The organism is Mucilaginibacter roseus, assembly GCF_021215455.1.
GTDB classification, from domain to species: Bacteria; Bacteroidota; Bacteroidia; order Sphingobacteriales; family Sphingobacteriaceae; genus Mucilaginibacter; species Mucilaginibacter roseus.
The window spans coordinates 1-115,343 of the sequence record NZ_JAJPWV010000003.1 but is presented as its reverse complement, the minus strand read 5'-3'; the positions used below and the strand labels follow the sequence as shown (position 1 = coordinate 115,343).

The following is a 115,343-nucleotide window of genomic DNA, read 5'->3' as shown; positions in this document are numbered from 1 at the left end:
GATGTAAAGAGTTGAATTTAACATACATCTTACAATACAAGTTGTAACTTTATATTTAACAGACAGCTACTACTATGAAAAACAACACAATTGAAGAGTTAAGTGTAAACACCATCCGTTTCCTGTCAACCGATATGGTTGAAAAAGCAAATTCCGGTCACCCCGGTTTACCGTTGGGTGCCGCGCCAATGGCTTACGTGCTTTGGAGCAAGTTTTTAAGATTTAATCCCGCCGACCCAAAATGGCCAAACCGCGATAGGTTCGTATTATCAGCAGGTCATGGTTCGGCGTTATTATATAGTTTGCTGCATTTATATGGTTATGATTTGCCGCTGGATGAACTGAAAAAATTCAGACAGTTGGGTTCAAAAACTCCGGGCCACCCCGAATCGGTATTAACGCCGGGTATCGAAGTTACCACCGGGCCACTTGGCCAGGGCTTTGGTAATGGGGTAGGCATCGCTATTGCCGAGGCGTTTATTGGCGCTACTTACAATAAGCCCGATTATAAACTGACTGATCATTACACCTACGCTATTGTAAGCGATGGCGATTTAATGGAAGGTGTAGCCTCTGAGGCTGCATCATTGGCCGGCCACCTGCAGTTGGGTAAATTAATCTATTTATATGATGATAACAAGATTTCGTTAGACGGATCAACCGAACTGGCATTTACCGAAAATGTACCCGCCCGTTTTGATGCTTATGGATGGCATACCATTACTGTAGAGGATGGTAATGACCTGAAAGCTATAGAAGAAGCTATATTAGCCGCGCAGGCGGTAACTGATAAGCCATCGCTTATATCCGTAAAAACTATAATTGGCTACGGTAGTCCGCAGCAGGGTACCAACAAGGTTCACGGCAACCCGTTGGGAGCTGATAACCTGAAAAAAACCAAAGAATTTTTTGGCTGGGACCCGGAGCAAACTTTTGTAATTCCGGAGGAAGTAAAGGCGCATTTAGCCGAGGCTGGTAAAAAAGGTGCCGGGCTGCATAAAGAGTGGGAAAGCCTGTTTGGTAAATATGGCGAGGCTTATCCGGAAGAAAAGAAACAATTACAATTAGCCGTTAAGGGCGATCTGCCTGAAGGCTGGGATAAAGAGCTGCCTGAATTTAAAGCAGGCGAAGCCTTAGCTACCCGCCAGGCATCAGGTAAGGCATTGGACGCTTTGCGTAGCAGCATTCCGTGGTTAATAGGTGGTTCTGCCGATTTGGCAAGCTCTAACGAAACACCAAAGGATGGCGGATTGAGCTTTCAACCGGGCAGGTATCAGGATACCAATATCTGGTTTGGTGTACGTGAACACGGCATGGGTTCAGCATTAAACGGACTGGCATCTTACGGAGGCATTCGTACTTATGGCGCTACTTTCTTAACTTTTAGCGATTACATGCGCGGTTCTATCCGCCTGGCAGCGCTTACCGAAGCACCGGTTACGTATATCTTTACGCATGATAGTGTCGCCTTGGGCGAAGATGGCCCTACTCACCAATCGGTTGAGCAGGTAACCTCATTGCGTACTACGCCAAACTTAACGGTTATCCGTCCGGCTGATGCTAACGAAACGGTAGCTGCATGGCGCATTGCTATACAACGTAAACATGGCCCGGTAGCATTGATTTTGTCAAGGCAAAAACTGCCGGTTATTGATACCGAGAAATACGCCCCTGCCAGCAATGTTGAAAAAGGTGCTTACGTATTGGCCAGTTCATCTGATACGCCCGAGGTTATCCTGATGGCCACCGGATCAGAAGTGCAACTGGTTATAGGCGCTTACGAAAAGCTTATTGCCGAGGGTGTTAACGCACGTGTGGTAAGTATGCCATCGTGGGAGCTGTTTGAAAAACAGGATAAGGCTTATAGAGATAGCGTGCTGCCACCATCGGTACATGCGCGTTTAGCCGTTGAGGCAGGTGTTACCTTAGGATGGTACAAATACATCACAGCCGAAGGCGATGTAATTGGTTTAGACCGCTTTGGCGAGTCAGGCCCGGGCGAGGAAGTACTGGCGCACTTCGGCTTTACCATTGATAATGTTTACAACAGGGCAAAAGCACTCCTAAATAAATAATATACACCTGATATGAAAATTGGAATAGCGGCCGATCATGCCGGTTTTGATCAAAAACAATCGCTGGTAAAACAACTGCAAAGCGAAGGTTATGAAATTGTTGACTATGGCGCCCACGAGTATGACGCTGTTGATGATTATCCGGATATTGTTGTGCCCCTTGCCAAAGCCATTGTAAGCGGTGAGGTTGAAAAAGGTATAGCAGTTTGCGGCAGCGGCGTTGGCGTATCGGTAGCGGCCAATAAAATAAATGGTATCCGCGCGGCATTAATAACCGAAAGCTACTCGGCACACCAGGGCGTTGAGCACGACGATATGAACCTGATGTGCATTGGCGGCCGTGTTTTAGGTGCATCGTTAATTACAGAACTGGCGCACGCGTTCATTAACGCGAAGTATGATGGTGGCGAGCGTTTTCAGCGCCGGTTAGATAAAGTTCTCGCATTAGGAAAAAAATTAAGCATATGAAAAATCCACTGCAAAGAGTATCAGATTACGGCCAGAGCATCTGGCTTGACTATATCCGTCGTAAATTCATCGCGTCAGGCGAATTAAAAAAACTGATAGATGAGGACGACTTAAGAGGCGTAACCTCAAACCCGGCTATTTTTGAAGAAGCCATTGCCAAAAGCGATGACTATAACGAGTCGATAGCTGAACTGACCAAACAAGGCAAAACTCCGGAAGAAATATTCCTATCGATAGCGGTAGAGGACGTTCGTGCCGCGGCTGACTTGTTCAAAGGCGTATACGAAAGAACCAATGCGTTAGATGGCTATGTAAGCCTGGAGGTATCGCCAAGTCTGGCTTTAAATACCGAAGGTACCATTACCGAAGCGCGTTCATCATGGAAATTGCTGGATCGTAAAAATGTGATGATCAAGGTGCCGGGTACCAAAGAGGGCCTACCGGTTATTGAGCAACTGATCAGCGAGGGTATCAATGTAAATGTCACCCTGCTATTTAGCCTTGATCGTTACCGTGAGGTAGCTGAGGCTTATGTAGCCGGTATTGAAAGGCGTTTAGCCAATGGCGAATCGGTTGATAATGTAGCATCAGTAGCCAGTTTCTTTTTAAGCCGTATTGACAGCCTGGTTGACCCGATGCTGGAAGCCGCTATTAAAGATAATCCTGAAAAGGAAGCTGCTGCACGCAAGATATTAGGAAAAGTGGCTATCTCAAGTGCACAGGCCGCGTATCAAATTTACAAGGATATATTTAAAAGCGAGCGCTTTAAAGCGCTTGAAGCAAAAGGTGCTAAACCGCAGCGTTTACTTTGGGCCAGCACAAGCACTAAAAACCCGGCCTTTGCCGATACTATGTATGTTGAGGCATTGATAGGTCCTGAAACAGTGAACACCGTTCCGGTTGAAACGCTGAACGCCTACCGTGACCATGGTAACCCTGAGGCCCGTTTGGATGGCACTTATGAGGAAGCCCGTTACGTGCTTTACCAACTGGAAGATGTTGTGGGTATCAGCCTCCCTGAGGTTACCCAAAAACTGGAAGATGAAGGCATCCAGAAATTCATCAAGCCTTTTGATAGCCTGATGAAAACCATAGCTGATAAAAAAGGGGAGGTGGCCGTATGAGCCAGCCTGCTGTAAAAGCACTCTTTCTTGACCTCGGCGGTGTGTTCCTGACCAATGGTTGGGACCGCAATTCCAGACAGAAAGCCGCCGAGGCTTTTTCGCTCGACTTTGCCGATATGAACGAGCGCCACCGCATTATTTTTGATGCGTATGAGGCCGGTAAAATGACGCTCGATGAATATGTAAACCTGCTGGTATTTCACCAGGAGCGTAGCTTTACGCCAAATGATTTTACTGCTTTTATGTACAACGAATCAGCCCCGTATCAGGATATGATCGACCTGGTTTGTCGTATAAAGAAAAAATATAACCTCAGAACGGTGGCCGTTAATAACGAAGGGCGAGAATTGAACGAATACCGTATACATAAATTTGGTCTTACGGGATGGATCGATATTTTTGCTTCGTCATGCTTTGTGCATACCCGCAAACCGGATAAAGATATTTATCTTTCCGCGCTTGATCTGTCGCAGGTAAAGCCCGAAGAGGTAGTATATATTGATGACCGCAAGGTTTTCACCGAGGCGGCGGCTATGTTGGGCATACGGGGTATACATCATACCGAATTTGAAACAACCAAACAGGCCCTTGCCGATTTTGGCTTAACTGAAACACTATAATCTGAACACAATAAAATAAAACACAAAAAACTATGGCTCAATATGATTTTGGCATTGTTGGTTTAGGCGTTATGGGCAGGAATTTACTGCTTAACGTGGCTGATCATGGCTTTGCCGCCGCAGGGTTAGACGTTGACGCTGAAAAAGCAAGCGCTTTTGAAAAAGCTGCTAAAGAAGGTCAGCAAGTAAAGGGTACCACCTCTGCCGAGGAATTTGTAGGTTCAATAAAAACACCACGAGCGATAATGCTGCTGGTGCCTGCCGGTAAACCGGTTGATGCCGCTATACAAACCTTGTTACCGTTTCTTGAAAAAGGCGATATCGTAATTGATGGTGGTAACAGCTTTTTCCCTGATACTGACCGCCGTGTCACTGAACTGGCCGATAAGGGCATCCACTTTTTTGGCATGGGTATATCGGGCGGTGAGAAAGGTGCGCGTTTCGGCCCAAGCATGATGCCGGGTGGCGATAAAAATGCTTACGAGCGCCTGCGCCCTGTTTTTGAAGCCATTGCCGCCAAAGTTGATGGTGAGCCATGTGTAGCTTATTTAGGTAACGGCTCTGCCGGTAACTACGTAAAAATGGCGCACAATGGTATTGAGTACGCGCTGATGCAGCTGATATCTGAAAGCTATGACCTGCTGAAACGCGGGTTGGGTTTTGAGGATGCCGAACTGCAACCCATATTTGAGGAGTGGAATAACACAGAACTTAAATCATTCCTGATCGAAATTACATCAGATATCCTGAAGAAAAAAGACGAAGGAAGCGATGAATTGCTGGTAAATTTTGTATCTGACCGCGCCCGCTCAAAAGGTACCGGTAAATGGACATCACAGGATGCCATGAACCTGCAGGTTCCGGTTCCGGTTATTGATGCCGCCGTAACCATGCGCGATCTATCAGCCTATAAAACAGAACGTGTTAAGGCTGCTGAATTATTAAAAGTAACTCCAACCGAAATTGGTGCCGTTGATAAGCAAAAATTTGTAGCGCAACTTAAAAATGCCTACTACTTTGCCATGATCAATACTTATGCGCAAGGTTTGGCTCAATTGTTCGTAGCTTCAAAAGAGTATGACTACGAGCTTAAACTTGAGGAGGTGGCAAAAATTTGGCGTGGTGGCTGTATCATCCGCGCGTTGTGTTTAGAGGATTTCCGCAAGGCATTCCAAAAGCAACCTGATCTGCCAAACATCCTGTTGGATGAAGAGATTGGCGCTACATTGCTGGCAAAACAAGGTGATACCCGCGATATTATTAAGATAGCTGTTGACAAGGGCATTCCGTTACCGGCATTTATGGCCTCATTAAGCTATTTTGATGGTTACCGCAGTGCAACCCTGCCAACTAATTTGGTACAGGCGCAGCGCGATTATTTTGGCGCGCACCAGTACGAGCGTACCGACCGCGAAGGTGTATTCCACACCGAGTGGAAATAGTACGATAAACAAATTCATACCAAACAATCGCAAAAAATGAAAACGGTTAAAAATGACCATCCGGTAATTATGGTGATATTTGGCGGTACAGGTGACCTTGCCAAACGTAAGCTGATACCGGCATTATATAATTTATACCTCGAAAACTGGCTGCCCGATAATTTCGCCATCATTGGCCTTGGCCGTACCGAATTAACGGACGACCAATTTAGAGAGCGCCTCCACGAGGGTTTAGGTGAGTTTTCGCGCAGCGGAGCTCCCGACCCTGAAAAATGGGAAGTTTTCAAGGAGTCCATCTCATACTTTCAGTCAAACATCAATGATGCGCAATCATACATTGATCTGAATCAGAAAATGGAAGATCAGAGCAAAGCCTGGGGCGTACGTGCCAACAGGTTGTTCTATCTATCGGTAGCGCCACAATTTATTGAGGCGGTAACGGTTAATATCAAAAAAGCCGGTCTTGCAGCTGATGTAGAGCGTGACCGTATGGTAATTGAGAAACCTTTCGGCCATAACAAGGAAACCGCTATCGAATTGAATAAGCTGCTTACCCGTACTTTTAACGAGGAGCAGATTTACCGTATTGACCATTATCTGGGTAAGGAAACAGTACAGAACATACTTGCTTTCCGCTTTGCCAATACTTTATTTGAGCCGCTTTGGAACCGTAATTATATTGATTACGTGCAGATAACCGTGGCCGAGCAGGTAGGCGTTGAAGATCGTGGTGGTTACTACGAAGGCTCGGGCGCTTTGCGCGATATGATACAGAATCACCTGTTGCAGATACTGTGCATGGTGGCTATGGAACCACCGGCATCTTTCAAGGCCGAAGAGGTGCGTAACCGCAAGGTTGATGTAATGCGTGCCGTTCGCCGTATGAAGCATGATGAGGTGCATAAGTATGCCGTTCGTGGCCAGTATGCCGAGGGATGGTTGCAGGGCAAGAAAGTACCTGGCTACCGTGAGGAGTCGGGCGTTGACAAGCATTCAAATACTGAAACGTTTGCGGCTATCAAATTCTTTATTGATAACTGGCGCTGGCAGGATGTGCCTTTTTACCTGCGTACCGGTAAACGCATGCAGGAGAAAACCTCATCCATTACCATACAGTTTAAACCGGTGCCGCACTCAACTTTCCACGAGCGTCAATCGGATAACCTGATGCCTAATCGTTTAACCATTAACATTCAGCCGCAGATGGATATCCGCTTACGTTTTATGGCCAAAAAAACCGGCCTTGAAATGGAGCTTAACCCGGCCGAGATGATTTTTGATTACGATACCTGCTCAACGCAAACGCCTGAAGCTTACGAAACCCTGTTGCTTGATGCCATGCGTGGCGACGCTACACTGTTCATGCGTTCTGACCAGGTTGAGGAAGCATGGGACGTGATTACGCCTATACTGGAAACATGGGAATCTCGCGATTCGCTTGACTTTCCAAATTATGCCGCCGGATCATGGGGCCCTGAAACCTCAGAGGCGCTTATTGCCCGCGAAGGCCATATCTGGGCGTTGAACATACATGGTAACGACCGTAAAAAAGACTGCTAAACATGATAAGTATATTTAAAGATAACGTAGAGCTTTGCACCGCCCTTGCCGATCTGTTTATCAGTACCGGTACATCGGCAATTGCTAAAAACGGCAGGTTTACCGTGGCGCTTACAGGTGGTTCATCGCCCGTAACGCTGCACAAAATACTGGCCCAGCCCGAATACCAGGATCAGCTTGACTGGAACAAGGTATTTGTATTTTGGGGCGATGAGCGCTGGGTACCGTTAACAGACGAGAAGAGCAACGCTAAAATGGCTTTTGAAACGCTGCTTAACCATGTGCCTATCCCTAAACAAAACATCTTCCCGATGTGGAGCGATGATAAGGATGCCAAGGCTTACGCTGCCGACTATGAGCAGATATTAAGAGGCTTTTTTGGTGAAGATGAAGCCAATTTTGATCTGCTGATATTAGGCATGGGCGAGGACGGGCATACTGCATCATTATTCCCGCATACCGAGGTGCTGCACGAACGTACCAAATGGGTGGATGCCTATTACCTGGAGCCACAGCAAATGTACCGCATAACCCTTACCGAGCCTTTTATTAATAAAGCGCAAAAGGTAGCGGTGTTGGTATTTGGTGCCAACAAGGCATCGGCACTGCATGAGGTTTTGGAGGGCGAGCGTAATTTTGAGCAATACCCATCACAACTGCTTGCCCCGGCAAGCGGCAAACTGATGTGGATGGTTGATGAAGGCGCGGCCTCAAAACTATCTGACGAAGCAAAGGCATCTAAATAAAAACGGTAATTTATACTAATGGCAGCAAACAGCAACGAGATTGTAGTAGGGATAGATGTTGGTGGTACCAACACCAAGTTTGGTTTGGTTGATAGTGCAGGTAATATACTTGACGAAGGGCGAATAAAAACTACCGATTACACTACCGTTGAATTGTTTGTTGATGCATTGTATGAAAACATTAGTCCGCTTATTAAAAAGCACGGTGATAAAACCGTAAAAGGTATTGGTATGGGCGCACCTAACGGTAACTTTTACACCGGTTGTATTGACCATGCGCCCAACCTGCCCTGGGGTAAAGATGAAGTGCCGCTGGCTAAGCTGATGACGGAAAAGTTTGATCTGCCTTGCATATTGACCAATGATGCCAATGCCGCAGCCGCGGGCGAGATGCAGTATGGCATAGCCAAGGGCATGCAGCACTTTATCGAGATTACGCTTGGTACCGGTGTTGGTAGCGGTATTGTAGTTAATGGTAGTTTGCTTTACGGCTGCAACGGTATTGCAGGTGAACTGGGGCATACCATCATAAGGCCAGGCGGGCGTAAGCACTGGTCAACAGGCTCGCGTGGCTCGGTTGAAGCCTATTGCTCTGCAACAGGAATTGTGATTACCGCGAAGGAGCAGTTGAAAAAGAAGGCTTACCCCGATAGTAAACTGCGTGAGTTTAAAGTAGATGATATTACCGCCAAAGTGGTAAACGAATGTGCCCTGAAGGGTGATAAGCTTGCTCAAAGAGTTTATAGTTTAACGGGCAGGATATTAGGCGAAGCCCTGGCCAATTTTGTGATGTTCTCATCACCCCAAGCCATTGTGTTGTTCGGTGGTGTGATAAAGGCGGGCGATTATTTGTTGAAGCCGGCTAAAAAACATATGGAACTTAACCTGCTTCCTGCCTTCAGGGAGCGGGTTAAGTTACTTTTAAGTGATTTAAAAGAGGCCGATGCCGCTATACTGGGCGCGAGCTCACTGGTTCAAAAAAGCAAGGCTACTAAGGCGGTCCATCCCGTTTGATGGCTGGCGCCTAAACCTTCACCAGTTTCCGGGTTAAAGTATTCATAATACGGAATGTAAGATTCAAAGTGTTCATCCGTATTAAATTTAACGCGGCCGCCGTTTGCCGGGCGTTCTCCTTGTGAGTTTATCAGGAATAAATTCTGCAAACGCTTGCTCAATTCATCCGCAATTTGCGAAAGTGTAAGGTATTGCCCCGATCTTGTAGGGTATTCTACCTTAAAATCATCCGTATAATATTCATGGAAATGCCTTAACGAGCAAATGATCAGGTAATTTAATGGGAACCATACCGGCCCGCGCCAGTTGCTGTTACCGCCAAACATGTTCGAGTCACTTTCACCCGGAATATATTTAACTGAATAATCGGCACCGTTTAGCATGTATTTGTAGGGCTGCTGCTCGTATATTTTTGACAGCGAGCGGATGCCGTAATCTGATAAAAACTCTTCCGGGTCAAGCATCCGTTTCAGCAGCAACTTCATGCGGTGGCCTCGCAACAGCGAGAAAAGATGCTGATCGCCGTTTACATCCCGCCAGCGGCTCACCAGCGCTACCAGGTCAGGCCGTTGTTCCTTGAACCACTCTAACCTATGGATTAATTCTGGCAGTTGCTGCCACTGGTTTTCTTTAAATACGCTAACGGCAAATAGCGGTATCAACCCAACAATTGATCGTAACTTTAATCGCTCCCAGCTACAATTCGGTTTTTTTAACACATCATAATAAAAACCATCCTCATCATCCCACAAACCTTCAGATTCCTCACCCATATTGGCGATAGATCCTGCTATGTACATAAAGTGCTCGGCAAATTTAATGGCCATGCTCTCGTACGCCTTGTTGGTTACGGCCAGTTCCATCGCCATGCGCATCATGTTAAGGGCGTACATGGCCATCCAACTGGTGCCGTCGGCCTGCTCCAAAAATCCGCCGCCGGGAACGGGCTGGCTGCGGTTAAATATGCCGATATTATCCAATCCTAAAAAGCCGCCCTCAAAAATGTTATTGCCCTCGCTGTCCTTACGGTTAACCCACCAGGTAAAGTTGAGCAGCAGTTTTTGAAATACGGTTTCCAGGAAAAGCTGATCGCCTTTGCCGGTCGCCGCTTTTTCCATTTCGTACACCTGTAAAGCAGCTATGGCTTGTACCGGTGGGTTAGTGTCATTAAAATCCCACTCATAGGCCGGTATTTGTCCGTTGGGATGCATGTGGTTAACACCAATCAGTATCTGTAATTCCTTTTTGGCCAGGTTGGCATCAACCGGGGCAACGGCAATACAGTGAAAGGCGTGGTCCCAGGCGGCAAACCAAGGGTATTCCCATTTATCGGGCATCAGTAAAATATCCTCGGCTACAAAATGTTTCCAGTTGGCGTTGCGCCCCTTGCGCCTGCTGGCTGGTGGTACAGGTTTTCCGGCATCGCCATCAAGCCAGCGCTTTACGTTGAATTTGTAGTATTGCTTGCTCCATAGCAGCCCGGCCCAGGCCTGGCGCTGCACCAGTTTTGCGTCGGCTGATGCTACCTTGGTTTGCTTAGCTGCATAAAACTCGTCGGCTTCGGCAAGTCTTGCTGCCATGGTTTCGTCGAAGCTGGTAAATGGGGCGTTGGTAGCTACCCGGCTCAAACGTAAACGGACAACCGCATTTCCTCCGGCCTCTATCTCAATATGATGCCATACCGCCGCTTTAGTGCCTGTCTTGTCAGGGTTGACGGCGTTGCTATTTTTACGAACCACGTATTCGTTAAAACCGTCTTTAACATGCGGCAATTCATTAGCCACTTTGTATAAGCGGTTCCGGTTGGTTTCGTTATTGGTAAACAGCGTATTGGTAGGCTGCTCGAAGTACAGGTAGTAGGTGCCCGTTTTGGCTGATGTTAACTCAAAAGCGTTTTTGCCGCTTTGCCTGATAACCGGTTTTTCATCCCCACTCAGCCATATTTTACGAAACCATACCTGCGGTAGTACGTCAATAGCGCTTATTTGATTGCCGCGATTATGAATAGTGTATTGCACCATGATGTCGTCAATGTCCACCTTGGCATATTCTGTGAAAACATCAAAATAAGCGTTATCATCAAAAATGCCGGTATCTATCAGCTCGAATTCCGGTTTGTCCTTGCCGGCGGCGGCATTTTTTTTAATTAGCAGATCATACGGAAAAGCTTGCTGCGGGTATTTATACAGCATTTTCATGTAAGAGTGCGTAGGTGTATTATCCAGATAGTAGTACAGCTCCTTTACATCCTCGCCGTGGTTACCTTCATGGTTGGTCAATCCAAATAAACGTTCCTTTAAAATAGCATCCTTGCCGTTCCAGAGCGCCAGGCTCAGGCAGATGTGTTGTTTATCATCGCTTATACCGGCAATGCCATCTTCGCCCCAGCGGTAGGCTTTGCTGCGGGCCATATCATGTGTAACATAATTCCAGGCATCACCATTTGCACTGTAATCTTCCCGTACGGTGCCCCATTGGCGTTCAGACAGGTAAGGGCCCCATTTGCTCCAATCGGCTTTTCCACTATAATTATCGGCAAGGCGTATCTCTTCGGTAGTTTCAGACATATTAAATCAGTAAGCGAGGTTGATGGATGGACAAGTATAGCCATCCTTTAAGTAATAATAATGTCGGTGTGGAATGCCAAATATCACAAACTTGTCAAATAAGTCAAAAAGTAAAATTAAAATTTCTGTTTAAACTGAATGTTTAACAATTTTGTTAAACAATTTATGGCGACAAGAGATACTGGTACTGAACAACTTATAAAAGATACTGCTAAGCGAGTGTTTTTTGCAGAGGGGCGCTTGCATGCCACCACACAGGATATTGCCGATGCAGCTGGTGTTAACCGTACACTTGTAAATTACTATTTCCGCTCTAAGGATTCATTAATTAAGCAGGTTTATGAAGACGGAATGAACGATTTGAGCACGCGCCTGGTGCAGGTTATGGAAGCGGAAAAGCCCTTTAAAGAAAAGGTAGAGGACTTTATAGATGTGTTTATGGCCGACTCAATGGAGTATCCTTATCAGGAGACTTTTTTGATTACGGAGATGAATACGCATGGTAATCTTTATCATAAAGAGAACATGAGCGAAAAGGTAGAAAATTTTTCGAGGCAGATAAAGGCGGAAATGGATGCAGGCAGACTCGAGCAAATGGATCCTATACATTTTTCTATGAATATGTTTTCGATGATGATCTATCCGCTGATTATGAAACCCATGTACAAGCAATTTTACAACCTGGACGACGAGCAGTTTAATAAACTAATGCTTGAGCGAAAGGAAATAACCTGTAACATGCTTTTTAAAAAATGAAAATAGCAGTTAACAAAATTTAACCAAACTTATCAAATAACAAAAGTCACTAAATATCATGCACATATATCAATTTTCAAACATCACCATGAGAACCAAAGCGTTTATAGTTGCCGGTTTAGGTTCGGCAATGCTGTTATTAGCAGCATGTGGCGGAGGCGAACAGCAGCAAGGTCAGGCCGGTGCCGGTGCTCCGCCGCCGCAAAGTTTCCCGGTATTTACAGTCACCCCTCAGAATACGGAGATCAATGCTACTTATCCGGCCACGCTTGAGGGGCAGCAAAATATCGAAATACGTCCAAAAATTGACGGCTACATCGAGCAGATTTACATTGACGAGGGTAGCGTGGTTAAAAAAGGCCAGTTGCTTTTCCGCATTAATGCGCCGCAATATGCACAGGAAGTAGCCACTGCCGCCGCCTCTATTAGCAGTGCCGAGGCTGACGTTAACGCTGCCGAACTTCAGGTTAAGAAAACCCGTCCGCTTGTTGATAAAGGAATTATCAGCAAATTCGAGTTGGAATCAGCTGAATTAACACTTCAATCGCGCAGGGCGGCATTGAAACAGGCTAAAGCAAGTTTATCAAACGCGCGTACAAACTTAGGTTATACTACGGTTACCAGCCCGGTTAATGGTGTGGTTGGCGCTATCCCATATAAACTGGGCAGCCTGGTAAGCAGCACCACCGCACAGCCACTTACTACGGTATCAAATATCGGTAAGGTATATGCTTACTTCTCGTTAAACGAGAAACAACTGCTTGATTTTTCAAGGCATAATAAAGGCAAAACCCTTGATGATAAATTAAAGCAATTGCCACCTGTTACCTTAACCCTGGCCGATGGTACCGAATACCCTGAAAAAGGCAGAGTAGAAACCGCCAATGGGTTGATCAATACTTCAACAGGTTCGTCTCAATTAAGGGCAACCTTCCCTAACCCGGTAGGGCTTATCCGCAGTGGTGGTAGCGCAACTATCAGTATACCGCAAAATATTACGGATGGTGTACTGGTTCCGCAAAAATCAACATTTGAGTTGCAGGGCAAGCGCTTTGTATACGTGGTTGATAAAGCTGGAAAAGTAAAAAGCACGGAGATCACCACTGTTGAGGCACCCGCAGGCCAGTACTTTGTAGTTACCGAGGGGTTAAAGGCAGGCGAAACCGTAGTGTTTGATGGTGTGGCCAACCTGCAGGACGGCATGACCATACAGCCTGATACCAAAGGTGGCGAAGCTGCTTACAAAGACGTAAAGTAATAACGAATTTTAAAGGGCATTGATTATGTCCTTGCAACCTCAGCACAACAAAATATGTTACGCAAATTTATTGAAAGGCCGGTACTCTCTACTGTTATATCGGTCATCATAGTTATACTGGGTATATTGGGGCTAACCACGCTGCCAATATCTCAATACCCCGAAATTGCGCCGCCAACGGTGCAGGTTTCGGCATCATACACCGGCGCGAATGCCGAGGTGGTGATGAACAGTGTTATTGTACCGCTCGAAGAGCAGATAAACGGTGTGGAGAACATGACCTACATGACCTCCAAAGCCAGTAATGATGGTACAGCAACCATAACCGTTTATTTTAAACTGGGTACTGATCCTGACCTTGCCGCAGTAAACGTGCAGAACAGGGTGTCAAAAGCTACGCCGTTGTTACCTGCCGAGGTTACCAAGGCCGGTGTTACCACCAGCAAGCAGCAAAGCAGTATGGTGATGGTGTTCGCGCTGCAAAGCTCAAACAAATCATTCGATCAAACCTTTTTGCAGAACTATGCCGCCATTAACGTATTGCCGCAGGTAAAGCGTATTAATGGTGTGGGCGACGCTATCTCTTTCGGTTCGCAGGATTATTCCATGCGTATCTGGCTAAAGCCGGATGTTATGGCTACTTACGGCTTAATACCTGCTGATGTTAACGCTGCTCTTGCAGAACAAAACATTGAGGCAGCACCGGGTAAGGTTGGTGAAAACAGTAACCAATCTTTCGAGTATGTACTGAAATATAAAGGCCGTTTAAAAAAGCCGGCTGAATTTGAGAACATCGTGATCCGCTCTGCGGGTAACGGTCAGTTTTTACGCCTTAAAGATATTGCACGTGTTGAACTGGGCGCTTTAAGCTACAGTGTTACTACCGAAACCAATGGCGAGCCATCCATAGCGCTTGCGGTATACCAGGCTGCCGGTTCAAACGCGCACGAAATGATTGAGCAGATCGAGAAAACACTTGACGATGCTTCAAAAACTTTCCCACGCGGCGTAACCGTAACGCCTATCTTCAGCGCGAATGATTTCCTTGACGTATCAATCGAAAAGGTTATCCATACGCTTATCGAGGCGTTTATACTCGTGTTCATCGTGGTATTCGTTTTCTTGCAGGATTTCCGCTCGACGCTTATTCCGGCCATCGCGGTACCGGTAGCTATTGTGGGTACATTCTTCTTCCTGCAACTGTTTGGCTTTACCATTAACCTGTTAACGTTGTTTGCGTTGGTATTGGCCATCGGTATTGTGGTGGATGACGCCATCGTAGTAGTTGAGGCGGTACACGCCAAGCTGGATAATGGTGCAAAATCAGCCAAGAAAGCAACCGTGACTGCCATGAGCGAGATCAGCGGTGCGGTAATATCCATTACCCTGGTAATGGCAGCGGTGTTTATACCGGTTACCTTTATTACCGGCTCGTCAGGTGTATTCTATAAGCAATTCGGTTTAACACTGGCTATTTCCATTATCATATCGGCGGTTAACGCGTTAACGCTTAGCCCTGCCTTGTGTGCCTTGTTATTAAAGCCGCATCCGGAAGGTGAGCATCATAAAACAGGTTTACTTAACCGCTTTTATGCCGCCTTTAACGCCGGGTTTGATGCCGTTACCGATAAGTACAAACGTTCGGTAGGTTTCCTGTCTGTAAAAAAATGGATTGCTGTTGTTGGTATCGCGGTATTCGCGGTGTTATTCTGGTTCCTGTTAAAAACTACGCCAAGCGGTTTTGTGCCCGATGAGGATCAAAGCTTTATCATGGCCGATATCAGCTTGCCACCGGCAGCATCGCTGGAACGCAGTATCGAGGTATCAAACCAGGTTGGTAAAATGGTACAGGCACTGCCCGAGGTTGAATCGGTTACACGTGTTGCGGGTACTGGTTTATTAAGCGGTGCCGGCGGTTCGTACAGTATCTTGTTCATTAAGTTGAAGGATTGGTCTCTGCGTGAAGGCGCCGAGCATAGTGTTGCCGCGGTTACCGGTAAAATGTTTGGTATGACGGCGGGTATCAAATCAGCCAAGATTATCTTTTTCGCCCCGCCATCGTTACAGGGTTTTGGTAACAGTAGTGGTTTCGAACTGCAATTGCAGGATCGTACGGGCGGCAGCATAGCCGATTTTATGGCCGTGAATGGTAAGTTCCTGGGCGCGTTAAATCAGCGTCCTGAGATTCAGTACGGGGCGACCTTCTTTAATACCAACTTCCCACAGTATGAGGTTGATGTAAATGTGGCCAAGTGTAAAGACGCTAACATTGGCGTTGACGCTGTACTGGGTACATTGCAAGGTTATTTCGGTGGTTTGTACGCCTCAAACTTTAATGAGTTTGGTAAACAGTACCGTGTAATGATACAGGCTGATGCCGGTTTTCGTGGCAGCCCTGAAAGCATGACCAAGATATTTGTGCGCACCAACGATAATGTAATGGCCCCGATATCAGAGTTTGTTACCTTGAAAAAAGTATATGGTCCGGAATCAATCAGCCGTTTCAACCTGTTCACTTCAATATCTATTACCGGTGCGCCTAAGCCTGGTTTTAGTACGGGTGATGCCATTAAAGCGGTGCAAGAAGTGGCTGCACAAACTTTGCCAACCGGTTACGGTTACGAATTTTCGGGCCTTAGCCGCGAGGAGATTTCAAGCGGAAGCCAAACGCTGTTCATTTTTGGACTTTGTTTGATATTCGTATATTTTTTATTAAGCGCGCAGTACGAGAGCTACATCTTACCTTTCGCGGTATTGTTATCGCTGCCTGTAGGTTTGGCAGGAGCATTCTTGTTTGCCAAGATATTCGGAGTACAAAATAACATCTATTTACAGATCACGCTCATCATGCTCATCGGCTTGTTGGCCAAGAACGCAATTCTTATCGTGGAGTTCGCGGTAATGCGCCGCCGTGCCGGGTTGAGTATTGTTGAGGCCGCTATTGACGGTGCAGTAGCCCGTTTACGCCCGATTTTGATGACGTCATTCGCCTTCATACTGGGTTTAGTTCCGCTAATGCTGGCATCGGGAGCGGGTGCCGAGGGTAACCGTTCAATCGGTACCGGCGCGGTAGGTGGTATGCTTATCGGTACGGTGTTCGGTGTGTTTGTTATCCCGACGCTGTTCGTCATATTCCAGAGCCTTCAGGAGCGCATCAGCGGCAATAAGGCAAAGGAAGAAGATGATGAGGACGATGAAGTGGTTGTGGCCTAATTACCGTATTGAAATTTATTGAATAAAAGATAATAATCATAACAATGATCAAGAGATATAAATGGCCGGTACTTGCAGCGCTTTCAGCAGCGATGATCATCTCATCGTGCGTTACCAAAAAGTACCAGCAGCCAAACCTTAACGTACAAACGGATAAGTTGTATCGTGATACTACTATCAACGATACCACATCAATAGCTACTGTACCTGTTGAGCAGTTGTTTGCCGACACCGTTTTGCAGGGACTAATAAAAGAGGGCGTACAAAACAACCTCGACCTTAAAACGGCTATGCAGCGCATTAACGAGGCTTATGCTACCGTACAGCAAACCAAGGCGGCGTTTTTCCCGAGCCTATCAGGTAATGCAACTATTACACGTAACAAGCAATCATTAGCGGGGTTGAATTTTCCGCCGGAGTTTGCCAACTCGTTTATATTGACTACCACTACGCATCAGTTGGGCTTAAGCACCAGTTGGGAAGCTGACATATGGGGTAAGCTGAGCAGTTCAAAACGTTCGGCGCTGGCCAACTTTTTCGCGAGTGATGCGGGCAAGCGTGCCGTGCAAACGCAACTGATAGCCAATATCGCGAACAACTATTATAGCCTGCTTGCGCTGGATAAGCAATTGGCTATTACCGAACAAACCCTGAAGAACCGCATTACCGATGTGGAGACCATGAAGGCTTTAAAGGAAAGCGCGATTGTTACTGGTGCAGCCGTTGTGCAAAGTGAGGCTAATCGCTATGCTGCCGAGGTTACCATACCTGATTTAAAACGCAGTATCCGCGAAACGGAGAATGCCCTGAGCATACTGCTTGCACGTGCGCCGGGCGCTATCAAACGAACCTCGCTTGACGAGCAGAAGCCTTACACCGATATGCAGGTAGGTATACCGTCGCAATTGTTAAAAAACAGGCCCGATGTGCAGCAGGCGGAATTCGCGTTTCGCAGCGCATTTGAAAATACGAACGTAGCGCGTACCTACTTCTACCCGGCTTTAACTATTACGGCGCAGGGCGGGGTTTCGTCACTGAAGATCAAAAACCTGTTTGATAATTCCATATTCTATAGCATAGTTGGTGGCTTAACTCAGCCTATTTTTTCAAAAGGGGAAAACCGCGCGAGGTTACGCACAGCTAAAGCACAGCAGGAGCAGGCTTACTACGCCTTTCAACAAAGCGTACTCACTGCCGGTTCTGAAGTTTCAAATGCTTTGTATGCTTACCAAACCGCGGTTGAAAAGCAAACATCACGCGCTAAACAATTAGAGGCACTACAGAAATCTGTTGATTTTACCAAAGAGTTGCTGCGTTACAGCTCGGCAACAAATTATACCGATGTGTTAACATCAGAGCAAAGCCTGCTTGCCGCACAGCTTAACAGCGTAGGCGACAAATTGCAGCAGCTACAGGCTATTGTTAACCTGTACCGGTCGCTCGGCGGCGGTTGGAAATAAACACGGCATTGTCAAAAACATTGCAATAATTAATAACTCATTAAAATATTGCAAAGCGATGTTCGTCTGCAATACCGCACGGGAAATATCCGTGCGGTATTGTATTTATCTTTGAGCACCCTTTTGCCGGGAGGTAAATTGAGTGAATAATAAAATGAAAATACTAATTAAAGTAAATAAGAAATTTAGTTTGTTAGCGCTATTTATGTTGCTGACAGTTATTGCTTTTGCACAAAATACGGTTGTGCAGGGCACCGTGCGCGATGCCAAGACCAAAGAAACATTGCCTTATGTTTCGATAGCTGTGGTAGGCACCTCACAAGGTGTTAATACCGATATGAACGGCCATTACAAGATCACTATCAATGGTACTTATACCCAGTTACAAGCATCGTATGTAGGGTACAGAACCGTGGTAAAAAATATATTGCCCGGCCGCGAGCAAACTGTTGATATTGTAATGGGTAACGATGCCAAACTGCTTACCGAAGTAGTGGTAAAAGGCGGTAAAAAGAAAAAATATACCAACAAGAATAACCCGGCTGTTGAGCTGATCCGTAAGGTTATTGCCAATAAGGATAAAAACCGTTCAGAAGCTTATGATTATACCCAATACAAGCAGTACGAAAAGATGTTCTTTTCGTTGAGCAACCTGTCCGACAAGTTCAAGAACCGGAAGATGTTCCGTAATTACCAGTTTCTGTTCCAGGAGCAGGATTCAACTGCTATCGGTGGTAAAAACCTGCTGCCTATGTACATGGAAGAAAGGCTTTCAGATAATTTTTATCGTAAAGATCCGGAAAGCAAAAAGCAAATAGTTACCGCTCACAAACAGGTAAAGTTTGATGAGAACTTTATTGATAACGAAGGCTTGCAGCAGTACTTTAACCGCATGTACCAGGACATCGAGATATACGATAATAATATCTCATTGTTGAGTAACCAAATATTAAGCCCGATAGCAAATTCGGCACCGGCATTTTACAAGTTCTTTATTACTGATACACTTAAGGATCAAAGCCCGCAACTGGTTGAGTTAAGCTTTACGCCACGCAACACCACGGATATGTTATTTGAGGGCAGGCTGTATGTAACTTTGGATGGTAACTACGCAGTTGAAAACGCGGTGCTAACCGTCAATAAAAACATCAACCTTAACTTTGTGCGTAAGATGATGGCAACGCTGTCATTCGAAAAAAATCCTGACGGCCGTTATCACCTGAGCGGAAGCGACCTGAAAATGGACTTCGGTTTAAACAAAAATAAAGGCGGCGGTATTTTTGGCCAACGCACCGTTACCATTCAGGATTTTACGGTTAACAAGCCGCTGCCAAAAACTACATACGAGGGTTCGGCTGTGGTTTTCGCGAAGGACGCGGAAGAGAAAAGCGATATGTTCTGGCAGTCAAACCGGTTAGATACGTTATCCGTACAGCAGCGCGATATCTATAAGAATATTGATAGCCTGCAAACCATCCCGTCGTTTAAACGCACAATGGATTTAATCACCCTGTTTATTGCCGGGTATAAAAACTTTGGGCCGTTTGAAGTTGGGCCGGTAAATACATTTTACAGCTTTAACCCGGTTGAGGGTTTCCGCTTACGTTTAGGTGGCCGTACCACTACCGCGTTAAGCGAGCGTTATTACTTTGAAACTTACGGCGCTTATGGTTTTAAGGATGAAAAATTCAAGTACTTTTTAAGTGCGACATATTCGCTCAACAATAAGTCGATCTACCGGTTCCCGCAAAACTACATAAGGGCAAGCTTCCAGCACGATACCAAAATTCCGGGACAGGAGCTGCAGTTTGTGCAGGAGAGCAGCTTCCTGTTATCATTCAAGCGTGGCAATAACGATATGTGGTTGTATAACGACATTTTCCGGTTGGATTATGTCCATGAATTCCGCAATCACTTCTCGTACAACCTTGGCTTCAAAACCTGGTCGCAAAGTCCGGCAGGTGCTTTGTATTTCCAAAACACAGTAAACGGCCAGCCCAACAATATACGCACACTAAGTACTACTGAACTCTCGCTGCAATTGCGTTACGCGCCGTTTGAGAAATTCTATCAGGGAAAGCTATACCGTACACCGATACCTGATAAGTATCCAATATTTACGCTTCAATATAATCAGGGCGTGAAGGATCTGTTTGGCGGCGATTATAACTATCAAAGCATTACAGCAAATATCACCAAGCGTTTCTACTGGTCGCAATTCGGTTATACCGATATAGGGCTTGAAGGTAATAACATATTTGGCCAGGCGCCATTCCCGTTGCTGGATATACATCGGGCCAACCAATCGTATGCGTTCCAGTTCCAGTCGTACAACCTGATGAACTTTTTGGAATTCGTGAGCGACCATTATGCGGCAATCAACATAGATCATAGCTTTAATGGCTTTATTTTTAACAAAGTGCCATTGCTGAAAAAACTGAAATGGCGTGAGGTGATCGACTTTAAAAGTCTTTGGGGGGGTATACGTAACGAGAACAACCCGGCGTTGAACCCGCAGCTATATAACTTCCCGATAAGTACCGAAACGGGTGCGCCAATTACCTACTCATTAAACAACGGGCCGTATATGGAAGGCAGCGTAGGTATATCTAACATATTTAAGGTTTTACGGGTTGACTATGTTAAGCGTTTCTCTTACCTTGATCATCCGGGCATTGCCAAAAATGGCGTGCGGTTTTTTGTGAAGTTCGATTTTTAAAATTCTTAACTCCACATATATCGAAGGGCTCTTAATTATTTAAGGGCCCTTTTATTTTTTGATTTTTTGCAATGATTAATATTAATCGTAATATTGCGATGTATGGGTGTGACTAAAACTGAAATATTCACCAAAGAACAAAATCAACTGGCGGTTATGCTTAAAGCCATAGCGCACCCGGCGCGCATAGCTATTTTGGAGCATATTATAAAAGCCGACGCCTGTATTTGTGGCGATTTGGTAGAGGAGCTGGGTTTGGCGCAGGCCACCATCTCTCAGCATTTAAAAGAATTGAAGAACGCCGGCCTTATACAGGGCAACATTGATGGTGCAAGTGTTTGTTATTGCATTGAGCCATCGGCATGGAAGGCGCTAAACGAAACGTTAAAGGGATTTTTCAACTCTTATAAAGGCACAGCAAATAGCTGCTGTTAAATTTTTTGATTATAATGATCGCAATATTGCAATAATACAATAAAGCTAAAACTAATGAACTGGCAAACTTTTAAAGATCAATTAACAGCTCATAAAGGGCTGGCATTACAATTTCAGTACGCCGAAGGGCAGTGGGTTGATGCATCTTACCATATCACAGAAATTAAGCAAGCGCCAATTACGTCGGTTGATTGCGGCGGAGTGATGAACGTATGGACAGAAGTGGTTATGCAATTATGGGAGCCCACAACTGAAGGTAACAACGAGGCAATGAAAGTTGAAAAAGCATTGGCTATAATCAACGTTGTTGAGAAAGCTATGCCCCTGCATCCCGCGGCTAAAGTTAAAATTGAATTTGGTAACCAGCGGTTTGATACGCGGCAACTTATACCAAAGAGCATCAATATTGTTGGAAATGATTTGATAGTAGACTTGAGGCCGGATACCGTGCAATGCAAAGCTATTGAGCGCGGTGGCAGCTGTGGTACGCCTGAAGTTGAACCGGTTACTAAAGTGCAAATGCAAAATTTGGCAGCGTCGTCATGCTGTACTCCCGGATCTGGTTGTTGTTAAAAGGAAGGTGATTTTATGAAGAATATATTAGTACTGTGCACCGGCAATAGTTGCCGCAGCCAGATTGCCCATGGCTATCTTGAATTATTTAGCGCCGGCAAAGCCAATATTTACAGTGCCGGTATTGAAACACATGGCGTTAACCCTAAGGCTATTCAGGTAATGGCTGAGGATGGGGTTGATATATCCGCCCATACATCAAACCATGTGGATGAATACCGCGATGTAAACTTTGACTACGTAATTACGGTTTGCGATAACGCTAACGAGGCATGCCCCTACTTTCCAGGCAATGTGCAACGCTTTCACCACAACTTTCCGGACCCGGCAAAGGCAACGGGTACCCCGGATGAAATTATGCAGCAGTTCCGGCAGATACGTGATATGATAAAAACTTACGCGTTCAATTTTGCTGACCATTACGTAAATATTTAGTATGGCAATTAGTAATGTTTCAAAAACGAAGCGTTTAGGCCTGCTCGACAGATTTTTGACCCTTTGGATATTTGCAGCAATGGCCATAGGGTTACTGTTGGGTTATTTAATGCCTGAACTATCGGCGGCAGTGGGCGCCTATGCTTCAGGAACAACCAATATACCGCTTGCCGTTGGTTTAATTTTGATGATGTACCCGCCGCTGGCCAAGGTGCGCTATGAGTATCTAGGGCGTATATTTAACAACATTAAGTTATTAAGCCTTTCGGTTTTTTTGAACTGGATAGTTGGCCCTGTATTGATGTTCGCACTTGCCATATTGTTTTTGCATGACCGGCCGGATTATATGGTAGGCGTAATCATGATTGGCCTGGCCAGGTGTATAGCTATGGTAATTGTTTGGAATGATATGGCTGATGGCAGCAGGGAATACGCCGCCGGGCTTGTGGCGCTTAACAGTGTTTTTCAGGTGCTGTTGTATAGCATTTATGCTTACGTTTTTATAACTGTTTTTTTGCCATGGTTTGGCTTTAAGGCCGAAAATATTAATGTAAGCGCTGCCGATGTGGCGCAGTCAACCTTTATATATTTGGGCCTGCCCTTCATCGCTGGCTTTGCAGGCAGGTACCTGCTTGTAAAATTTAAAGGTATCGATTGGTATGAGCACCGGTATATTAAGATGATATCACCCATCACCTTAATCGCTTTACTGTTTACTATAATAATTATGTTCAGCATAAAGGCCGAAGTTATTGTTAAACTTCCTGTTGATGTGTTGCGTATTGCTTTGCCGCTTATAATTTATTTTGTGTTGATGTTCGTAATCAGCTTTTTTGCAGCTAAACGCTTTAAAGCCGCTTACCCGCAAAACGCCGCCATTGCATTTACTGCTACGGGTAACAATTTTGAACTGGCAATAGCGGTTGCTGTTGGTGTGTTTGGTATTAACTCAGGGCAGGCACTTGCGGGTGTTGTAGGGCCATTGGTAGAAGTACCTGCTTTAATATTGCTGGTTAAGATGATAAGTCGGCTAAGAAAAAAATATTACGGAATTGACCGGTAAAAGTTTTTTATTTTCGACAAAATGTGTAAAATTGTCTAATGATTAAAGCGGAAGCTATAGATAAGGTTCGTGAGGATATAATTACCGCTGCCGAAGAGGTGTTTCAGAAGTATGGCTATCTGCGGGTGAGCATGCAGGATATATCAAAGGCGAGTGGTAAGGGTAGGAGTACGCTGTATTATTACTTCCGTAACAAGATGGAAGTATTTGATGCGGTATCGCATCGCTTGTTTGGCCAGTTATTAAAAGAATGCCAAAAAGTGATAAGTCCTGACGCTACTTTCGTGGTGAATATTGAGCGTTACTACAGTGTAAAGCTGCGTAACCTTAAAAAAATAGTATCATCTTATGAGCTTGTAACTGAGGATTTCAGGCAGGATCCATCATTGTTGGCTGCCAAAACCCATAAGCTGCAGGATAACGAGATTGCCATACTCAACAACATCATACAATGGGCGCAGGCTAACAATGAGATCGCGCAGTTGAGTACGGAAGATAGCACGTTCCTGGCCGAAATATTTGTAACTGCATTTAAAAGCTACGAACAGGAAATTGTGCTCTATAACAAGCTTCAGAATTTTGAAGAAAAGATAAACTGGTTAGCCCAGATTTTACATAAAGGATTAACGTAAATTTTTTTATTGTTATTTCGACACAAATACGCAAAGTGTCTAATTTTTAGTTATTAAAGCGCGTAATTCATCACAATCACAAAATATCAAATCAACCGGTCATGATTACAAGAACCACGCAAAGGCAAACATCAAAAAGCAAGGAGCAAATTGTTGACAGCGCTATCAGGCTAATCAGCAAATACGGGTTTGAGCAATTAACGCTCGATCAGGTAGGCGTGGCAGCTAATGCCAAGCGTTATTCCATCGTAGCTAAGTATGGCAACCTAGGCAATCTAATGCAGATCTGTCTGCAATCAAGCCTCGATAGCCTGGCGCTCTTTTTATCTTTACGTTCTTACCGTAACGATTATCGTGAACACAAAACCGAAGATTTTTGGGCTTTACTGGCTGCCTTTAATACCCACAACGCTGAAAAGGCGAGTGTGATTTGCCGTTACCTGCGGTCGCCATCCATTTTTCAGGCGCAGGACTTCCGTACCGAGTTGATCAACCTGCTTAACCCGATATATGATAATTTTGAACAAGGTCTACTTCAAAAAAGCAACGTTCACATCAGGTTCATATCCTTTAAATACCTGTATCAATCGGCCTGCACTTATGCCGAAAACAGAAGCAGCGGACAGCTAAGCCATACCGCATCAGTAAGTGTTTATTTTAACAATAAGGTAGCACCGGAGCTGGAGCGTATATTAAGGCTGCCTATCAACTAAGCAGCCTTAATTATAAAGGATGTTATTTTAAACCCTCAATTTCGTGCAGGGTTTTTGGCAGGTATTTGCCTAATAGCTGGTTGCCTGTTTCGGTTATCAAGAAGTTATCTTCAATACGGATGCCGCCAAAATCGCGGTAGGTGTTCAGTACGTTGTAATCAATAAAGCCGGCATACTTGTTTTCCGCCTGCCAGCGGTCTATCAGCTCCGGAATGATGTAGATGCCCGGCTCAACCGTGAGCACAAAACCGGCCTGCAGCTCGCGTCCCAGGCGTAATGATTTAAGTCCGAAGATGCTGGTTTCTTTTTTCAATTCATCGGTATAACCAACAAATTGCTCGCCGAGGTCTTCCATATCGTGTGTATCCATACCCAGCATGTGGCCCAGTCCGCATTGAAAAAACATGGTATGCGCGCCCGCCGCCAAAGCCTCAGCCGGATCGCCCTTCATTATCCCGACACTCACCAGGCCCTCGGCTAATTTTTCACAGGCGGCAAAGTGAATATCCCGGTACCTGACGCCTGGTTTCAACATGCTGATGGCATGATCCATTGAGTTTAACACTGTATTGTAAAGCTCGGCCTGTTTGGCGGTGAATTTTTTACCGGCAGGGAAAGTACGTGTTAAATCGCCACCATAATGCATGGCATTCTCGGCGCCTATATCGCTCAACACCATATCGCCATCCTTAAGTTCGTGACCATAATAGTGGGTATGCAGTGTTTGCCCTTGTGTAGTAATAATGGCCGGATAACCCAACCGCGCATTATTGGCGATAGCCACCTGGTGCGCATGCGATACCAGCTCGTAACATTTAACACCGGGCTTAGCGTTTTTAATAACAGCCAGCTCCATATCAATGCTGATGTTTACGGCTTTCTCCAGCTCGGCAACTTCAAGCGGCGATTTGATAACCCGCTGGCCAACCACGGTGCGGATCAGCTTTTCGGAAACCAAACTTTTAACCTTAGCTGTGTTTTTGCCGAACCAGCTGGCCAGCTTAATTACATTCTCCGGGCGATAGGGTGGCAGTATATGCACCTTAAGGCCTTTGCTGATGGCATGCTGTATATAGTCGGCTACCGCGTTGTAAGGCTTGGTGTGGCTAATGCCTACCATGCCGGCCATTTCGCTAACAGTGGGCAGCGTACCTGTCCACACAATATCATCAATAGTAAGTTCGTTTCCGTAAATGACCTCCTCGCCGGTCTCGGTATCAATAGTAGCCACCAGCGCTGGTACATCAAGCCCGAAATAATACAAAAAGCTGCTGTCCTGACGGAAAGGAAAGGTGTTATCCTTATAGTTCATGCTGCTTTCCTCATTACCCATAAACAGCAAAATGCCATCGTTGCCAAAACGCTGTTTCAGTACTTCGCGGCGGTTGGTGTAAACCTGTTTTTCAAATAGGTTAATCTCCATGTTGAAATGTATTTAGTATGTGCAAAGCAAAACAAAATAATTTAAAGGCGCTTCCAGCTTTTTAGCTTTTTACAGCAGGATGCTAATTTTTTACCCTTTTAATTAATTTTTTTTACAACCAAAGGCTATTAAAAACCGTACTTATCGGTAATGCTTTATTGGTAAGCAGCTCAACCATTCAAATTACTATATATGCCCCTCAAAGAGCTTGAACGGTTGCAAACGGTTAAACGGTTTTTGCAATTGCCCGTAGATTATGAAAATCAGCTGCAGGAAATAACCCGCCTTGCTGCATACATTTGCGGACAGCCAACGGCATTGATAACTTTTATTGATGAAGATGTGCAGCACATTAAGGTTAAGCACAACTTTGATTTTAGTGAGACGCCACGTTGCGACGCCTTTTGCGATCATGTTATTGGCAATAAGGGGACGATGATTGTTAAGGATGCTATGCTTGATGAGCGGTTTGCCGCCAATCCGCTGGTGCTGGATGATCCGCATATCAGGTTTTACGCTGGGGTACCGCTAACCACGCATGATGGATATGATTTAGGCAGCCTATGTGTGATAGGAAAACGGCCGTCGGACCTGTCGCCCAAGCAGGCCGAAATGCTGGATATACTTGCCCGACAGGTGATCAGTATATTGGAGTTTGAAGCCAGTGTGCTGGTGCTTAAAGCGCAGAAGGCTGAAATGCGGCGTACAGAAATTGAGTTGCGCTCGTTTTTTGAGAGCTCGGTAGAACAGCATTTGCTATTGAACCGCAACTTTGAGATACTCGCCTTTAATAAAGCCTGGAACAATCACGTACGTTCGGCCTACGGGCGCAGCCTGGAGCGGGGCAAAAAAATGACCGACTACATTCACCCCGATCATTTAGCCCTCTTTTACCGGGATTACAATACGGCGCTGCGCGGTACAGCCGTGTTTGATGAGCGCAAGTTGAAAAGCAACGGTGCAGATGCCTGGTTTTTGGTAAAGTTTGAACCTGCTTTTGATGCCGAGGGTGAGATTATTGGTGTGTCTGTCGACATTATTGATATAACGCGCCGCATACAGAATGAAGAGATGGTGCAGATGCAAAAGCAATCGTTACAAAACATAGCCTTTATGCAATCGCACGAGTTGCGCAGGCCGGTAGCATCCATACTCGGGTTGATGGATTTGATAAATGCCGATGGCCATGCCCCGCAAACAACCGAATGGCAATATCTGCAGGATTCAGTAAAGGAACTGGATAGCATGATCAGGTCCATTGTTGACGAGGTTGATAAAAAATAAATCCACCAGTTAGGCTTTTAGCGTCCGTCGTTTTAACCATGCTCTAACCGGTTCATCATACCATTTCAACGCGGCATAAGCTACCGATACCGATATCACGAAGGTAAGTACGGCATATGGCAATGCATGGCCCAAGCTCATGCCCCTATCTCTGCTAACCCAGCCGGTATAAACATAAATAAAAGGATAATGGGTGATGTATAAAGGGTACGACAGATCGCCCAGGAATTTGCTGACCTGTTTGCCTTTAGTGCTATGGATCTGTCCGCTGGCACCCATATACACAATCAGCGGAAATACCAGGATGATGACCAGCGATTCATACAAGCCGTTTGCCCATACATTTTCGGGACTGCCAATGCGCGGTACGGCCAGCACCGCAACCAGCATAACAGTGCACCACAAAAAAGCGTTTTTAATATAGATAGGCCTGGTAATACGCGATAACAATAAACCGCCGAAGAATGGGAACAGCATGCGGGTAAAGCCAATGCGGGTGTGCTCCAGGTTGGGTGTCCACCCGCCAATAACGTCTCCGTTGGGGCCGGTTAACAGGTAGTGTACCAGCAAAGCTGCCGAGGCGATCACCAAAATCGATAATGCCCACTTGGGTAATTTGCGCACGCCAAGGGCGTATAATATATTGGCAATGTACTCAAAGTATAACGACCAGCCCGGCCCATCCAGCGGGTGCATTTCTTGCCAGCCGCGTATATCCCACGATGCAGGTACCGGTATCAGTGTAAAACCAACCAGCATAACCACCAGCAGCTTCCAGGCAGGTACGGTATGTATGTTGGGCCACAGCGGCGAATCGGAATAGTAAAAGCAGATGGCACCGATAATCATGCCGACAATAACCATGGGCTGCAGCCTTGCCAGCCTGCGCCTGAAGAAATTGCCGACGGTGAGCTTGCCCCAACGGTCGTCATAAGCGTAGCCGATTACATAGCCCGAAAGCAGGAAAAAGAAATCAACCGCCAGGTAACCGTGGTTGATCATCATATCAAACTTACTGGTGGCATGTGCCTCGCAAATATGAAAGGTAACTACAATAAGCGCCGCAACGCCGCGCAGCCCGTCAAGTATTTGGTAATGGGGTTTAGCATTTAATTGGTTAGATAGCATGGTGGCTAAAGATAGCAGAATATAAGAAAACGTGTAGGTGGCCTGTCACCCTGAGCCTGTCGAAGGGCGCGTGCGGTAAGCTACGAGTGGCCTAAAACCCTCTCTTTTTGTCGCTTATTGCCCTCTGGATGTATAATGCTATGCTTTACTTTTGATAAAACTCTTAAAAAACTTTAAAATGAGAAAAGTAAAATTCGGAATAAATATTAGCCTTGATGGTTATTGCGACCATACCGCTATGAGTCCGAGTGAAGAACTACTTGATTATTTTACCGGTACTATGGATGATGTAGACCTGGTGTTTTTTGGCCGGGTAATGTATGAGCTAATGTTCCCTTATTGGGCTGATGTAGCAAAAGATCAGTCGGGCACACCGGCCGAGAACAGATTTGCCGAAAGGTTCACTGCCATTGATAAGATAGTAGTTTCAAAAACATTCGAAAACGCACGAAAAGATACCCACATCGTCCGTGAAAACCCCGTGGCCGAACTCCTGAAATTAAAGCAGCAGCCCGGCAAAAGTATTACTGTGGATAGCGTGAGTATGCTGCCTGAGATGATAGCCGCCGATGTTATTGATGAATTTAACTTGGTGGTACACCCGGTAGTCGTCGGTCATGGCAGACCGCTACTGGTTGCCGGCAGCCTTCAACAAAAGCTTAACCTTAAGCTGGTTGATACCATTCCCTTTAAATCAGGCCATGTTGCATTGCATTACATGAGGATGTGATGGATTGGGAAAGTTGTTTCGCCCCTAAAAAAGTGTGCTTATTAACTCTCATTGGTAGCATTTAATAAGGCTTATGATCAACCAAAATTTCATTTTAAATATTTTGCGAGCTACCAATAAAATATAAAAGCTTTTTTCAAACTATTAAGTCTTTTTTTGAAACAAACTACCCGACAAAATGGGGATAGTGATATGTTTTATGACGCAAAATTTTAGATGAGTGTTGTATAAATATTTGAAAGTATACTATAAGTTCCAAATTCCTGCTTCCCATCACACAATCCCCTGACCCTCATCACTATTTCCTAACTTACTTGGGCTGATATTTGTGGCAATATCCATTAGTGATATTGTAAACGAATTAAAACTCATCGTTATGAAAACCATATTCGTCCCTACCGATTTTTCGGCTGCTGCCGAAAACGCCGCACAATATGCCGTTAAATTAGCGGGAGCCATAGGCGCTCGTGTAAAGTTGTTCAACAGTTTCCGCATCGCGGCTGAATCGCCCCTGGCACCGCAAGTGGCCTGGCCGCTGTATGATTATAATGCCGTGGTTGAAAACACCACCGCCGAATTAAACAAACTGGCCGGCCAACTCACCCATGCCGATGAAACCCGACGCGTTGAGGTGCTCACCGCCTGTGAAAGCTCCGCAGGTAACGTAGCCGAAATGATAAACGAAAAAGCGGTTGAGGACAGGGTTTGCCTAACGGTGATGGGCGCATCCGGCGCGGGGGATGTACAAAAGTTTTTTCTGGGCAGTACCAGTAATGATATGATAGGCAAAACAACGGTGCCGCTGCTGCTGGTGCCACCAAAGTATGCGTACAAACTAATCAGGCGCATAGCTATAGCTACTGATCTGAGCGATCAGGAAATAGAGGTGGTGCAGTCGGTTGCCAGCCTGGCGCGATACTATAAGGCAGAGTTGGTGCTGTTCCATGTAACCAACAACAGTTACCAATACGAAGGTAAGGTTGACGCCTACCTGCGCGATGTTACCAACCGCATAAACTACAGCAATGTGTTTTACCGCCATGTGCAAAATGCTGACGTTAACCACGGACTGGAATGGATAGCCGAGCACGGATTGGTTGATATGCTGGCTATTGTACACCGCGAGCATAATTTTTTTGATCAGCTGTTCAGCCGCAGCCATACCCACCACGCCGCCAAGCATATTGATATACCGCTGTTGGTTTACCCGTGTGCCAGCAAACGTTTTATCGCGCCTAATTTTTAAAACACATCTACTTAAAGGGCTTAAAAATGATGCACATCACTTTTAAGCCCTTGTTGCATCATTTAAAGGGTGGGGCGCTTAGCACATTTTTGTATTAACTAAAGCGAGCCATTATGTTAGTTAATACCACTGTAAAATCAACATGTTACCACTGCGGCCAGGATTGTGAAGAAACCACCTATCAATTTGACGATAAGGAGTTTTGCTGCGTAGGCTGCCGGGGCGTGTACCAGGTACTATCGCAAAGCGGGTTGTGTAATTATTATAATTACAACGAGCATCCCGGAGCGAACCGCGCCCGTACCGACAAGCGCTTTGAGTACCTGGACGAGCCGAAGATCATTAGCGACCTGGTTGATTTTACAGATGGCGGTATAACCATCGTTACTTTTTATATTCCTTACATCCATTGCAGCTCGTGCATCTGGTTGCTGGAACAGTTGCACCGCCTTAACCCTGCTATTTATTACAGCCGTATCGATTTCCTGAAGAAACAGGTGAACATCCGTTTTGATAATAATAAGATAACCCTGCGCCAAGTGGTTGAACTGCTGTTTGATATTGGCTACGAACCGCTCATTAACCTGCAGGATGTGGTCAAAAAACAATCTACCGAGCAAAAGGATAACCTGGTACGCAAAATAGCCGTTGCGGGATTTTGCTTTGGTAACGTGATGCTGCTCAGTTTCCCGGAATACCTGGGTTTGTCAGGACAAGAAGAAAGTTTCCGCCAGTTTTTTGGCTGGCTTAATATCGTATTTGCTCTGCCGGTAACCTTTTACAGCGGTACCGAGTACTTTACATCGGCTTACCACAACCTGAAAAATAAGGTTCTGAATATTGATTTCCCGTTGGCATTAGGAATCGCCGTATTGTTTATACGCACCGTTGCCGAGATACTCACTCATACCGGTCCCGGCTTTGCCGATACCCTTTGCGGCCTGGTATTCTTTCTGCTGGTAGGCAAGTTCGTTCAGCGTAAAACTTATTACCATATATCTTTTGAGCGCGATTACCGGTCATTCTTCCCGGTGGCGGTGCAGGTGATAAGCGAAGAAGGGGAGAAGCCGCTTCCATTGGCTGATCTGAAAGTGGGTCAGCGCATCCGCATCCGTAATAACGAGATCATTCCTGCCGATGCCATCTTATTAAAAGGCAACGCCATGATTGATTTTAGTTTTGTAACCGGCGAATCGGCACCCGTAAATAAAACGCTTGGCGAGATCATCTATGCCGGTGGTCGGCAGATGGGCGAGGCTTTAGAGATGGAAATTGTAAAACCCGTATCGCAAAGCTATCTTACCCAGTTGTGGAACAATGAGGCTTTTACCCGCAGTCAGGATAACCGGATGCAAACCTTTAACGAGCGGGTGAGCAAGCATTTTTCTATCGTACTGCTCATTATCGCCTTTGGTTCGCTGTTGTTTTGGTTACCGTTCGATTGGCAGCGTGGATTATCCGCATTTACCGCCGTGCTGATAGTGGCCTGCCCCTGCGCCCTGGCGCTGAGCACACCGTTCACCATGTCGGCCGCTTTGAGCGTATTCGACCGCAACTTTTTTTACCTCAAAAATACCGCAGTGGTTGAGCAGTTAGCCCGCATCGATACATTAGTATTTGATAAAACAGGCACCATAACCAGCAGCAACAATAAAATACTTACCGACTGCACCACGCTAACCGCTGCACAGCGGCAACTGGTGCAAAGCGTTTGCATCAACTCCGGGCATCCGCTTAGCAGGCAAATTTGCGCTTATTTGGGGGTAGGGGCTATTTTGCCGGTATCGGCTTATAAAGAAGTACCAGGCAAAGGCATCCGAGCCGTGGTTGTCGAACATTTGGTTGCCATAGGCAGCAGCGATTTTGTGGTGGACGGGGGCTATGAGCTAAGCAACACCACCAAGGTACATGTAGTTATTGACGAAGTTTACCAGGGTTATTACAGCTTTAATCACCAGTACCGTGAGGGATTGGAGGATGTGGCAGCGTTATCACCTAAGTACAAACTTTATTTATTGTCCGGCGATCAGGATCATGAGCGTAACGAGTTGCTGCCTTATTTTAATCACAGCCAAAATATGCTGTTCAGGCAATCGCCACAGCAAAAGCTCGATTTTATCAAAGAATTGCAAAGCCGGGGCAAAAAAGTAAGTATGCTGGGCGATGGGCTGAATGATGCAGGCGCGTTAAAGCAAAGCGACCTGGGTATAGCCATTACCGATAACGTGAACAACTTTTCGCCGGGCAGTGATGCCATCCTGGATGGGCGGTCGTTAAAAAGTTTTCCGAGGTTTTTAAAATTTGCCAAGGATACCGTGAAGGTGATCCATATATCCTTTTTTATATCGCTTACCTATAACCTCATCGGTTTAAGCTTCGCGGTAACGGGCAAACTATCGCCACTTACCGCGGCCATCCTGATGCCGCTGAGTACGGCCACCATCATATCATTCACCAGTATTGCCACCCATGTGGCAGCAAAAAAACGCAAGTTGTTATGAGCATAATTTATTTTTTAATAGGGTGCAGCATACTGCTGGCGCTGGGGTTTTTGTGCGCCTTTTTCTGGGCGCAGCGCAAGGGTCAGCACAATGATCTTTACACTCCATCTGTGCGCATTTTGCTGGATGATGATACTACCAGCGAAGCCGAAAAATGATCTGTATCATGTTTTTGGCTAACGGGCATCACGTGCCGGGCAGGGCAGTCCGGGTAATTTTACACCATTAATTTATTTGAACTAACCGCAATATTATGCAACCCGAAAAATTTTACTACGATAACAAGATTGTACGAAATTTTGGAATTGCCACCATTGTTTGGGGGATAATCGGCATGACAGTAGGGCTACTGGTAGCCATGCAGCTGTTTAAACCCGGCATGAACATGGGCAACCAGTACACCACCTTTGGCCGCATACGCCCGCTGCATACCAACGCGGTTATCTTCGCGTTTGTGGGCAACGCCATTTTTATGGGCGTTTACTATTCGCTGCAACGCCTGCTAAAGGCCCGCATGTTTAGTGATGCCCTGAGCAAGATTCATTTTTGGGGATGGCAGCTCATCATCGTATCGGCAGTTATTACGCTACCGCTGGGTTTCACCACCTCGCACGAGTATGCCGAGCTGGAATGGCCTATTGATATTGCCATTACGCTGATATGGGTGGTATTTGGCATCAACATGTTCGGTACCATCATTAAACGCCGCGAGCGGCACCTGTACGTGGCCATCTGGTTTTACATTGCCACGTTTGTAACCATAGCGGTGCTGCATATCGTTAATTCGTTCGAGTTGCCTATATCTGGTTTAAAAAGCTACTACCTGTATGCCGGCGTTCAGGATGCGCTGGTGCAATGGTGGTACGGGCATAACGCGGTGGCTTTCTTTTTAACCACGCCTTACCTGGGCATGATGTATTACTTTTTGCCTAAGATGGCCAACCGCCCGGTGTATTCATATAAGTTGAGTATACTGCACTTTTGGGCGCTGATATTTATTTATATATGGGCGGGTCCACACCACTTGCTATATACCACCTTACCAAGCTGGGCACAATCATTAGGTATCGTATTTTCTATTATGCTGATAGCGCCAAGCTGGGGCGGCATGATCAACGGGTTGCTTACCCTGCGCGGTGCCTGGGATAAGGTGCGCGATGATGTGGTACTTAAATTTATGGTGGTTGGTTTAACGGCCTATGGTATGGCCACCTTTGAGGGGCCAATGCTATCATTAAAACAAGTAAACGCCATTGGCCACTTTACTGACTGGATAGTAGCCCACGTGCATGTTGGCGCTTTAGGCTGGAACGGCTTTTTAACCTTTGCCATACTATACTGGTTGATACCGAGAATTTACCGCACACAGCTTTACTCCACCAAATTGGCCTCATTCCACTTTTGGATAGGTACGCTGGGCATATTGTTTTACGCGGTACCGATGTACTGGGCCGGTTTTACCCAGGGCCTGATGCTTAAAGAATTTACACCGGAGGGTATCTTGAAATACCCCACCTTTTTAGAAACCACGCTGCGCATCATCCCGATGCATGTAATGCGTGCTGTTGGTGGCGGGTTGTACCTGGTGGGTGTTATTGTAATGGCTTATAACCTGGCTAAAACCATGGCCGTTGGCAAATTGGTAGCGCAGGAGCCTGCCGAAGCGATGCCGTTGGAAAAAGTTTTTGTAGCCCATAACGAGGGCGACAACTTTTGGCACCGCGTATTGGAGCGTAAGCCGATACAACTGATGGTACTTTCATTACTGGTGATACTGATAGGCAGTATCATTGAGCTGATCCCAACCATGACCATCTCCTCAAACGTGCCTACCATTGCCAGTGTAAAACCCTATACGCCGCTGGAATTGCAGGGCCGTGATATATACATCCGCGAGGGTTGCGTTAACTGTCACTCGCAAACGGTAAGGCCTTTCCGGTCTGAAACGGAGCGTTATGGCGAATACAGTAAGGCCGGTGAATTTGTTTACGATCACCCTTTTCTTTGGGGATCAAAACGTACCGGGCCCGATTTGCAGCGCGAGGGGGGCAAGTACAGCAACGCCTGGCACTATAACCACATGCTTGATCCAAGGCTGATGTCGCCGGGCAGTATCATGCCGAACTACGATTGGCTCATCAACCAAAAGCTCGACACCACCACCACGGCATCTAAAATAAATGCCATGCGCACATTGGGTGTACCGTATGCCGCCGGTTACGACAAGCAGGCCAACACCGAGCTGGATAAACAGGCCAAAGGCATTGCCGATAACCTGGCTAAAGACAAGATAAAGGTACAAAGCGACCGCGAGATAGTAGCCCTGATAGCCTATCTGCAACGCCTGGGTACTGATATTAAAGTAACTAAAACCGCTAATAACTAAGCGCCATGTTTAAACAATTTGTACAGGGTATTGATGGTAACCAGGTTTACCTCATCACCTCGTTAGCCATATTTCTGCTGTTCTTCATTGTGGTAACGGTAATGCTTATCCGCATAAAAAAACCACATGCCGACTATATGAGCGATATACCCCTGAGCGATAATCAACCTAAACACCTAAATATACAGGAGCTATGAAAAAGCTATTGACCGCGTTTTTGCTGATAACAACCTTAGGCACTGCCCCTGTAATGGCAGCCGATGATACGTTGGTGCCTGTTGATACCATGAACTACATTGGCTACGGAGCCATTATGCTGATGCTGGTATTGTTTGTAATAACCATGCTGGTATTGCTGCGCACATTTAAGGTACTTACCCGCCTGCTACTGGGTGCTGAAGCTAAAAACATGTCTGCTGTAGCTGAAGCCGAAGTAATACCTCCTAAACCAAAGAACAGCCTGGTGAACAAGCTCCTCTCATTAAGGCCAATGGCCGAAGAGCAATCACTGCTTACCGAGCATGATTTTGACGGTATTAAGGAACTGAATAACCCAACGCCCGCCTGGTTTATGGGCTTGTTCTATATCACCATCGCATTCGCTATCGGGTACCTGCTTGTTTACCATGTATTCGGCATAGGGCAATTACAGGATCAGGAATATCAAACCGAAATAACCGTGGCTAACAAGGAGAAGGAAGCCTTCCTGGCAAAATCAGCCAACCGGGTGGATGAAAATTCAGTCACTCTTTCAACAGACGGCGCAGTGTTGCAATCGGGCGCAACGGTATTTAAAACCCATTGCGCCGCCTGCCATGGCGAGAAGGGGCAGGGCGTTGTTGGGCCTAACCTTACCGATGAGTACTGGCTGCATGGCGGCAAAATAAACGATGTATTTAAAACTATTAAATACGGAGTACAGGCCAAGGGTATGCCCAACTGGGAAAAGCAGCTTACCCCTAAACAAATTGCCGATGTGGCCAGCTACATTAAGTCAATATACGGAACTAAACCTGCCGGAGCCAAAGAGCCGCAGGGCGATATTTATAAAGATGACGCTGCTGCTAAAACGGCGTCTATTTAAAATAAACTACAGATATGCTTACCGCTGATATTACCGCACAACCTAATACCACCACTGGCGGTGGCCGCCGCTGGATGTATCCGGTTGTGCGTAAGGGTAAGCTGTACCGGTACCGCAGCCTGCTAAGCTATGCTTACCTGGTGCTGTTTTTTGCAGGCCCATTCATCAGCGTTAACGGGCACCCGCTGTTGCTGCTCAATATTATGGAGCGCCGCTTTGTAATACTGGGGCAGGTATTTTGGCCGCAGGATTTCTTTTTGTTCGTGCTTGCAATGCTGGCCGGGTTGGTATGTATCATACTGTTCACCATCGCTTTCGGCCGGGTGTTTTGTGGATGGATATGCCCGCAAACTATTTTTATGGAGATGGTTTTTCGTAAGATAGAGATATGGATTGAGGGCGATGCCAAAAAACGCCGCAAGCTGGACAAAGGGCCGCTAACCCGCGAAAAGCTGATCAAAAAAATATCTAAACACAGCATTTTTATTGTGCTATCGTTTTTGATAGCTAATATTTTTTTGGCATACATTATTGGTAAGGAAGCATTAATAAAAATCATTACCGAGCCGGTTGCCATGCACTGGTCGGGTTTTATAAGTATTTGGGTATTTACCGTGGTGTTTTATTTGGTTTATAGTCAAATGCGAGAGCTGGTGTGTACGGTTGTTTGCCCGTACGGGCGCTTGCAGGGGGTGCTGATAGATAAGAGCACGCTTGTGGTAGCCTATAATTTTTTGCGTGGCGAGCCGCGCGGTAAGATATCTAAAAAACAGGATCAGACCCAAAAAGGCGATTGTGTGGATTGCGGCTTGTGTGTAGATGTTTGCCCGACAGGCATTGATATACGTAAGGGCACCCAACTGGAATGTATAAATTGCACCGCCTGTATTGATGCCTGTAACCAGGTAATGGAAAAGATCAACAAGCCGCTTAACCTTATCGGCTTTTACTCTGAAGAAAGCATCGCCCAAAAGGAGCAGCCAAAGTTTAACGGACGTATGGTTGCTTACAGCGCGGTAATTGTGGTGCTGCTGGGCGTGCTTACCTCCTTTGTGCTTAAACGCAGCGCGGTTGATGTTACCATACTGCGGTCGGCTGGTATGCTGTATCAGGAGCAGCCGGGTGGTTACATCAGCAATATTTACAATGCCGAACTGATTAATAAAACCAGCACTCCGCAACAGATCACACTGGTTACTAATGATCCTGCGATCAAGGTAAAATATATCCAGGCACCTGGTACGTTAAAAGCCGAAAGCGAGGGCAAGGCGGTTTTCTTTTTAATGGTACCTGCCAACAGAATAAAAAGCGCTAAAACAGATATTGAAATTGAAGTGATGCGGGGTCATGAAACGCTCAGCACTATATCAACATCATTTATAGGACCGGTTTATGGAAGCAATTAGAAATTGGAATTGGGGCAAATGGCTGGTTACCGGTATGGTAACCTTTATGCTCTTTATCATCTGCATGGCGGTTTACATGTTAAGGCAGCCTGCCGATGATTATGATAACAGTTATTACGAAAAAGGCCTGGCCTACAACAGCGAATACACGCGCCAGAAGAATGTGGAGCAGGATCATGCACAACCCATTATAAAGGTAGAGGGTAACACCCTGAACATACAGTTTACCGGCGAGGCAAACGGCAAACTCACCTTCCTCCGCCCGTCAGGGCAACGGTTTGATAAGGCTATGGATATGGCTACCGGCGCGGGTGGATTATTCAGCATACCGTTAACTGATTTTCAGCAGGGGCGGTGGCAACTGGTTATCAACTGGCAGCAAGGCAACAGGCAATACCTCTATAAACAAGAGATCACCTTACCATGAGCGACTGGCAGGTAGCGTTTTTTATAGGACTTTTCGGCAGTGTTCATTGCATTGGCATGTGCGGGCCGTTAATGCTGGCCGTGTCCTTTGGCGGGCGCTCGGCATGGCTGCTTGCTTTTGATAAACTGCTGTACCAATTCGGCCGCACCATAAGTTATGTTGTTCTTGGTTTGATCATTGGGCTTATAGGCAAGCAAATTTGGCTGGCCAACATCCAGAACGGGTTGAGCATTGTAAGCGGTGTACTCATTATACTGGCGGCATTATCCCGCTTAATTAAACACTCATTTAAAAGTACGGGCATCGCTGTAAAGTTAATGCAACCGTTTAATAACATGCTGGTATGGGCATTAAAAAAACGTGCGGGGCATTTGCTCACAGGTATGCTTAATGGTTTACTTCCCTGCGGATTTGTTTACCTGGCGCTGGTAGGCGCTGTTAACACCGGTACGGTTTTAAACTCAGCAAGCTTTATGTTATGGTTTGGAATGGGCACTTTACCGCTCATGTTTGCCGCCGCGCTTGGCAGCGGTTTTTTTACCGTATCGCTCAGGCGAAAGCTGAATATAGTGGTGCCTTATTTTATGCTGTGCCTTGGGGTGTGGTTTGTGCTGCGGGGCCTGTCGCTTAATGTGCCATACCTTAGTCCGCCGGCAATGGATGCACCCGCGATATGCAAATAAAAAATGTGCGTAAGGTCACTTTTTGTAATGATGGCTGTCATGGTGCAGGCACGTGTTTATCCGCAATTTTGAATTGTAAACAAAACGATAAATGTTATGGCAACTATAAAAACAATAACCCCGCAATTTATAAATGAACATAAACCGGCAACCCTGCATTTTAACTTGTGGGATAAGTTTAATGAGTTTGCCGACACGCAAAAAAGCAACCAAACCTTATGGTTCTTTTTAGTACTGATGGTGCATGGCGTAATATTTTTACCCATCCCGGCAGTATTGAGCTACTACTTTGACGGCTCTGCCGCGGTGTTAGCCGTAACCATGATCTGCTTTTTTGCAAACCTGATCGCCAATATGGCTGGTGGCGGTATCCGTACCGTGCTCAAGCTGTTCGCGGCCAGTATTTTAATTCACGTGGCAATGATCATCATTGTAATAGTTTAACAAACAGGATTAGTGTGGTATGAATAAAAAAGCGGTTATCAGCCGCTTTTTTTATTGAATAATAATTGATTTTTAAATAACGATGCACAACTTTCATATCCCCGTTTTAGGGCTGGCCTTTTCAATTGATACACCGCTCAAAGTAGCGCGATACGGTATATCATCCGTGGTTTCAATAGTTGATGATGAACTGGTAGAGCGTATGCGCGAGTTTCACATACGTGAGCACAACGATGAATACATCCCGATCAAAAAAAATGAGCACGATTACCGTGCCCGGCGCATAACCGCGTATCTGGATATGCTGAACACCTACGTTGCCCGGCAAATGACCGCGCTCAAGCAACAGCCGTTTGGCGAGGGCCACGATATTGACCGTTATTTTGATATGCTGCCCGATGGCTCGGCATTGAAACAAAAATACCTACTGATGCAACAGACCACTGATGTCGATCTGAAACACAAATTAGAGCAGCAATTGCGCAGCGAAATGCAATCCGGCAGTATTGATGTAAATATTATGGCCAAGGTTGATAAGATGAACTATGACAAGGACGGCCATAGCACCGGCGAGGTTAATACCGATGCCTTAGCCGCCCTGCGTGGTTTTGCACAAAGTGACCTGAATGCCTCGGTCATACTATCAGCCGGTATGAACCCGCGCTTATATAGTTACCTCGAGGAGTTCCGTGATTTTTTTCCGGACGTTGATGGCAACACCCGCAAGCGGGTGATACTGAAGGTGAGCGATTACCGCTCGGCATTGATACAAGCGAAATTTTTGGCCAAAAAAGGTATTTGGGTGCATGAGTTCCGTATCGAGTCGGGCCTGAATTGCGGTGGCCATGCCTTTGCTACCGATGGCTTATTGCTTGGCCCCATATTACAGGGATTCAACGAAAAGCGGCAGGAAATGGTAGATGAGTTACAGGCTATATACTTACCGGCATTAAGTAGCAAAGGCTACAGCGTTATCAATAATCCGTCAATCCGCATCAGTGTTCAGGGTGGTATAGGTACGGCAGCCGAAAATAATTTTTTGCTGGAGCACTACGCGCTTGATGCTACAGGCTGGGGCAGTCCGTTCTTGCTGGTTCCTGAAGCTACCAATGTTGATGATGAAACACTGCACCAGTTAACCGCGGCAAAGCCGGATGATTTTTACGTAAGCGCGGCATCGCCGCTGGGTGTGCTCTTCAATAACTTTAAGCCGGCAAGCATACAGCAGTTGCGTTTGAAGCGTATAGCCGCGCATCGTCCGGGGAGCCCTTGTACTAAAAAATACCTGTGTACCAATACGGAGTTTACGGCCGAGCCTATCTGTACGGCATCGCGCCAGTACCAGCATTTAAAAATTGAACAGCTTATGGCTGCCAATCTGCCCGGCGATGAATTATACCGCCAGGTACAGGAAGTAACCGAAAAAATATGCCTTTGCGAAGGATTGGCCGTATCAGCCTATATCAAAAACAACCTGCTAAAACCCCGCGAAAACAAGGCGGTAGCCATTTGCCCCGGCCCAAACCTGGCTTATTTTAAGGCTACATACTCGTTAGATGAAATGGTAAAGCATATCTACGGCAAACTTAACCTGCTTAAAAATGTGAGCCGCCCCAACCTTTTCATTAACGAGCTGAACCTTTACCTGGAGTACCTGAACAAAGAAGTTGCCCGCTCGGTAAATAACATGAATACTAAGAAGGAAAAATACCTTGACAAGTTCAGGCAGCAGCTACAGCAGGGTATTGATTATTATAAGGCGCTGATACCGCAGATAAGCAACCAAACGCTTGAGTATTTACAGGAGATGCAAACCATGCTGCAAACCTGCGAAGCGCAACTGAATGCCATAGCATAAGCACAAAAAAAGCGGCCAAAAGCCGCTTTTTTCATTGTTAATTGATTGCGTTCAGGTTTGATTATATGTTATTATCCGTTCATGCTGAATAATTGCGTTGCTGGCTTGTTTTGCCACAGCCTTTCGTCAAAAGCCATACATATATTGCGTAAAAAGCGTTTGCCAAGCGGTGTAACCTTCAGGCAGCGGGAGTTGAGTTCTATCAGGCCGTCATTCACTAATGGCTCCAACCTTTCAATGCTTTTTGACAGCCCGGCAGACGGTTGGGCATCATGATCCCAGCGGGTTTGGCCCTTGCACATAATATCCAATATATGGCTGCGCAACAGCATATCCTCATCGGTAGATTGATGCAGCTTGATAAGTGGCAACCGGCCGGCATTGATCAGATCCAGGTACTCATCTATCTTCTTAGCATTCTGCGCGTAAGCATACCATGAGTCACTAATGGATGATACCCCCAGGCCGATAAGCAATTGGGTATATTGATAGGTATAACCCATAAAGTTGCGGTGTAAACGACCACCTTGTTCAGCCCGGTAAAGGCTATCGGTACTTAGTGAAAAATGGTCCATGCCAATATCATGATAGCCGATGTTTTGAAACAACTCGCAACCCAGATCATACAGTTTACGTTTCAAAAACGCGTCGGGCAGATCTTTTTCGGTATAGCGGCGCTGGCCGGGTTTTATCCAGGGCACATGAGCGTAGCTGTAAAAGGCGATACGGTCGGGCATCAGCAAGGCAACTTGGTGCAGGGTATCAGCCATGCTCGCTACAGTTTGCAGCGGCAGGCCATAGATCAGGTCGTAATTGATAGAGTCATAACCTATTTCCCGTGCCTCGTCCGTTACTTTTTTTACCTGCTCAAAACTCTGTATGCGGTTAATGATAAATTGTACCTTCGGGTCAAAATCCTGAATGCCGAGGCTCAGCCTGCGAAAACCCAGATCGTACAGGGTTTGTAAATGCTCCGTAGTGGTATTCCCCGGGTGCGCCTCAAAACCAAATTCAGCATTCGGGTGGATGGCGGTATCATCAAGTAATCCGTTTATCAGCAACTGCAAATTTTGCGGACTAAAAAAGGTTGGCGTTCCGCCACCCAAATGTATCTCACGTATTACGGGCTGCTCATTAAAGATGGCTTTATACATTCCCCATTCCTTTAGTACGGCCTCAATATAGGGTTGCTCTACACGGTGATTTTTGGTAATGCGGGTATTGCAGCCGCAATAAGTACACAGGCTTTCGCAATAGGGCAGGTGTATGTAAAGGCTGATGCCATCGGTATTATTGGTTTGTGTAAATGATGCCTTTACAGCGCGTTCCCATTCCGCGGCATCAAATGGAGTATTATCCCAATAAGGTACAGTAGGGTAACTAGTGTAGCGCGGCGCGGCAACATTATATTTATCGGTGAGTGCTTCGGGTACGGGCATGGCTTTAGGCTTTTAGGCGATGATTTTAACAGGCACCACTTCGGTGCGGCAACTGTTGGCGCAGGCACAGGCGTTGCCGGTGCATTTGTTTTGCTGCCATAGGTCGAGGTTTTTAATGGTTTGATCGCAAATCTGCTGTAAAGCCTCGTTAGTCAAAAATGCCTGATGTGGGGTAACAATCACATTGGGATGAGCCATTAAACGGGTAAGCAGGCTATCCTTTTGCGCATCGTGTGTATGGTCCTGGAAAAACAGACCTTTTTCGTTTTCGTAAACATCCAAACCTAAGTAGCCTATTTGCCCGGTGTTTATTGCCAGCAGGGCTGATTCTGTGTCAATCAACCCACCACGTGAAGTATTAAGCAGCATAACACCCGGTTTCATTTTGGCGATGTTTTCAGTGTTGATGATATGAAAAGTATCCGGTGTAAGCGGCGCGTGCAATGATATAACGTCAGATTGCTTAAGCAATTCATCCAGCGGAGCAAACTCAATATCGGGCAAGCGGTCGGGTTTGCTCACATCATAACCAATAACACGGCAACCCAACCCTTTAAAAACGGCGGCTGTTGCCAGGCCGATATGCCCCAAACCGATCAGCCCAACGGTTTTACCATAAAAATTAAAACCGATCAGGTCATCCAGCTTAAAATCAAAATTTATACTATGCTGGTGGGCTACAGGTATGTGCCTGCTAAGGGCGAGGGCAAGCGCCAGGGTATGTTCGGCAATGGCTTGTGGTGAGTAGATGGGTACGTTGGCCAGCTTAATGCCCCTTTCGCCTGCAGCAACTTTGTCAATATGATCGGTACCTACGGAGCGGGTGGCAATATATTTAATACCCATATCCGCCAGTTTATCAATAACCGGGGCTGAGGCATCATCATTGGTAAATATAACTACGGCATCCTTACCTTGCGCGTAGGCGGCCGTTTCAATACTTAACGGGTTTGATATGAGGGTGATATCATGTTTCTTTTGATTGGATTTTGCCAGGAATTCCTTTTCAAAAGCTTTTATACTGTAGGCTACAACTTTCATTTGCTAATGCTTTGCTACAAAGTTAGCCTTGTTGCAGTAGCCAAAACATGCGTACCGTCAGTACAAAAAATGATATTCGTCAGTTTTTCATTTTTACCAGGCGGTTCATATCCAGTATGGTTATCTGGCTGCCTTTTTTTTCTATTGAGCCTTCTTCCTTAAAATCGGTAAGGGTACGGCTAACCGTTTCAGTAGCCATGCCTGCCATGGCGGCCAGTTCATCGCGTGATATTTTGAACTGCGCCGGATCAGTTGATTGCTTACTCAGGCGGATAAGCACCTGCGCCAAACGTTTACGTACAGAATTATAGGCCAGCTCAATTAACTGCTCCTCCTTTTCGCGCACGTTGTTGGCCAATATGCGGATGAATTGCTGCCCCACATCCGGGTATTTGTTAAGCAGGTTCAGCGTCATATCCCTCGGCAGCAGGCACACGGCCGAATCTTCAACAGCCTCGGCGGTATCGGTATAGCTTTCATCTAAAAGCAGGGCATGTATTCCCAGGTAATCATCATTACGGTAAAGGCCGGTTAAGAGTTCGCGGCCATCCTCGGCAATTTTAATGGTTTTTACGCTACCCTCAAGCACCAGGTAAAGGCCTTGCGGGGTATCGCCATCGTAATAAAGTATCTGTTTCTTTTTTATCTGGCGTACTTTTCTGCCGGCTATCATGCCTTTAAGCTCGGCCAGGCCTTGCCCGTTGCCGCTTGCCAGTTGCTCCAGCTTATCTATCGATTGATTGTAGTACTCCTCCTGGCGCTGTTTCTTTTTCAGCCGCGATTCAATGGCGTTCAGCAGCTCAATATCATCAAAGGGTTTGGTCAGGTAATCATCAGCACCCATCTCCATACCTTTTCTAAAATCTATCCGCTCGGCCTTGGCCGTCAGAAAGATAAAGGGCGTGCCCGCTGTTTCCGCGTTTTTGCCCAGCATGTATAGTACGCCATAACCATCGAGCTCGGGCATCATAATATCGCAAAGAACCAGGTCGGGTTTATGCTGAAAGGCGAGGTCAACACCTGCCTTACCGTTGTTAGCTTGAAGCACCTTGTAGCCACTGAGTTCTAATATCTCCGCGGTACTTTCCCTGATGTCGTTGTTGTCTTCAATGATCAATATAGTTGTCATGCTTTTACCGGAAATGCTAAAGTGAATGATGTACCCTGGTTTATCTTGCTTTCAAATGCTATTTGTCCGTTCATTAATGTGGCATACCTTGCCACAATATTAAGCCCCAGGCCGGTACCCGGTATGTTGCCGGTATTGTGCGCCCTGAAGAAAGCCTCGAACAAATGTTTTTGGTCGCTTTCGGGGATGCCTATGCCGTTATCTTTTATAATGATGATGAGTTGATCATCAGTTAATTCTGTATTAAATTCAATAAAAGTATGCTCGCCGCTGTATTTTATAGCGTTGCTAATAAGGTTAATGATGCAGTTACGTAGCAAGCCCTGGTCAAGGCTTACCATACTGGTAGTACCGGTATGCTGGTAAACGATGTTTTGTGCTTCTTTAGCTATCATCTGCATCTCCTCCGTTATCTCTTCAGAAAATTTCACGATATCAAAGGGGGTAAATACAGGTTCTACCTTGCCTGCCTCAAGGCGCTCTAACGACAAAAAATCATTCAGTATACTGGTGAGGTTACCTATCGAGCCCTTTATTTTGTTGATATGCTTGCTGATGTTCGGATTGTTAAGTTGCGAGGCATATTTTTCGATAAGCACGGCCGAAAGCTGGATAGCGCTTAAGGGTGTTCGGAACTCATGCGAAGCCATGGAAACGAAACGGCTTTTCAGTTGCCCCAATTCCTTTTCCTTTTCCAGCGATTGGCTTACCTCTTCCTTGGCTATCTGAAGCTCATCAACTGTGTTTTTGAGAGATTGGGTGCGCTCCTGCACTTGTTGTTCCAGGTTGGCAGCATATTCGCGCAGGCGTTCTTCTGCCTTTTTTTCGCGACTCAGATCATGTATAAAACCGGTGTATATTTTTCGGCCCGAGTATTGCACCTCACTCACCGCCAGCCTGAACGGAAATACGGTTCCATCTTTTCGTAAGCCCTGCACTTCACGACCGATACCAATAATGTGTGCTTGCCCGGTGCGCTGATAACGGTGTATATAGCTATCGTGCTGCTCGCGGTCAGGCGGGGGCATCAGCATGGCAATATTATTCCCAACTACCTCGTCAGGCGCATACAAAAACAGCCTGCACGCTGACGGGTTGATCGACTCGACCCGGCCTCGCTCATCAATAGTAATGATACCATCAATGGCATTTTGAATAATTGCATTTAACAAGGCAGCGTTCTCCATGCGGTTAAAATATGATATTGAGCACAAATATCATAATACGCGGGATTATCTGCGAATGATTATGCTCAGCCTGAAAAGTGACCGGGATCATTTTCAGGCTAAGCATAAATATCTAAATCACGGCATGTATCAGTTGGTATGATGTAGGGTTGTGGCCGGTGTATTGTTTAAAAAAACGGCTGAAGTGCGATGGGGTGTCAAACCTTAGTTTATCTGCCACCTCTTTTATTGACAGGTTTGCCGAAACCAGCCAGTGCCGCGCCTCATTAAACAATCGCTGGTGAATGTGGTGCAGCGGACTAAGTCCGGTTTCATTTTTTACTACTTCACTCAGGTACTTGGCACTTACGGCCAACTCGTCGGCATATTCCTGTACCGTTCGCTTGGTTAAATAGTGCTCATCCGCCAGTTGCAGAAATTGTTGGGTTAACTGCGCAGCCCGATTATTGGTGTGGCTTACCAAAGTTGGCTCAGTACAAACGCGGTATCCTTGCAGCATCAGTTCAATAAAAGTGAGGTATGCCATTTGCTCATGAAAGATGCGGGTGCCGTAAAGTTCCTTTTCCAGCTTGTCAAAAAGCTCGCGCATTATTCTTGCCCGGTCGGCCGAAAGCTCGCAGTAAGGGGTAACCTTTTCACCCGGCGTTATAATTTCGAGTATGCCTGCTTGCTTAATCAGGCTGCTGCTTAATAGTTTTTTATGAAAGGATAGTATGGTGATCTGTACGTTGTCAGAGCTGTTTTGGTAATCCGGTTTTTGTCCGGGCGAAAGTAAAAACATACTGCCTGCGGCAAAATTGTGCAAAAGGTTGCCTGCGATAATTTCGGTATAACCCTGCTTGCCTAACAGCAGGTGGTAATGCGTATTGTGATAGTAGTGCAGTGCGTTTTCATTGGTATGGTGATGTATGGTCATCAACTCATCCAAATGGCTTTTTACTTTAACAGCCTTATTGTCGCCTGGCGCTATAATAGCTTGGGCGGACTCAGGTAATCGTGCGTCAACAAAGTGATCTGTAAGGTAGCTTTGCTCCATATACATTATTTAGATCAGCAAAAAAAGCAAGTAATGCCCATATAAGTGGTAAGCGTATTATCATAATAAGGTAAGCCGAATGTCATAGTGCGAAGAACGACAAACGCTCGGATGATCCGATTTTTTGCTGAAAATACTTATGTTTAAATGCCTGAAGCGCCTGTCTCTCAGATAATGAAAGCAAACCTAATTGCCCGTTTGGGTATAGTATTAGTAAGTATATGTTTGATAATAGCTATAAACAAGCTATGCCTTGGATTTATTTTTAAGTTTCAAGCGGGCTATAGATAATATAGCTTATATTGCTTTGTACTTTATCGACGCCCTGATTTTTCGTACCTGGATAATTGCGCTTTGTATAATTGTATTTTATTTAGTATTTATAAGGGTAAGCTATAACCGGTATATGTTTCTAAAATGTTTATCAGGTATGTTCATCGGGTATATTGTTTCGATAAAAATATTTAGAGATGAAACGTCAGTAACTATAGCCAATAAAGAGTTAAAGGTTGCTTTAACCTATATATTATCAGGGCTTTTTTCGATTTTAATAATTCAGTTGTTAATCATCCCTAAATGGTTTCAAAAGAGGTATAATATTTAAAGATTGTTTAAGCCCCGATAGCAAAAAACAGCGCCTGCGATATTAATCGCAGGCGCTGTTACTATATTAAACACTATTTTTATTATAAACCGAAGCTGTAAGCTACGCGCAGGGCAAGCAAATTATTGCTTTTGCCATTGTCGGTAAATTTAGAGTTGCCTTCAAAGCGTACACCTGCATCAATGTAGTTGTTTCCGCCTACGTTAAACAGGTAACCTACCTGCGGCGCGTAAACGAATGCTGCTGATTTGGTTGCGCCTACATCACTTTTATTGGTGATGAAAGCAGCACCGGCTTCACCTTGTACATAAAAGTTTTGCACCGGGAAGTATTTTAAACCCGCTTTCGCTGGTATTAATTTCAGGTCTTCGCCGCTTACACCGTTAATTTCTTTAGCGAAGTAGTTTTGGAAACCGCCGTTAACAGTAACATATAACTGATCCTGCAGGATCGGGAAGTCGGCCTGAACTGATCCGCCTACGCTCCAGTTGTAAGCGTCTTTAAAGCTGCCTACAGGCAAGCCGAAATCAGGGCCAACGTTTAAGCGGATACCTGAACCAGTAGTAGTTTTGCCACCGTCTTGTGCGTTAGCGTTAATTGAGAAAAGAGATACTATTGCAAGTGTTAGTGCACTTAATTTGATTAAAGTTTTCATCTTGATATTATGATATTAGTTGCTGTTTCAAATATTGAAACAGGTTGTTTTTCGGCAGAATTTCGGAGCCGGCTTCACAATCTTCTGCCTGTTATGCTATGGTTTTTTACTTACACAGCTTTAACATCACAAAAGTACTGCGGCAAATCAGGGTGGGCAATCCCCAAACTTCGGGAGATGTAACCAATTTTTCGGTTATATGTCAGTAATCGGCAAGTAATGGCCGTAAACGTCTGTTTATAAAAAAAACGCCCTGCTGATTTTTCTTACTCAGCAGGGCGTTTTTTATAGTATTTGATGATGTCAGTAGGCTGATTCGTCAGCGCCTATATCAACCCGGTTGTTCACTTTGCGGGCGCCTCCGTCAATATCAAACTCGCCAGTTTGTACCACGTAGGTAGGCAAGCCTGCATTTACTGATGCTGATGTACTGCTTAAATGGAGGTTTGGCGTTGGTAAAGTACCCGAAACATAACCCGGGTTGCCATAAGTCGAATTAGCATCTAAGCCGGTGGCGGTTTTAAACGTCGCCAGACTTGAGTAAGTGGTTCCGTTGATGCCGCCCCAGTCAAACGTTACGTTTGATGCCGATGCCGATAGCGAATAATACTTGTTGTAGTTAAAGCTAAGGTTGGTTGAGGTATAACCCAATGATGCAATAACCACAATATTGCTGCGCGAGTGGATGATGTTGTTGATGAATGATACATTATCCATATTCTGCATGTGTATCTCGCCGCCCCAGCCGCCTTTGGAGTAGTTTTGATAAAGCGTGTTATTGCTAACGGTTGAATTAATAACCTTCCCGTTTGATTGATTGGAGCCGATAAGTAAACCTGCCTCAATGTTATTGTAAACAAAGTTGCTACGTACATTAATGCCTTCGGCGTTGTTGTTATTATTTTCGCAGCCAACACTTATACCGGCGTAATTTTCGTAGCTGGTGTTGCCCTCAATGTTTATCCACTTGCCGCCATCTACATAAATACCGCCAGAAGTAGCCACCGGCGATACGCAGCGGTAAACCGTGTTATATTTCACGTTACCGTTACGGGCAAAGTTTACGTTGGCGGGGGCGCCCGTCCATGCGTAATGGCCGGTCATGTCAATACCTATATTCTTTATGTCGTGCACAATGTTGCGCTCTATTAAAAAGTTCTCCACGTTACCGCCAAGGGTTAAGCCCTCGCTGTAGCCGGTGTTGCAATTATAAATTTCGTTACCGCCTACGTAAATCTGATTGTATGATGTGGATGTAGTGCCAATCATTACCAGCGGGTTGGCATTGTCTGAGCTTGTAGGTATCGCCGATGCGTTGGTTGTCCAGCCGATGTTGTAAATTTTGCAATTGGTAACATGTACGTCGGTGCCCGAGCCGGAAACATATATACCCGATGCAAAACTGCGGATGTTATTAGCTATACGGATGTTATCTATTTTAATGTGGCTTTTGCTGGCAATGCCTATCATGGAATTTTGCGCATCGTTGGTGGCGTTTACACCATCCAGTATAACAATGCCGCCATTGTAATTGGTAAGCGTAATTTTCTCACTGGTTGATGCGCCGGAATTCGGCCAGTATAACCGCTCTTTATAGGTGCCTGCCGCTACGTAAATATTGCTGCCCGCTCCGTTAGTGGTTTTGTATAAAGCGGCTTGTATGGTTTTTAGCGCCGTTGCAGCTGTTAACCCGGTGTTGGCATCGTTGCCGGTGCTGCCGTTAACATAAAAATTGGTAACCGCGAAAGTGGTTTTCTTTGAATCCGCTTTGGTATCCGTTGCCGTAAGGTTTTCACTGTTCTTTTTACATCCTCCCAGAGCGATGAGCAAAACAAAAAGTACTCGTAAATTTTTCATAATGGTTTATTTGGTTAATTATTGAATTCCTAAATGTTACTTACTTACCAGCTCAAATACAGGCAGCCGGTTTAGCGGAACATCCTGCTCAATTTTTGCCGGGCCCTTTATTGTCTTGCCCCTGTCATCACGCCATTTGCCTTTGGGCAGGTAGATGGTTTTGGTTTTATCTTTATTCAGTGCCGGTGCTATCAGTAGTTTATCGCCCAGCATAAACTGGCTTTTTACTTCAGCATAACCCTGTGCCGGGTACTGGTATTCCATGCTGCGTACTATTGGCAGTCCTGTTTTTGCTGATGATTTGGCCAATTGCATTATATAAGGTGTATGCTTTTTCCGGGTTTCAACAGCTTGCTTTACCAGTGCCAGGTGCTCTTTACTTAATACCCGCCACGGCGCTACCGAAAATTGCATCATTGGCATCAGTGCCGAGCACTGCGCCGAGCGTACCACCAACTCCTCATCCAGTTTATCCCTGCCTATGAAGGAGCCGTATTCTCCGCCGCCAATCATATCCGGGCAGGTAAAGTTGTAGCCCAATAAGCCCGCCACGGTAATATGCGGGATCAATTTTTGCAGATCGGCCCAAGTGTGTTGCTTATCGCGCAGGCGCTGTACCAGGGGCTTTCCGGCCATTTTCCACATGGCGCGGTATTCATTAAGTGGATAGTTGAGTCCTATCTCTCCCCATAAGCGGCTATGCTCATTTGGTGTTGCTTTTTTGTAGGAGATAGCATCCGCAGGATAGAAATCGGCATCACCCGCATCAAACTTAAAACCGTCCAGGTGATAGGTATTTACCATATAGTTCAACCTGGCCTTAAACCACTCTTGTGCCTTTGGGTTAGTAAAATCAAGTACGGCGCTGTAACCGTTCCACCAGCTTATAATGGCAGGGTTAATGGCCTTATCCCAATCATTCTTTTCCTTTTGTTGGGCGCTGTATAAAAGCAGTTTTTTGCTTAATAATTCCCTGAACACCTCCGTATCCGGTGATACAAACGGACTTATCCAGAGCATTACTTTGAAGCCCATTTTATGCAGGCTGTCAACCATCGCCGTAGCGTTACTGAAACGGTCTTTCCGAAAATCAAACCTGCCATAATAGTCCGCCCAGTTATCATCTATCATTAGCACGCCGGCGGGGAAATCATTGGCAACAACATCATGGGCATATTTTAATATGTCGGTTTGGTTTTGATTGTATACAAGCTCTATCCAGGTATTGTACTGCGGCCGACTGAACAAAAGTGTATCAGGCAGTTTGCCCTTTGCTGCGAAATGCTTTTTGCTTGCATTGATAAATGATTCCTTCAGGTTATGACCGGCCGAATCAATATCCAATGGCTGATTATTGCCTGTTATCACTAACTGATTACTTCTTACAGTAAATTTAAAAGGCTCATCGCTCCAAACGTAACGCCCTTTGGTTGATAGCAGCAGCGGACTTGCCTGGTTAGTGCCCGTATTGGCAAATAAGTCAAAGGTATAACCATCTTTAAAAGGCATGGTTTGCGCTTCGTTAACAGCGCCGCCATACCAGTATTCCCCTGGTTTTATTGCAATGTTGGTGTTTTGGGCAAACGCGGCGTTGAACGATAACAGAAATGGAATTGCAACAAGCAATTTGTTCCATGATTTTTTTAGGTGGGTAGATAGGTAGTTATTCGTCATAAAAAAGAATGAAGTAGCGATATTGGTTTGTTAGTCAGGGCTTAATATAAAATTCAACTAAATTGATCGCTAAAAAAAGCAGGTGCTGCTGCGGCGGCTAAAAAAGGTGTTGTGCAAACGTTTGCACTGGCTACGCAAACGTTTGTTCTATTTTATTATATCCTACTAGAATTGCTCCGTCACAAAAATTATATACAATAAAGCTTTAGCATGTCGGTACAGATTATAACTTTGGTTAATCGTTTAAGCAAGCTGATGCGCTGCTTATAAACCATTACAAACAATATCCATGATCAAACAAATTAAGCGTTGCGTGTCGGCGTTAACATTATTGTCCGCTTGCAGTTTGCCAGGCCTGGCCCAGCAAAATTCAGGTGAAGGAAATCTTAAATACGTTGATGCTCGCATTGGCAATGTTGGCGCTTTGCTTGAGCCAACGAGGCCTACGGTACAATTGCCTAACCAGATGATGCGCATGTTCCCCATACGCAAGGATTACCTTGACGATCAGATCAGCAGCTTTCCTTTTCTGATCGTATCGCACCGTATGGGTGAAGCGTTTAGCATAAAACCAACTACCGACGCGGTTACGGCCAAGGCCTTTAACCAGCGCATGACGTATGACCATGACCTGGAAGTGATCCGTCCATGGTACTATAAAACATACCTCATCGACCAGGATATTACGGTAGAATATGTGCCGGGTATAAAAACAGGCATCTATAAATTTGAGTTCCCGGCAAAAGGCGAGAAGAACCTGTTACTGGGCACTTACAATGGCGATGAATCAACGTGGAGCATTAAGGATACTGAGGTAACCGGCATTGAAACCTATCATGGTGATATTAAAATTTATACCTACGGTACGTTGAATCAAAAAGGTACGGCCGGTATCATTAACAATGGCGCTCCTGCCGCCGGTGCAACTGTTAACGGTAAAAATATCAAGGCCTTTATCAGCTTCAGTAATGCGGCAAGCAATACAGTTGAGCTAAAATATGCCGTGTCATTTATAAGCGCGGAGCAGGCTAAAATAAATTATGAGGCGGAGTTTAAAGGCAACCGCGGTTTTGATCAGGTTAAGCAGGCGGGCGAGCAGGCCTGGAGCAAGGTAATTAACCAGATTGACGTTAAGGGCGGCACCGAAGCACAGAAGCGTAGCTTTTACTCAGCCTTGTACCGTTGCTATGAGCGCCCGGTAAATATCTCTGAAGGCAATAAATATTATAGCGGTTACGACAAAAAGATACATGAAAGTAAACGTACTTTTTATGTAGACGACTGGACTTGGGACACCTACCTGGCGCATCACCCGCTACGCACCATACTTGATCCGGCGCAGGAAGAGGATATACTAAACTCCTATGTAAATATGTACCAGCAAAGCGGTTGGGTCCCAACCTTCCCGGTACTATTTGGCGACCATGCCTGCATGAACGGTTTCCACTCAACTGTTACTTTTTTGGATGCCTACAACAAGGGTTTGCGTAATTACGATACTAAGGTAGCTTACGAGGGTATGCGCAAGAACGCTACCCAGGCTACCATGATGCCATGGATGAATGGCCCTAAAGGTCCACTGGAAGATTTTTATTACGCTAACGGCTATATTCCCGCCCTGCATCCGGGCGAAAAGGAAACGGTACCCGGCGTGCACGGTTTTGAAAAGCGCCAGGCCGTAGCAGTAACGCTTGGCGCCAGTTATGACGATTGGGCGCTGGCACAATACGCTAAAAACATAGGTAAAACGGCCGACTATAACCTGTTCATCAAACGTGCGGATAACTATAAAAAGCTATGGAGCGAAAAGGATATGCTGTTTATGCCTAAGGATGACAAGGGTAAATTCATCAACATTGACCCTAAGTTTGACGGTGGCATGGGCGGCCGCGATTACTATGATGAAAACAACGGCTGGACTTACCAGTGGCAGGTGCAGCACGATGTACCCGGCTTAGTAAACTTGATGGGCGGTAAAGAAAAATTTGAAGCCCGTTTAGATCAGCTTTTCCGCGAGGGGTTGGGTCGCAGCAAGTATGAGCTGCAAGCTAAATTCCCGGATTTTACGGGCATTGTAGGCCAATTTTCAATGGGTAATGAGCCAAGCTTCCACATCCCATACCTGTATAATTTTACTGATGCGCCATGGAAAACACAGAAACGCATCCGCTTTTTATTAGACGTTTGGTATAAGGATAACATATTCGGTATACCGGGCGATGAAGACGGTGGCGGCATGACGGCTTTTGTGGTGTTTTCGTCGATGGGTTTTTACCCGGTTACTCCCGGTAAGCCGGTTTATACAATTGGCAGCCCAATGTTTGAAAATGTTACGGTTGATTTGCCGAACGGCAAAAAGTTCAAGCTGGTCGCCAATAAGGCATCAGTTGAAAATAAATATATACAAAGCGCTAAACTTAACGGAAAGGTACTGAACACGCCTTGGTTTACGCATACCGACCTGATTAACGGCGGTACACTTGAATTGGAAATGGGCCCTAAACCCAATAAGCAGTGGGGTGTACAGTAAGTAACGTTACTAAAACAAAAAGCGCTGAGTGGTTTACACGTCAGCGCTTTTTGTTTTAAGCATGGCTGTTAAAGAAATTTAAAACCAACGCTTAATGCCCACAGGCTTTGGCGCTGATCAAAGTAGTTGCTTACCTTGCTTAAACCGCCTTCGTAACGTAAGTCAACGGTAATGTTGCCTATATCAACGCCGCCACCGGCCTGGAAGCCAAGGGTGCTGCTTTTGTAATTGCGGAAAGCTTCGTTCACGTTATCACCAAAGCTGCGGCTGTCGCTTAATATAGCCGAATAAATCGGGCCTGCGGCTAAGTGGAAGTTCAAATCTTCCTGGCCAAAGCTTTTGCCTACCAGCACCGGGATGTTCAGGGTTGTAAAGCGCACTTTACCGCTGTACCTATTGTCATCGCTTTCAAACTTACCGCCGCTGCTGCCCAGGTACAGTTCGGGTTGTAAAAACCAATCAGAACCAAAGCGGGCGAAACCGCCTACCTGGTAACCCGTAACGCTTGATTCTTTCAACTCATCAGTATTAATTTTAGAGAACGTGATGCCTGCCTTAGCACCAACCGAAACCTGCGCTTTTGCACCGATGACACCGGCCACCAGCAAGGCAATTGATAGAAGATACTTTTTCATGTTGTGTAAAAATTTGGTTCAACATCGGTTTAGATGTTGGATACTTAACAATAGTTTAACCGGTTTGTGTTAAATTTAACAGGCATTGAGCTGGGATAGTTTATTAAACCAATCCCAGACTCCCCTCAATAGGGGATAGCATCTACATAAAACAGCACAAACCGTAAATAACCTATCCTACAGGCATCAGAAGTGCCCGGAATAGTACAGACCCTGCCAAAGCTGATGCTGTTACCGGGCAGGGCGTAGCCGGCGATTTTGTTTTTTTTTGATCGCTCAAAAGAAATTGAGGACAAATAATGAAGCGATTTTAAGATTGTAATTTTGTGAAGCAGTTGTGCGTTATTACCGTCAGTCTGCTCTTGCCGCACGGGCCAGTTACTTTATCTTAGATACAAAGTAGCCAAACATCAAGCCGGAAAGAACTTCATCCTACGCTCTTTTTGAATTGTGCGTCATTAACTTAATAATTAAAGTCTATGTCAAGATTACACAATTCCATAAATTACATTTTTTTATATTTTTGCATCAAACTCATTTATAACCATGGCCGAAATAAGCATTAGCAACCAGGACTGGAGCCGCGTTAAAATAAAATTGCAACGCAAATACAACCATCTTACTGATGCGCAATTACAATATACCGAAGGGCAGGAAGATAGCCTGATCGGTCGAATTATGGAACTCGTGAACCGCGACCGTGATTACGTGGTATTCACCCTCAAAAAAGCGCTGGTTAATATTGATAACAACCGCCTGTAAAATTTAAAGCCCCCCGCAAAAACCGGGGGGCTTTTTTGTACATTTATGTTTTTAATGATGATGAAAATTGTGAACGCGAAGGTCAGAAAATATAAAGTACAGCTTATTACCGCCTGCATTGTTGCTGCCGCCGTTATTACATTCGGCTTTAAAGATGATCTTTTCCAGATATCAAAAAACCTTGATGTTTTTGCCTCGCTTTACAAAGAGGTAAATATTAATTATGTAGATGATATCAACTCCGCCAAGATGGTGAAAACCGGGGTTGATGCCATGCTGAACGGTTTAGACCCGTATACAGAGTTTGTGCCCGAATCGGAAATAGAGGATTTTAAGCTGCATTACGTAAGCACACAATATGGGGGCATAGGTGCATCAGTATTTACGCGGGATAACAAGGTTTTTATCTCCGATGTGTTTAGCGGTTTCCCGGCGCAGAAGAATGACATACGTGCGGGCGACCAAATATTAAAGATAAATGATATTACCCTCAACGGTAAAAACAATGAAGAAGCAAGCCAGCTGCTGAAAGGCCCCAAAGGAGCGCCGATAAAAATTGTGCTTAAACGCGCCGGCGAAGTAAACCCAATTGAAAAAAGCATTTTGCGCGATGAAATAAAGCAGCCCAACGTAACTTATTATGGTATGGTTGACGGTAATATGGGTTATATAAAGCTCGATAAATTTCTGGAGCGCTCAGCTGAGGAAGTGAACAATGCGCTTTTAGCCGTCAAAAAAAATAACCCGGCGGGTATAATACTCGACCTGCGCTCAAACGGTGGCGGTATTTTGCAGGAAGCTGTTAAAATAGTAAACCTGTTTGTGCCTAAGGATATAAAGGTGGTGTCTCAAATGGGCAAAATAAAAGAGAAGAACTATGTATATGCCACGCAAACTAATCCTATTGAACCTGATTTGCCGCTGGTGGTTTTAGTAAACAATCGTTCGGCATCAGCTTCAGAAATTGTGGCCGGTTCACTACAGGATCTGGACAGGGCCGTGGTAATAGGCCAGCGCAGCTTTGGTAAGGGGCTGGTTCAGCAATCATTCAGCTTGCCTTACAATAGCCTGGTTAAAATAACTGTGGCTAAATATTATACCGCATCTGGCAGGTGTGTACAGGAGCTTGATTACGCACACCGTAAAAATGATGGCAGTGTGGTTAAGGTTGCAGACTCATCAATCCATGAATTTAAAACCAAAAACGGCCGCTCTGTTTATGATGGCAGCGGTGTATCGCCGGATATTGAGGTTAAACGTGAGAAGTTTGCGCGCATTACGCAAACGCTGGTAGCTAAATTGCTGATATTTGATTACGCCACGCAGTATAAAAACACTCACCCCAAAATAGCCGATGCCAGGTCGTTCGCGCTTACCGATGCAGAGTATGACGATTTTGTAAAGTATCTGGCTGGTAAGGATTATAAATATACCACCGTAACCGAAACGCTTTTAAATAGCCTGAAAACTCAGGCCACCAACGAGAAGCAATTCGGCGAGATACAGGCCGAGTACGAGGTGTTGCGCAATAAACTGCTTGCCAGCAAGGGTAACGACTTAAAACAGCATAAGCAGGAGATTAAAGAATTGCTTGAAAATGAAATATCGGCGCGTTATTATTTTGAAAAGGGACGTTACGAAACCCATTTCAAATATGATAAGGAACTGGCCGAGGCTGTTAAAACTATGAAAGATAAAACGCTGCTTGCTGCGGTATTATCAGGAGAGGGAAAATACAAGACCATTGGCAAACCTCAATTGGCGGCCGTAGCAGTAAAGAAAGATGGGTCTGCCACTGATAGCGACGAAGATGAATAGCAAGCAGCTTCGGTACACTATCAGTTAATTATTTAATTATTGCTATAGGGTTCAATAATATTATTATACACAATAATAGTTTTTATATTTCTGAAATTCAGCGTGTTAATAATTTTTATTATTCTCGCATAGCTTACGTTTAAACTTTTTGCGCTGCATGGTTGTCTTACCATCATAACACAACTAATAAACGTTATGAAAAAGTTTATAATAACAACTGCCATTGCTTTAAGCTTTTTAACTATACAAAAGGCAAGTGCGCAGTTAAGCGTAAATATAAATATTGGTAGCCAACCTGCATGGGGCCCTGTTGGGTACGATTATGTAAACTATTATTACCTGCCTGATATAGATGCATACTATGACGTACCGGCACGCCGCTATGTGTATTTAGATAATAACGTATGGGTACACCGCACCTATCTGCCAACACGTTATCGCAATTATAACTTGTATAACGGCTACAAGGTGGTAATTAACGACCGTGATCCATGGCGTAACCATACTGTGATACATAACAAATATGTAAGCTACCGTGGTCGCCCAAGTACAACCGTTATTCGCGATAGCCGCGATGCGAAGTATGTTAAATATCGTACCGTTAACCGGGTAAAAGTTAAGCATCATGGTCCTAATAAATCATTTGTTAAAGTAAAAGGCAAAGGCAATCCAGGTCACGGCCCGGCACATGGCCGAGGTAACGGACATGGGCATGGCAAACACTAAAAAAGTTTCTGTCTTAAAAAAGTAGTAATGTAAATGTAAAACGGCTGCCTGATGAGGGCAGCCGTTTTTTTTATATAATCTGAGCTTGTCTGTTTACCACTTAACGCCCATATTGTAAAACATGAATGACCACTTATCTGCCTGTTCGCTGATAATTTGAGCGGTTGAGCGACCTGCGCCATGGCCTGCATTGGTTTCAATACGGATCAGTATTGGAGCGTTGCCTTTTTGCATTTCCTGTAAACGCGATGCAAATTTAAAGGAGTGCGCCGGTACCACACGGTCGTCATGATCGGCAGTGGTAACCATGGTAGCCGGGTAGCTTGCCGGTTTAATGGCATGATATGGCGAGTATTTGTACAGGTACTCAAACATTTCCTTTGAATCCTCGGCCGTGCCATAATCATACGCCCAACCTGCGCCTGCGGTAAACTTGTTGTAGCGCAGCATATCCAATACTCCAACCGCCGGGAAGGCTACCTTGCAAAGGTCAGGGCGTTGGGTTATGGTAGCGCCAATCAGCAAACCACCGTTTGATCCGCCTGACACAGCCAGGTAATCCTTCGAGGTATATTTGTTTTTGATCAGGTATTCTGCCGCCGCGATAAAATCGTCGAAAACGTTTTGTTTGTTGAGCTTGGTACCGGCAAGGTGCCATTTTTCGCCATACTCACCGCCACCACGAATGTTAGGTACGGCATAAATACCACCGTGCTCCAGCAATACAATATTTGAGGTGCTAAAACCCGGCGTCATGCTCGCGTTAAAACCGCCGTATGCATATAGCAACAACGGGTTTTTGCCATTCATCACGGTGCCTTTTTTATAGGTGATGATCATCGGTATTTTGGTGCCATCCTTAGAATTATAAAATACCTGTTTCGATTCATAAAGATCAGGGTTAAACTGTACTCCTGATTTTTTATATAATTCTGATTTCCCGGTGGCGATATCGTACTTGAATATTGTGGCAGGGTAGATGTATGAGGTAAAGGTATAATATAACTCCTTCTCCTCTTTTTTAGCACCAAAGCCACCTGCCGAACCTACTGAGGGCAAAGTGATATTGCGTTCCAGTTTGCCATTCATGTCATATTGCTGCACAAATGAGGTCGCATCTTTTAAGTAGCTGGCAAATATTTTACCGCCGCCGGTTGATATGTTCAATACATTCTCGGTTTGCGGAATAAGGTCCTTCCACTGAGAAGATTTGGGATTGTTAAAATCAACTGTAACCAGGCGATAATTAGGCGCATTTAAGTTAGTGTGGATGTACAGCTTTTCGCCAACGTTGTCGACAATGCTGTTATCATTATTAAAATTATCTACGATGTTAACGATCGGGCTGCCCGGTTTGCTCAAATCCTGGATGTAAAGCTCGTTACCCGTAGTAGTGGTAGCCGCACTGATCACCAGGAAGCGTTCATCTTCAGTTAAACCGGCACCAATATAACGGCGCGGTGTCTTCTCGCCGCCGAAGATCAGCTTATCCTCGGTTTGCGGAGTGCCCAGTTTGTGATAATATAGTTTATGATACTGGGTTAAGCCTGCAAGTTGGCTGCCCTCTTTAGGCTTATCGTAGCTGCTGTAGTAAAAGCCATCGTTACCATGCCATGATGTGCCCGAAAACTTTACGTCGATCAGCGTATCGCCAACCACGGTTTTATCATCAGTTTTTAAAACGATCACCTTGCGCCAGTCAGACCCACCTTCTGATATCTGGTAAGCGGCCAGGCTGCCATCCTTGGTGAAGCTTATGCCGGCCAATGAGGTGGTGCCATCTTTAGAGAACTTATTTGGATCGAGGAAAATCTCCGGCTGGCCTTTATCAACCTGGCGCCAAAGCACGGATTGGCTTTGCAGGCCATCGTTTTTATAATAATAGGTATACTTACCCTCTTTAAAGGGTGCGCCGTATTTCTCGTAGTTCCAAAGTTTGGTCAGGCGTTCCTTAATTTGTTCGCGGTAAGGTATCTGCCCTAAATAGTTTTGGGTAACCTTATTTTCTTCTTGCACCCAGGCTTTAGTGTCTTCGGCGCGGTCATCTTCGAGCCAGCGGTACGGGTCAGGAACGGTGGTGCCAAAATAAGCGTCGGTTACGTCGCCCTTTTTAGTTTTAGGGTAAGGTAGAGTTTTAATATTCATGGTTTGTGCATGCGTATAGCCGTAAAGCATAACGGCCACGCCAAGTAGTGAGGTAAATTTTTTCATCAATAATAAATGATTATGAGGCGTAGCAAGATACAAAAAATTAGTACCTCTTGATAGCACTCCGTGAGTTGAGGAACCTAAGAAAACATTGATCAGGAGTTTGTACTTTAATCACCGTTAGTCTGCTCTTGGGCGCAGGGCCCAGTTACTTTACCTTAGATGCAAAGTAACCAAACATCAAGCCGGAAAAAACCTTCATCCGCACAGGCCATACTCCCGACCCGGTTTTCCGGCAGGCCTACGCTTCTTTTTTATTTGATAGCATATTTTGGTTAAGCACAGACGGCTAAATACTCAACAACCGGCATCAGTAATGCCCGGAGTAGCACAAGCACTGCCAAAGCACAACCTTTCACCGGGCAGGATGTAGCCGGCAGTTTTTCTTTGGTTACTTTCTTTTGCCTGCACAAAAGAAAGTGACAACCACTAACAATCAACAAAGCATATCCCAATACTCATAAGCACTAAAATAGCGCACCAATATTTTTACCATTCCTATAGCATTACATTTTCGTACTTTTGCTTAAATATATCTTTGATAGCATGAATGCTGATGCCGTTAAGCAGCTGAAGGGCCGCTACTGTAATTCGTTAACAGAATACTCGCGCTTTGTTACCCGTGAAGTTAAGATTGGTGATGTACCTTTGGGCGGCAATAACCCCATCCGCATACAGAGCATGACCACTACCGACACGATGGACACCATAGGTACGGTTGAGCAAAGCATCCGCATGATTGAGGCCGGTTGTGAGTATATCCGTATTACCGCCCCCAGCATTAAGGAAGCCCAAAACCTGGCTGAAATAAAAAAGCAATTACGCATGCGTGGCTACAACGCCCCGTTGGTTGCCGATATTCATTTTACGCCCAACGCTGCCGAAGTTGCCGCGCGCATAGTTGAAAAAGTACGCGTTAACCCCGGTAACTATGCCGACAAAAAACGCTTTGACCAGATAGATTATACCGATGCCGAATACCAGGGCGAACTGGAGCGCATCTATCAAAAATTCGCGCCGCTGGTGGGTATCTGTAAAGAATATGGCACCGCCATGCGTATCGGCACAAACCATGGCTCACTGTCTGACAGGATCATGAGCCGTTACGGCGATACCCCGCAGGGCATGGTGGAGTCGGCTATGGAGTTTATACGTATTTGCGAACTGCTGGATTACCGTAACCTGGTGGTTTCCATGAAATCGAGCAATCCACAGGTAATGGTTCAGGCTTACCGTTTGCTGGTTGAAACCATGGTAGCCGAGGGCATGAACTATCCATTGCACTTGGGCGTTACCGAGGCTGGCGACGGCGAGGATGGCCGCATTAAATCAGCCGTAGGCATAGGTACTTTGTTAGAGGATGGCCTTGGCGATACCGTACGCGTATCCCTCACCGAAGAACCTGAAGCCGAAGCACCGGTAGCCATCGCGCTGGTGGAGCGGTATAGTAAGCGGAAGTCCGAAAGTCAGGAAGTCGGGAAGTCCGAAAGTGGAAATAAATACATAACTCCCTCTCCTGTGGAGAGGGACGGGGAGAGGTACTCTCCCTACGAATATAAACGCCGCGAAACCCTTGAGGCAAACGCCTTTATTGGTGGCCACATGGTGCCGAGGGTGGTGGTTGATCTGTCGCAGGCTAATTTGAAAGATCCATCAATTTTGAATGATGCCGGGTATTTGTATTCGCCTATACTAGATAAATATAACATGGCCGAGCAATCGGTTGATTTCGTTTACCTGGGCGATAACCTACCATCATTTACCTTTCCGGGCAACCTGAAACAGCTGTACAACTATAAAACATGGGCAGGTTTAACCAACAAGTTTTTATGCCATCCGGTGTTTACGCTGAATGAATATACGGATGCTTCGGTCGACCGTTCATCGCCGTTGAATTTGGTGCATGTAACTGCTGATGATCTGAACGGTCAAGACTTCACCAATATTCCTAACGATGGCTCATTAGTATTCGTTTTAGAAACGGATAAAACCCACGGCATGGCCGATCAGCGTAAGTTCTTTTTCAAATTGATGGAACTGGGGTTGAATACACCGGTGATTGTTAAGCGTAAGTATGACCTTGTAGACCATAGTCCATCGACCATAGACCATGGTTCGACATATGATTTTGCAAAAGACCATGGACTATCGACCATGGACCATGGGCTAACTTTACTCCAACTTTACGCCGCTACGGATATGGGCGCTTTATTAGTTGATGGCTTTGGAGATGGTATATGGATTGATGCGCCGGGTTTGCCTACACAGGCTATTACTTCAACCTCGTTCGGTATATTGCAGGCTACACGTTCACGCATCTCAAAAACTGAATATATATCGTGCCCCAGCTGCGGGCGTACGTTGTTTGATCTGATGATTACAACGCAGATGATCCGCAGCCGTACCAGCCACCTTAAAGGGTTGAAGATCGGCATAATGGGTTGCATCGTAAATGGTCCGGGCGAAATGGCCGATGCTGATTATGGCTACGTAGGTTCAGGCACCGACCGCATCACCTTGTACCGCGGCAAGGAAGTGGTTAAAAAGAATGTGTCATCCGAAAACGCTTTGGACGAACTGATCAACATCATCCGTGAAGATGGTAACTGGATTGAGCCGGTAGAGAATTAAGTTTTTGTTTAATGATTGATAAAATAAAACTGCCGCTTGTTGTGGCGTTATGCACTTTCTTTTGCGCGTGCACCGTTAAGCATCAAACCATACAAACCCGTTCCATAGCCAATAATGGCAAGGCATGGGCTTCGGTATGGCAACAACGGGCTGCGGAATACAAAGCCTTGTGTTTTCAGGCCTATAACAGCGCTCGTGTTGAGGTTGATCGGGCAGTGAAAATACCGACAGATAAACCACTGGCCATCGTTACAGATATTGATGAAACCGTGTTAGATAATAGTCCATACGACGCACAGCGTGCGTTCAATAACCTGGAGTACGATACCAAAACCTGGAAGCAATGGACGGCCAAAGGCATAGCCGACACAGTAGCCGGCGCTCCATCATTTTTAAAATATGCTGCATCAAAAGGCATCACCATCTTTTATATTACCAACCGCGATGAAGAAGAGCGTGCAGGTACATTGAAAAACCTGCAACGCTATGGTTTGCCTGATGCGGATAACGCGCACCTGCTGCTTAAGCAAACCTCATCAAGCAAGGAGAGCCGCCGCCGGCAAGTATTAAAAACGCATAACATTATCATGCTTTGCGGCGATAATCTGGCCGACTTTGATGCTTTGTACGATAATATACCCGGCGAGCAGAACCGTGATCAGGTTACGCAGAAGTTGACTAACCTGTTCGGTACTAAGTATATTGTGTTGCCCAACCCCTCGTATGGTGATTGGGAAGGTGCCTTGTACAACTGGAACTATAAACTTAGCCCCGCAGAAAAGGATTCGGTTATTCGTGCCGCTACCAAAACAGACCGGTAGTTGCAGGTTATTATAATTTTAGCATTTTTGATGTTGTATAAACAATTAAACATCAGCTAAAGTTATTTATCTATGACTACTATTGAGAACGAACACCTACGCGTATCAATCCGTAACAAAGGCGCCGAACTTACATCAGTATACAATAAGGCAAATGGTATCGAGCAGCTTTGGCAGGCCGATGAGTCGGTTTGGCCTTGGCATGCACCCAATTTGTTCCCGATAGTGGGCATGGTGCTCAATAACGAGCTTTTGGTTGATGGCGAAAAGTACACACTGCCGCGCCACGGTTTTGCCCGTAACAGCGAGTTTGTTTTAATTGACCAAAGTGAGGTGCACGCCACTTTCTCGCTGCCTAACAGCGCCGAAACCTTGAAGGTATATCCTTATAAATTCGATTTTCAAATCATTTATACGCTTATTGAAAATGCCCTGCGGGTTACTTATAAGGTGATCAATCTGGACGACCGTACCATATACTTTTCAGTTGGCGGGCACCCGGCTTTCAATGTACCTTTTACAGCAGGCGAACAGTACGATGATTACTATTTGGAGTTTGAAACAGAAGAGGAACTAAACCGCTTTGTGCTTTCAGACGGCGGATTTCTGACCGGTCAGACCGAGCCTGTACCGTTAGATAGTAAAAAGCTCCGCCTAACTAAAGAATTGTTTAACCGCGACGCGCTGGTGTTTAAAAATATTAAATCAAAAATGCTGGTTATCAAAAGCGAAAAGCACGATAAAACGCTAACTGTTGAATACCCGCATTTTGACCACCTGGGCATATGGGCAAAACCAGGTGCCGATTTTGTTTGCATTGAACCATGGTTGGGCTATACCGATACCGAAGGCCACCCGAACGACATCAGCCAAAAGGAAGCCATACATTCCCTAAAACATGGCCATACGTTTGAGGCTGCTTGGTATGTTAGCGTGTAAGTATGTGCATGTTAAGTAATTGCAAATTCTCAAAACATTTCAAAGCGTTTAAATATTATTCTGTTTTAAACTCATAATAATTTAACCGCTATGAAAAGGAAAATTTATCTATTAGCCACTACCATGCTGCTTACTTTAGCTGCCTTTACCAGCAATGCCGCTACTTACAACGACGACAAGAAAGACGGCGTTAACAAAGAGGCCATCGCTAACATGACCGAGGAGCAAAAGCAAGCCCGTGTTGAAGAAATAAAATTACGCGTTGCCGAGATCAAGGCAATGGACAAATCAGAGCTTACCAAAGCTGAGCGTAAAGAACTTAAAACTGAGCTTAAAGGTTTAAATAAAGAAGCTCAGGCACTTGGTGGTGGTGGTGTTTACCTATCTGTAGGCGCTATTATCATCATCATCCTGGTACTGATCCTGATCCTGTAATCCGGACGATACAAATACTTTAATGAAAAAGCAGCGCAATTTATTGCGCTGCTTTTTTTTTACGCGAATTTGCCTGACTGCAATTTCTTTAATTCCGAATTGGCGTAGCTGAACCACTTGCGGTTGCTTTTGCGTTCAACCGGTGTTAGGTGCGGTTGCTCTTCCAGCATATCGGCCAGTACTTCAGCCGCATCAGCGGAGCGATCGTTACGTACCAAAAATAACGCGTATTCATATCGTTGCTCAAAGTAGGAGTAGCGGCCCTTCATTAATTTAAATTCAGATTCAGCCTGTTCTGTTTTGCCGGTTTTTTCGAGCGCGATTGCGTATGAAATATGTGAGCGTGAACGGATAAATTGTGGGAGCTTATATATTTTTTGAGCGGTAGTGATGGTGTCTTCATAGCGTTCGCTCTGGTTATAAGCGATGATGAGTTGTTGTAAAACATGCTCATTCTCGGCAAAAGCGCCGGTGAGGCTACCTTCATACAAGTCAATAGCTTGTTGGATATATCCACCTTCCAGGTAGGCATCAGCCAGTTTAATGCGGTTGGCAAAGGTATCGCTAAAACGCAGTTGCTCCTCCAGGCGTTTATATTTTACACCGGGATTGATGATAGCCTTAACATCGATATTAGGTTGACGCATACGGCGGCCTGATAGTACTTCTGAATACAAGTAAGCTATACACCCAATAACCGGTAGGATGATAATTACCCACAGCCACTTTTGCTGATGGCCGTTGCGTATACAATGGATGGCGCAGATGCCTTGTAAAACTAATGGTATATAATAGAGATAGCCGCTATCAAAAGGAAACATAAAGAGGAATCAGTTATAGATGATAAAGTACTAAGTACCATCAAATATAACCAATTCCTTTTGCTTTAAAACAAGCCTAACTGCCCGCCTTTATCATCTATATCTACGTCATCGGGATTGGTAATCTCGAAACCTATCTTCTTAACCGGTTTTTCTTCGGTAGTATTATTAACCGACGCATCTGCGGCCGGCGGCGCGTCAACCGTGGTCTTATTTTCCGGAGTTTGGATGATCTCGGTAGCTTCAACACTGTCCGGCGCCGGGTCTGGTACATCGGCGGCATCGTCATGCTCGGCAATCAGTTCAACAGTTTGCACTACGTGTGCCGACAGGCGGTTGCCCATCGCTTTCATTCCCTTAACATCTATCAGGTCGGCCAGGTTAAGTTCAACCACTTCGGCTACCTGAGTTTTACCTTTCAACTGCTCAACTTTAACTACCGTCTGCGCTGCGCCGGAGATAATGATCAGTTTAGATCCGCTTTCATCACTGATGATGCTGGTTTGCCTGCCTATTGCGGTATTTTCAAATACAAAGCGCTTAACCATGTAGTTCTTCGCTTTGCCCTCAAAATGTACCACAGTGTAAACCTTCTCCGGATCGTATTTTTCAATTACGATCATCTTATCATCGAAGTGGTTGTTCAGGTCAAAGCTTGTTAACTCGTAAACGCCATTGCTCATGACCGTCAATACGCGGTCGTCGCCATCAAACTCACCCAGGTATTTGCCGCGGCCATCGGCATTCAGGCGTTTAAGTACTTCATCATACCATATTTTACGGCCGGCAAGCGTACTCACACCTTTACTTTTCAGCGTGATCTTTTTAACCGGATACTTGGTTACAATATTACCCATTGAGCCACGGCCCTTGATGCCGATCTCTGCAAAATCCAGGTCGAACTGTAATTTTTTAAGCTTGGAGTGCGGTTTTAGTTGTATGTTGATCACCTCGGCCTCGCCGTTAGGGTTAGCGCTAAAGTATAATGATTTTGAGCCTTTGGTGCCCTTGGTCAAGTCGTACTCCTTATCGCGCGTGATGCCGGTAACCGCAAAGCGTTTAACATAGCTTACGCCACTTTCGCCATCCTTATATACCATATTATAAATGGTGCGCTCATCATTCTTTTTAAACACCGCTACGTGGATGATATCCTTACCCACAAATACTTTATCCTGGATGCGCACTACGCTAAAACGGCCATCACCGCGGAAAACAATAATATCGTCGATATCCGAGCATTCGCCAACCAGTTCTACATTATCGTCACGCTTTAAGCCTGAGCCCACAAAGCCATCTACGCGGTTTACATACAATTTAACATTGGCCAGTGCTACCTGTGCTGCTTCAACCTTGTCGAAAGTGCGAAGTTCGGTTTTACGGACACGATCCTTACCGTATTTATCCTTTAGTTTTTCAAACCATGCGATGGCATAATCTGTAAGGTTTTTAAGGTGATTTTTTACCTCCTTTATTTCTTCCTGCAGGTTTTTGATCTGCTCATCCGTCTTTTTAACATCAAAGCGGGTGATGCTGCTCATTGGCTTATCAATTAGCCGCTTGTAATCCTCGGGCAATATTTCGCGGTAAAACTGCGGAAAAAAGGGCTCGAACAAACGGTTAAGCACGCCCACTACTTCCTCAAAGTTGGTTGAGCTTTCGTAGTCCGGGTGCTTGTACATCCCTTCCTGGATGAATATCTTAAGCAGCGAGCTGAAGAATATCTTTTCCATCAGCTCCTTAAGCTTGATCTCGAGCTCCTGTTTAAGCAGATCCTTGGTGGTTTCGGTACATTCCACCAGCATATCATTCACACTTACAAAGCGTGGCTTATCATCCTGAATTACGCAGGTGTTGGGCGATATAGATACTTCACAATCGGTAAAGGCGTAAAGCGCGTCAATCGTAACGTCGGGCGATATACCCGGCGCCAGGTGAATAATGATCTCCACATCACGCGCCGTGTTATCCTCAATCTTCTTGATCTTGATCTTGCCCTTGTCATTAGCCGCTATCACGCTATCTATTAAACTGCCGGTTGTTGTGCTAAAGGGTATCTCGGTAATAGCAAGTGTTTTTTTATCACGCTCCACTATACGTGCACGTACCCTTACGCGCCCGCCACGCTGACCTTCGTTGTAGTTTGAGCAATCGGCCATACCGCCGGTGCTAAAATCGGGCATCAGGTTAGGGCGGTTGCCGCGCAGTACTTCTACAGAGGCGTCGAGCAGTTCAACAAAGTTATGCGGCAAAACTTTAGTTGCTAAACCAACGGCAATACCTTCTGCACCCTGAGCAAGCAGTAACGGAAATTTAACCGGAAGCGTTAGCGGTTCCTTATTACGGCCGTCATAACTGGCTTGCCAGTTGGTAGTATCCGGGTTAAAAACAACTTCGTTAGCAAACTTTGAAAGGCGTGCCTCAATATAACGTGGCGCCGCTGCCGAGTCGCCGGTTACCGGGTCGCCCCAGTTACCCTGTGTATCTATTAGCAGGTTTTTCTGTCCTATCTGTACCATGGCATCACCTATGGATGCATCGCCATGCGGGTGATACTTCATGGTGTGGCCAATAACGTTGGCGGCTTTGTTAAAGCGGCCGTCGTCCATCTCTTTTAATGAGTGCAGTATACGGCGTTGTACCGGCTTTAAGCCGTCATTAATGTGCGGTACGGCACGGTCAAGTATTACGTACGATGCGTAATCCAGGAACCAGTTTTCGTAAAGGCCATCAAGTGAGGTAACATTGTTTAATTTTTCTTCGCCGTTAGCAGGTATATCGTTATTCAGATCGTCACTCATTTATAAGCAATAAAAAATATGGATAGGTAAAGATACGGCATCCCGTGCTATTATCTAAGTCAACTTTTGAACATGTTAACCTAAATGCTTTGCAATTAGCACTTTTCTTAAAAATTTTATTCAGCAGCTGTAACCTCTTTAAATCTCGGGGTGTCTTATAATAAAAACAATAACAAATTAAGTTAACCCCTTAACTACCGTATCATGAAAAATTTAAAAGTAATACTTGCCCTGCTGCTGATGCTACTTGGCGGAATGGCAAAAGCCAACAATGATGACGATTACAAACTGACAAAAACATACGCTACCAACATTTATGTAGAGGCGGTAACGCTTGGCAAAATGGAAGGCTTTGAAAGTATACTGGATAAAGACGCCAAGTTTTGCATACTGATGGGCAATAAGCGTGTGGCTACCTACGGCAAGGCAGAAATGCTGAAGTATATGGAAGCAAACCTAAAAGGAATTAAACAACTGTGCGATACCCATAGTGCCGTTGTTGAGGAGAACGGACAAATGTCTGTAATTAAAGTAGAAATGAAGTATGGTAACTTTACGCGTACCAACTACGTGACCTTTGCTGACACAGGCAAAGGCTGGAAAATTACTAATGTTTGCTCGGTATATAAGTAAGCGTTGGTGTATAACAATTGTGTTTAAAGGGTCCCGATTTGGCTTTCAGGGACCCTTTATATTTTATTCCTTTCGGGATGCGCGCAGCATTTGGCCGTAATCCCACCGGTTTACCAGGGCGTTTACAGTTAACGCGATACGCTTGTCGCGCGTGGGCTGTGTTTTGGCGCTGTCAATCCACTTAACAAAGTAGCCGCGGTGCGATGGTGTGAGCCCGTAAAAATATTCAGCGGCTTCAGGTTCATATTCCAGGCATTCGGTTAAATCGTCGGGCACTTCAATCTTAAAATCTTTATCTTCTTCTAACTGTACATGTAGCATAGCGCCCTCGCCCTTGCGGATACCCCTGCGCATCAGCGCGTTTACAGGCAAGATAAAACTACCTTCGCCTGCGGGCAACAGCGCTACACCTGCAATGGCAAAGCCATCCAGCATACCCCGCACACGGAACGAGCGTTTATGACCCGGCTTAAGTTCCTCGGCTATATCAGCAGGTATTTCAATGTAGGTCCAGCCAGTTTTGTCGCCGTTCTCAGAAAACTGTAATATAATAGTATTAAATGTTATCATAACCGGGTTTAGGTTTTACGGGTATCCATATTTCTTCTTCGGACGTAGGGTCGTTATTTTTATACTTTTCACCCAATACCTCGAAATGCGGGCGGTTATCCAATACGTAATCTGATGCGGGCAACCACTCAGACAATATATAGTTGAAAATGCTTGCGTCCGCGCTCGAACCCTGGTAATTAAATACCGCATACAGGCCACCGGGCAAATCAAAGGTTTCCATGCCTTCAGGCACAACCGCACCGGCATCAACTTCTACCAGCGCCCATTTTTCAAACTCGCGGTGCGCATCAAAAACTTTGAAATAATCTGCCGGATAAACCTGTAATGAATATAGATCGTTTGATAAAGCACCGCTTATTTCTTTACGCCGGGACATAAAGTTTTGCCATAGAATTTCGGTTTTGTTATTAGCAATGCTGGTGGTTACATGCATGCCCACTAATTTTTTTGAAACTATTTGTTGTAAAGCAGGCGGTTTAAATGAGTGAGTTTGCAACGGCATAGGCATGTAATTACAATACGGTTAAATAAAGTTGCCTTTATGCTATCAAAACAAGTAATTTAAGGCCATTTGTTAAATATATGTTAAAAGTGAACATAAGGCTAAAATTGTTGTAACGTTTGCAATAGTGCTACTGTCTTATAGATATAAAAACAAAACATAATTTATTTATTACAAACCTTTTAAACAATAATATCATGAAAACCTTAAAATCAATCCTGTTAGGCTTAGCATTAATCATAACCTCAAACTTTGTTAAAGCCGATGACATTGCCAAATTAACAAAAGATTACGCTGTTAACACCTATATTGAAGCCGTTGCACACGGTAAACTTGATGGTTTTGCCCAGGTGCTTGACAATGGTGTTAAATTCAGCATGATGCGTGGCAGCCAAAGCCTGAACTTCAGCAAAAGCGAAATGCTGAACTTCATGAAATCAACTAAAAATACCGATCAGGAGTGTAAAGTAAATACTTCAACAGTTGAAAGCAACGGCGAGGTTGCCATTGTAAAAGTTGACCTTGAGTATGATGGCTTTACCCGCAGCAACCTGGTAACTATTACCAATACCGGTAACGGCTGGAAAATTACCAGTGTATACTCAACCTTTAAAGCATAATTGCATAATTAGTTTTAGTTTATTCTTTCATCAAAAAGGCCTGAAGCAGATAATTGCTTCAGGCCTTTTTGTTATGCGGCTACTTACTATTGCTCTGTAGCTGCTTGCGTGGTACCTGCTTTGTAGTAAAGCTCGGCCAAGGTTTTTTCATAGCTGGCTACCATGCTCTCGCGTTTTATTTTCATATCAATCAGCTTGCTTTCGCGGCTATTGATCAGGAAGAGTGTACTCTCACCCAATTCAAACTTCTGTAGCTCACCGGTTAACAACGTTTGCTGGTTATTAATGCTTTGCACTTGCACCACTAATTGCGAGCGGTAAGCATTCAGATCGTTATATGACGAGCGGATGTTGTTGCTTATTTCGCGGCCATACTGTTGCAGGTCGTAGTTCAGCTGTTGTTGCTTTATTTTAACCTCACGTAACTTTCCACGCTCTTTACGCAAAAACAGCGGGAAGGCAAATTCTATACCTACCTTGTAATTACTCCAGTTAAAATCGTAGTAATCGGGTACATAGGTGTTAAAATCGCGTCGGGTGGATAGTAGTGAACCACTAACGTTGATTTTTGGCTTAAGCATCTCCTGGCGGTAGCGCCTGTCAATATCAAGCTGTGCGTTTTTAGCTCTTAGCTTTAATAACTCGGGGTGCTGTTGGTCTGCCTGGCCCAGCAGGTTTTCAAGCAGGGCATTATCGGGCAACGTAATTTTGTTATTTACCGCCTGCGGTACAGCATTTGGTGGTAGCTCAAGTGGTGTGCCTTCGGCATTCCATAGGTGGTTTGATAGTATAAGCGCCGAGTTTTGCAGGGAAATAGTACTTTTTGCAAGTTGTATCTGCCGCTCCTGCACCGTAATGCTTGCTTCTACCGAGTCGATAGGTGGTTTATCGCCAATTAGTGTTTGCCGCCTTACAGCTTCAAAACGTTTTTCGGCAAGCGTTACGCCCTCCCTCAATAACAGGTATTCGCGATAAGCGTAGTACCAGGCCCAGTAATCCTTGGCAGCGGTGTACCAAACGCTGTTTATCTGTTTAACCTTTTCAGCCTCGGCATAATTAACCATAACCTTGGCCTGTTGCAGGGTGCTGCGGCGTTCGTCAATAAGCAAACCCTGCCCCAGCGGAATGGTAAGGCCCACGCCTGTAAGCCCCGAAAGGGGTGTACGGGTTTCCGGATTGGTGTAAGTACCCACGCTGCGGTCATACCCAACCTTCAAATCGGCACCGGCTACGTAAAGTGGAACCTTAAGTTCGCTGTTCCAGTTATTATAATATTCAGTATTGCCAAAAAGCTTACGCCCGAATGAGGCCTTAATGGCAGGATCAAAATATCCGGATGACTGCAGCACGTTAGCTTTTGCAGCTTCGCTTAGCAATGCCGCCTGTTTTACTATAGGGTGATTGCGAAAAACAATCTCTTCTAGATCATCAAGCGAGAAAACCTTTCCGGTATCAGTTGCCGCCCTTGGCTGTGCCACAGCGCCATGCGCGCTAATGAGCATCAGCAGTCCGGCTATGTATCTTCTAAAATTCATAGTTATTTACTTAACTAAGTACAGCGGTTTTATTTCGATTTTTCTGCTGCTGTTTCATTGTCCTTGGGTTCTTTTTCCAGGCTTGGTGGGAAACCATTAAGCTGTCGCCATATTTCATACCATAACGGTACCGAGCGTAATATGATGCGGCCGTAGACGCCCGAACCCTGCCTCAATTGTATGGGCCATGGTTCATCCTTGTCAGGCACCGGGTTTGTTGGCCTGATAAGCACGCGGTACTTACCCCCGTTGCTGCTAACACGGTCAATAGCCCAAACCTTACCGGCAAAAGTGCCTACAGCAACTGATGGCCAACCCGAAAACTGTACCGATGGCCAACCTTCAAACTGCAGGCGCACATCGCTCGTATCTAAAATAAGCGGAACGTCCATAGCGTTAACATATAGTTCGGCGGCTATTTGCGGGTGCAGGGGTTGCAGGGTTACTATTGACTCGCCGTCCTTAATGTTCTCGCCAATACCGGCTTTAAGGGTTTTTACCACATAGCCATCCTGAGGAGCGCGTACAACGTAGTGGTCGCGCCTGACATCGATATTGGCGATATCATTACGCAGTTTGGCAATTTCGCCGCGCACGCTGGCTCGGCTTGATAACGCCGAACTCAGGTCAGACTGTGTTTTGGCCAAAGTTTCCTGGTATTTAGCGCGTATGTTGTCCAGATCGATGCGGGCGTTAAGCAACGCCTGGGTTGAATTGTTTAGCTTATTTTGCTGCCCAACTACTTTTGCCCTGTCTTCCTGAAGCTTTAAGCGGCGCGTTTCAATGTCGGTTAATGAGAACAGGCCGTCTTTAAAACCTTTTTCGTAACGGGCAAGCCTTGCCTTTGACGTTTCGTAATAGTTGGTTACCGCCACAAGATCGGCACTGTCCATCTTTACGTAGTTCTCTGCCTGGCGTACCTTGTTTTCCGCAGCGGATAACTGAAAGCGCAAGCCGTTGGTAAGCGCCTTTATCTGCGCTTCGGTTGCGTCTATTTTTTGTACCGCCGCTGTTTCACTGCCTTTCTTTGCTTCCAACTGTTCCTTTAATCTTAGCGGTAGTTCAGGGTCAAAGTACGACTGGCTGGTTTCGGATATTACAAGTATGGTATCGCCTTTTTTAACCTCTTGCCCGTCGCGCACAGCCCAGCGTTCAATACGGCCGCCAATTTGGTTTTGTACGGTTTGCGGGCGGTCTTCCGGCCTTAACGCGGTAACAGTTCCGCGGCCCGGTATGGTTTGCCGCCATGGCAGCAATAATATAATGATAAAGACAACGAGGCAAATCGTCATGATGCGGCCTAAAGTGCGTGAGCCTTTAACGCTAATGAGCTTTGTGCGTGATTGTTGGGCCAAAGCCTCCATCTCCTCGGCGTGGGCGGTGTTGTGTGATGCAGATGCCATTTTACTTTGCCTCCTCCAATTCCATATCGGTAACTACAGCGAGTTTTTCGCTGCCGGTAACCATATCAAACAATGTGTTCAGGTTGGTCATTAATTTTTCAACCGCGTAGCTAATTTGTACTACAATCACTTCGGCTGCTACGAACTGTCCAAAGGTCATCTGTCTTTCTACCACAAAAAAGGAACCCAGCAACAGCAACGCGCCCATCAGCACCGTGCGCAGGGCAACAGCACTAACAAAAAACTTTTTCAATACGCTGAAGTGATCATTACGGGCCATCAGGTATTTCGCGTTGATCTCATCGGTGGTTTTCACTACCTGATCCATCATTGATTTGTTACCACGGTATTCGTCGAGGTTGCCGGCTACCTCTTCCAGGTGGGCAACCAGTTCATATTTATGTTCAGATTCTTCAATACTGGTATCAACACCACGGCGGTAGTAAAGTAAAACAGTGGCTACTATGGCGCCTATTGCCAAAAACCCAAAAACAAAGAAAACCGGGTGGTAAAATGTAAGCAGTACCGCACTAAAGAATATTTGTACCGATGAAGCTACAATATCAACCAATAACTTGGTAAGGCCCTTTTGTATCGTCAAAATATCAAAAAAGCGGTTAACCAGTTCGGGTACGTGTTCGCCTTCCAGCTCCTGCTTTTTTATTCGGGGCAGCCTGTAAGCAAACTCCATTGATGTGCGCGTAAATATTTTTTGTTCCAGAAACTCAACCAGCGTAAGCTGCCCTATCAGCAGCGCGCCGCCAATAACCACACCAACAAGTACAACGGTGATGAGCAGGTAAGTTGAGCTATACATAGCACCGTTTGATAGCAAGTTGAACACCGCCGTGGTGCCCAGCGGTAGGGTAAGGCCAATCAAGCCTATCAGTAAGGCGTAAATAAATATATAGTTGATGGTTGACCGCTCGTAGTGTAACAGTCTAACGAGCCGTTGCCAGGGAGTTGGCGCATTAGCTTGTTTTTTCTTTTTCATAAAAAGACAAAAAATAATATAATAAATAAAATGTTGTTAAGTTGTTTGGCAAATGGTCAAACCCCGCAGTTTTAAGCTGCAAGTGCCTTATTGAAAGCACTGTGCTTTATTTATACCGGCAGTTATAAATATTATAACCGGATATATAATAAATAAAAGTATAAATGGTTTTGCCGTCAGGAAATAAATTCCGGAGTGCTGTTTGGAGGCGGAGTAAGCACATCGCGTAAGGGTTCCTTGAATATGGAAAAGCTATAAACGCCGTATACTGGGGAAACAGGGATTATATGATGTAGCACGTTATAAATGTAGCTATACTCATAGCATGAGTACATTTTTTTATCAGCCTTGTCAAAGCTGTTTTCTCCCTGAGGATTGTTGCTTTCATCTTCAGTTTTTTCAACCGCGTATGATTTGCTGACGTTTTTATAATAACCGATAAACAGATCGCATGACTTTAGCGCCAATACCGCGATAAGCAGCAGGCCCAAAAAAGTTTTAAAATATCCGTTTCTCAGTATCCCTATCATTTTCAGCGGGCAAATATAAGTCAAAACGAGGCGAAAGGTTTGGGAAAAACGTTAATAAACTGTTAAAAAACACATGAGCCTGACAAATTTAATTTTTAGTTATTCGCTATTAGTAAGTTATTAAACGGTTATAAGAAAAGTATTAGAAATTGGTATTTCGGTTGATGCAGGAATGTCATTCACGTTATTGCAATGAGCTGTTCGATCATAATCGCTATGCCTGATTAAAAGATAATATCCGCTAAACATAAGCCAATATCATCAGCATAAGTAGTTTGTTAAACGCTGACATTTATAAATATTATAAATACCATAAATATTATGATGTCAGCACAGCGGTCTATGCCCGGTAAATACATAAAATGGTTCAGGCTAACACAACTACTATTAATAATAGGCAGCCTTTTTTTAGGCAGTTGTAAAAAGACGCAACGCCCGGATGAGGAACCTGCACCGGAACCCGCTAAAAAAGACACTCTTGCGATTTATACACCTCAAGAGTTTAAAAACAGCGACTTTACTAACCCGGCAAGTAAATGGGCTTACAAGCGCAGCCGACAGTCAGAACATTTTATTGTTTTTTGGGATGCCAAATACGGAGCGAACGACCCGAACGCTGCTGCCGTGCCTGAGCAATACCGTGTTGACATTAACGACCTGCTTTTAAAGGCCGAGGGTTTTTATGAACTCAACATTAATACGCTGAAGTTTGCCGAGGTAGGGAAAGGTAAATCAAACCTGGACAAATATAAGATGATGATCTTTTTGCATTACCAGGACGATTGGCTGGCTACAGGCTCGGGGTATGATGACGTAATAGGAGCGCTTTGGATTAGCCCCGGTACCGTGAAACCTGTAGGCTCTACGCTCGCGCATGAGATAGGGCACTGCTTCCAGTACCAGGTGCGTTGCGATAAGGGCGGATCCTATGGCTTTAGATATGGATTCGGCGGTAAGCCCGGCAATGGTTTTTGGGAGCAAACGGCGCAGTGGCAGGCTTTTCAAAGCTATCCGGAAGAAGCCTTCAGTTCTTACAACTTTGGTGTATATATGGATAATTGCCATCGCCACTTCCATCATGAATCGCAGCGCTACGCGAGTTACTTTTTGCAAACCTACTGGGCATCAAAACATGGTATTGATATAGTTGGGCGCATTTGGCATGAGGCTTTGCAGCCTGAGGATGGCATACAGGCTTATATGCGTTTAACCGGCATTAATAACAAGCAACTTAATGATGAGATTTATGATGCCGCCGCCCGCTTTGCTACATGGGATGTTGACGCGATAAGGGAAATGGGGGCAGGTTATATAGGGCAGCAGCCTTATGAGTTTGACAAGTTGAGCGATGGTAGTTTCCAGGTTAAATATTCGCGCTGTCCGGGTACTACGGGTTTTAACATTGTGCCTGTCAAAGTACCTGCCGGGGCGACCGCAGTAAAAGCTATGTTTACAGGATTGGCCAATGCTAACGGGTATAACCATGTTGATGAAACTAAAGCCGGCTGGCGTTATGGTTTTGTGGCCTTATTAACTAACGGTACACGCGTGTATGGTACTATTTTCGAAAGCAAAAGCGGCGAGGCCACTTTTAATGTTCCGGCTAATTGCAGTAAGCTATGGTTTATAGTAACCGGTGCCCCCACAGCCTATGTGCAGCACGCCTGGGATGATGATAACAGCAATGATGAGCAATGGCCGTATAAGGTTAAGTTTACCAATACTACCTTGTTAAATGATATTGAGATTGTACCGGGATCAACCCCTAAGGATGTTACCTTTAATATAGATGTAACCGTTCCGTACGATACCGAGAACTATAGCCGCAGCACCATAACTGCCGATCTGGAAAAACTTGCGCAATCCTTTGTGCTTACGCCAGCGCAGATAACGCAGGGCTTAGCCAATAAAACCATCAAGTTTTACGCGGTTGAAAGTAATGGTACCCTTAACGCGCAAACTACGGCTAACGGTTATGGCCATTGGTTTAACGCGGCCGGCAATGTCATCGGCTGGGGAGCCGATGCTCGCGTATTCTCTGAAATGAACGCCGAGAAATTCACTTTCGATATAGGCCAATTCCCGAAACAGGTAGCACTTAATGATAAGTTTAACATTAGCCAGGCATTGGTTTATGAATACGCTGCGGGTAAAACAGTAACCGCTACCTTTAAATTTGCCGTAACAGTTAAGTAAGCGGCAATATAATTTATATATAATGGCAGAAGCCGCACTTTTTAAAGTGCGGCTTCTGTGTTTCAAAACTTTTTTCGGCAGAGGTCCTTTACTATTTGTCGTTACCCGTAGCGGTAAGGTAGCGGTAAACAGCCAGCCGATTATAGTAGTCGGTATATGCAGTGGTGAGCGTGCCTGCCGCTTGCTGGTAGCTGGCCTGGGCATCCAGTACATCTGTTACCGGGCTAAGTCCGGCTTTGTAATTATCCTGGTTTACCTTCATGTTTTCAGTAGCCAGTTCAAGGTTTTCGCGCGCGTATACAATTTGTGTCAGTTGGTCTTTCAAATTGTACCAGTAGCGCGTTATACCCAACCTGATCTGATCCTGGGCATCCCGCAGGTCGTTAGCGGCTATGCTTTCATTTAGTTTTTGCTGTCGTACTTTTTGCTTACCACGTCCCCATAGCCCGTTAGATATGGGTATGCTGACGGTTAACAACCCTGAAGGAACAAAGGAACTGCCAAACCCGCTGTTAAAAGAGCCGGCTTGTGCTGCGCTTATACCTACCGAAACGCTGGGCAGATTATCGCCTTTAGATAACGTGGTCTGCAGTTTTTGCGCATCAATGCGTTTTTTGAGTAGCTGATAGTCGAGGTTTTTAGCCAGCAATGTATCCGGCGATGCTCCCGGTAAAACCGGTAAACGCTGCTTGTCCAGTGTGTCCTTCATCGTCATGGTCGAATCAAAAGGCAGCCCGGTGTACATGGAAAAGTCGAGCAGGGCAACCCGGCGCCCGTTTTGCAATTTGCTTTTTTGTACCTTAAGTTGGCTTAGCTGAACCTTTACCTTTAAAAGATCATTCCGGGCAATTAAGCCAGATGTAAGCATGTCTTTTTGCATTTTGAGCACGCTATTAAGTAGCACCTCATTAGCGGCAATGGTTTTTTGCTGCTCCTGTATGTTAACCAGGTTCCAGTATTTTTGCTCGGTTAGCAGCAATACCGAGTCGGTTGATTGCTGCATGCGGATGCGGGTTACCTCCAATTGTAATGCGGCCAGCTCATTGCCGGTTTTTATTTTGCCCCCTGCGTAAAGCGGCTGCATGCCGGTTACACCTAACAGGTAAAAGTTATTGATGCCCTTTTCAAGTAATGGAGGCATGGCCGATATAAAATCCTTAAAGCCTAATAAACCAACACCCGTTGCGCTAACTGATGGCAGATAGTCGGCTTTGGCGGCTGCAACGCCTGCTTTTGCTGATTCAACGCGTAGCTCCCCGTTTTTTAGGGTATTGCTATATGATAGCGCCGCGTCTTTACTTTCGCGCAAGGTAATTACCCGTTGCTGGGCAATTGCGGGTATAGTACTTATAGCGATTATTAAAATTAAAATATATCTTTTCATAAACGTTATGTTAAGCATTTGGGCTTGGTTGATTTTCAGTCCGCTGCTTATCTTCTTTACGGAAGAACAGCCAATACATGGTTGGTAATGCAAATAGGGTGAGTAGCATAGATACCAGCAGGCCGAAGCAGATAACCGTACCCAGCGGGCCCCATAGTGATGAACGGCTGATGATCATCGGGATAACGCCTACGGCTGCCGCTGATGAGGTCAGGAATATAGGCCGCATCCGTCGTTCCGCCGATAGTTTAGCTGCTTCAAATACCGATGCCCCTTCATGATGGCGCAGCTCCTCGGCAAAGTCAATCAGGATCACCCCGTTTCGTACTACGATACCGCAAAGGGCAAGCAAACCTAAAAATGAAGTAAAGCCAAAAGGATAACCCGCAACCAGCAAACCGAAGGATGCACCCAGGATACTTAACGGCATGGTAGTAATGCTCAGCACCGCATGCTTTAAATGTTTAAAGTGCCATAGCAGTATCAGGAAGATCAGGATCACGCTCAACCCTAATGCCATACCCATAGGGCCCATGTTTTCATTTTGCAGTTCGAGTTCGCCACCATAAATAATCTCGACACCCTGCGGAAGTTTTATTTTTTCGATATCCGGTTGCAGTTCGGCAAGTACACCGTTAGCTACAGCATCGGGCTCTACGTCCATGCGTACGGTAAGGGTGCGGATGCTGTTACGGCGAACGATCTGGCCCTCGTTCCAGTCAGGTTTAAGGTCAGCAACCTGCCTTAGCGGTACTGCCGAACCGGTGTTGGGCGACATAACCTTAAGCTCATTCAAGCGGGCAACATCCATGCGCACTTTTTGGGGCGTTTTGATCTCCACATCTATCGGATAAGTTTCTTCCCATAGTTGGGTTGCCTTTATACCGGTTGTTTGGGCGGCTATGGTATTGGCAATATCATTTTTGCTGATGCCCAGCCGCGCCGCTTCGGTCGTTTTTACATCGATGCTTAAACCCTGTTGCATATCGTCATAATCGGTACGTACCCAGGTAACCTGTTTGTGGCGTTTGCCTATGGCCGCTACTTTGTAAGCTGTTTTTTTAAGATCAGCTATACTATCTCCCGAGATACGGACCTCGATAGGAGCGGACGCATTCACCATGTTCAGCTGCTTCATGCGTACATAAGCTGAAGGGAACTGCTCGCTATACTTAGGAATATATTCTTTAATTAATTCTTCGGTAGCATCTTCTGATTCCGTATTGAGCAATATCTGCGCGTAATTTTTTGCCGGTAAGTTAGGCGCGTACACCATATGGAAACGTGGCGAACTGTTACCTATAAAGCTGGTGTAATTAACAATACGCTTATCTTTAGCCAGTATGCGCTCCATCTTTTTTACCACACTGTCCGTTTGTGAGAGGCTGTAGCCGCTGGGCAGGTAGATCTCGATGGCAAACTGGTTGCGCTCTACTTTAGGGAATAACTGTTGCGGTAGTAACCCCATCAGGAAAACGCCCACAACTACCGATAGTATAGCGAAAAGTACTGTTAACCGGTAATGGCGCATGGCATTACCGATGTGTTTATTGAAAAAGTCCTGCAGGCGGTCAAGGAATGATTTTTTATCATTCTTTTTATCGCCATGCACAAGGCCCTTCTTGATAAATAAGGTATTAAAGAATGGAACCAGCATCATGGAGATCACCAGGGATAGGGTAAGGGCGATAATGATGGTGATGGGAAACACACTGATAAAATCCTTAGCTGTACCCGTCATAAAGAACATAAGCGGCACAAAGGTTGCCGATATGGCTAATGTGGCGGTAAACACTGAAGGAAAAAGCTCTTCGGCGCTGCTCTTCGCGGCATCCCAGACAGACATGCCGTGATCCAGCTTTTCGATGTGATTATCTATCACCACAATCGGGTCATCCACCACTATACCCAGCACCACAATAAGGGCCGCGAGGGTTACCGTATCCAACTCAATACCGGCTAAGTACATAATGGCCAATGTAGCGGCTATGGTAATGGGTATGGTAGCCGCAGCTACAGCCGCCACACGGAAAGGAAGTAGCAGTAACGCTACAATGATAACCCCGATCAGCGCGAAGGCAAATTCCTTCATAAAATGCGCTATCGACTCATCTACCACCTCAGGCTGATTGGCCAGTTTCACCATCTTAACATCCTGAGGCAAGTGTTCGCGAACAATATCCAACCGTTCTTCCAGCTTTTTGCCGAACTGCACAATGTTTTTACCGCTCACCATTTCCAGCGAGATAATAATGGCTTTCGTACCGTTTGCGGTTACATAACTGTCGGGCTCCTGGTATTCGCGTTTAATGTTGGCTACATCACGCAGCCTTACCGTGTTACCTTGCTGATCCTGCTTTACAATTTGTTCAGACAGATCAGCTTCGGTCTGAAAAAAGGTGCTTAGATGTATAGGGCGGTCAATAACGTCGCCCTTCTCATAGCCCGCAGGCGTAATGGCGCCGGCATTTTGCAATACCTGCATAATAGCATTAACAGATATGCCCTGTTGTTGCAGCTTATTATTATCTATATAAACCGATATCTGCTCATTGAGGTTACCGGTGTGGGATATTTTTGCTACATCCTTAACATGGCGTAGTTGCGATTCAATGTACTCCACGTTATTAAGCAACTCCTTATAAGGGCGGGTTTTTGATTCCACCGCCATCAGCAGGGCAGAGGTACTGCCAAAGTCGCTGTTCACATAAAAGCCACGCACCTCTTTTGGTAACTGGGCTTGCAGAATGAACATGCCGTTTTTTATCTTATTCCAAAAGGTTTTGCTCTGAACATCATTGTATTTATCTGATACTTCTACAAATATGTACATCATCCCATCGCGCGAGTAGGAGTAGGTTTTGGTTTTATCAACCTCGTTATTGCTGAAAAGATATTCCTCAACCTTCTTTGTCAACTGCTCCTCAACCTGCTTGGCCGAAGCGCCGGGATACATACCGATGATAACACCCTGCCTGATGGTAAAGTCCGGAAACTCATTCCGTGGCATGTTAAACAGAGCCGCTATACCGAGTATGAACAATATGAGGGCAAGCACCACCGGAAGTACATGGTACTTCATTGCCCATTCAATCATGTTTTCTTTTTTCTCTTTCATGTGGGCATTATTTGTTGATGGTTACAGGCGTTTGGTCGGCAAGCTTTTGATAGCCGGAGGTAATCAGTTGTTCATTGCCCTTAAGCCCCTCGGTAACGGCAATGCCATTGCTGTACAGGCGGCCGGTTTTAACCCGGCGGCGTTCTGCCTTGTTGCCGCTTCCTACCAGGTACACAAACTGGTTGCCTTTCTCATCAACTTGCACGGCCTGAACCGGTACCACAACGCTCGCGCTATCGGTTTTAACCGCTGATGTTTTGTTTGTATTAAAGTTTACCTTGCTTAACATGCCCGGTTTAAGCATGCGGTCCGGATTAGATATTTTAACCTTTACATTGTAGTTAGCTGAGCTATTTACAGCCAGAACGCCTACTTCAGATACCACACCCTCGAACAAACGGTTACCCATAGCATCAATTTTTATGGTAGCCGGTGTACCTGCCGGAAAGCGGTTAACCTCATTTTCGGGAACTGCTACTAATACCTGTACCGAACGGGTATCCAGCAATTGCGCAACGGGCTGGCCCGGGCTGGCCAAACCGCCGGCTTCAAGCATTTTCTGCCCGATATAGCCTGACTCCGGCGCATAAAGGCGGGTGTGTGCAATATTCTGATAGGTAGCTTTTGCCGCTGATGTTGCCTGCTCGTAATTTGATCTGGCTTCAAGCATTTTTATTTCGGCAATGCTGCCTTTGCGGTAAACTTCTTCAATACGGCGATAGTTTTCCTCCGCAAGTTTTGCCTGTGCGAGTTGGGCGTTGTACTGATTGCGGTAAGTAGTTTCATCTACCTGCGCAATTAATTGTCCCTTTTTTACATAGTCGCCCGCTTTTACCGGGAATGATACGATAGTGCCTGAAACCTGAAAGCTCAGATCAATCACCTTGTCAGCCTGTAGTGTACCGTCATAAACGGTTTGCTGTGTAGTTTGGCTGTTCACTTTACTCAGGTCTCTTACCTCGACAGCCAGCGTGTCCGGTCCGCTTTTCGTTTTTTCTTTGTTACTGCATCCGCTCAGGCAGATCAGCACCGCGAGGGCGCCACCGGCGTTAATTATTGACTTCATGGTTACGGGATAAAACATAATGCGTATTTGGCTTTTGTATCTTTTTTGTTATTTGTAAAAACTTAAAAACAATTACTAAGTTGAACGCTTGATATTGTGAATACAAAAACACATAAAATGTCCGTATGTTTTAACGTGTTTTTTCTTTTATGACTTAAGTTTTACCATTTTTGCCGGTGAAGAGGGCTATGTGTTATTATGAACTATTGCAAAATCACGGATTTATTTAAAAGAGTAAAGGAAACCGCCAACGATGGCGTGCGGGAAGAAATTATTGCCGGAGCTGAACTCGCATTTCAGAAGTATGGATATTCTCGTGTAACCATGCAGGATATCTCTAAAGAAGCAAAAAAAGTACGTAGTACCGTTTACAAATATTTTGGCAATAAGAATGAGGTTCTTGATGCAGTGGCGATCAAAATAATGTCGGCTATTATTCAGGACTGCTTGCTGGTTATAAGTAAGGAGCAATCGTTTGCAATCAACGTTGAAAAGTATTTTAGCCTGAAACTGGAAAAAATTAAAGGATTGATGGTTAAATACGAATTGCTGATGGCTGACTTAAAGGCCGACCCTGCGGTGATTCTCACACGATCACGAATTATGCTGGATGACGAGCTGGCGGTGATGAACGAAATGATATTGTGGGCGATAGAAAATAAAGATATAAAGCCCCTAAACGAGGAAGACCGCATGTTTTTGGCAGAAACATTATACACGGCTTTTAAAAGTTTCGAGATTGATATTATGCTGTTTGAACGTTTCCCCAAGTACGATCAGAAGCTCTCTTGGCTGGCACAGATGCTCCACAAAGGGCTATCTTAATAAGGAGTTCTTAATAAGAATACCTTAAGATATCGTTCTGAAAAATGTAATCGGACCGTACTGTTATCAGTTACGGCCCGATATTCTTTATCACTACTTACAATTTTTCGCGGATGATTTTCACGGGATTACCACGTTCCAGCGCATGATGATTTAGCCATTGCTGTTGCTGCTGCTCAACCAAGTGTTCGGCCTGCCGGGCCATTACCTTTGCTTGTAGTCGCTCCATGCAAAGCTTTTTGTTTTCGAGCTGCGACCGGCTGTCCATAGCCAAAACCTGTATGCCGGTTGCCACATGTGTACCGCGTACAGCGGTTTCTACCTTGTTCACATTTTGTCCGCCCGGCCCCGAAGCCCGGCAGGTCTCAATGCGCACATCAGCATCATTCCATACAGGTAAAGCTTTAACATCAAACACGGCAACGCCTACAAACCAGTTTTTACGTTTGTGCCCCTTACGATAGGGGCTTTCTGCTATCCATTGCACGGTTCCGTTCCATGTGGTTATAAAGCTGTTTAACTCATTACCTTCAGCTATAAATGTTGCCGATTTGTAGGTGTCTTTGTATTCTGCCGATATTATTTCTACTGGTTGTACTTTAATAGCTTGCCGAGCGGCTTGTTTCAGCATCAGCTTATAAACCAAGGCAACTGCGCGGCAGCATTCAGCCGGGCCTTTACCGGAGGTTATTTGAATGATAACTTTTTTCATCTAATTACTCTTTACTCATTCTCACTATTTTAGGCATAAATTTGCCCTGCACCTCAACCAATGTACTTTGCGCTTCCATTACCTTGTCAATGTTTTTGTACGCTTGCGGATTTTCTTCAACGCTGCCGCCAATAAGCGTAACACCGGCATTGGCAAGCATCTTTTTCAAGCCAGAAACCGTCATGCTGTTTTTGGCTTTTTGCCTGCTCATAGCCCGGCCCGCTCCATGCGAAGCGGAGTACAATGCATCGCCAATACCTTTGCCTGCTACCAGGTAAGCCGGGGTAGTCATGCTACCGGGGATAATGCCCATCTCGCCTGCGTGGGCAGGTGTAGCGCCTTTACGATGAACGATTGCCTCGCGGCCGTCAGCAAGCTTATCCTTCCAGGCAAAGTTGTGGTGGTTTTCAATTACGCTCACAGCCTTCAACCCTAATGCTTTTAACAGGTTGGCATGTATCCGCTCATGGCAGGCACGTGCGTAATCTCCGGCAAGTGTCATGGCGAGCCAATATTCCTGCCCGGCTTCGGTATCCATATCCAGCCAGGCCAATGGCTGGGCATGGCGTGGCAGTTTGCAGGTATTCATGGCCAGCTGGGTATAGTGTTTGGCAATAGCCGCCCCCAAACCCCTGCTGCCGGAATGCGACAGTAAGGCCACGTACTTTTTAGCAGGCAAACTTAAGGCGTTACCTGCGGCAAGTTCAATGGTACCAAACTCTACGAAGTGATTGCCGTTGCCCGAGGTGCCAAGTTGCCTTACGGCTTTACCATGTAATGGTCGCAAAAATGGTAGTTCACGAAATACCGGGCTATCCAATACCTCGTGTTCCTGCCTTGCGTCAAGGCCGCCTTCCATACCAAAGTGGGTATGGTTTTTCAATGCCTGTTTCGCTTGGTACGCATAGCGGTTAAAAAAACTCTCGCTTTCATCTACAATAGACAGCGCCATGCGGCAGCCAATATCCATGCCAACAGCATAAGGTATTACCGCATTATTGGTAGCCAGCACGCCGCCAATAGGCAAGCCGAAACCCATATGCGCATCAGGCATCAGCGCTCCCTGTAAGCTAACGGGCAGTTGCATGGCCAGCTCCATCTGTGTATGCGCTGCCACTTCTATATTCTTTGCACCATAAGTTTTATAGGCTTGCGGCTGAAGCAGGAGTTCATGCGCTGTAAAGGCTGCCTCTTCGGGCTTGCCGATTATTTTCTCGGCTATTTTGCCGGTTACCGTATCATTGAGATATTGCTCCGGCCGCTGTAATATATCAGTCAGCAAGTTAAGCAAATGCTCAGTGGTATGATGTTTAAAATGTTTTGAGGCTATGTTGATCACCAGGCTGCGTAGCTGGTTATCGGTATAGCCAATTTTACTTAATTCTTTTGTTTTTAAATTGCCCATGTCGGGAGTATGATTTTATATCCGGTAATTATTTTTTCCGGATGATTTACACACAGTTTATTAATGGTGTACATGGCAGCAGCATCTCCGTTAAGGATTAATGCGGATATACCTGAACACTCTAATTGCGTGTTGAATAAATAAACTTGATTTCACTATGGGTTTCAATTCATCCCCGGGATGGGATATACCCTTTCATGGTGCTACAGCAACCACACTAACAGGCAGGCCAAAAATTTAACAGATTGCACATTTGGCAACAATCAGCTAAACGTTTTCAAAAATAAAAACGGGAATGCGGCGGCCGGTCAGGCTTAAAGCGAAAGGGGCGATATGTGAATAAATTCAGTCATGATTCCTTGATATTTAAAAGGTAACGGGTCAGGAATTGGTGCAAAGTTAAAACAAAAGAAATGACATCTGCAAATTAATTGGTGTTGCTTGTACAGACTACCAGTTAAATTGTTGTTCCGTGAATTATTTCCATTCGTCGCCTTTTTCAATGGATAATTCGATGGCATTGCTGTAAATACTGTCCAGCGGTGTTTTCTCACCGTCAACAGCTACTTTTAACATATTGGATTGATCTGTTGGTCAATTTCCTTACTAAAACCCAACACTAATCCTGAAAGACCGATCGCCAGCGGCAAAGCCCCGGTGATCAGTCCTAAAATACTGTGGAATGCAAGTGATATTGAAAATTATGTTCAATATTTTATTAGGTCATGCCTGTCGGTAACAAGAACGCGATAGAGCAGATTCAGATTGTTGAAATTGCTGTTCCTGATCGACACGATCTCATGGTTGGCATGTTACCTTAAATAATTAGTCAAACGGCAGCATATTTTTCATATTTTTTTTGCTGCATATACCACTTTGGAGATAGAGTCTTTGTTAAAAGCGTTATTTAAGCCGGAGTTTTGGTTGCCTACGCCGTTCAGCCTTCCCCAATAGCCAAGAGGATAGTATTTTCCATCGCGCGAGGAGTAAACCATGTCACCCGATACTACGACAACCACATGCCCGTTATTCATCGGTGGAACATTATCGGCGCCCTTTAAACCGGCGATAACCAGATAACCACTATCGGCATATTCTTTTGCCAGTTGCTCCTTAGTTTTGGTAATTGTACTACCCGAAGTCTGATCTTTAAGTGCCGTCCAACCATTGGCTTTAATATAATCTACAATAGCATCAGCCTGACCGGTGCTCATCGTTACATTTAGGTCCTTACACACTTTTTTTACAAAGCCGCTGCAATCACTTTTAAAGGCTGACCAATTAGCCTGACAAGCCTTGATCACAGTATCGCCGGCAACAAAATAAAACCTCATCGTAAGGCTTTGGGCGTACAACAATACCTTAGCGACATATTTGCGTGCTTCGGCGCTGACCAGCGATTTTACATTTTCCCATTTAGTATTATCAGCGCCGCTATTAAGGCATTGTTTACGGGCATTGGTGACCTCAGCCACCCCTTTTCGGTACATTGCCAGCGCAAATAGGATGGCTTCATCGGCAGCTGCAATCGAGCCCACTTCAATACCGTTCAGTTTTTTGAATGTACAGTATTGCAGGTTGCGCGCCAGGTTCCAGGCGGCAATTTTGGCGGCATTACAAAACTCTTTATAGGCGGGTGTTTCTACGGCCGTTCCGCGCTGGTCGGCATCTACGGCGTTTATTGCAGGTTTATTATGATTGTTAAATTCGTCTATCGTTTCTTTAGGGATAAGCTGAAAACCACCTATGGCGGTATTGTCATTAACATAAATCGGAAAATCCTGGCCGAAACGGCTTTCCCGGGCTAATATACCCATTAAATACTGCCGGTCGAAAGCGCTTTCGAGCGTAGCAGTACCTACTTGTACAGCGGCTTTAAAATTTACCTTCGCTCCCCCCGAGCCTGGGAATTGCCCGCTGGCTATCGTCCAGTCTATACCCGTTTTGCAGGCATAGGCATTAATTTTTTGGAGGTTACCACCATCTGCTGCTTTAAATAGCCGGATGTTATTTTTTACTTCGGTAAGCTCTGCAGGGGTAAGGTCATCAGCGAACGACCGGAATTTAAGCGATGCCCGAGGCGAGTAGAAAATTAAATCTTTCATGATATAGGTTTGTTGAGTTAAACATATGATTAGGCTTTAAATTCGGCAACGTTTATCAGGCGGGTTCCTTCCATTTCGAACAAAGGGTTTTTGCTTACAAAAAATGGCTGACTTGCAGATTGACCGGCGGCAGGTTTGTAGTTGGCATGCACCTCAAACTCCAGAACCAGAATTGTATGGCACAATGGCCGGTTAATGGTGACACGTTTTTGCGAAAACAAGAGTATTTTCCCTTCAGTACCTGCAACCGGATCGGCTGTGGCGCAATTAAACGTGACCATATCTTTCATCATGCTGGTGTCGGAAAGAATTTCAGCTAAGTGGTGGTGCTGGTCTAAAAGCATTACACATAACATTTTAAGCGGCTTGCTTAAAAACGGGCCAATATACTCAATGGTGTAGCTATCCTTAGTGCGTTTAATGCTGATCTGTTTTTTGTTATAAACCGGAAATATTTCGGGCTCCGCAAACGAGGATAGGTTAGTGCCAGACCTGTCTCTGTAAACAGGGGCGGCGATGTTATGGTTGATGTCTTTCAGATCATGACCAGGTGCGATTTTAACCGTTACCAACTTCACAAACAAGGCTTCCATATCCCGGAAGTATTTAAACGGAAGTACAACCTGCCATTTTTTTAAATCGGCGTTATAGTAAGGAACACAGCGCAGTACCTCGTATTGTACTTCGTCAATCAAGTAGATTTTCCTTGGCTTTTTGTCAATGTATTTAGAGAACAAAGGATTTTGGCTCGCCGTGTCAATAAAATCTTCGATCGTAGTGTTCGAAATATCGTAGTTGCTGAGCTTGGTGATATCATCGCCCACCAGCGAAACATTTTTGGTGTCTGTAGCGGCAGATATATTTTTAAGCACTATGCCCAGCAAATTGCGGCCCTCTTTCATGAAGTCTTGGTTCAGGGTTAACCGAATGAGACTGCTGGTGGCGCTTTCCTTAAATTCATCGTTCCACGATTCGTCTTTAACGTGCATTAACAATACCCCGGCGTTAAGTACCGGCGTTTCGGGCCGTACATTGTTCGGTACAAATATTTGATGAACGACGCCCGTACTGCCCAGCTCAAACTCATTTTTTACTTTTGGAAAATAGGCCTGGAATGGTGAAGAGGCGAAGAGCCTGAAGCGTTTTATCGCCGAGTACGGATGGCGCATATCGGTTATAAAAATGTATTTGTTGCCTCTGTTGAACGAGAAGTTGAGGGAGGCCGGTGCAATTGCTAATTGCTGCATCACCTGTTCCGGAATTTCGATATCCTGGATCGTAATATCAGGATTGATATAATTTTTTAAACCCTTTGGAGTAAGTGATGTACCTTGTAAAAATAGCTCATAATGGTTTTCAGCCTGAACAAATTTTACGATTAACACCATCGCCTGTGCTTCTTTCAGCAAATCGCTGTTTAAAAACAGTTTAAAACCACCTGACGATTTACGAGCTGTTAATTTATCGCTGTCGTTTAAATTCAGGGATAAGAGCAACGAATTGTCGGTAATCGGACTATCAGCCTGGCATTGTATACTGATGGTAACGCTCGCCGGATATAGCGAAACACGCAGATCACTTTCGCCCGCTGCATCTCCTTCCTTCTGCAAAAAAATATCGTACGGATATTCATCCAACATCAGTTCCTGCTTTATACCGGTTCTTTTTTCATAGTCCGATAAAATGTCCGCTGGCGCGGGCTGGTCGATACGCAACACTTCGGTATCCTCCGTGTATTTTAATGATTTCCAGCTATCGCTGTCTGTAATATCAAAGGGTAAAAACCAGTAGTTACGGTGCTGTTCATGTAACGTATTGCGCAGGGTGACCAGGTTTTTGGTAGGCGTAGTGATAATTGGAATGGCTGGTTTGCCGACCAATGATATCCTGAGCGGTATTTCGTTGTAGTGATTAATAGTGGTTGTGGTAAAATCAGCGTCAGTGATGTATACTTTAAATAAGTAAATGCCCAGGGGCAAATCTTTAAAAAGCGGATCGTTATTTAGTTGAATAGTGTAGCTATTGTTCAACCCGTTGTAGATTGCCGGGGCGACATTTTTTTTGCGTATTACGCTTAGCTTTCCCGATCGAGTTTTGTTGTAAAAAGGATATAAGGCTTGATAATTAAAAATAAAAACCGGTTTAAGGTCCGACGGTTTGCATCTGGACAGGGTATATAAATCAGCCGGAAAAAGGACGATCCTGCTACCGCGTGGATCAGCGAGGTAATCAATGCCAGAACTCGAGATAGCGAGGTTTGGCAGTTTGGTGGAATTTCTGTCTTCAAGGCGTTTGCACCGGCGTACATAATCGTTTAAACTGAGTTTTTCAGTCGTTCGTTTCTTCAACTTTTCGGGCGAGAGGTAACCCAGGAACTTAACGTCTTCCAGTTTGATGGAAGGCGGATACAGGTAGCGTGTTTCACGCTTTTCCTTTGCCAGTTCGTTTAAAACCAAGTGGTTGCCATTGTCCACATAACCTGGGTTGGGGTCATTATATACCCTTGGGCCGACAATGTTCAGCGCTTTAATTGGTAATGCTGCCGCACTAGTTAAATTGTACTGAACCGGTTCGCCAAATAAATATAATGCTGCATTAGATGCGCTGTTTAATACATCTTCAACGGTAAGTGTATAAGGTAGCATGTCCTTGTCTAAAACTTCAGCTTCTAGCGGCAGGCAGTGCTCGGTATAACCAACGGTTCTAACATAAAAATGATAGGCGCTGCTGTTATCTGTAGCCAGCAGTTGTATCTGCGACTCACGGATGAGCAGTTCCTGTTTGGTGAAAATCTCATCGTTAATGAACCGGTTTTCGCACCCCTTATCGGTTACAAAGCCGGTTGCAATATTGTCAGTTATGTTCTTTGATGCCTTTAACTCCCGGTTTACAATTAAATTGTCGCCGCGCCAGGCAAATAATAAGTTGGTACGTGTTTGTGTTTGGCTGTCAACCATTTCAGCACGGGGGTTCATACATCCCGATGTATAAATAATATATGGTTTTTTACGCCCCTTTTTAAAGGTATATACTTTTTGATGCCAGCTTAAAGAGGCATATTTATTTTTGTCAGGTTTAGGTTTTACAATTACATTAAAACCTTTAACACCTTTGCCCTTTCGAAATGGATCGTTATTATTTATTCCACTATCTGCAGCGTTGGGTTTATAAGCGATGAGCGCATAGATGCCATCGGGATGCGGTTTGCCGTTTTTAGATTCTTTAACGTCCTCCTGCGCTTGTTTGTAAGGGTCGTTTAAATAATATCTGATGTCATTAAAATCTGAATTGCCGCCGCCGTTGTAAAAAAACATCTTTTGTAAACCGTTATAATATTTTCCGTTGACATTTTTTAAAGTGTATAGTGCGTCGGGCGTACCGTCCGGCATTTTTATTTTATAATCCTGCAAGGTAGTACGTAAAAGCATTTCACCTACCGGTATAATTATTTCCCTGATAATTCCATAGTGTGTTTCGGCAAGCTGTGGCTCATTCAGGATGGTGCTGTACACTGTCCTGAAATCATATTCATTGGTCAACTGCTTATCTGTCAGTCGGTTTTCATCGGCAAACTCGCCCGATTTCTTAAAAATATCATGGTAACGGTCTAAGTCAAACTTGTCGAGGGAAGATTGCATTTGCCTGCTTTCCAGTTTAGCGGCCTGTTCTATAATGGCCATTGTCCCTTCGCCTGCAAATCCTAAACGGGGTTTGCGGTCATGATCAAGCCCGTAGTTAATAGATTTATTGTTGCTAAGCCCCCTAACGGTATCGTTATCAGGTTGCTGGCCCGGCATTAAAAATTGAAAGTTATTGTTTTGCATTGTGGTGCGCAGCGATATAATGCTGAATTCCAGGGTTCCGGTTGAGCCGTCAGCCGAAGCCGGCGTGTAATTATAGGTCCATTTTGCGGCGTTGATTTCAGCCAGAAAGTTTGCCCACACGCTCCCGGTTACGCGCGAGACAGGTGTAACAGGTTTATTATTAAAATCAGCAATGCTTACTACCATTTTAAATACGGCATACACATCCTTGCCGACTACTTTAATGCCGTGTGGCGTTACGCTATACTGAGGTTTAAGTGTCATGGGTAAGGTTAAATTGAATGGTAATAAGATGCATAATAATCTTCCAAAGAGATGTAGGTATTTAACTCCTCGGAACATGAATCGGCTTCGGCACTAACAATTTTGAAAACTTTTTTGACCAGGTTCGCCGTTCCGGGCTGGGCGATATTCAATTCATACTCCCCCGTGGGCATATCGGACGGCCTAATACTGAAATAATGCAGCGAACCCTGTGATTTTGATTTAACCGATGAAATTAATGCCCGCGAGTTATTATCTACAAGTGTTGCTTTTGGGGCTACCGGTACTGTGTCATCGGTTTTTATATAAATGTATATCTCCTCATCATGATAAAAATAAGCTTTGTTAAGGTTAGTGTCAGCAATATACAGGTCCCCGGTCTGGTTTATAGTGCTTGTCTTGAGGTAGGCGGCCTCCCCGGTAGAACCCTTGCTTTCTGTTCCTTTGATGATCTTCTCCATTTCGAACGATACCGAAATTTCGAAAAAAGGGGTTAACTGGTGGCTTACCGTAACCCTGCAAACCCCCTTTAGAACCTGACTATTGCCTTCGAGCGCCAAATAGAAGGTGACCGATGCCGAGAACAACCCTAAAATGTTTAAACGGCCTACGCATAAAATATAACCACGGAGTTCGTAATTGCCTTTATAGCGCTTAATATAAATGCCGCCAACCAAATAAGCGGTGCCGCGGGCAACGTTAAGGTTGAGGTTGAATATCGCGCCAAATTCCAGCACAACCTCCATGCCCACGATACCGCTGCGCGGCTCGGCTATTAGATTGAAGTATCCCTGTCCACCGAAAATACCCAGCACCGTGAGGCCAAATTTGTTCAGCTCGTTGCCGATGCCAAACTGCATTTGCATTGATTTTTCGGGCTGAAAAGGAAGGGTAAGTAAAGCGCTCAGGCTCAGATTGAAAAAGTTGAAAGCACCGGAGGTAATATCAGGTATGGTGATACCGTAACCAACGCGCACGCCCGTCGCACTGATGTCAAATACAAGGTTGTCGCTCAGGCTTTTTAAATATTCCTGAAAGGCCTGGAAGAAACCCAGGAACCCGGCAAACTCCACATTGCGTATCTGTACCTGAAAATCGTCCTTTACATCCGATCCGGTAATGAACCTGACCCTTTCAAAATCAATATAAAGCAATTGCAGCATGCCCAGCTTAAAATTACTCAGGGTGCTTTCGGTAACGTGTGATTGCCGGCCTATTGAAGGCGGTTTGCCGAGCGAGGTAATGTTGAGTTCTATCTCATAATTCACATTTATCTTAAGCTCAGTTACATTAGGAACTGGCAGAAATTCGATGACGCCGCCTAAGGATGCTTTGCGGAATTTTTTTGTATTAAATTTATAATCGAGCTTTTGACGGGTCAGCGATTGTATCTTTTTAATAAACACGTCGTACTCGGCAATTTTTGCTTGCAGTGCCAGGTATTCAGGCGAACCCTTAGCTTTATTAATAATATCGCGGCGGTAATTATCTAAATCGCCTTGTAAATCTTTGATTTTGTTGCGAACAAAATCGGCTACAAACTTTTCAGGGTCGCGTAATTTTGCCCTGATTTCCGCTGCCTGTATAACAATGATTTCGTACTGCCTGTATAGCTGACCAGCAACCGCCTGGTAATTAGTTATAGTGGTTTGAATGAGCTGATTAATTTCATCAATTTTAGCTTCGTAAGCCTTAAGGGTAACGTCCGTTGCCAATAACGTGTTTTGCAGTTCAGTAAATGCGGTTTTAATCGCAGTTGGCGGCTCAACGGTATATTTCAGGTTTCTTACTTCCTTTTTAAAAGAAGCTTCCAGATCGGCTTGGACCTTGTCAATGCTAAGCTGATAAGTGGCCGGAATGTCCAGGCCTAACTCTTTTAACAGTATAACATAATGCCCACCCCTTAAATTCGCATACAGCCGGTGATAATTATCATATACCTGAACCAACTGATACGTTTTCAATAGCCAGCCACTTATTTGTTCAGGCTTAAATGGTAGGTCGGCATCGCTAATCAGCTTCTCGAGCAGCGCAGGCATGTTGCTAATGGCTTCGGCGACCTGGTTCTCCAGCTGTTCCTGGTAATCCTGGCCAATCGCTGAGGCAAAATTCAGCGCCTCATTGATGCCATCAACAATTTCTTGGTAAGCCGCCTTGTACTTATCCTCTATTCGGCCAGCCTGTTTTACACATTCTTTATATCTCGACAGAAGGTCCAGGGCATTGGTGCCGTTGATAATCTTTTCAATCAGGATAATTTTTACGGCCTCTTCCAGATATTTTTCCGGTAGTTTGCCATTGCTGACATTTGTTCTCAGATCACCGGCTTTTTTTATAAAATTATCCAGGTTGGCTTGGAACTGTTGGCTGGTGGTTAATACAGGAGTAATCAGGCAATCGACCATCGTGGCAACATCGTAGCCGCCAACCATTGCAGCCAGTATTTGTGCCGAGATTTTATCTTTTACAGGTTTAAGGCAATCCCTGACATAGGCTTTCAAATTAACCTGGGCGTATTGCAGAGCCTGGGCCTGTTGACGGTAGTAATTTAAGGCACTCGACTGTTCGATAACCGATTCGAGCCAGGCGCGCAGATCGATCTTAGACAGCAAGCGTAACTGCTCTTCATATTGCTCGATTTGCTTTTTATATTCGGCAATAAGTGCTATTTTACTCTTGTATTCAGCAATCCAGCCTTTGGCAATATCTTTGAATTCTTCCTCCAGTTCTTCAACCCGTTTAAGGGTTTGCTCAAATTGCCTCGCGTATGCAAAGACCGGTAAATCATTTAGTCCTAAGGAACTTTGTAGGATACTGACCAGCGATATACCTAATATTTCGGCTTTCAGCTCCCGGAATACCGATTCGCCCGGAACATTTCCAACCACCTTAAAGCCGCCTGCAACTGCGTTTTTTGTAACGCCCGTGCGTAAATCATTATGCGTTTCGTTATAACTGATACTGTTATCGAGCGCCGATACATGGGTGATTTTGATACCCGGATTGGCCACCGCCCCAGAGCTTTTATAGTTTTCAGTGAAGAAGTTACCAATTCCGTTAGCCAGCTCAAAGAAAAGGAGTGCCGGATTGCTATCGTATGGCACGTCAATGTCTTTGTTACTATTTCGGTAAGTATTAAAGTATTTCACCGTGCGATACTCGCTGCGACCCTGTATCTGGTCTATTTGTGATAGAATCACATTGGCGTTGTACAAGGCGGGTACGACCGGGAAATTATTTAAATAAAAATCGGGCCCGCTCAAGTTTGGATTGTATTCCGGCGCAAGCAGGATATCGGAGGTACGGAAAGTAGCATTAGTTGAATCTTTCCCGATTAGGTTTACCGCTTTGAGCCCGTCTAACCTGGCATAGGTTAAATCATTTTTTATATTTATGGCGAAGCTTGTACGGTAAGGTGGTAAAGTAATAATGCGTTTAAGTTCTCCAAGCAGAATTTCCAGTTTACTGTAGCCCGGCGGTACAGCAGGTAAAGGTTGGGCAAAGGTTTTTTCTAACTTATAAGTATAGCCTGCAGCCGGGTTGGGTATACAGCCGGGCCGCGTACCGGGCTGCAGGTTTACGTCCTGTGCCGGATCGAGCTCACCTATGCCGATAATCGGCACAGGATTACCGGCAACTACATCTTTTAAGACGCTATCCTCATTATGGTATTGATACGTTCCCGATTGTATCACATATTTTTCGGCAGGGATAAATACAATCTTGGACTGAAAATGGTGTTCTGCGCCATTTTTATCTATACCCGTGTAATCAAAAACCACCAGGTTTTCGGGGTAAATGGATTGAGCCGCGTCAAATACGCAATCCACTTTGTTGCGGGCAACCAGGTAGCTGTTGTCAGCGCGCCTGCCCGTTCCGTTGGCGAAACTCACCAAATCAAAAGTTTGCGGATAAAAGTAGGCACCATTGGTTCTTGGTATAATTTTCTTAAAGGGTAGTTTACTTACCGTGACTCCGTCATCATAAATCTTTTCCTTTTCAGCAAAGGCTACATAATACTTTTTTGGTAAAAAACTGATGCCGAATTTGAATTCCCTTTCGGCAATGATAGAGATCAGCAATTTTAAGCCGGTAAACACATCAACTGCTCTAAAGGTTACCGACACATAATTATCGCGTGCGTACTTGATCTTTTGCTGCCAGCCTACAATAGAGAATTTCAGCGTAGGGTCGTCATTCTTATATTTCAGGTAGGCAGTAGCACCCAATGCGGCTATTTTAAAATAATCTGCGGTAACATCCCGGTCATATTCCTTGCGCATGGTAAGCTCTTTGAGCTCCTCACGGTTTACCGGTGCCGGCAAAAGTTCAACACCCCTGTCGGCTGTTTGAGGGCAAACAGCGCGTACGACTTTAAACCTGGGCGGCGCTAATTCATTGTCAATTGTTCTAAACACCAGGCTGTTCTCCCAGGGGGAAACGATTTTTACTTCCTGCCGGCTTTTGCAGGTACACAGGTAATGCAGCTTAAGCAAGTTATTTTCTGTAAAAACGTGCTCGCCGAGTGTCCTGGTAAATTGTGTATTGCCCGTTAGCGGATTGGCAATCGGGCTAAGCGACATCCGGAAAGGTACATCAAACGTGGTAATGGGCTGATGGCTGCTTGCCTGACTGGCGGTTGAATGTAGAACCGGTACATCATCAATTGTCTGAGCGGTAAATTCGTCTTTCAGCGCCTGCAGTGCAAAACCATAGCCCGAAAAACGGTCGCTTTCCCGGCTGGCAAAGCTATCAATCGTAAGCATATCGAAGTTGTTCTTCCAGTCGAGCAGCGATTCAGGATCAAATCTTAAGGAGCGGAACTCGTCGGTAAGTTTGAAGGCCAGCCACGAACTCTGCGATAAAAATGTTTCTTTTAACCGAAGATCATTGCGCGATGTAAACGTCTTGGGGTCTTGTTTAACCAGTTCTTCGGCAATATGCTGAGCGGGGGCTTTAATGTAAACATACATCGGTTTGTTCCCAATACGCCTAATATGTTTGCCACTGACCCGTGCATTGTAAAAAAAGTATTTCAAATACAACAAGTCACTGCTGCGGAACAACTCGCAACTGAAATCTGAGGAAGGGGTGGTGTTTAAGCCGACAGCGTCAGCCAGTGTTTTAATGGCTGGGTCGGTAAAAATGGCTTTGCTAAGCCAAAAAAAAGAGGTTGATTTTACAAAACTACGTCTCGAAATTGTGCTTTCTTTTATTTTGCTCATCAGCGCGGGCGTATTAAATAAAGAAAATATAAGGTTTAAATCAGCACTTCCCTCTCAGGAGATATACTTTTATAAATATATTATATTAAATATTTATTTCAAACATAAGCCGCTTATTTTTACCGCTTTAAACCTTTCCGGTAATTATTTTCTTTTTATTAAATAAAAATAAGTGGATTCGATTGACCTTCTGAAAAATCAAGCGTAAATAAACCCGGTTCTTTGATGCCCTGCGATGTCTATTTTGTTACCCTTGTAATTTACAGTTCTGAAAATTCCTCCCACGACATTGCTTTTCTCAAGTATAACGGGTAAATATCCGTTCTTTTTAGTAATTCATAAGCAGCGGTGAGTCCGGCTGATCCGGCACCCACTATAATCGCTATTTTTTGACACATAAAGTTAATTGGTTGTAAATGAAATTATGCTTTATGTCTAAGTGCCTGCGGGTTGGATGTGGAAAAGCATTGATAGGCATGTTTGAAGGCTTACATCCGGGTACTTACCAGCTTTCTGTGTCGATGGTCGGTTTTGCAAAACACACCCAAACCGTTTTTATTACTGATTTATCAGTCAATGTTAAAATTAAACTAAAGCCGGTTATCGTTCAACTCACAGAGGTAAATGTCAACGTGATGGGAAAAAGGAACGGGAAAACTTTTTAAAAATCTTTCAAAGGGTATTTTTGGGAGAGACCACTAATAGTAAAAAATGCCGCATTGTTAATCCTGAAGTTATCAATTTAGTGCATGATAAGAAAGCGGGTATTCTTAACGCTTATAAGGACGACATCATCATTATTGAAAATAAAGCTCTGGGCTATACTATTAGATATTCACTTACTAATTTCAGTTATCAAATTGAACAGGATAATGCTAGTTTTTTAGGTAATGGCGCATTTGAGGAATTACCTGCAGACGAAAAACAAAAAGAGGATTGGGAGGCCGCAAGAGTAAAAGCCTACCATGGTTCAATAATGCATTTTTTCAGGGGGCTTTACAAAGGTGATGCTCGAAGAGAGGGTTTTATCAGTCTGGCTTGTTCGCACAGCCTGGCTGGGCTTTGTTTCCAATGCCGACCTCAATGCTTTCATATAATTACTAACTTTCTCGTCTTTTACCCTGGAGTAATTTGAAACGAGGGGTTTTGACATAAAAAAACAGCTTAATTCGTTGAATTAAGCGGTTTCGGTGAGCTTTGAAACTCTCTAAGCGGAATGGACGGGACTCGAACCGAATCTCGTAACTTCTCATTATCAATATTTTATCAGTCGTTTTAAAAGTGACTCACCAAATACTCACTTTAATTTTAAGACTGTTTGAATTCAAATGATATATAAAGATAAGAATTTTTGGCTGTTGAACAAAATTGACATAGTTTATTATGAATAATATATATGGAGAGACAAATAGAATTTAAATTATAAATCCTATTTCAATATCTATTTGTCAAATACTTTTTATACGTGATTTAATATCAATTTATAATTATCTAATTATTGATTTAATTCTTTTAAACTTCGTTAATTGCAATACTGCAAGTAGCAACATGTGTCTAATTAACAGTTGGTTAAGAATGTTTTTAAGATGTAATTTGGTGTTATTTCAAATTTTTTCAATTGTCCTATCAACTTAAGTATTAAACATTGTATAAGGGAGCAGGATACTAATTACTGTTCGGATAATTATTGCATATTTGATATATTCATCTGACTCCGATGTTGCCTGAATCTTATTTACGGTTTTAAATATTATCGGCACGGCAGCAATTTGGTGTCATTTCTAAAAGTTTTTTTAAATAAACACATGGCTGCTGGTTTAGGCTGGATAGATTTTTCTAAAGAACATCGTGATAGGGTATTTTCTGTGATAGACATGCTCGGAGAACCGGGTACGGTTGATGAGTTAGGCATCGGTGTCGTTCGTGACGCCCTTGCAGACTGGCTTTTCCCCGGGGTCTCCACTATCCAGACAAGACCAAAATATTTTCTGCTACTTCCCCAATTGATACAGGATTATGTGACCGCCTATAAAAATAAACAGGATGTGCCGGCACTTAGTATCTGGTTAAGAGAAAAGGAACACGCGCTGATGCATGAGTTAGCCGAAAACTATAATTACGAGGTTAATAATGGAGTTATTGGTGTAAGCGTCGCGGCTAATGATGGAGAGCTTGCCCGGCGGGCATCTTCAATCTATTGGAATGGGATAAGGATTCATAATATTATCGACACGCATTATTCTCTCAATGATTATTTGCATTACAATACGCTGGCGGGAATGATCCGAAATAATGCGACAGGAACGGAAACCGATGATCCCGATATGTTTTCGGAACTGGATGGGTTTGGACTGAACCTTCATAAATTTCCCGAAACTGATGAACCGCTGAAGCTCGACCTCAGCCGGGATGAAGCGAGTTATCTGCGGGATCAGTTCCGCGCCGATGAAGCTGGGCGAAAGCGGCCGGAGAACATTTTAAGACATTTAATGATTTACGAAGAAGACGCCTCTTTTGCGCGTGAGTCGCCTAACTTTGAGGTTTTTGGAAATCTGCTGCTTGAAGGCGGCCGTCTTAGTGATGCCAGTTCACACCTGCTGCAGATCGCTTTGGATTTTGCTTTTTTGATCCATGCAGCACATATCAGGTTTAATGTTCTCCTGCACAGACAAGCCGGAGTGGAAGGGTTTGATGATCGGTGGATGGAATGGCTTTCCTCTTTTAATACTCAAAAAAGTGTACTACAGCGGTTCGATATTAACTATTTACTGCAGAAAATTGCTCCCAGGACAAAGAAATTTACTCAAAATTTTTTAAGGAAATTTTATGAAGAACTGATGCAGCCTGTGATCAACGAAGCGAAAATTGATGAACTGGTACGCAATCAGGAGATCAACAATAAAAACGAAAAATCGAAACTGGCTTCCCGGTCTGGGGAATATTACGACTGGGTTGGCATTCGGGAAATCCCCTACAGGTTTTACCAGGTAAGAACGATCATGAACGATTTATATTCCGCCTTTAATGCTTGATTTCAAACAAAACCGATTAACTTATAGTGATCTGCTCGCAAGTCCTTCAAAGGATTTCGAACTTACTCACGCTATTGGCACTACTTACTCCCTCGACCTGCTTGCTCTTCTGGCCATACCTGTGGCTATGTTTTACAACAGGTCACTTGACGGTGATTTTTCTAAAACACGGTTTGACGTTCTGGAAGCAATCCGCAAGAGCAAAGAAAGAGTTACGGTATTTTGCCAGCGTGGAAAAATCCATCAGCCGGATTCCTATTCCACTTTGCTTGCATTCATTGAAAACTGTATCGTTGAAGTCTTGCCCGATGATGACCGTAGTTCGTTTCATCCTAAAATATGGGTGCTTCGGTTTGCAGGTAAACGGAAAGTGATCTATCGGATGGCTGTATTAAGCCGGAACCTGACATTTGACCGTTCATGGGATATCTCCTACTTCGCAGAGGGTTCGCCTCAGCCAAATCAAAAAACAGCATCCGGTGAACGATTGGTGGCATTCCTGAAGCATTTTTACGTTAAAACAGGGCAGCAAATGGACAGAAAAATAGCTCGGGAACTGGGTACTGTTGACTTTGATTTTCCGGCAGATTTTAACAGCTCCGCCATTTTTCCAATCATAGGTGGAAGTATGAATGCTGATTTTCCCAATCCTGTATATGCCACCGGATTTGACGAACTTCTGGTTGTGTCACCTTTTGTCGATGATCCCTCGTTAAACGAACTGGTAAGCAGGAACGAAAAAGTTGTTCTTTTCAGCCGGGAAGAAGAATTGGATAAGCTGGATAAAGCTTTGCTTGCAGATATCGAGCCCTTTTATTTTAATAATGCCGTCCGGGACGGAGAGCACACTATTGACAGTGAATCTACCCAGGCTGCTTATCAGGATTTACATGCTAAATTCTATATCGGCCGGCGTAAAAATTTGACCAGCTGGTATTTGGGGTCAGCTAACGCCACTGCTCCGGCAAAAGACCGGAACACTGAATTCCTCATAAAATTAAACGCCAAGTCCCAGAGGGCATCTTATGAGGCAATGATTGAACAGTTATTGAATGAACAAAGCCGAGTCTTTCTGCCTTACCAGAGAAGTTTACGGACAATAGAACCTGAGGAAGAAAGACTGGATCAGCTTCTTCGCCGGTTAAATTATAAATTAAGTGCTGCCGTTTACAAAGGAAGAGTAATAGAACGCCCTGATCAGCAAAACTTCAACCTTAGCCTATCTGTAGATCTAAGTTCTATGACATTCAATACACGGGTGACTTTATCTGTGGCTTTGATACACCGCAGTGAACCTGCCTTTAACCTAAATGCAGGTACTTTGAATGAATGGTTTTTCGAGAATATCGCTATGACTCATCTGTCCCATTTTCTATCAGTTGAAATTGCAGTCGATGGACGCTCTGAATGCCGGATAGTAGTCAAAGCTGATATTAAAAATATGCCTGCCGAACGGGATGATGTGATTTTCAATGAACTGTTTAACAATAAACAGTCATTTTATAAATACCTCCAGTTTTTACTTGCCCCCGATGAATATGATGGACTAATGGATTTGATTGGTGAATCCACTGTTGACGACAATGTTACTGGCGGAAGAGACGGACAGGCAAAGGAATTCAGCCCGCCTATCTACGAATATTTGCTGCTTGCAGCATCGCGTTCTCCGTTAAAACTAAAGGAGATCAATCAGGTAATGATCAGGCTTGAGCGCATGAACAGCGAAATAGTAAGTGATTTTAAGCCGGTTTGGGACGTTTTTAAGCAATTTGCCAATGACTGAAGAAATATTGGGACTGATCTCGAAAATAGATGGCACCCTGAAGGACTTTCAGCGGGCAACTGTAGATTACGTCGTTGGGCAATATTATGACACCCATCGCAAAAAAATTCTGGTTGCAGACGAAGTAGGGCTTGGAAAAACAATCATTGCCAAAGGGGTATTGATCAAATCATTAGCTCGTAGTTATGAGCCTGGCCGGCCTTTCCATGTTATTTATATCTGCTCCAATCAGGTGCTTGCCCAGCAGAATCTGCAAAAACTAAACCCGTTCTGGGAAACCGCCCAGTCGTTCAGTCGGCTGATCTTCCTTGCGTACCGACCGCAGCCAAGCAGTCTGCCGCTGCGATTAAGTTCACTGACACCATCAACTTCGTTCACTCTTACAAAGGGCGTGGGAATTAAGGAGGAACGTGCCATCATACTGAAGTTGCTACATGATCATCTATATTTCAGAAACCGGGAAAGCACGCTGATCAGGATCTTTCGGGGTAACTACCAGGTTGGTGAAGAAAGCTGGAATAATCTTGCGCGTTATTATATAAACCATGGACATGAAAAGCTAAGGCCAGAGCTAAGCAATTTGCTAAAACAGCGGCTGGAAGGTTTGCCATTTGAAAACTGGCGGATGCCAAGAGCAGCAAACCTGATCGGTGACTACCAAATTACCCTATGGGAAGGTATAAGAAGGCTAATAGATCGTTTAAACCGCAACGAAAGGTCAGATCCTCTATACTTTTCAAAGGAACTTGTCCGGGTTTTGCGCTTTGAATTGACGCAAGTCTGTGTTTCATTTTTAGATGCCGATCTGTTCATTCTGGACGAATTTCAGCGGTTTAAGACTTTACTGGATGGCGAGGACGAAAGTGAAGCCGGTGAGATCGCTAAAGAGGTATTGCAGAATGATGATTCCCGGGTATTGCTTTTGTCTGCAACCCCATTCAAGTCATTTACTACCCGTTTAGAAGAATTATCGTATGAAAACCACTTTGATGAATTCAGGAAGCTGATCATCTTTTTGGGTGGTGCAAAGGGCGAAAAAATATGGGCCGACATACAGAAAGACCAGGAGACTTTTTTTCAGTTATTGCGTTTTCCGAAAGAGGCTTTGGCCGACTTTGATCATGCAAAAGCTGTTAAGACCTCCCTCGAAAATCAATTGAAAGCTGTTATGACCCGCAACGAGCGGATGAGCGTTGCAAACGATGATGATGATATGCTGGTTTCCGGAACGCGCGATAAGATAAAAGTCATACCGGCAGACATTAAGAATTTTATTGCTGTCGACCAGGTTACAGAAGAATTAAAAGAATTAATGTCCCATGGCCGGTTTGCAAGCGCTACGATGGAATTCTCGAAATCGGTTCCCTTTCCATTATCGTATCTCCGTGGCTATAAACTGCGTGAGGTATTAAATTCCTACAAGGAAGAAGAAAGCATACGCTCCATTCTCCGGAAAAACAAAGATTCGTTTATCGATTTTAATAAGATAAATAAATACCAGCCTATCGGTATGGTCAATGGTGTCCAAGCTTACCCTAACGGCAAGTTACGCGCCCTGGCAAACGAATGTTTTAGTCAGAATGGAGAATTATTATTATGGATACCGCCTTCTAAACCATATTACAAACCATTTGGTGTATTCAGTAAATCCAATGGATATTCTAAGATACTTGTTTTTTCAGGTTGGGCTATGGTTCCGCGGGCTGTTTCGAGCCTGGTGTCTTACGAAGCTGAGCGAAGGACTATTGCCAAAGAGGATATGTCTGCCAATCAGGAAAAGGAAAAACGTACTTACTTCAAAGACGACAATAAAAGGCATCCGCGTCCGCTGATAACCTATCCTAACAAGGAAGACCGTTTACACATGACCAATATTTGCCTGACGTACCCAGCACAGATTATTCACAATTGGATTGCGAGGGATGGAATACCGTTTGAGGAGCATAATAGCTATCAGGATATAAAAGACAAAACTGCGGACACGATCCGGAGAAATGTGAACGCCACTGGTTTTCAGTCAAAATTTGAAAAAACTGAGCGTCCTGATATTCGTTGGTATTGGTTGTTGCCCGCATTGTTAGACCGCCTTGGAGATCATAAGTTGAATATGGCGTTAATGGCTGGTCAGGGCGCAGTAGGTAAAAGCATGCACTATATTTATCTTCAAAAGTTTATAGGTCAGGTTATCGCAGGCGAAATTGATGATTTAGGCTGCTTTCCGGAAGATCTCTATCAGGTAATTGCTGACATCATTTTAACGAGTCCGGCTAATGTGAGTTATCGTATTTACAAACGTTATTTCCCTGATGAATCAAATATTGGTTTATCCGCCTTTCAAACAGCTGAAGCATTTACCTCGCTCTTTAATAAACCGGAATCGATTTCGATCGTGCGGCTAAGTACCTCAAATGATTTTTATTGGAAACAGGTTTTGGAATACTGTGCTTCAGGTAATATCGAAGCCATGCTGGAAGAATATATTTATCTGCTGAAGGATTGTGAAAACAAACAGTCTGCAGCGGATATTGCCGTTGGTATCGAAAATGTTTTATCAATTAAGACAACGAATGTAAAAGTTGATGACCGTACAGAGTTTTATTCTGACAGGGGAAAAGATATGCGTTGTCATTTTGCGATCAGCTATGGTGATCAGAAAATAAGCACGGAAGCGGGCAGCGAGCGGATGGTCAATGTGCGTGAGATATTTAATTCACCATTCAGGCCCTTTGTATTAACTTCCACTTCCATCGGGCAAGAGGGATTGGATTTTCATTATTATTGCAGGAAGATCGTCCACTGGAATCTGCCTCATAATCCAATCGATCTGGAACAGCGGGAAGGAAGAATAAACCGTTACAAAGCCTTCGTTATCCGTCAGTGTCTCGCAGCCAAAATTCCATTAGATCAATTAGCAAACGGGACAGATAACCTCTGGCCGGCCTTATTCAAATTGGCCGAAGCAACCTTGAAAAAGTCTGGCGATTCAGACATGGTTCCTTTTTGGTATCTTAATGACGGTGAATATAAGATCGAACGATTTGTTCCAATTCACGAATTCAGCCGGGATGAATTGCGTTTTGAACGTATTAAAGATACGCTTTCACTTTACCGTTTAACATTTGGCCAACCACGGCAGGAAGAATTATTGGAGGCCTTCCGTAACGCCGGGTTAACAAAAGAAGAAGTTCAGTTAATCAGGAAATCGTTATTGATAAATCTCAGTCCATATAAGTAATTTACAAACAGCAATTCCTCAATAAATAATTCAATTCTGTGTCCATTCAATTTCAGCATTTTTCCCCGCCAGGTGCCCTTGCATACTACTTGTTGGGATGCTATATGAGTGATGGAAATGTCTTTAAAGATTCGGGCCGATATCGAATATCATTTTATTCAAAGGACAGGGATTTCGTTGAGATGGTTAAAAACTTTATTGACGCTTCAGCAAATGTCAATAAAGAGAAGAATCAGGAATTATTTGTTTTTAGAAAACGCAGTAAGTTTCTTGGCGAATGGATGGAGGCCCATGGCTGTATTCCCAATAAATCGTTGCAGTTGCGGTGGCCGGAGAAATTACCAAAAGCATACTTCAGGGATTTTTTCCGTGGATATATTGATGGTGATGGATCGATTTTTCCGAACAACTCGAAGGGCACTATTTGGGGAAGTGTGAAAATCTGCTCTGGCAGTGAGGGTTTCATTGACGATGTAATCGAGGTTTTACGAGATTAAGGATTTAATTTCAAAAAGGAATCGCGGAACAAAAACCCTTCCAAATATTCAGCTAAAGGAGGATGGGTTCATTATGCCCGTTTGGACAATTCACACGTTAAGCCATTTCTAAACTGGCTCTATTATGAGGAGGCCTTACCATGCCTAAAGCGAAAGAAATTAACGCGGATAAAATTTTAGCATTGTATAGCGACACCACTACTCCCGGAGAATGGAAGGCGAACCAGGCACGCGTGAAAAAACTAAAAAAAGACGGGCATTCAAGAAGTGAGATTAGTAAGCTTACAGGAATGAAGGTCCCATTTATTAAAAAGCACACGACCGGTATTAATACTAACCCAGTTTATTCCAAACATCGCGTAGAAAGACAAAGGAAAAAAGACCTGGCAATAGCTATCTATGAAAGAACTAAGAGCGTTGAGGCAGTTAAAAATGAGATCGGATGTTCCCATAGCGCGGCTTACAGCTATCTAAAAGATGTGCTGGAAAGAGAGGATCGGTCTGAAGATATCCAATTGATAAAAGATCTGCGGGCAAAAGGACTGGCACTTGATAAGATCTGTAAAGAAACCAAGTTTGCCGGGCATTTTGTTAAAAAGCATATTCATGGCACTACTTACTCAACTGGCGACCGCTCAAAAATAACACCTGAAATAGTAACTATCTTAAATTGCTTTTTCGACGAGGGTATAAAAAATGCCGAGATAGTTAATACTCATGGTTATAAGTTAAGTACAGTTAAAAAATATCGCGTTATATGGCGAAATAGCAAATAGTATTTTCCGTCAAAAAAGGGTTGTCAATACACGATAAGTGCCGGGAAGATCATTTCTGATCTCCTGGAATAATTATTGTTTTGAAGAACACCTGTTCGTGTTTTCTATTTTACATAGAATTTGCTCGCATTATGAATTAATTAGCATTTTAGAGTTTTAGTAAGACTTGAATCCTAATCATTTAAGCAAATGTTATCCCGTGAAAGTGCAAAAGCTATTCTTGTAAAATATTGGCGCAATGAAGACCTCAAATTCGTTGCCGTTTATTCTTGGGTTCCGGCGACTTCAGAAGACAGGAAATCCTATGGCGTCTTCCATTTAAAAGCTAACGACAGACAGTTAATTTTTCCATCGGCAGAAGGATATGAATTTAATCGAACGGCGGCAGTCAGAGTATATCGGACTGCCGGGTTTATAGAAGGAAATGTATACGAAGTTACAGTCGATATCCAGGAAGACCAATATCGGCAGAAATATAATCACCCATTCCAGTTAATAGTAACGGATGTCAAAAAGCTGACACAATCACTGGGTGTAATATCAGCCAAAAGTTTTATTGGTGATTGGTTTGGGCGGAAAGGAGAAAATCCGGGAGACGCGGCTTCTATCGCAGCGCAGTTACGGCTTAACCAACTTGAACTTTACACTCAGACCAAGCGCTTTATTTTTGAGCTAATACAGAATGCGGACGATATGCCTATGCCCGACAAGGAGGTGAGCATAGAAATACGTTTGCTCGACAACTTCTTTTTATTTTGTCACAATGGCCAATATTTCAGCCGTGGAGATGTAATGGCAATCTGTGATGCAGCTAAAAGCACCAAGCGTGCAGATGAAACCAAAACTGGTTATAAGGGCATTGGCTTTAAATCTGTGTTTTCTGACAGTGAAACCGTGTATATCTTTTCACAAGATTATTCCTTCAAATTTGATAAATCTGCTGAAATCTACACCAATTTCAGAGATCTGTACAAGCCATACTGGTCAAAGTTTTCGTTTGCAGAGCAAACCAAATTCTTTAAGGAAACTAAAGAAAAGGAAAAGGAGTATACCAACATCGACAATATACCCTGGCAAATTAAGCCGATATGGACTGAATTGACCGAGTTGCCTGAGGAGATCCGTTCGCATTTTTCAAAACGCAACAACGTTAATATCGCCTTAATGGTTGGTGCATCTAAAATCCATGAGAAGCGCTACGATGAGATGATAGCCGGTTTGGTCGATGACCCGCGATTCTTGCTGTTTTTGCGTAATGCCCGAAGGATAAATTACTGGCCTCCTGTGGGAGCAAAGAGAGTAATTGAGGTGGCTAAGGCGAATGACCTGACCAAGGTTTTTTCAGATGGGGTGCTGAAATCTGCTTACAATACTTTCGATGCAGAGATCGAGATCAACAATGATGCGTTTTCAAAGGCCGGCTTTCATTTTGAACATATTAAACTCGAAGAAGGTAAATATGCGTTTAAAGATGCAAACGGTAATATTCTGAACAATATTCCCGAAAAGCTTGGGCGATTGAAAAGCACGGTGTTGTCTTTTGCAGTTAAAAATATTGAAGATAAAATAGAAAAGATCCCGGTAGCGGAATCCATTTTGTATAACTATTTGCCGACATCGGATCAGCGTTATCGCTTTCCGTTCATCATCAATGCCGACTTCATTTCTAAAACGGACAGAGAGGGTATACTTTCAGAAAACGTCTGGAATCATTATCTTTTCTTTAACATCGGCTATGAGCTTACAAAATGGCTAAGCAGCCTTTCGGGAAGCAAGGGATACTGGAGTAGTTACTTAAACATATTGCCTGACGTTCTGCTGGATGAAGAACATGAAGACCTGGGACCGATCAATGCGGCTTTTAATAAAGGCCTGGCATTAGGAATTTCCGAAATTCCCTTTATCCCGACCTATTCTGGTGAAAAATCCTTAGCGGCATCGCTGATGATCGATGATACCGGTCTTGCGGAGGTTATAGGTTGGCCGGCCTTCAGCGATCTTACAGGCACAACGAAATCATTGGCTAATCCGTTGCTGGACAAAAGAAAGCTAAAGACCAAGTATCTGGGCATCGAAGTATTTAGCTATAAAGAGTTAAGGGAAAAGCTGAAAGACCCCGAGACGAGAAGTCGCTTTAACGAAAACCTTAAAAAACTTGATGCGCAGGGAATGCAGGGTTTTATAGGGTGGCTTAACAAAGCCTGCGAAAAGGAACTCACCTTTGCGGATATATCACTAATTAGTTTCATTAGACTCGGAAGGAAGAATGAAATATTCGTCAACCTTAGTGAATTTGGATCTGAGCAGAATCGATTATTTCGTAATGCGTTGACAGGCCGGTTATTTCGACAATTAAGAAAAATCGAGTATGCAATAACTAATTTTAACGTCGATGAATATCCAGAATTACTAGCTGCTCTAAAAAAAGACAACAATACCTATCTTGCCAACGATAAACTTGTTTATAACAGGATAACAGGCTTGTTTTCCGGGCAGTTAACTAATCTGCAAACAGTAGATCGAAAAGAAGTTTTAGAAATACTACGGACGCTTGAAGGAATAGAAATTGGGACGATTGCCAAATTACCCTGGTTCCGGAATAATCTCAGCGAGTGGAAGTCACTACCTGAATTGTATGATAACGAAGATTTTGTTTATCCATCAGCCTTCAATAGCTATTTTATACATCCTGAAGACAAACAAATACTCGGAAAGGCTTATGTTGATCTTACAAAAGGTTTGCCTGACCTTTTAAAACTAGACTCGTTCTTTATCGATATAATGAGCAATGAAAGGTATGATCACAGTAATACAATTGTTGATCTTTTGTCCCGAATGCTCCAAAAGGCGGCTGCCGATTACAACATTTACCCTTTGTTAGCGAAAAAAATCAGACTGGATAGTAAAACGATCGATGGTGACCTTTTCCAGGATACGATCTCGGTTAATTTTATAAATCAACTGAACCTATCTGTTCAGGTTGGCTTCAAATTGAGGGAGCTGTTGCCGAACATAAGTGAGGGTAGTAAAAATTTATCGAAGGTCTTAGAAAAGCTCGCTTTACTTAGTGAAGATGAAAAAGAATCTTTGAGAACCAATGTCTTTGTACTGAAGACCTATAATTCGTCGCTAATTGAATCGGGAATCGTCGCTCAAACAGAAGAGCTATCTTTTATGCAGTTCCTATATGTACTGATACCATATTGGTTCAACAAGCAGACAAGCGCAAGAAGGGTAAAACTTGCAGCACCAAATCCACTTACAAAAGCAGATGAAGGTTCTACAGAGGGTTTGAAGCAATTATTGGATTTTATGTATGAGAACAAGGTACCCAATACGGACTATCAGATCGAATATGAAGGGTCGATTTATCCACTGATCTCAAAAGGATCGATCATTTGCGACGATGCTGATGTTTTATTTGATACAGAGCGGCCAGACGATTATTTAATAAGCTGGATGGACGGAGACGCGAACAAGAAAAAATTCCTGATAGATAAAGGGGCAGTTGACGAAACTTATAGTCATGTTTTATATCGGCAGGCTGTAAGAGATAAGGATATTGATGCGCTGGAGGAACTAACAGGAAAATTAAATAATTCGATCAATCATTTTATCAATACAGCAAGGTTCCTTGAAAATTGTGAAACAAGAGAAGATTTTGATTTTTCCTGGTGTCAAACCCACATTATAGACTTTTATACAGAATTTGCAGCTATCAAGAGCGTAAATTTTGATATCCGTAAATTTCCAGTTTATTCAAACCCGGAACAAGATCTATTTCGGTTGAAATTGCTCAGTAAAGAGTGCTCGTATTACAAGATTCAGACTTCCTGGGGTATTCATAAAACTGAAGTAGCCAGCCATATTTTTAGCAATGATGATTTTCTGATCCCCGAAGACCTGGCATTACCACCAGGATATAAGATGATATCGGCCGTTTTAAAGGAGAGCGTGGATCAAGAGAGGTTAGTGTCCTTATCAAAGCGGCTTGAGGCTGACTTCTATGAGGATTGGGAAAAATATGATGAATATGTGATCAATATCTTCGAGGGTTATTTTATTCCCTATCAGGTTATTTTTGAAGGTGAGGTACTCGCGGATGGTATCGGTACAGGAGAGCGGGTTTGGGAGGCAGGAAAAACGTACTACGTTAGCGCGGGACTGGAGGAGGAAATACCTTTTTGTCTTAAAACGATGAGCGCTAATGATGCAATGTCCCTTGTTCGGGCTAAATTATTTCCAAAAAAATCAGGTTCAAATTCTAAGAATAGCGATGACCTGAGTGAGGAGGAGATCCAGGAATTAGAGCGATTATTTCGGAGAAAACTCTCTTCTTCAGAACTGTCAAGCCATTGGCTGATCGCTTGCTTTAAAGCGATGAAACATTACAAAATACAGGGTTATGATATCAGCTATGTCGAGCAAAATTTCGAGAGCTGCATTAAGAAAAGAATGCTGGAAAAGGTACGGTCAGGCGATGAATATCTAACGATACTTCCCCGTTCTGCTAAGCAGAATTTATTACGTATCACGCTGAACGCCTGGAATGCACTGGAAAAAGAATCAACAGAACTTTTTGTATTAAATAGTAATGGACATCAGATATTTACGAACCAAAAGGATCTGGTGGATAGTTCAGACAATTTGCTTTTCACCATCGCCACGGATGATAAAGACGATAAAATAAAAATCGTTGCCAACCTATTTGATCAGGAATCGATATACGACACACAATATGATAAGTCAGTAGCGGTGATGTTATTGATCCAACTGAAAGGTGGTTCAATGTTTAGTAGCTTGTTCAGCGGTTTTAATAGTAATTCCAAAATCTCAGATTTCTGATGATAACGGTAAATGATCAGGTGAAATTTTTCGATTGGCAGCTAAATGAGCTTGCACTCTCGTGGGAGAGTTATATGAACTCCCGGATGACTGTGTTGTTCACCAGATTGAGAGCCTTTGCGGGAGAATTATCAGCCGTTGATCGAACCAGGGGAAATGTAATTTTCAAATTCTCAAAAGGCAAAGCGCCTCGGCTAGGAACTCCATATTCACTTTATCTTTATAAGACTGAAAATGGAACAGAGAGATTAGGTTCCTGGGATATTAAGTTTAAAGAATTTAGAACAAGTTCATTCTGCCATTATCGTGAAAATTCAGAGCCTGTTCCTGTTTATCATTTGGACAAGGATGACGATGGATTCCATTACTTAGGCTGTGCAAATATCGATATCGAGGTTTTCGATAAGTTCGAATTAGATCTTTCTGCCGGAAAAAGAACTAAAATAATTTTGGGAGAAAAAGAGCCTCCATATCAATTCCTTTTAAATCTCAAAGCTTACGTTTCCGCCATAGGTCAAGACATCCAGTTGTCTGACTATTCGAATGAAAATTACGAGCAGGTTCCGTTCAATGGTGGAAAGATCGATCTGATCCAGAGTGAACTGAATTTGAAAAACTTAGTCATTATACAGGGGCCGCCGGGTACTGGGAAATCTACCCTGACAGCTGATTTAGTTGCACGTGAGGTAAAGAAAGGGAAATCGGTTTGTATAACCGCACTTTCTAATAAAGCCCTGACAGAAATTGCCGGTAAAGCTGGTATTGCGGATCAATCGACCAATTTTCGGGTTTATAAAACCTCTCTGACGAAGAATGAGTTGCAGGCACATCCATTTTTGCAAGATGCGGGTGAAATAATGGCTGTTCCGAAAGCCGTTTTACTCACAACATATTACAAATTGTCCGCGGCTGCGGCAAATGGTCATAAATTATTTGATATTCTTGTTATCGAAGAAGCATCACAAGCATTTCTACCTGTATTGTTTTCATTTACAAACCTTGCCGAAAAGACATTGATAATTGGCGACCCGATGCAGCTGCCGCCAATTGTACTTAATGAAAGCTCCATGACCACGATTCACCCGGAGATGGTCAGATATGTCAATGGCCTGGATACGCTAATGCGAAATTCAGCTAATAAGGCTTTTCTACTAACGGAGTCATTCAGACTTTCTCCTTTTAACGCGAATATGACAGGTTTTTTCTATGACGGCTTGTTAACTGGGCATCAGAACGCACCAAGCGAACTTGTATTGAATGAACGTTTTCAAAAGTATTTTAACGTCGCTGCTCCTCATCAGCTGGCTTTAGCAGATGATCTTTCAGACCGCAATGATCTGGAAATAATAGCTTCTTTTTTGAAGGACTTGTTGACAGAGATCAAAACTCGGAATCCGACATTTTCCATTGCCTTGCTCACTCCTTTCAAAAGAGATGTGCTTTATTTTCAGCAGGAAATAGTACTCAGTCTTGGCAATAACAACAACGGATTAATAATAGAAACGATCGACAAAGTACAGGGGCTCACCGTAGATATTACAATACTTGTCTTGAATATCGACGGGAACCCGAGCTTTGTGTTTAATAGAAACCGGTTCAATGTCGCGACTTCAAGAGCAAGACTTTATAACCTGACAATCACCGACCGAAAGGTGTATTGTCTTAAAGATAGTATATCGCAGGATGTTGATCGTTTTATTCGCGAACTCCCAATGGTTCGTATATAAGGACAATATGTCGTCGCGTCTTTTATTAAAACAGAAAGTTGACTAAGCATCACAAATTATCCCACTTGCTCATTTCTCTTTCTTTTACACTGTCAACAATCTTTGCATAAACTTGAGTGGTCTTTAAATTGGTATGCCCCAATAATTTGCTCACCACTTCTATTGGTATGCCAAGGGTTATTGATACGGTTGCAAATGTATGTCTGGCAACATGACAAGTAAGCTTTTTGGGGATGTCATATCTGACACCTATTTGTTTTAAAACTCGATTAGTTACTTTATTACAGTAAATCCGAAAAACTGATTCAGATGCTTCAAAATTTGCTCCTGGAAGAAGTTGAATGGCTTTTTGAGTAAGAGGGATACTAACTAGACAACCGGTCTTGTGCATTTTAATTTGAAGCATATTTCCGTTAATTGAATTCATTCGAAGAGATTTCAAATCCGAGTATCTTAGTCCAGTATAACAAGAAAATAAGAAATACTTAAGAATCTCTTTTTCAATCGGAACCGTGATTTTACCATTGAGATAAATTTGTGCTAACTTGTTTAACTCCTCTGCGCTAAGAAAATCCCTCTTTCCATCCACTTTTTTAATTGTTACATATTTAAATGGACTCTTCTTCATATAGCCATATCTGAGGGCTACATTCACAAAAGTACGTAATGACCTTAGACTTTTGCTGGCTGTATTTTCATTATTGCCGAGTGTATTTATCATGTAATGATGATAATCATTGATGAATTTTTCAGTGATATCAGAAAAGGAAATTGTTTTTTTAAATTTAAGTAACTTAGTGATTTGTGATTTATAGCTATACCAAGATTCTGATCTTAATCTGGCTCGATTTTCTTTCAGGTGATTTAAAATATAGTCTGTGAAACTATCATCAGATTGTCCAATTGAAAGAATGTGATCTTTGAACTGTTGTAAGGTAATTGGTGAGTCCTCATTCACAAAATTATTGATCAGAAGTTTTAATGCTTTTTTATCGTATGCGTCTAAGATCGCATTGTGTCTCTCGTAAAGCTTATTTGCTTTTTTAACACGTTGTCGACTGACTGACCAATCCTTATTAGGTAGCGCAACCGATGTAGCTATTTCTACCTTTCTGCCACTTTGAAAGGCTCGTAAGTAAACCGGATGAAGGCCGTTTCTATTAGTTTCTGGTTTAAGCACGAAGTTGTACGTTATTTTTTTAATCATAGCATGTGAAGTATTTGTGAAGGGAAAAATAAAGATTTGTTTTGAGTGTTATAAAGCAAGGCGTTAAGCCAGAGGTTCTTAATTATTAAAAATCATCTAAACTAG

Annotated in this window: 84 protein-coding genes; 53 read left to right on the top strand and 31 right to left on the bottom strand. The window is 44.4% G+C overall.

Annotated elements, in window-relative coordinates; translation table 11 throughout:
* The first annotated feature begins 74 nt into the window (after positions 1 to 74).
* The 8 genes from tkt to LT679_RS09555 are packed head-to-tail and all read left to right on the top strand — an operon-like array spanning position 75 to position 9,049.
* Complete coding sequence (tkt, locus tag LT679_RS09590; RefSeq protein WP_232177251.1) at positions 75 to 2,075, top strand: transketolase; 2,001 nt, start codon at positions 75 to 77, stop codon at positions 2,073 to 2,075.
* 12 nt (positions 2,076 to 2,087) lie between these two features.
* Positions 2,088 to 2,543, top strand: coding sequence for an RpiB/LacA/LacB family sugar-phosphate isomerase (locus tag LT679_RS09585; RefSeq protein ID WP_232177250.1), 456 nt, complete (start codon positions 2,088 to 2,090; stop codon positions 2,541 to 2,543).
* Positions 2,540 to 3,667, top strand: a complete 1,128-nt coding sequence (gene tal / locus LT679_RS09580) for a transaldolase (RefSeq protein ID WP_232177249.1) — start codon at positions 2,540 to 2,542, stop codon at positions 3,665 to 3,667. Before LT679_RS09585 ends, tal begins: the two co-directional genes overlap by 4 nt.
* Positions 3,664 to 4,287, top strand: coding sequence for an HAD-IA family hydrolase (locus tag LT679_RS09575; protein ID WP_232177248.1), 624 nt, complete (start codon positions 3,664 to 3,666; stop codon positions 4,285 to 4,287). The genes tal and LT679_RS09575 overlap by 4 nt, the downstream gene beginning before the upstream one ends.
* Before the next feature lie 32 nt (positions 4,288 to 4,319).
* A complete protein-coding gene (gndA, locus tag LT679_RS09570) occupies positions 4,320 to 5,729 on the top strand; it encodes an NADP-dependent phosphogluconate dehydrogenase (protein ID WP_232177247.1) in 1,410 nt (469 codons plus the stop codon).
* 36 nt (positions 5,730 to 5,765) lie between these two features.
* Positions 5,766 to 7,289, top strand: coding sequence for a glucose-6-phosphate dehydrogenase (gene zwf, locus LT679_RS09565; RefSeq protein WP_232177246.1), 1,524 nt, complete (start codon positions 5,766 to 5,768; stop codon positions 7,287 to 7,289).
* Positions 7,290 to 7,291: 2 nt separating this feature from the next.
* Positions 7,292 to 8,035 carry a 6-phosphogluconolactonase gene (pgl, locus tag LT679_RS09560; protein ID WP_232177245.1) on the top strand — a complete coding sequence of 248 codons (744 nt, stop codon included), beginning with the start codon at positions 7,292 to 7,294 and terminating at the stop codon, positions 8,033 to 8,035.
* Positions 8,036 to 8,053: 18 nt separating this feature from the next.
* Complete coding sequence (locus LT679_RS09555) at positions 8,054 to 9,049, top strand: ROK family protein (protein ID WP_232177244.1); 996 nt, start codon at positions 8,054 to 8,056, stop codon at positions 9,047 to 9,049.
* On the opposite strand, the gene LT679_RS09550 is transcribed toward LT679_RS09555, so the two are convergent.
* On the bottom strand, positions 9,010 to 11,616 hold the full coding sequence (locus LT679_RS09550; RefSeq protein WP_232177243.1) for an MGH1-like glycoside hydrolase domain-containing protein: 2,607 nt from the start codon (positions 11,614 to 11,616) through the stop codon (positions 9,010 to 9,012). The genes LT679_RS09555 and LT679_RS09550 overlap by 40 nt on opposite strands.
* A gap of 165 nt (positions 11,617 to 11,781) precedes the next feature.
* Between LT679_RS09550 and LT679_RS09545 the strand changes: the two genes are divergently transcribed.
* The 11 genes from LT679_RS09545 to LT679_RS09495 all read left to right on the top strand — a co-directional run bounded on the left by LT679_RS09545 (position 11,782) and on the right by LT679_RS09495 (position 24,873).
* A complete protein-coding gene (locus LT679_RS09545) occupies positions 11,782 to 12,372 on the top strand; it encodes a TetR/AcrR family transcriptional regulator (protein WP_232177242.1) in 591 nt (196 codons plus the stop codon).
* 88 nt (positions 12,373 to 12,460) lie between these two features.
* Positions 12,461 to 13,630 (top strand): efflux RND transporter periplasmic adaptor subunit, encoded by a 1,170-nt coding sequence (locus tag LT679_RS09540; protein ID WP_232177241.1) that lies wholly within the window; start codon positions 12,461 to 12,463, stop codon positions 13,628 to 13,630.
* A gap of 54 nt (positions 13,631 to 13,684) precedes the next feature.
* Positions 13,685 to 16,843 (top strand): efflux RND transporter permease subunit, encoded by a 3,159-nt coding sequence (locus LT679_RS09535; RefSeq protein ID WP_232177240.1) that lies wholly within the window; start codon positions 13,685 to 13,687, stop codon positions 16,841 to 16,843.
* Positions 16,844 to 16,887: 44 nt separating this feature from the next.
* Positions 16,888 to 18,303, top strand: a complete 1,416-nt coding sequence (locus tag LT679_RS09530) for an efflux transporter outer membrane subunit (protein WP_232177239.1) — start codon at positions 16,888 to 16,890, stop codon at positions 18,301 to 18,303.
* 154 nt (positions 18,304 to 18,457) lie between these two features.
* A complete protein-coding gene (locus LT679_RS09525) occupies positions 18,458 to 21,022 on the top strand; it encodes a DUF5686 and carboxypeptidase-like regulatory domain-containing protein (RefSeq protein WP_232177238.1) in 2,565 nt (854 codons plus the stop codon).
* 102 nt (positions 21,023 to 21,124) lie between these two features.
* Entirely contained in the window at positions 21,125 to 21,457 is a 333-nt protein-coding gene (locus LT679_RS09520) for an ArsR/SmtB family transcription factor (RefSeq protein ID WP_232177237.1), read from the top strand.
* Positions 21,458 to 21,511: 54 nt separating this feature from the next.
* Positions 21,512 to 22,030 carry a DUF6428 family protein gene (locus LT679_RS09515; RefSeq protein WP_232177236.1) on the top strand — a complete coding sequence of 173 codons (519 nt, stop codon included), beginning with the start codon at positions 21,512 to 21,514 and terminating at the stop codon, positions 22,028 to 22,030.
* A gap of 15 nt (positions 22,031 to 22,045) precedes the next feature.
* Positions 22,046 to 22,465, top strand: coding sequence for an arsenate reductase ArsC (locus tag LT679_RS09510; RefSeq protein ID WP_232177235.1), 420 nt, complete (start codon positions 22,046 to 22,048; stop codon positions 22,463 to 22,465).
* Between the two features lies 1 nt (position 22,466).
* The gene (arsB, locus tag LT679_RS09505) at positions 22,467 to 23,528 is read left to right on the top strand and encodes an ACR3 family arsenite efflux transporter (protein ID WP_232177234.1); all 1,062 of its coding nucleotides are present in this window, start codon (positions 22,467 to 22,469) and stop codon (positions 23,526 to 23,528) included.
* Positions 23,529 to 23,566: 38 nt separating this feature from the next.
* Positions 23,567 to 24,160 carry a TetR/AcrR family transcriptional regulator gene (locus LT679_RS09500; protein ID WP_232177233.1) on the top strand — a complete coding sequence of 198 codons (594 nt, stop codon included), beginning with the start codon at positions 23,567 to 23,569 and terminating at the stop codon, positions 24,158 to 24,160.
* 101 nt (positions 24,161 to 24,261) lie between these two features.
* Complete coding sequence (locus LT679_RS09495; protein ID WP_232177232.1) at positions 24,262 to 24,873, top strand: TetR/AcrR family transcriptional regulator; 612 nt, start codon at positions 24,262 to 24,264, stop codon at positions 24,871 to 24,873.
* Between the two features lie 22 nt (positions 24,874 to 24,895).
* Here the strand turns inward: LT679_RS09495 and LT679_RS09490 are convergent, their stop codons facing one another.
* Positions 24,896 to 26,296, bottom strand: a complete 1,401-nt coding sequence (locus tag LT679_RS09490; protein WP_232177231.1) for an aminopeptidase P family protein — start codon at positions 26,294 to 26,296, stop codon at positions 24,896 to 24,898.
* 192 nt (positions 26,297 to 26,488) lie between these two features.
* Between LT679_RS09490 and LT679_RS09485 the strand changes: the two genes are divergently transcribed.
* Positions 26,489 to 27,580, top strand: a complete 1,092-nt coding sequence (locus LT679_RS09485) for a GAF domain-containing protein (RefSeq protein WP_232177230.1) — start codon at positions 26,489 to 26,491, stop codon at positions 27,578 to 27,580.
* 9 nt (positions 27,581 to 27,589) lie between these two features.
* On the opposite strand, the gene LT679_RS09480 is transcribed toward LT679_RS09485, so the two are convergent.
* The gene (locus LT679_RS09480) at positions 27,590 to 28,708 is read right to left on the bottom strand and encodes an acyltransferase family protein (RefSeq protein WP_232177229.1); all 1,119 of its coding nucleotides are present in this window, start codon (positions 28,706 to 28,708) and stop codon (positions 27,590 to 27,592) included.
* A 178-nt stretch (positions 28,709 to 28,886) separates the two neighbouring features.
* Here LT679_RS09480 and LT679_RS09475 point away from each other — a divergent pair, with 178 nt between their 5' ends.
* From LT679_RS09475 to LT679_RS09420, 12 genes are all read left to right on the top strand, one after another.
* Positions 28,887 to 29,438, top strand: coding sequence for a dihydrofolate reductase family protein (locus LT679_RS09475; RefSeq protein WP_232177228.1), 552 nt, complete (start codon positions 28,887 to 28,889; stop codon positions 29,436 to 29,438).
* A gap of 376 nt (positions 29,439 to 29,814) precedes the next feature.
* Entirely contained in the window at positions 29,815 to 30,684 is an 870-nt protein-coding gene (locus tag LT679_RS09470) for a universal stress protein (protein ID WP_232177227.1), read from the top strand.
* Positions 30,685 to 30,797: 113 nt separating this feature from the next.
* Positions 30,798 to 33,185: a heavy metal translocating P-type ATPase gene (locus tag LT679_RS09465; protein WP_232177226.1), complete on the top strand. Its 2,388-nt coding sequence runs from the start codon at positions 30,798 to 30,800 to the stop codon at positions 33,183 to 33,185.
* On the top strand, positions 33,182 to 33,343 hold the full coding sequence (gene ccoS, locus LT679_RS09460) for a cbb3-type cytochrome oxidase assembly protein CcoS (protein ID WP_232177225.1): 162 nt from the start codon (positions 33,182 to 33,184) through the stop codon (positions 33,341 to 33,343). Before LT679_RS09465 ends, ccoS begins: the two co-directional genes overlap by 4 nt.
* Positions 33,344 to 33,438: 95 nt before the next feature.
* Positions 33,439 to 35,571 (top strand): cytochrome-c oxidase, cbb3-type subunit I, encoded by a 2,133-nt coding sequence (gene ccoN, locus LT679_RS09455; protein ID WP_232177224.1) that lies wholly within the window; start codon positions 33,439 to 33,441, stop codon positions 35,569 to 35,571.
* Positions 35,572 to 35,576: 5 nt separating this feature from the next.
* Entirely contained in the window at positions 35,577 to 35,768 is a 192-nt protein-coding gene (locus tag LT679_RS09450) for a hypothetical protein (protein WP_228949951.1), read from the top strand.
* Positions 35,765 to 36,655: a cbb3-type cytochrome c oxidase N-terminal domain-containing protein gene (locus tag LT679_RS09445; protein WP_232177223.1), complete on the top strand. Its 891-nt coding sequence runs from the start codon at positions 35,765 to 35,767 to the stop codon at positions 36,653 to 36,655. Before LT679_RS09450 ends, LT679_RS09445 begins: the two co-directional genes overlap by 4 nt.
* Before the next feature lie 14 nt (positions 36,656 to 36,669).
* Positions 36,670 to 38,061, top strand: coding sequence for a cytochrome c oxidase accessory protein CcoG (gene ccoG / locus LT679_RS09440; RefSeq protein WP_232177222.1), 1,392 nt, complete (start codon positions 36,670 to 36,672; stop codon positions 38,059 to 38,061).
* Positions 38,048 to 38,488 carry a FixH family protein gene (locus LT679_RS09435; protein WP_232177221.1) on the top strand — a complete coding sequence of 147 codons (441 nt, stop codon included), beginning with the start codon at positions 38,048 to 38,050 and terminating at the stop codon, positions 38,486 to 38,488. Before ccoG ends, LT679_RS09435 begins: the two co-directional genes overlap by 14 nt.
* The gene (locus tag LT679_RS09430; protein ID WP_232177220.1) at positions 38,485 to 39,171 is read left to right on the top strand and encodes a sulfite exporter TauE/SafE family protein; all 687 of its coding nucleotides are present in this window, start codon (positions 38,485 to 38,487) and stop codon (positions 39,169 to 39,171) included. Before LT679_RS09435 ends, LT679_RS09430 begins: the two co-directional genes overlap by 4 nt.
* 96 nt (positions 39,172 to 39,267) lie before the next feature.
* Complete coding sequence (locus LT679_RS09425; RefSeq protein WP_232177219.1) at positions 39,268 to 39,615, top strand: hypothetical protein; 348 nt, start codon at positions 39,268 to 39,270, stop codon at positions 39,613 to 39,615.
* Positions 39,616 to 39,697: 82 nt separating this feature from the next.
* Positions 39,698 to 41,473: a hypothetical protein gene (locus LT679_RS09420; RefSeq protein WP_232177218.1), complete on the top strand. Its 1,776-nt coding sequence runs from the start codon at positions 39,698 to 39,700 to the stop codon at positions 41,471 to 41,473.
* 71 nt (positions 41,474 to 41,544) lie between these two features.
* Here LT679_RS09420 and hemN read toward each other — a convergent pair whose 3' ends face one another.
* The 8 genes from hemN to LT679_RS09380 form a co-directional block, all read right to left on the bottom strand.
* Complete coding sequence (gene hemN, locus LT679_RS09415; RefSeq protein WP_232177217.1) at positions 41,545 to 42,912, bottom strand: oxygen-independent coproporphyrinogen III oxidase; 1,368 nt, start codon at positions 42,910 to 42,912, stop codon at positions 41,545 to 41,547.
* A gap of 12 nt (positions 42,913 to 42,924) precedes the next feature.
* A complete protein-coding gene (locus LT679_RS09410) occupies positions 42,925 to 43,953 on the bottom strand; it encodes a 2-hydroxyacid dehydrogenase (RefSeq protein ID WP_232177216.1) in 1,029 nt (342 codons plus the stop codon).
* A gap of 79 nt (positions 43,954 to 44,032) precedes the next feature.
* Positions 44,033 to 45,082 carry a response regulator gene (locus LT679_RS09405; protein ID WP_232177215.1) on the bottom strand — a complete coding sequence of 350 codons (1,050 nt, stop codon included), beginning with the start codon at positions 45,080 to 45,082 and terminating at the stop codon, positions 44,033 to 44,035.
* Complete coding sequence (locus tag LT679_RS09400; protein ID WP_232177214.1) at positions 45,079 to 46,269, bottom strand: PAS domain-containing sensor histidine kinase; 1,191 nt, start codon at positions 46,267 to 46,269, stop codon at positions 45,079 to 45,081. Before LT679_RS09400 ends, LT679_RS09405 begins: the two co-directional genes overlap by 4 nt.
* Before the next feature lie 112 nt (positions 46,270 to 46,381).
* On the bottom strand, positions 46,382 to 47,305 hold the full coding sequence (locus LT679_RS09395) for a helix-turn-helix domain-containing protein (RefSeq protein WP_232177213.1): 924 nt from the start codon (positions 47,303 to 47,305) through the stop codon (positions 46,382 to 46,384).
* A 686-nt stretch (positions 47,306 to 47,991) separates the two neighbouring features.
* Complete coding sequence (locus LT679_RS09390) at positions 47,992 to 48,564, bottom strand: hypothetical protein (RefSeq protein WP_232177212.1); 573 nt, start codon at positions 48,562 to 48,564, stop codon at positions 47,992 to 47,994.
* Between the two features lie 303 nt (positions 48,565 to 48,867).
* Positions 48,868 to 50,421 (bottom strand): hypothetical protein, encoded by a 1,554-nt coding sequence (locus LT679_RS09385; protein WP_232177211.1) that lies wholly within the window; start codon positions 50,419 to 50,421, stop codon positions 48,868 to 48,870.
* Between the two features lie 36 nt (positions 50,422 to 50,457).
* Positions 50,458 to 52,095, bottom strand: a complete 1,638-nt coding sequence (locus tag LT679_RS09380) for a glycoside hydrolase family 31 protein (RefSeq protein ID WP_232177210.1) — start codon at positions 52,093 to 52,095, stop codon at positions 50,458 to 50,460.
* 289 nt (positions 52,096 to 52,384) lie between these two features.
* Here LT679_RS09380 and LT679_RS09375 point away from each other — a divergent pair, with 289 nt between their 5' ends.
* The gene (locus tag LT679_RS09375) at positions 52,385 to 54,625 is read left to right on the top strand and encodes a GH92 family glycosyl hydrolase (RefSeq protein ID WP_232177209.1); all 2,241 of its coding nucleotides are present in this window, start codon (positions 52,385 to 52,387) and stop codon (positions 54,623 to 54,625) included.
* Between the two features lie 68 nt (positions 54,626 to 54,693).
* Here LT679_RS09375 and LT679_RS09370 read toward each other — a convergent pair whose 3' ends face one another.
* Positions 54,694 to 55,260, bottom strand: a complete 567-nt coding sequence (locus LT679_RS09370) for a porin family protein (protein WP_232177208.1) — start codon at positions 55,258 to 55,260, stop codon at positions 54,694 to 54,696.
* Between the two features lie 546 nt (positions 55,261 to 55,806).
* On the opposite strand from LT679_RS09370, the gene LT679_RS09365 reads away from it, so the two are divergent.
* From LT679_RS09365 to LT679_RS09355, 3 genes are all read left to right on the top strand, one after another.
* On the top strand, positions 55,807 to 56,022 hold the full coding sequence (locus LT679_RS09365; RefSeq protein WP_232177207.1) for a CsbD family protein: 216 nt from the start codon (positions 55,807 to 55,809) through the stop codon (positions 56,020 to 56,022).
* A 54-nt stretch (positions 56,023 to 56,076) separates the two neighbouring features.
* Complete coding sequence (locus tag LT679_RS09360) at positions 56,077 to 57,840, top strand: S41 family peptidase (protein WP_232177206.1); 1,764 nt, start codon at positions 56,077 to 56,079, stop codon at positions 57,838 to 57,840.
* A 195-nt stretch (positions 57,841 to 58,035) separates the two neighbouring features.
* On the top strand, positions 58,036 to 58,566 hold the full coding sequence (locus LT679_RS09355) for a hypothetical protein (RefSeq protein ID WP_232177205.1): 531 nt from the start codon (positions 58,036 to 58,038) through the stop codon (positions 58,564 to 58,566).
* A gap of 93 nt (positions 58,567 to 58,659) precedes the next feature.
* On the opposite strand, the gene LT679_RS09350 is transcribed toward LT679_RS09355, so the two are convergent.
* Complete coding sequence (locus LT679_RS09350; RefSeq protein ID WP_394800141.1) at positions 58,660 to 60,777, bottom strand: prolyl oligopeptidase family serine peptidase; 2,118 nt, start codon at positions 60,775 to 60,777, stop codon at positions 58,660 to 58,662.
* Between the two features lie 543 nt (positions 60,778 to 61,320).
* On the opposite strand from LT679_RS09350, the gene ispG reads away from it, so the two are divergent.
* The 4 genes from ispG to LT679_RS09330 all read left to right on the top strand — a co-directional run bounded on the left by ispG (position 61,321) and on the right by LT679_RS09330 (position 65,600).
* Positions 61,321 to 63,405 (top strand): (E)-4-hydroxy-3-methylbut-2-enyl-diphosphate synthase, encoded by a 2,085-nt coding sequence (gene ispG / locus LT679_RS09345; RefSeq protein ID WP_232178063.1) that lies wholly within the window; start codon positions 61,321 to 61,323, stop codon positions 63,403 to 63,405.
* Between the two features lie 11 nt (positions 63,406 to 63,416).
* Positions 63,417 to 64,226, top strand: a complete 810-nt coding sequence (locus tag LT679_RS09340; protein WP_232177204.1) for a 5'-nucleotidase, lipoprotein e(P4) family — start codon at positions 63,417 to 63,419, stop codon at positions 64,224 to 64,226.
* A gap of 72 nt (positions 64,227 to 64,298) precedes the next feature.
* On the top strand, positions 64,299 to 65,165 hold the full coding sequence (locus LT679_RS09335) for an aldose 1-epimerase family protein (RefSeq protein ID WP_232177203.1): 867 nt from the start codon (positions 64,299 to 64,301) through the stop codon (positions 65,163 to 65,165).
* Positions 65,166 to 65,255: 90 nt separating this feature from the next.
* Positions 65,256 to 65,600, top strand: a complete 345-nt coding sequence (locus LT679_RS09330) for a hypothetical protein (protein ID WP_232177202.1) — start codon at positions 65,256 to 65,258, stop codon at positions 65,598 to 65,600.
* 59 nt (positions 65,601 to 65,659) lie between these two features.
* On the opposite strand, the gene LT679_RS09325 is transcribed toward LT679_RS09330, so the two are convergent.
* Together LT679_RS09325 and LT679_RS09320 are read right to left on the bottom strand one after the other, a co-directional pair.
* Positions 65,660 to 66,421 carry a PLDc N-terminal domain-containing protein gene (locus tag LT679_RS09325; RefSeq protein ID WP_232177201.1) on the bottom strand — a complete coding sequence of 254 codons (762 nt, stop codon included), beginning with the start codon at positions 66,419 to 66,421 and terminating at the stop codon, positions 65,660 to 65,662.
* Positions 66,422 to 66,486: 65 nt separating this feature from the next.
* A complete protein-coding gene (locus LT679_RS09320; RefSeq protein ID WP_232177200.1) occupies positions 66,487 to 69,222 on the bottom strand; it encodes a DNA gyrase/topoisomerase IV subunit A in 2,736 nt (911 codons plus the stop codon).
* Positions 69,223 to 69,426: 204 nt separating this feature from the next.
* Between LT679_RS09320 and LT679_RS09315 the strand changes: the two genes are divergently transcribed.
* Positions 69,427 to 69,855, top strand: coding sequence for a nuclear transport factor 2 family protein (locus LT679_RS09315; protein WP_232177199.1), 429 nt, complete (start codon positions 69,427 to 69,429; stop codon positions 69,853 to 69,855).
* A gap of 63 nt (positions 69,856 to 69,918) precedes the next feature.
* Here the strand turns inward: LT679_RS09315 and LT679_RS09310 are convergent, their stop codons facing one another.
* Together LT679_RS09310 and LT679_RS09305 are read right to left on the bottom strand one after the other, a co-directional pair.
* Positions 69,919 to 70,425 carry a YdeI/OmpD-associated family protein gene (locus tag LT679_RS09310; RefSeq protein WP_232177198.1) on the bottom strand — a complete coding sequence of 169 codons (507 nt, stop codon included), beginning with the start codon at positions 70,423 to 70,425 and terminating at the stop codon, positions 69,919 to 69,921.
* Positions 70,412 to 70,930, bottom strand: coding sequence for a GyrI-like domain-containing protein (locus tag LT679_RS09305; protein WP_262909287.1), 519 nt, complete (start codon positions 70,928 to 70,930; stop codon positions 70,412 to 70,414). Before LT679_RS09305 ends, LT679_RS09310 begins: the two co-directional genes overlap by 14 nt.
* A gap of 197 nt (positions 70,931 to 71,127) precedes the next feature.
* Here LT679_RS09305 and LT679_RS09300 point away from each other — a divergent pair, with 197 nt between their 5' ends.
* The gene (locus LT679_RS09300; RefSeq protein ID WP_232177196.1) at positions 71,128 to 71,550 is read left to right on the top strand and encodes a nuclear transport factor 2 family protein; all 423 of its coding nucleotides are present in this window, start codon (positions 71,128 to 71,130) and stop codon (positions 71,548 to 71,550) included.
* An 86-nt stretch (positions 71,551 to 71,636) separates the two neighbouring features.
* On the opposite strand, the gene LT679_RS09295 is transcribed toward LT679_RS09300, so the two are convergent.
* The 4 genes from LT679_RS09295 to LT679_RS09280 form a co-directional block, all read right to left on the bottom strand.
* Complete coding sequence (locus LT679_RS09295) at positions 71,637 to 73,085, bottom strand: TolC family protein (protein ID WP_232177195.1); 1,449 nt, start codon at positions 73,083 to 73,085, stop codon at positions 71,637 to 71,639.
* A 29-nt stretch (positions 73,086 to 73,114) separates the two neighbouring features.
* The gene (locus tag LT679_RS09290) at positions 73,115 to 74,488 is read right to left on the bottom strand and encodes an HlyD family secretion protein (RefSeq protein ID WP_232177194.1); all 1,374 of its coding nucleotides are present in this window, start codon (positions 74,486 to 74,488) and stop codon (positions 73,115 to 73,117) included.
* 1 nt (position 74,489) lies between these two features.
* Positions 74,490 to 75,482: an ABC transporter transmembrane domain-containing protein gene (locus LT679_RS09285; RefSeq protein ID WP_232177193.1), complete on the bottom strand. Its 993-nt coding sequence runs from the start codon at positions 75,480 to 75,482 to the stop codon at positions 74,490 to 74,492.
* Between the two features lie 176 nt (positions 75,483 to 75,658).
* Complete coding sequence (locus LT679_RS09280; protein WP_232177192.1) at positions 75,659 to 76,012, bottom strand: hypothetical protein; 354 nt, start codon at positions 76,010 to 76,012, stop codon at positions 75,659 to 75,661.
* A 321-nt stretch (positions 76,013 to 76,333) separates the two neighbouring features.
* Here LT679_RS09280 and LT679_RS09275 point away from each other — a divergent pair, with 321 nt between their 5' ends.
* The gene (locus tag LT679_RS09275) at positions 76,334 to 78,208 is read left to right on the top strand and encodes a DUF4859 domain-containing protein (RefSeq protein WP_232177191.1); all 1,875 of its coding nucleotides are present in this window, start codon (positions 76,334 to 76,336) and stop codon (positions 78,206 to 78,208) included.
* A 91-nt stretch (positions 78,209 to 78,299) separates the two neighbouring features.
* Here the strand turns inward: LT679_RS09275 and LT679_RS09270 are convergent, their stop codons facing one another.
* From LT679_RS09270 to LT679_RS09260, 3 genes are read right to left on the bottom strand one after another with little or no spacing between them, the layout of a single operon-like run.
* Positions 78,300 to 79,592, bottom strand: a complete 1,293-nt coding sequence (locus tag LT679_RS09270; protein ID WP_232177190.1) for a TolC family protein — start codon at positions 79,590 to 79,592, stop codon at positions 78,300 to 78,302.
* A gap of 10 nt (positions 79,593 to 79,602) precedes the next feature.
* The gene (locus LT679_RS09265) at positions 79,603 to 82,710 is read right to left on the bottom strand and encodes an efflux RND transporter permease subunit (protein WP_232177189.1); all 3,108 of its coding nucleotides are present in this window, start codon (positions 82,708 to 82,710) and stop codon (positions 79,603 to 79,605) included.
* A gap of 7 nt (positions 82,711 to 82,717) precedes the next feature.
* The gene (locus LT679_RS09260) at positions 82,718 to 83,776 is read right to left on the bottom strand and encodes an efflux RND transporter periplasmic adaptor subunit (RefSeq protein ID WP_232177188.1); all 1,059 of its coding nucleotides are present in this window, start codon (positions 83,774 to 83,776) and stop codon (positions 82,718 to 82,720) included.
* 198 nt (positions 83,777 to 83,974) lie between these two features.
* Here LT679_RS09260 and LT679_RS09255 point away from each other — a divergent pair, with 198 nt between their 5' ends.
* Complete coding sequence (locus LT679_RS09255; protein ID WP_232177187.1) at positions 83,975 to 84,601, top strand: TetR/AcrR family transcriptional regulator; 627 nt, start codon at positions 83,975 to 83,977, stop codon at positions 84,599 to 84,601.
* A gap of 97 nt (positions 84,602 to 84,698) precedes the next feature.
* Here LT679_RS09255 and prfH read toward each other — a convergent pair whose 3' ends face one another.
* The 6 genes from prfH to LT679_RS09225 all read right to left on the bottom strand — a co-directional run bounded on the left by prfH (position 84,699) and on the right by LT679_RS09225 (position 98,534).
* Positions 84,699 to 85,313, bottom strand: a complete 615-nt coding sequence (gene prfH, locus LT679_RS09250) for a peptide chain release factor H (protein WP_232177186.1) — start codon at positions 85,311 to 85,313, stop codon at positions 84,699 to 84,701.
* Between the two features lie 4 nt (positions 85,314 to 85,317).
* Complete coding sequence (locus tag LT679_RS09245; RefSeq protein ID WP_232177185.1) at positions 85,318 to 86,718, bottom strand: RtcB family protein; 1,401 nt, start codon at positions 86,716 to 86,718, stop codon at positions 85,318 to 85,320.
* An 848-nt stretch (positions 86,719 to 87,566) separates the two neighbouring features.
* Positions 87,567 to 88,823, bottom strand: coding sequence for a lysozyme family protein (locus LT679_RS09240; protein ID WP_232177184.1), 1,257 nt, complete (start codon positions 88,821 to 88,823; stop codon positions 87,567 to 87,569).
* A 29-nt stretch (positions 88,824 to 88,852) separates the two neighbouring features.
* Positions 88,853 to 92,911, bottom strand: coding sequence for a hypothetical protein (locus LT679_RS09235; RefSeq protein ID WP_232177183.1), 4,059 nt, complete (start codon positions 92,909 to 92,911; stop codon positions 88,853 to 88,855).
* Positions 92,912 to 92,919: 8 nt separating this feature from the next.
* A complete protein-coding gene (locus LT679_RS09230) occupies positions 92,920 to 98,136 on the bottom strand; it encodes a hypothetical protein (protein WP_232177182.1) in 5,217 nt (1,738 codons plus the stop codon).
* A 260-nt stretch (positions 98,137 to 98,396) separates the two neighbouring features.
* Complete coding sequence (locus LT679_RS09225; protein WP_232177181.1) at positions 98,397 to 98,534, bottom strand: hypothetical protein; 138 nt, start codon at positions 98,532 to 98,534, stop codon at positions 98,397 to 98,399.
* 33 nt (positions 98,535 to 98,567) lie between these two features.
* Here LT679_RS09225 and LT679_RS09220 point away from each other — a divergent pair, with 33 nt between their 5' ends.
* The 9 genes from LT679_RS09220 (at position 98,568) to LT679_RS09180 (ending at position 114,031) form a co-directional block, all read left to right on the top strand.
* Positions 98,568 to 98,801 (top strand): carboxypeptidase-like regulatory domain-containing protein, encoded by a 234-nt coding sequence (locus tag LT679_RS09220; RefSeq protein ID WP_232177180.1) that lies wholly within the window; start codon positions 98,568 to 98,570, stop codon positions 98,799 to 98,801.
* 20 nt (positions 98,802 to 98,821) lie between these two features.
* The gene (locus tag LT679_RS09215) at positions 98,822 to 99,271 is read left to right on the top strand and encodes a hypothetical protein (protein ID WP_232177179.1); all 450 of its coding nucleotides are present in this window, start codon (positions 98,822 to 98,824) and stop codon (positions 99,269 to 99,271) included.
* 670 nt (positions 99,272 to 99,941) lie between these two features.
* Positions 99,942 to 101,168: a DUF6361 family protein gene (locus LT679_RS09210; RefSeq protein WP_232177178.1), complete on the top strand. Its 1,227-nt coding sequence runs from the start codon at positions 99,942 to 99,944 to the stop codon at positions 101,166 to 101,168.
* A complete protein-coding gene (locus LT679_RS09205; RefSeq protein ID WP_232177177.1) occupies positions 101,161 to 102,951 on the top strand; it encodes a phospholipase D family protein in 1,791 nt (596 codons plus the stop codon). The genes LT679_RS09210 and LT679_RS09205 overlap by 8 nt, the downstream gene beginning before the upstream one ends.
* On the top strand, positions 102,944 to 106,186 hold the full coding sequence (locus LT679_RS09200) for a DEAD/DEAH box helicase (protein WP_232177176.1): 3,243 nt from the start codon (positions 102,944 to 102,946) through the stop codon (positions 106,184 to 106,186). The genes LT679_RS09205 and LT679_RS09200 overlap by 8 nt, the downstream gene beginning before the upstream one ends.
* A 38-nt stretch (positions 106,187 to 106,224) precedes the next feature.
* Positions 106,225 to 106,683, top strand: a complete 459-nt coding sequence (locus LT679_RS09195) for an LAGLIDADG family homing endonuclease (protein WP_317206541.1) — start codon at positions 106,225 to 106,227, stop codon at positions 106,681 to 106,683.
* Positions 106,684 to 106,823: 140 nt separating this feature from the next.
* Positions 106,824 to 107,459: a hypothetical protein gene (locus LT679_RS09190; RefSeq protein WP_232177174.1), complete on the top strand. Its 636-nt coding sequence runs from the start codon at positions 106,824 to 106,826 to the stop codon at positions 107,457 to 107,459.
* Between the two features lie 189 nt (positions 107,460 to 107,648).
* Positions 107,649 to 112,304, top strand: a complete 4,656-nt coding sequence (locus tag LT679_RS09185; protein ID WP_232177173.1) for a sacsin N-terminal ATP-binding-like domain-containing protein — start codon at positions 107,649 to 107,651, stop codon at positions 112,302 to 112,304.
* A complete protein-coding gene (locus LT679_RS09180) occupies positions 112,304 to 114,031 on the top strand; it encodes an AAA domain-containing protein (RefSeq protein WP_232177172.1) in 1,728 nt (575 codons plus the stop codon). Before LT679_RS09185 ends, LT679_RS09180 begins: the two co-directional genes overlap by 1 nt.
* 49 nt (positions 114,032 to 114,080) lie before the next feature.
* Here LT679_RS09180 and LT679_RS09175 read toward each other — a convergent pair whose 3' ends face one another.
* Positions 114,081 to 115,211 carry a tyrosine-type recombinase/integrase gene (locus tag LT679_RS09175; RefSeq protein WP_232177171.1) on the bottom strand — a complete coding sequence of 377 codons (1,131 nt, stop codon included), beginning with the start codon at positions 115,209 to 115,211 and terminating at the stop codon, positions 114,081 to 114,083.
* Positions 115,212 to 115,343: the final 132 nt, after the last annotated feature.

Bases quoted from the DNA above. Each gene is read 5' to 3' on its own strand.
- ccoG (WP_232177222.1), top strand. From the start codon at position 36,670: ATGCTTACCGCTGATATTACCGCACAACCTAATACCACCACTGGCGGT.
- LT679_RS09340 (WP_232177204.1), top strand. From the start codon at position 63,417: ATGATTGATAAAATAAAACTGCCGCTTGTTGTGGCGTTATGCACTTTC.
- LT679_RS09200 (WP_232177176.1), top strand. From the start codon at position 102,944: ATGACTGAAGAAATATTGGGACTGATCTCGAAAATAGATGGCACCCTG.
- LT679_RS09540 (WP_232177241.1), top strand. From the start codon at position 12,461: ATGAGAACCAAAGCGTTTATAGTTGCCGGTTTAGGTTCGGCAATGCTG.
- LT679_RS09260 (WP_232177188.1), bottom strand. From the start codon at position 83,776: ATGAAGTCAATAATTAACGCCGGTGGCGCCCTCGCGGTGCTGATCTGC.
- LT679_RS09395 (WP_232177213.1), bottom strand. From the start codon at position 47,305: ATGGAGCAAAGCTACCTTACAGATCACTTTGTTGACGCACGATTACCT.
- LT679_RS09235 (WP_232177183.1), bottom strand. From the start codon at position 92,911: ATGACACTTAAACCTCAGTATAGCGTAACGCCACACGGCATTAAAGTA.
- LT679_RS09320 (WP_232177200.1), bottom strand. From the start codon at position 69,222: ATGAGTGACGATCTGAATAACGATATACCTGCTAACGGCGAAGAAAAA.
- LT679_RS09360 (WP_232177206.1), top strand. From the start codon at position 56,077: ATGATGATGAAAATTGTGAACGCGAAGGTCAGAAAATATAAAGTACAG.
- LT679_RS09180 (WP_232177172.1), top strand. From the start codon at position 112,304: ATGATAACGGTAAATGATCAGGTGAAATTTTTCGATTGGCAGCTAAAT.
- zwf (WP_232177246.1), top strand. From the start codon at position 5,766: ATGAAAACGGTTAAAAATGACCATCCGGTAATTATGGTGATATTTGGC.
- LT679_RS09205 (WP_232177177.1), top strand. From the start codon at position 101,161: ATGCTTGATTTCAAACAAAACCGATTAACTTATAGTGATCTGCTCGCA.
- LT679_RS09490 (WP_232177231.1), bottom strand. From the start codon at position 26,296: ATGGAGATTAACCTATTTGAAAAACAGGTTTACACCAACCGCCGCGAA.
- LT679_RS09390 (WP_232177212.1), bottom strand. From the start codon at position 48,564: ATGAAAACTTTAATCAAATTAAGTGCACTAACACTTGCAATAGTATCT.
- LT679_RS09515 (WP_232177236.1), top strand. From the start codon at position 21,512: ATGAACTGGCAAACTTTTAAAGATCAATTAACAGCTCATAAAGGGCTG.
- LT679_RS09185 (WP_232177173.1), top strand. From the start codon at position 107,649: ATGTTATCCCGTGAAAGTGCAAAAGCTATTCTTGTAAAATATTGGCGC.
- LT679_RS09430 (WP_232177220.1), top strand. From the start codon at position 38,485: ATGAGCGACTGGCAGGTAGCGTTTTTTATAGGACTTTTCGGCAGTGTT.
- LT679_RS09220 (WP_232177180.1), top strand. From the start codon at position 98,568: ATGTCTAAGTGCCTGCGGGTTGGATGTGGAAAAGCATTGATAGGCATG.
- gndA (WP_232177247.1), top strand. From the start codon at position 4,320: ATGGCTCAATATGATTTTGGCATTGTTGGTTTAGGCGTTATGGGCAGG.
- LT679_RS09555 (WP_232177244.1), top strand. From the start codon at position 8,054: ATGGCAGCAAACAGCAACGAGATTGTAGTAGGGATAGATGTTGGTGGT.
- LT679_RS09190 (WP_232177174.1), top strand. From the start codon at position 106,824: ATGCCTAAAGCGAAAGAAATTAACGCGGATAAAATTTTAGCATTGTAT.
- LT679_RS09310 (WP_232177198.1), bottom strand. From the start codon at position 70,425: ATGATAACATTTAATACTATTATATTACAGTTTTCTGAGAACGGCGAC.
- LT679_RS09545 (WP_232177242.1), top strand. From the start codon at position 11,782: ATGGCGACAAGAGATACTGGTACTGAACAACTTATAAAAGATACTGCT.
- LT679_RS09385 (WP_232177211.1), bottom strand. From the start codon at position 50,421: ATGAAAAATTTACGAGTACTTTTTGTTTTGCTCATCGCTCTGGGAGGA.
- LT679_RS09335 (WP_232177203.1), top strand. From the start codon at position 64,299: ATGACTACTATTGAGAACGAACACCTACGCGTATCAATCCGTAACAAA.
- LT679_RS09535 (WP_232177240.1), top strand. From the start codon at position 13,685: ATGTTACGCAAATTTATTGAAAGGCCGGTACTCTCTACTGTTATATCG.
- LT679_RS09425 (WP_232177219.1), top strand. From the start codon at position 39,268: ATGGCAACTATAAAAACAATAACCCCGCAATTTATAAATGAACATAAA.
- LT679_RS09355 (WP_232177205.1), top strand. From the start codon at position 58,036: ATGAAAAAGTTTATAATAACAACTGCCATTGCTTTAAGCTTTTTAACT.
- LT679_RS09380 (WP_232177210.1), bottom strand. From the start codon at position 52,095: ATGACGAATAACTACCTATCTACCCACCTAAAAAAATCATGGAACAAA.
- LT679_RS09230 (WP_232177182.1), bottom strand. From the start codon at position 98,136: ATGAGCAAAATAAAAGAAAGCACAATTTCGAGACGTAGTTTTGTAAAA.
- LT679_RS09280 (WP_232177192.1), bottom strand. From the start codon at position 76,012: ATGATAGGGATACTGAGAAACGGATATTTTAAAACTTTTTTGGGCCTG.
- LT679_RS09265 (WP_232177189.1), bottom strand. From the start codon at position 82,710: ATGAAAGAGAAAAAAGAAAACATGATTGAATGGGCAATGAAGTACCAT.
- LT679_RS09520 (WP_232177237.1), top strand. From the start codon at position 21,125: ATGGGTGTGACTAAAACTGAAATATTCACCAAAGAACAAAATCAACTG.
- LT679_RS09295 (WP_232177195.1), bottom strand. From the start codon at position 73,085: ATGAATTTTAGAAGATACATAGCCGGACTGCTGATGCTCATTAGCGCG.
- LT679_RS09585 (WP_232177250.1), top strand. From the start codon at position 2,088: ATGAAAATTGGAATAGCGGCCGATCATGCCGGTTTTGATCAAAAACAA.
- LT679_RS09435 (WP_232177221.1), top strand. From the start codon at position 38,048: ATGGAAGCAATTAGAAATTGGAATTGGGGCAAATGGCTGGTTACCGGT.
- LT679_RS09450 (WP_228949951.1), top strand. From the start codon at position 35,577: ATGTTTAAACAATTTGTACAGGGTATTGATGGTAACCAGGTTTACCTC.
- LT679_RS09315 (WP_232177199.1), top strand. From the start codon at position 69,427: ATGAAAAATTTAAAAGTAATACTTGCCCTGCTGCTGATGCTACTTGGC.
- LT679_RS09330 (WP_232177202.1), top strand. From the start codon at position 65,256: ATGAAAAGGAAAATTTATCTATTAGCCACTACCATGCTGCTTACTTTA.
- LT679_RS09525 (WP_232177238.1), top strand. From the start codon at position 18,458: ATGAAAATACTAATTAAAGTAAATAAGAAATTTAGTTTGTTAGCGCTA.
- LT679_RS09300 (WP_232177196.1), top strand. From the start codon at position 71,128: ATGAAAACCTTAAAATCAATCCTGTTAGGCTTAGCATTAATCATAACC.
- arsB (WP_232177234.1), top strand. From the start codon at position 22,467: ATGGCAATTAGTAATGTTTCAAAAACGAAGCGTTTAGGCCTGCTCGAC.
- LT679_RS09325 (WP_232177201.1), bottom strand. From the start codon at position 66,421: ATGTTTCCTTTTGATAGCGGCTATCTCTATTATATACCATTAGTTTTA.
- LT679_RS09240 (WP_232177184.1), bottom strand. From the start codon at position 88,823: ATGAAAGATTTAATTTTCTACTCGCCTCGGGCATCGCTTAAATTCCGG.
- LT679_RS09270 (WP_232177190.1), bottom strand. From the start codon at position 79,592: ATGAAAAGATATATTTTAATTTTAATAATCGCTATAAGTACTATACCC.
- hemN (WP_232177217.1), bottom strand. From the start codon at position 42,912: ATGCCCGTACCCGAAGCACTCACCGATAAATATAATGTTGCCGCGCCG.
- LT679_RS09470 (WP_232177227.1), top strand. From the start codon at position 29,815: ATGAAAACCATATTCGTCCCTACCGATTTTTCGGCTGCTGCCGAAAAC.
- LT679_RS09550 (WP_232177243.1), bottom strand. From the start codon at position 11,616: ATGTCTGAAACTACCGAAGAGATACGCCTTGCCGATAATTATAGTGGA.
- ispG (WP_232178063.1), top strand. From the start codon at position 61,321: ATGAATGCTGATGCCGTTAAGCAGCTGAAGGGCCGCTACTGTAATTCG.
- LT679_RS09485 (WP_232177230.1), top strand. From the start codon at position 26,489: ATGCCCCTCAAAGAGCTTGAACGGTTGCAAACGGTTAAACGGTTTTTG.
- prfH (WP_232177186.1), bottom strand. From the start codon at position 85,313: ATGAAAAAAGTTATCATTCAAATAACCTCCGGTAAAGGCCCGGCTGAA.
- LT679_RS09365 (WP_232177207.1), top strand. From the start codon at position 55,807: ATGGCCGAAATAAGCATTAGCAACCAGGACTGGAGCCGCGTTAAAATA.
- LT679_RS09510 (WP_232177235.1), top strand. From the start codon at position 22,046: ATGAAGAATATATTAGTACTGTGCACCGGCAATAGTTGCCGCAGCCAG.
- ccoS (WP_232177225.1), top strand. From the start codon at position 33,182: ATGAGCATAATTTATTTTTTAATAGGGTGCAGCATACTGCTGGCGCTG.
- LT679_RS09410 (WP_232177216.1), bottom strand. From the start codon at position 43,953: ATGAAAGTTGTAGCCTACAGTATAAAAGCTTTTGAAAAGGAATTCCTG.
- LT679_RS09475 (WP_232177228.1), top strand. From the start codon at position 28,887: ATGAGAAAAGTAAAATTCGGAATAAATATTAGCCTTGATGGTTATTGC.
- LT679_RS09255 (WP_232177187.1), top strand. From the start codon at position 83,975: ATGAACTATTGCAAAATCACGGATTTATTTAAAAGAGTAAAGGAAACC.
- tkt (WP_232177251.1), top strand. From the start codon at position 75: ATGAAAAACAACACAATTGAAGAGTTAAGTGTAAACACCATCCGTTTC.
- LT679_RS09225 (WP_232177181.1), bottom strand. From the start codon at position 98,534: ATGTGTCAAAAAATAGCGATTATAGTGGGTGCCGGATCAGCCGGACTC.
- LT679_RS09465 (WP_232177226.1), top strand. From the start codon at position 30,798: ATGTTAGTTAATACCACTGTAAAATCAACATGTTACCACTGCGGCCAG.
- LT679_RS09290 (WP_232177194.1), bottom strand. From the start codon at position 74,488: ATGGCATCTGCATCACACAACACCGCCCACGCCGAGGAGATGGAGGCT.
- LT679_RS09275 (WP_232177191.1), top strand. From the start codon at position 76,334: ATGATGTCAGCACAGCGGTCTATGCCCGGTAAATACATAAAATGGTTC.
- tal (WP_232177249.1), top strand. From the start codon at position 2,540: ATGAAAAATCCACTGCAAAGAGTATCAGATTACGGCCAGAGCATCTGG.
- LT679_RS09370 (WP_232177208.1), bottom strand. From the start codon at position 55,260: ATGAAAAAGTATCTTCTATCAATTGCCTTGCTGGTGGCCGGTGTCATC.
- LT679_RS09495 (WP_232177232.1), top strand. From the start codon at position 24,262: ATGATTACAAGAACCACGCAAAGGCAAACATCAAAAAGCAAGGAGCAA.
- LT679_RS09375 (WP_232177209.1), top strand. From the start codon at position 52,385: ATGATCAAACAAATTAAGCGTTGCGTGTCGGCGTTAACATTATTGTCC.
- LT679_RS09500 (WP_232177233.1), top strand. From the start codon at position 23,567: ATGATTAAAGCGGAAGCTATAGATAAGGTTCGTGAGGATATAATTACC.
- LT679_RS09400 (WP_232177214.1), bottom strand. From the start codon at position 46,269: ATGGAGAACGCTGCCTTGTTAAATGCAATTATTCAAAATGCCATTGAT.
- LT679_RS09480 (WP_232177229.1), bottom strand. From the start codon at position 28,708: ATGCTATCTAACCAATTAAATGCTAAACCCCATTACCAAATACTTGAC.
- LT679_RS09350 (WP_394800141.1), bottom strand. From the start codon at position 60,777: ATGAAAAAATTTACCTCACTACTTGGCGTGGCCGTTATGCTTTACGGC.
- LT679_RS09445 (WP_232177223.1), top strand. From the start codon at position 35,765: ATGAAAAAGCTATTGACCGCGTTTTTGCTGATAACAACCTTAGGCACT.
- LT679_RS09245 (WP_232177185.1), bottom strand. From the start codon at position 86,718: ATGGGCAATTTAAAAACAAAAGAATTAAGTAAAATTGGCTATACCGAT.
- LT679_RS09210 (WP_232177178.1), top strand. From the start codon at position 99,942: ATGGCTGCTGGTTTAGGCTGGATAGATTTTTCTAAAGAACATCGTGAT.
- LT679_RS09420 (WP_232177218.1), top strand. From the start codon at position 39,698: ATGCACAACTTTCATATCCCCGTTTTAGGGCTGGCCTTTTCAATTGAT.
- LT679_RS09305 (WP_262909287.1), bottom strand. From the start codon at position 70,930: ATGCCGTTGCAAACTCACTCATTTAAACCGCCTGCTTTACAACAAATA.
- LT679_RS09530 (WP_232177239.1), top strand. From the start codon at position 16,888: ATGATCAAGAGATATAAATGGCCGGTACTTGCAGCGCTTTCAGCAGCG.
- LT679_RS09575 (WP_232177248.1), top strand. From the start codon at position 3,664: ATGAGCCAGCCTGCTGTAAAAGCACTCTTTCTTGACCTCGGCGGTGTG.
- pgl (WP_232177245.1), top strand. From the start codon at position 7,292: ATGATAAGTATATTTAAAGATAACGTAGAGCTTTGCACCGCCCTTGCC.
- ccoN (WP_232177224.1), top strand. From the start codon at position 33,439: ATGCAACCCGAAAAATTTTACTACGATAACAAGATTGTACGAAATTTT.
- LT679_RS09285 (WP_232177193.1), bottom strand. From the start codon at position 75,482: ATGAAAAAGAAAAAACAAGCTAATGCGCCAACTCCCTGGCAACGGCTC.
- LT679_RS09405 (WP_232177215.1), bottom strand. From the start codon at position 45,082: ATGACAACTATATTGATCATTGAAGACAACAACGACATCAGGGAAAGT.